The organism is Gelidibacter salicanalis, from assembly GCF_016469035.1.
GTDB classification, from domain to species: Bacteria; Bacteroidota; Bacteroidia; order Flavobacteriales; family Flavobacteriaceae; genus Gelidibacter; species Gelidibacter salicanalis_A.
The window spans coordinates 1-92,814 of the sequence record NZ_JAEHJZ010000019.1 but is presented as its reverse complement, the minus strand read 5'-3'; the positions used below and the strand labels follow the sequence as shown (position 1 = coordinate 92,814).

Sequence of the window (92,814 nt, the reverse complement as noted above, 5' to 3'; positions counted from 1 at the left end):
TAACCAGATTCGGCCACTGCTTTTAAAATAGGTTTGTTGAGCTGTAAGTCCTTAAATGACATTGTTAATAATTTTTTGCAAAGATAGCAGAAAATATAGTGGCAATTTGTAGATGGGTTTAGGTTTAAATTAGTGAAACTCAATTTTTAAAAGTTGCGAAGCAATGAATTAAAAATTGTTAGTTGAACTAATCCCGCTTTTTAGCGGGATCCTTGGGTTTTATTCCCCGACGCTCTGCGTCGAAATAAAAAAGGAACTTCTACTTGATGCCTCGTACCCTTGGGTCGAGGTTGTTCATTGCCCTAAATAAAGTTTCATAATCGATAATTGCGCGTCAAAAAATAGTGTAACTTTAACAAACGAGCCATCAATAAAATTTTGGCTGATGAGATCTTATGACAAAGCACTGTTAAATTGTAAATGAAAAAATCACCTTATGGCAACACGATTTCATTTAGCTTTACCATGTATTAGTATTCACAAAACCAGGATGTTTTATAAAGATAGTCTTGGTGCTGAAATTGGACGCTCTGACGTGAAATGGGCGGATATAAATTTATTTGACCATCAGATTACCTTTACGGAGTGCGGGCCGTTTAAATTTGACTGTAGTAGTTATAATTTTAATGGAGATATTTTACCGTCATTTCATTTTGGGGTGATTTTATTACAAAAAGAATGGCAAACGATGCTGGATCGTCTCAACTCTGAAAACATACCTATAACATCCAATTTGAAGTTTTTAGAAAGCAAAATAGGCGAGCATCAGTCTTTTTTTGTGAAAGATCCCAATGAGTATACGGTAGAATTTAAATGGTTTAATACACCTTCTGAAGTTTTTAAATCTTAAAGCGTACAAGTTTATAGTCAACAGTATTGTTTATAGTCCACGTGCATACTTCACACAGATTGGAGTTGCTAAAAGCCAACGGACTTGTTGTGGCCAACTTCCGAATCAAAATAAGCTTTTTTTAAAATTAAAACTTACTATGAAAACAAAATTTATAATGACACTTTCTGTGTACTGTCTTTTTTTAATGTCTGTAAAGCCACTACAGACTGATCGTGTCAATGCAAACCAGCAAGAGCTAAGTGTAATTGCTGTATATGATGGCAATGAAGGGTATGGGTACAATTTTGTAGCCCAACATAAAGAGGATGGATCTGAATACACCATGACGTTTCAAAAGGTTAGTGAAGCTGTTTCAAAAGAATTTGATTTGGATAGCGAAGTTTTCCTAAATCAAAAATTTGAAGTGACCTATACCGTGAAAAAAGTGGTTACCAAAGATGAAAATGGATTTGATGAAGAGGACGAAATCTTTACAATAGTGCGTTTAAAGGCGATATAACAACACTACCATTCAATTTAAAAGACTGCTATTTGGCAGTCTTTTTTTTTGAACAATTCCCAGAAAAACACCGTATAGACCACACTATATTCTAACCCAATAATCCATAGGTTTTCTGTGTTTTCTGAATTTGCATACGCTAAATAGCTCAACATAATTACAAACGACCAAACTAACGGAAATTTATAGTTGGTGAATACAGATAACATTAAAAGCGTTGCCAAATACCACGGATGAATAGTGGTAGACATAAAGAAATACATACTGGCCGCTAAAAGCATAGAGGTTATAAGGTGTTGTAGCGTATTGTTTTTTCTTAAGAAGGTAAAAAGCAATACCATTATTATAGTGAGAATGGGGATGAATTTTCCGATAATGGCTATTTGATTATAACCGGTTGCCAGATAGCCAATTTCTCTCGCTATATAATACAAACTCGCATTAAATTCGAAAGTACTAAACCATAAGCCCACGGTTTCTGCGTAATTATTGACAAATTCCGAAGAATAAAATGGTAAAAACAAGAGGAGGGTAGTGATACCCACAATACTGTAAAACCCTAAAAACTTCTGAAAGTTATATTTTGGAGTTTCCAAATCAGGAATAGTAGAATCTTGTGTAGAATCTAGTCCCTTGTTATTGACGAATAATTTAAAAAACAAGGGTAAAAATAAGAGAGGAAGTAGTTTGACCGACACAGAAAGAGCAAATACTATAGCTGCTGTTTTCCACCTGCCGATATGCAACAAATACAAACTCAACACCAAAAAGAAGATCATGATCCCTTCAAAATGGAGATTGCCGGTAAGTTCAATAATGATAAAAGGATTTAATATATACCAAAATATGTGGTGTACAGGCATTTGAAGACGCTTTAAGAGCTTGATTCCTATATAAAGGGTTCCAATGTCTGCAAGAATGATAAAGAGTCTTAAGACAAGGGCAGCGCCTAAGATGTCTTTGCCTGAAAATAGCCCGGCAATCATAAAAATGACTTGTTTGATAGGCGGATAGTTTGTAAAATGACTGGCATTGAGCATGCCCATACCCTTGTAAAGTTCTTGAGCCTGTGCAACTGGAAACTTGCCAACACTTATAAAAGATTCTGGTGTAAAAAGATAAGGATTGAAGCCTTCTAAAATCATGCGTCCATCCCATATAAATCGATAAAAATCTTGAGAAAGGTTTGGCGTAGCAAATAGAAACACTAATCTGAAAAGGATGGCGACACCCACTAAAAACTTAAAGTTAGCGTTGTTGCTTTGCACGAGTTTATAAAACAGAATAAACAAGCCCGTGTACAGTACAATAAGCTTAGTGTAATCAGTTCTCACCAAATCATAGGCAAATAGGGCATAAAGCACTATGCTTAAGAGTGCTAAAAGTAGTGGCAACTTATATAATTTTAAATGATTAGGATTTAGCATTCTATAAATTTCGTGCTTCTCAGAAGGTTTCTGGTTCAGATGAATTGCAAGATAAGTAGATTTATGCATCAAAAAATACCAGAATCCATCAATAGTTATAAATCAAAAAGACCTGAAAGATGCAAAGTTTAAGGTTCGAACATCTGTCAGGTCTGTAAGATTAATTTTGTACTGTTTATACTTTAGAAGTCAACGATTGAAAAAACACATATCCAAATCCAGCAAAAAGCATCAAGTGAAACGGAAACAATCCAAAATCGCCACCTTGATCGCCTACAACAAAAGCGCTGTATAAACCAAAGGCGAAATAGAGCATGAGTGCCCCTTCAAAGATCACATTCATCGATACCTTTTTGCGCAAGTACTTATTGCCTTTCCAGGTATCCTTTAGCGTGCTGATATTAAATTTAGGTGTTCTAATAAATTCACTGCGTTTCCCGATATGGCCTTCAATTACAGCAATAGAGTTGTGGAGCGAAAAACCCATGGCAATGGAGAAAAAGGTAAAAAACAGCGCAACATAACTAAAAAAGTTTTTAAATCCGCTGCCATAAATCTCTTTATACATGATCCAATAGCACACAAAAAAGATGATGGTGCTCAGTACGAAAAAGCTCATAAAGTAGAAGTAAAACCTCAAATGGGCATATTCGTTTTTAATATACAACATTGGGATGCTCAAAACTGCTACCAAAAACACATTTAAAAACATGGTGCTGTTCAAAAGGTGCAATAATCCGTGAATTTTCGTTTTCGGAGAAATGTTCTTCGATTTTAAAACGCGCCACATCATTTTTCTGAAATTTTCCGCACCACCTTTGTTCCAACGGAATTGTTGTGAACGGGCTGCACTAATTACTACAGGTAATTCTGCTGGCGTTTCAACATCTTCTAAATACTTAAACTTCCAGTTTTTAAGCTGAGCCCTATAGCTTAAATCTAAATCTTCAGTAAGCGTGTCACCTTCCCAGTTTCCGGCATCAAGAATACAGGATTTACGCCAAACTCCGGCGGTTCCGTTAAAATTGATAAAGTGTCCTTTACTGTTTCTGCCTACTTGTTCTAAGGTAAAATGCGCATCTAAAGCAAACGCTTGAATTTTTGTAAGCGTAGAATAATTTCTGTTGATATGACCCCAACGTGTTTGAACGACGCCAATTTGTTCGTCCTTAAAATAAGGGATGGTTTGTTTTAACCAGTTTGGTTTTGGTAAAAAATCAGCATCAAAAATGGCAATATATTCCCCTTTGGCAATCTTTAAACCTTCTTTTAGGGCACCCGCTTTAAAGCCACTACGGTCAGTTCTTCGGATATGTTGAATATCTAAACCGGTTGCTTTTAATTTTTCGACATGCTGAAAAGTAGTCTCTACGGTCTCGTCTGTAGAATCGTCAAGAACTTGAATTTCAAGTTTGTCTTTTGGATAATCCATCAAGGCGATGTTTTCCAAAAGGCGGTCCATGACATACATTTCATTGTAAACAGGAAGCTGAATGGTAACAAAGGGAACTTCCTCAGGCTTGGAAAAATCAAAAACTTCAGAGGTGTCTTGTTTCTTTTTGGCAGATAAATAATTAAATAATAGATTGAGTTGTGCTAGGGCATATAATAAGATAAGTAAAAGGGCAACAGTGTAAACAACTATTATTAAGGATTCTAAAATCATTTTTTAAAACTATATTTAAAAATCCAACCTAGGATTTTTACGCCCGCAAAGATAGAACCTTTTATGGTTCCTGATACTTTTGAGACGCCAATTCTTTTTTTATATTTTACAGGAACTTCAGTGTAGGATAATTTTTGTTTTAAAGCCTTTAATTGCATTTCAATGGTCCACCCATAAGTCTTATCCTCCATCTGCAAATCCAGGAGTTTCTGATATTTTATGGCTCTAAACGGACCAAGATCGGTGAAGTTTGCGCCAAACAGAGTGCGCATTAAAAACGTAGCCAACCAATTTCCGAAATGTTGTTGCGGGGTCATGGACCCTTTTTCTTGCAGTCGTCTGACCCTGGAACCAACGACAAAATCAATGTTTTCTTCTAAAATGGGTTGAATGATTTTAGTCAATTCCTCTGGGTAATCACTATAGTCACCATCCATAAAGACGATGATATCGGGTTTTTGAGATAGATTAGCAATATAGTCCATCCCTTTTAGGCAGGCGTAACCATAACCCATTTGAGATTCAGACAACACCGTAGCACCAGCATGTTGCGCCACTTCAGCAGTGTTATCGGTCGATAGGTTATTGACAACAATCACTTCATCAACAAGTTCTGGAATGTCTTTTATGACAAGCCCAATAGAATCAGCTTCGTTGTAAGCGGGAATGATAACTTTAATAATGGACATTAGATTTGTTAAGGTGGTGCAAAAGTAACATTTGTTTTCTGAAATAGATAATCCAGAGTGACGGTGCGTTTTTTCGATAACCTACAAGAAAGTAAGGGCTAGAAATGAACTAAAAACCGTGCCTTACATTGGAGGTTATTTCTGATTTACTAAATCCATTAAGTCTACATCGTTGCCTAATAATATATCGTTGCTATTGATACGTCCGTTCATGGAATCATTTTCCAGCTTCAATACCCCTCTTGGGCAAACCGCAGCACAAATACCACAACCTACACAGCTACTACGCACAATGTTTTCGCCTTTTTGGGCATAAGCACGCACGTCAATACCCATTTCGCAATAGGTGGAACAGTTACCACAAGAAATACACTGGCCACCGTTGGTGGTAATTCTGAATCTTGAAAATAAACGCTGCTGAAACCCTAGAACGGCGGCCATTGGGCAACCAAATCGGCACCACACACGGTTACCAAAAATTGGGTAAAAACCTACGCCAATCACCCCTGAAAATATCGCACCGATTAAAAATCCGTAAGATGATTTAAGGAAATAAGTATCTACCAAAAAGACATTTTTAGTACCACTAAAATAATGCATCCCGATGAGTACCATGATAATCACAAAATATCCAATGGCACCATATTGTGCGTCCTTTGCCAATTCTTTGCGTTTAAAAATCATGACCAAGGCGAAGACTACGGTGAGTAATCCGGCAACGCCAAGAAGAAACACATCTTTTGTCAACCAATACTTACTTGAATCATTACCTAAGTACGAATAAATAACTGCGGTAGTCATCAAGGTGACAAACACCACAACACTGTGCACCACCCAACGTTCAACTTTCCAGGCGAATTGTGTTTTGTCGCTCAGATGTCTGAAAGAATCACCCGCCGTTTCTGCAAGTCCGCCGCATCCACAAACCCATGAACAATACCAACGTTTGCCATATTTATAAGTCAATATTGGAGAAATGACAAAGATGGAAACGATTCCGAAAATTAAAAATGCCAAGCCGATATCTCCGGCTTCAATCATGGAGTCTACACGGTACTTGTCAAAATTGTAAAAGTTGAGTGGCCAGATGTTCTTTAAGTCATAATACGGAAGGCTAAAGGTTTCTGAGTTCAACCGCGCCATAAACTCCGGAATCAAAAATGCAAAGGCCAATTGAAAGAACATCACTGAAATGGTGCGTAACTGTTCGTAACGGTTATGACGGTATTTGAGCATAAATTTATAGCCAAACACTAAGATGGCCACAGTGTACAATGTCCCATATACAAACCATTGACTCGCTGGGCCGCCGTTCAGCAAACGACTTAAGGGATCAAATAAGGCAACCAATCCGCCGTTCGCTCCACCGTTAACGGCTAGCCCGAGCCATTCCGCTTTAAAATAGAGTACGATATAAAATAGGGTGAGTACAATTCCTAAGATCCAACCCCACAGTCCTCTTGCTGCAATCGACTTAAACCACACCCCATCATTTTTAATGCCTGCTTGTTTGTTTAGATAGGCGTTATTAGAAAATAGGATGGTACCAACGGTAATCATCCCCAAGGATAAGGATAGGAACAAAACTTTATTGGGAAAATCAACGTTAAACAATGCCAATACCAATATGAAAAGCCCGATAATTCCTATAGCAACTGCTATTTTTTGGGTTTTATTAAGTGCCTGCGCATCAGGTTTGGCAAGAGACATGCTCGGGTTTATTTTGTTACTCATAGTTCGGTTTTTTTTTAGACCTCACAGGTTTTTGAAACCTGTGAGGTCTTGTGTCGTTATTCTAAAAGAAATTTTTCTTTAATTCTTAGTCCTTTATCGTTGTGGATAAATTCAAAATTCTCTCTGTTTTCAAACAAATTAAGCACAAAATCTCTATTCAATAATGTCGGTTGCTTTGATAGAGTTGATTTATAAGAAGAATATTTATATCCTCTGAAATCATCAGTAAATTGGTGATGTGTTGGATTTGTGTGGCTATATACAATCAAAGATTTTAAATATGTTTCATCAGTTATTTTAATTCTTGAAAATCTGTCTTTAAATAAACTCCCAGTTCTATCATATGACTTGTTGATCGCTTTTGCATACGCGTTAAAGAAATTTGAGTAACATTGCGAGATTGTTTTTGCCTCAAAATTTTCCTTTAAATAAACCAGCAAATGAAAATGGTTTTTCAATAGACAGAAGGCCAAAACATCAGAACAAGGCAGAACGTGTTTTTTTAGTAATATCAAAAAATACTCATAATTCCTGTCCTCAATAAAAATATTCTCTTTATTGTTTCCACAATTATAAATATGATAGTAATTGCCTTCTATGAGTGGTTCGTAATTCATACGTATTTTTTAGATGTTGGAAGACCTCACAGGTTTTGAAAACCTGTGAGGTCTCTATCGTTACGCCATTTTAAATTGATTTTTATAAGCATTGATAATAGCATCTTCAAAAGTTTTATAGAATTCAGGCTCAAAATTGGCTTCTTTTAAATGTTCGATAACGTAGTCTGTCGTCCGTTTTTCAGTAAGCCATCTATCAAAAACCTCATGTCGCATTCGGATTCCAAAAGTATTAATGCCTAAAAAGATGTTGGATGCTTCGTGATATTCAATAGTGATGCATTTTTGGTCATCCTCATGTTTCCAATGAAAATGTGCATTTCCTTCTTGAGGTTGGGGAAAAACCCAACCATAAGTCTGGTATTCAATATTAAAAAACTTGGCGGAATTGAACCAATGACCAGGATTGTATTTTATACGATTCCCGCAAATGGTTTGCGCTACCGTTTCACCCATCATTCTGCCTGTATACCAAACTGCTTCTACAGGTTTACGATTGCCAATAGGTTCGTGTTGTTGCGCACAATCGCCAATGGCATAAACATCTTCAATATTGGTTTCTAAATACCGATTCACCAAAACCCCGCGGTCAGTTTCGATAGATGAGGATTTTACCATGTCAATATTAGGAGATACACCCGCGGTCAATCCTACCAAATTACAGGAAATGGTTTCGCCGGTTTCTGCAATTATGACGCCATTGGCATGTCCGTGTTCATCAGAAGTAATTTCGCCTAAATTTGATTTTAAGCGTAAATCAATCCCGTGGCTTTTAATATGTCGGTCAATCATTTGCGCTTCACCATTTGGTAAAACTACATCCCAGAAACTGTCTTCTCGCACTAAAAACGTTACTGGAATATTCCGGGTGTGCAACATCTCTGCCAATTCGATACCTATTAGTCCGCCGCCGACCACCACAGCGCGTTGGCAAACATCTTTATTGGGCGCAATAGCTTCTAACTGATCCAAATCTTGCTTGCTATACAAACCTAGGACGCCTTTTAAATCCTGACCTTTCCAACCAAATTTATTGGATGTGCTTCCCGTGGAAATAATTAATTTGTCGTATTGTAAAGCTTCATTGCTCTCCAAATGCAGTGTTTTGCTCGTGGTATCGATTGACCTCACAAATCCAAATTTCAAATCAATTCGGTTTTTTTGCCAAAATGAATCTTCATAAGGTTTTGTGTGTTCATACTTCATATGGCCCATATAAATGTACATGAGTGCCGTACGCGAAAAAAAATATTCGGTTTCGGCAGAAACTATGGTGATTTTTTTATCGGAAAGTTTTCGGATGTGACGGGCAGCTGTAACTCCTGAAATGCCATTACCAATAATAACGATATGTTCCATTTTATGACCTTTTGGATTGATTTGTCGTAGTTTTTTTTAAAACTTAATTTTTTAATTTCAGTTTGTTTAAATTTAGGGATAAATAATACGAATGAGATCAGTTTTACATTTTTTATACCTCATTACCCTATGTCTCCTCTCTTCCTGCAGCGCTACGGTGGAGAAACCTCAGAAAATTAATGGGGTTAGTTTTGTCGCGTCAAGATTGGCGGTAGATGATGAGCATGTTGCACCCCTAATTGAACTCAACGCCAATTATGCGGCGGTGATGCCATTTGGGTTTATTAGAGAGCTAGCACACCCCGAAATTAACTTTAATAGTGAGCGGCAATGGTTTGGTGAGACTGAAAAAGGGGTCAAACAATATATAGAAACCCTGCAAAAGAATCACATAAAAATAATGATGAAGCCCCAAATTTGGGTAAGAAAAGGCGAATTTACCGGATTTATCAAAATGGCGCATGAGGAGGATTGGAAACTTTTGGAAAATTCCTATACTGATTTTATTTTAACCTATGCACGAGTTGCCGAAGATACCCATGTCGACATTTTTTGCATCGGTACAGAACTGGAAAATTTTATTGACGCAAGGCCTGCCTATTGGGAAGAACTGATTGTGGATATTCGAAAGGTGTATAAGGGGAAACTAACCTATGCCGCCAATTGGGATGAATATGATAGAACCCCGTTTTGGGCAGATTTAGATTATATAGGCATCGATGCCTATTTTCCTTTAAGCGATAAGAAAACACCAACCTTAGCGGAGTGTAAAGCGGCGTGGGCACCTTACAAAAAGCAGTTGAAAGCCTTTTCTGAAGAATTTCACAAACCGATTTTGTTTACGGAATATGGTTACAGAAGTGTGGACTACACTGCAGAAGCACCTTGGAAATCTGATAGAGAGATGACCGCAGTTAATATGGAGGCACAATCTAACGCAATGCAATCCTTATTTGAAGAAAATTGGAGTGAAGACTGGTTTGCGGGAGGATTTGTCTGGAAATGGTTTCATGACCACAACAATGTAGGTGGCGACAAAGACACGCAATTTACACCGCAAAATAAACCTGTGGAAGCGATTATTAGTACAACCTATAAACAGTATCAAGAATGAGAACATTGGCAGTAGGAGATATTCACGGCGGACTAAAAGGGCTAGAGGAACTTTTAACCAGCGCTAAGATTAGTGCTGAAGACCGTTTGATTTTTATGGGCGATTATGTTGATGGGTGGAGTGAATCTGCACAAACCGTTCAATATTTGATTGAATTGTCAAAAACCAATGAGTGCATTTTTATAAAAGGGAATCACGATGCTTGGTGCGAAACCTGGCTGCGCAATAAGAAAGCCCAAAAGGTGTGGTTAGAGCACGGAGGAGAGGGAACTATTAAAAGTTATTCCAGTTTTTCAAAGGACGACAAGAGAAGACATCTCGAATTTTTTGAGCAAATGAAATATTTTCATTTGGACGGCCAGAACCGACTCTTTATTCATGCGGGGTTTACCTCGCTGCATGGTGTAACCGAAGAAAATTCAAAAAGTACGTTTTATTACGATCGAACGCTTTGGGAAATGGCCATCACCATGGATAAAAATATTGACGAAAATTCGCCATTCTATCCAAAGCGGCTTACCCATTACAATGAGATTTACATTGGGCATACGCCAACCCTTAATTTTAATTCAGATATGCCCATGAATGGCGTTAATGTATGGAATGTAGATACGGGTGCCGCATTTTACGGGAAATTGTCAGCTATGGACATTCATTCAAAAGAAGTTTTTCAAAGTAAAGTGTTAATGGAACTGTATCCTGATGAAACAGGAAGGAACCAACAATCCTTGAACGATATCTTAGGAAAATAGTCTTCTTAAGAAATGTTTATTTTATAATAAGCCAATAACTCATCGGCGTCAGCGCCCCACCATTTTTTGATATAAAGCATCCAGAAGTAGAACTGTAATTTTCCAACCCCATGTTTGCGGTAACGTCTTGCAGAGGTTTGGAGTTTTTTATTGATCACCACAAATTGGTTTCTTGCAAATAATTCATTAATTAGCATATTGTCTTCGTAGATGCTATAGCGCTCATCATAGCCACCAATGTCCTCAAAAAGTAATCGTGTGATAAATTGGCTTTGGTCTCCACCTCTACAAGCGCGCCATCTAAATTGGGTGAGCCAACTTGCCAACAACAACCACCAATGTTTGCTATCAAATTGCATCCTGAAACAACCTGCATGGTTTCCCCTTTTAACTTCATCAATAATGTAGCGGTCAAAGTGTTTTGGAAGAAAGGAATCGGCATGTAAAAAGTAAAGTACGTTTCCCGTCGCATGTTTTGCCCCAGTATTCATTTGTTTGGCGCGGCCTTTTTCTGAAGGGATCAAACGGATGTCAATAAATGAAGTTGCACTAGGAGTTGTGTTTTGAAGAGGATTGGTGTTACTTGGAGTGACATTTGAAATAAATCTCTGAATGATGTCTTGAGAACCATCGGTGCTTCCGCCATCTACTAGGATAATTTCAGAAACAGATGCTTCGGATGGATCATCTATTAAATGCTGAAGCAATTGCGCTATAGTTTCTGCTTCATTTAGAATAGGAATAATGATGGAAATCTTATAGTTCATAAGTTGAAAACCATCATTAAGTTATCATGATATATAACAATTCAAACAGGACTGCTATGAGGGTCGTTAATTGAAATTAGTGCTGTTCATTCAAGCTCCAATCATAATCTTTAAAGCTGTACTTGGCCTTCGGATTGATTTTAATGCTGCTGTATTGATTAATATAACCTGTCAAATCGGCTTTGCCATCAACCTTAAAATCGGAGGTATAAAAGTCAAATATCTTTGACAATTTAGGATTATTTTCTGAAATATCATTTTGATTGCCGTTGATAAATTCGACCGTTGCTTTGCCCAACTGCTCATTTATTTTGGCTGCTGTAAAAGCATCACGCATTAATTTAGGACACGAAAACGACGCGCAATTGATGGCGAAATGAATTCTCGGTTCGTTCATTTTTCGCAATATGCCATGTTCGATGGCGTTTAATGAAACAACCTTATCTCCAATGTTTACGAATCCTTTTGCCCACGGACGACTGATATCCTTGATGCTTTTAATAGGGTAATTATCCAAAATCAAATCAACCGTAGCCGCATTGTATAAATTAATGTAGTAGGCCAGTAATTCCTGAACGCTCCAATCTTTAATAGGTGGTGTTTTTGAAAGCTTTGTTAAATACGCTTTTAGTTTATCGTGATCCTTTAGGAATCCTTTATAATCTACAAAGCCTTCCTCGTTTACATATTTTTTTAACAGAGTATCCCATTCCGTATGATCTATATTTATCATGGAATTTGCGGTTGTAGAGATCAGCTTATCACCAACTTCTATAACTGGTTGCCCATGACTACCATTACCTAATGCTGCAGTTAAGTTACAACCGCTCATCTGTAAGGCCATAAGAGTCAGAAGGGTGAATTTGATATATGATTTCATGTTAATAATTTAGATGGTGTACAATCCTTACGCAAAAAATCACTTATCAGTTTTTATCGGATAGATGGTTTGTTTTAGAAACGTCTTAGGAAATTTGTCATCATCTTCAAAGCCAAGTTCTATGTCTCTTCCATCATGCGGAATGTAATCGGTCTTAAAAAGATAATCCCAAGTACTTAAGGTCAATCCGTAATTCATACCATATTTTAAATGATTAGGCAATTCTTTGGCATGGTGCCATATATGCATCTTCGGATTGTTCAAAATGTATTTTAAAGGGCCATAGTTCCACCCCACATTGGCATGATTTAAATGTCCGATAGTGATGGCGAAAAAGTAAACAATCGCCACATCTTGGACATTAAAACCGCCAATAATGGCAATAGGAATGTATTGTAAAGACTTGTAGAGAATAGGTTCCATCCAATGATAACGTAAATGACCCGCAAAACCCATTTCTTTAATAGAGTGGTGGACTTTGTGAAAATTCCAAAGGAACGGCACGCGATGGAGTAGGCGGTGGGTGTTCCATTGTACAAAATCAGTGAGTACAAAAAAGATGAGCAATCCTAACCACCGGGGTAATTCATCAACGTCAAAAACTTGTAAACTGTCTACATGCCACCCGAAAAACCCGAGGATATCATTAAAAAATTCAGCGGTTGTATTGGAAAGTGCAATCAGCACGATCAAATTCAATAGAAAGAAATTGAAAAACATATAAAACGTGTCCAACCAAAAATCTTTTCTAAAGATAGATTGATCTTTACGCCACGGGAAAACGATTTCTAAGCCCCAAACCAGTAATGAAATGATGATCAGTCCGTAAAAATAGTTATCCCAATGGTAAATATCAATGAGCTCGTATTTCAAATAATTCCAATATCCTGTGTAGGACTTTATGATGATGTCAAGATATTTTTCCATAGTAACACAACCTCACGATTTTCTTTTTCGGAGGTTTAAAAATTATAAGCTTTTAATCAATTCCTTAAACAGAATAATCATATTTGGTTCTGCTTGTTCCGCCATAGCGATAATCTCAGAGATATTTACAGGTTTCAGATTGCTTGGGTCGCATTCATCCGTCAAAACTGACACTGCGGCCACTTTTAATTTTAAATGATTGGCCACAATAATTTCTGGAACGGTACTCATACCTACCGCATCAGCACCGATTATTTTTAGCATGCGGTATTCTGCTCTAGTTTCCAATTGCGGGCCAACTACGGAAGCATACACACCCTTGCGTAGGGTGATGTTGTTGGCGGCCGCAATGGCCTCAAATTTAGAATTGATTTCACCATCATAAGGCGCGCTCATATCTGTAAAACGTTCACCCAACTGTCCAACGTCTTTAAATGCGAGTGGCGAGCTACCCTGAAGATTGATATGATCATCAATCAGCATTAACTCTCCTTTTTTATAATCGAGGTTGATGGCTCCGGATGCATTTGAAACCAATAGGGTGTGGATACCTAACTTTTCCATAATGCGAACAGGATAGGTCACATCTTGCAGCGAATAGCCTTCATAAATATGAAAACGCCCTTGCATGACAATCACTTTTTTGCCTTCCAACACACCGTAAATTAATTTTCCTTTATGGAATTCGACGGTGGCTGTAGGGAAATTGGGGATGTGATTGTAGCTGACTTCGTGGAGGATGTCCACTTCCTTGATCAATTGCCCTAATCCCGTGCCCAGGATGATGCCTATTTCTGGTTTGTCAAAGCCTTTGCTTTTTAAATAATCGGTGGTTTTTATTATATTTTTTATCATAATGTATTGTGAAATTTTTTGAGTTGTGGATACTGTTGCATGTCTTCAAAGGTATCGATATCATTTAATTCTTTCAAGAGATGAAATTTTGATGATTGTAGGTCCTGTAGGGTGTCTTTTAAAACGGTATCAGTGCCCCATGCTTTGTTTCTGAATACATTAGGATGTAGTGATTTCATTCCCAATAAGTAATAACCACCATCCAATGCTGGCCCAATAACCACGTCATGTCCATCAAGTTGGTCAAAGGCCTCATTGACATGGTCGGCATTTAAATCTAAAAGGTCGCTGCCAATGATGATCACTTTTTCATAGCCCATATTTAACAGCTCAGAAAACGCATTATGCATACGCGCTCCCAAATCATTTCCGTGTTGTAATTTTTTTCTGAATAGAGAAGCATTCCACAGATCCTCTTTTTGAATGTTTTCCGAATAAAATACATATCGATCTGCTTTAATCTCCTTAGAAATAGTAGCCGTATGATTCAGTAATAATTTATAGACTTCTAAGGCATTTGCATCCCCAATGGTGGCAGCCAATCGGGTTTTGCATTTGCCCAATTCAGGATTTCGGGTAAAAATAATGAGTGCTTGTTTGGAGCTTGGAAAATGAAAATCGGTTGCCATTTCATTAGCGTAAGCAGTGTCTTTTGAAGAAAGTATGCCCATACAGAACGTTTATAATTAACTATTTCTTTTAAAAATTCAAAGTTAGGCTTTAGGGCAGACTTGCGGATTTTTGCAAGGTTAAATTTTCTCTAAAATTGATCCGTATACTTTGGTGCCTTTTAGAAGCCATTTGCTCCAGGCTCTGGAATAGACATGCACATTGTCAGTGTGGTTACCGTCAGAATCGACTATAGGAAAATCGGCATTTTTCCATTCAAAAATACCGCCATAGAGGTTAAATACATTTGTATAGCCTACTTTTTGAAGCTGCTTGGCAATTTTTTCAGAGCGGATGCCCACAGAGCAATACACAACGATAAGTTGGTGTTTGTTTTTTAACTGTAGACTTGCTTTCTTAATATCAAAATTGTTATAACCCACTAAAATTGCATTTTTGATATGACTGATGTGGTATTCTTCAAATTCGCGCGCATCAAGGATAATGGCCTTTGTTTTGGGCATGGCCAATTCTTGTACAGAGATATAAGGCACATCTTGGCTATTATAATGTTTTAATAATTCACACAGATTGTTTTGAGCTTGAATCGTAAAACTGCTTAGAATGCTGATGAAGAGGGTTATAAAAATGCGCATCGCTAGTGGGTGTCTTTAGTAAAACTGGTTTGTAAAGTGCTTTCCGTTGCCGGTAAGATCTCCGTATTGTCCCAAAGTCCAGTAAGTAGTGTTTTAACGTATACTTCTGGTAAATTTGCTTCATACATCAATTTGCTTGCGCGTTCATGATCATATTCGAAAGTATGTTGTTCAAAATTGAGCGTGGTATTGGAATCGTCTAAAATAGCATACCAAACTTTAGGTATGCCATCATTTGCCGGCATGCCAATGACCCCAGGGTTTAACCAAAGCAAATTGTTGTTTTGGTCTGAAAACGGCAATCCACAGTGCCCCGCAATAATGACGTCGCAATTTGTCTCGACAAAGTTGGTCTGTTTGATGTTCCAAGGTGTCGATTTGAAAATGAATTCAGAAGTGTTAGAATAGGAGCCATGTACCACCGTCACTTGTTTATCGGCGTATTCAAATTGAAGATGATGCGGTAGCGTTGCCATAAAATCTAAAGCGTCTTTTGACAGTTGGTTTTGCGCATACGGATACCATAATTGTGAAAATCCGTCACAACGCGAGCCTTTTTTAAAATCGCAACCACAATCTGTAGCACCATCGCGCAACTGAAGTTCTACATTGCCGGCAATGCTTTGCGCACCCCAATTTTGAAATAGTTGTACGGTTTCTTCAGGCTGGGCACAATAGCCTACAATGTCGCCAGTGCAAATGCAATTTTCTGGTGGAATATTTTTAGATTCAGCAATGCTTTTTATTTTTTGAAGCGCCTGCAGATTGCTATACACACCACCGAAAAGCAGTACTTTTCCTGAAATTTTTCCGATATTTTTTATTTTTTTGTCCATGTGGGAATCAAATATAATAGAATACAACTTGCAATGCCAAAAACATTTACCCAAAGGAGGTCGGCATATTTTCCTTTTGTAAAGATGAGTGCTTTCGGAAAGTAATCAAACACTAAGATAAACCCGAATACCAACCCACAACTGACACTTAAATAAAAACTAAGTTTTGGAGCGTCCATTCTCCAAAAAAGAAATACTGGGGTCAGCCCGATAATCATGGTCCCTGAAATGGTGGTGGCCGACAAGATGTCGGCATTCAAAAACACAGGAAGTGTCCCTAATATAGCAATCACAGCCATAGATGCACGGCCGAAGGTGATGTTTTTTCCCATATTCAAATCGATGGCCAGTAATTTTGAAAAGGATGAAAAAGTCGAGTCAAGTGTTGAAGCAGCCGAGGTGATCATGATGAAATTGATGACCAATAAAATGACGATTCCAAAAGCCTTACCCACTTCTACCGCCGCTTGACCAACCATCCCTTGGGTTTGGGCGTATACGCCAATAACACTAAACAGGATGATGGAAAGGGCGCCCAATACACTTGCCCATAAAAAACTCTTCAGTGTTACTTTTGGAGAGCTGATAAAAGCTCTGTCCGTCAATACAGGATCATGAAACGGATAACTGAAGGATTGGATGATGGCGGCAAAAAAGAGATTCAATCCCAGTTCAAAACTCCATGTACCTGACATGGCAACTTCCTTGATGGTAAAATCATCTTTCGTAAAAATACTCCAAAGAATAATGCATAATAAAATGGAGAACAATCCCATCTGTATAATATCGGTGAAAATAGAACTGCTCAAACCGCCTTTAATGGCATAGGCTAGGGTTAAGGCCGTAAATACAATAATGGCCCAATAATACTGAGAACTTCCTTGTGCTCCAAAATAGGTGCCAATAACGGTGGTATTGCTCCATACTTCATTGAATAAGCGTATGGCAATGAGAACGGAGAACAGCCCCATGGCGCCTCGTCCAAACTTACTGGTCAGAAATTGATGGATACTTGTGATGCCTGCGTATTTGCGCATGTTGTAAATGAGAATTCCTGCTACCGCAAAAGATAGGTAATAACCCGCATAGGCCACGCCACCCACAATGCCAAAATCCAATCCCAGATTGGCTGCATTGGTAATGCTTTTGGCGAAAATCCATGAAATAATTAAACTTCCCGTGAGTATAAAAGTATTGGGGCGCTTGCTTTTTTTGGAGGCTTTAAAAAATTGATTGTTGGATTTTGCTAATGGGGATAAGAAAAACAAAAGCAAACTAGAGCCGATGATAAGTGCCCATTGTGCCCATTCCAAATTCATCATGAACAAGGAGGTGCCATTAAATAACCCTAAGATATGGGGACTCCCACTCATGGTTTGCTGTAATACCATTAAAATTATATATCAAAACTTTTAGTTGGACAATGGTGGTGGGGATGCATATTCAAAAAACAACCCTTAGGTTACGCTTCCTTGGCAACTGCTTCCTGCGCCTGCGGTACATCCATAGCAATGCTGAGAAATCATGATGGTCCGCCCGTCTAAAAGTTCTTCATTATAGTCAGAAATATGTTTTACTTTACTGTTTACGGGAAGATTCAACATCTGGTTAAAATCACAATCGTATAAATAGCCGTCCCAGGAAATGGATAGCGTATTGGTACACATCACATTTTTAACGGCATTAGGATTGTAGGCTTCTACTAAAGAATACATGTAGTCTTCATAGTTTTCAGAGGCAATCAAATAATCTAAAAAGCGCGCAATTGGTAAATTGGTGATGGCGAATAGGTTATGAAAATGAATGTCAAAATCTTGTTTTAGTGCCTTTTTGAAATCTTTCTCCATACTAGCTTGGTTGCCTGGTAAAAAGGCGCCTGACGGATTATAAACCAAATCCAATCGCAGATCACTATCTGGCATGCCATAGCCTAGTGCATTCAAGTCTTGCAAAGCCCGTATCGATTTGTCAAAAACACCATCGCCCCTTTGTTTGTCGGTTTTGCCTTTGGTCCAATGCGGCATCGAGGATATGACATGAACATTATGCGATTTGAAAAAATCAGGTAAATCGTAATATTTTTTGTTGGCCCTGATGATAGTCAGATTCGAACGAACGATAAAATCCTTAATTCCTACTTTTGATGCTTCATCAACAAACCATCTGAAATCAGGATTCATTTCAGGAGCACCTCCCGTTAAATCCAGTGTGTGTGCGCCAGTGTTTTTGATGACCTCTAAACATTGTAGCATCGTGGCTCTAGTCATGATTTCCTTTCGGTCTGGACCAGCGTCCACATGGCAATGTTCACACACTTGGTTACACATATAACCAAGATTGATTTGTAAAATTTCGAGTGTTTTAGATTTTAAAGGAAATTGGCCTGTTTCAGCAATCTTATTTTTAAAGGTGGGCAAGTCTCCGTTCTTGAAAATACCGTTAGATAAAATTTCGACCTGTCTGTTGCTGTCGGCTAATTCACTTTCGCGCTTATGTAAGGATTTGATCATGTATAGGTTTCAAATTTAAAGTTTAAGGTTCAAAGGTTTTTAGGCTATGAACTTTATGCTTCTTGCTTCTAATTTATTGCTGCTTGCTGTTAAATTGGAAGGATCCCGATGAAAAAAATCGGGAGTGGTTTCAAATTTAGAGTTTAAGGTTCGAAAGTTGTTATGCTTTTAAATTAATTCTTTTGTTTCTTGTTCATTTCTTTTGGATGGATCCCGATATGCATCGGGATGAGCGATTCACACACTCCCGATGAAAAAATCGGGAGTGGTTCTCTGCTCACATTTCTAATTTATTCACTTTATTCATCATTTGTACACCATGCACCAAGGTTGCGCCGCCTTTAATTGCCGCACCAACATGTAAAGCCTCCATCATTTCCTCTTTGGTGATGCCACGTTGTAAACCATCTTGGGTATAGGCATCAATACAGTATGGACATTGTTCAGTATGGGCTACAGCCAAAGCAATCAACGATTTTTCGCGAGCAGAAAGCTTGCCTTCTTCAAAAACCTTAGCATAATAATCAAAAAATTTGTTGCCAAGTTCTTCGTTCCATTCGGTTATTTTTCCAAATTTCTTAAGGTCTGCTGGGTCATAATAGGTTTTTTGCATGGCATATAGTGGTGTTGGTTATACGTACGATAAAAATAAAGTTTCAGTTTTAAGTCGCTATTCTTTTGTAAACTTAACAGAAATCCCAGAATAAATGAAATGGTGATGCGGTAGCATGTAGTAGGCGATTGATTATGAGAGGGCACTTGTATTTAAATAGAGGTTATTTTAGTTCCTTCAAAATAAAATTCGATTGTTCCTGAAACAAGCTTTATGACGAATCGGAATCATTTGTTTCTCGATACTATATTCATTTTCGGTTTCTTCAGATAGAAATCACTGGGTTCTCGATACTATTTTCATCTTCAGTGCCTTCAAATAGAAATCACTGGGTTCTCGATACTATTTTCATCTTCAGTGCCTTCAAATAGAAATCACTTGGTTCTAGATACAATTCCGATAAGAATCGGAATCACTCGGTTCTCGATATATTTTTAAGTCTGTCGCTATTGCGACAGACTTAAAAACACTCGAACTGACAGAGGAGGAGAGGTTGGAGTTAATAGACGGTCTTGTCCTCTTTTTCGTCCCATTTTTGAAAAGGTTCTAAAGCAATATTACGTGCTACTTGTTCAAATGGGATGCTTCGTTTGTCGTAAGGCAATACAATTTCTTTATAGATAAATTCGTCGTCAAAATCGATATCTGCCGCATCTTGTTGGCTACAGCCATAAAATACTTTGTCTGGTCTTGCCCAGTAAATGGCCCCAAAACACATGGGGCAAGGTTCACATGAGGTGTAAATGTCGCAACCTTCTAATTGAAAGGTGTTGAGATTTTGGCAGGCATCTCTTATGGCCATTATTTCCGCATGCGCGGTTGGATCGTTGTTGCAAGTGACTTTGTTATTGCCGCGCCCTACAATTTTTCCGTCCTTTACAATGACACAACCAAAAGGCCCTCCTTCGTTATTTTGCATGCCTTTTAATGCCGCGTTAACAGCTTCTAACATGAATTTATTTTTATGATCTGTATGCATTTATTTTTGATTTAATGATAAGTTGAGAACATAGTCAATTCTTAGAGAATGACAAACATGTAATAAGAAACATTATTGTCTGATAAAGAATAAAGATCCTGCCTCGCCGGCAGNNTCACTCTAAGTGAAATTGGTTTCAAAAACAAGGTGTCATTTTTAAGTTCTCGAACCAGATCATGCTTTAAGGGGGTTTGCAAACTTTTCACCTGTTTTACTGACACTGATGAATAAGAAATAGTAATGGAGATTAAAACGGATAGCCGATTGCGAAGTTTAAAATGGGCTTGCTCACATCAAAATTAAAACGTTGTCCCTTCGGAAGTGAGGGGTCGTGAAAAGGGGCTGCCAAATCAAACCGGATCACAAAACTTTGGATGTCCACACGAAGTCCAACGCCAGCTCCCATACCCAACTCGCTAATAAAATCACTAGAAAATTTATCTTTGCCATCAAAAACGGGATTTTCTTTGGAGTTCCAGATGTTTCCTGCATCAGCAAAAATAGCACCTTTCAAAAAGGAAACAATAGGGAATCTATATTCCAAGTTGGCTTCCAATCTGATGTTACCTGTTTTGTCGAAAAAACTATTGCTGGTATTATTGGTGTCTTCATCGGCGTTATAGGTGCCCGGGCCCAAAGAGCGAATTCTAAAAGCGCGAACGCTGTAAGGCCCGCCAGCATAATATTGTTTGACAAATGGAACCACATCAGAGTTTCCGTAGGCTAATCCATAACCAGCAAATACGCGGGCTGCAATAGTCTGTTCTTTGGCAAAGTTGAAATGGTAGCGCAAATCAACATCTGCCTTGGCATATTGCGCATATTCCAAGCCAAGGAATGTTTTTGGACCAGCAACTTCTTGCTCTTTCCCAAACAAACTAATAGAGTTACCTGCCACATCCAATGTAAAGTTGAGGTATTTTTGATGTGTTTTTTGGACATCAACAAGCTCATTATAGGTAAAAGAATAGGTGAGGCCTGAAATAAATTGTTGCTCAAAACTGCGTCGTAAAAACGGATTCACGGAAAGGATGTCTTCAAATTCTGGCGATGAATTCATAAGGTCCGTATAGCTGATGGAGATAGGGTTGATTTGATGGGTTACATACCTGTTGGCATCCCATACGTATCCAAATAACACGGTTCCAGAAAGTAAAGTGTATAATTTTTGTCGGTCCAAAAAGTCCACACTTACGGATGTTTTTGTTTTTGGGATGGAATATTTGAAAAAATCATCGTTTATTTTAATAGGAAAAATAACCCTCGGAAATATTAATTCGTTTTTTAGACCAAGTTCCAAGCTGCTGTCTCCTAGGTTCTTTCCGCCGCCCATTTGTGCTTCATAGCCAACTTTTACTGTAGTATTATAGGTTTCTCCACCACCAAAAACGTTTCGGTTGCTATAAGTCAATGCCAAGGCCGGCCCAGTAAAGCTATTGGACTTGGTTACGACCTGTAGTTCTGCCATAAATGCCCGTTTGTTTAAGGGCGATAAATAAATATTGGCTTCCAATAATCCTAAACTGTCTGTTGCTAACGTATCGATTTCCTTATATTGGATGTTGACATATTTGTAGGCACCAATGGTTGATAGTCGTCGGGCAGTATTACGTGAGGTCTCAGGGTTATAGAGTTCACTTTCTTTCAGAGTTACAAACGGATCTAAATATTTTGGTTTGAAAAAGACTTCTTTCTGAATGAAATTTTTATCATTGTAGCGAATGCTTGTCGTATATATGGAATCAGCTGTTTCGTAATTTGGATAAATATTGACATGTGCAATTCTATAAGGCACTGTAGCTTTTTTTGGTACTGCCTTCTTTAATTTCAGGAATAAATCAAAACTTTTATTATGATATCTATTGGTATCTGCCTCGAAGATTAAGAAACTATCGTCAAAATTATAATAGCCTTTTTTCTTAAGGTTATTATCAATACGTAGCCGCTCAAGTTTCATACTGCTTAAGTCAAATCGCATGCCTTTTGTAAATGGTGTAGTTTCTACCAATGTCTCAATCTCACCATAGATGGGAGCGGGTAAAGAGTCGAGTTGGTAAGTTTCCATACGGTAAGGCGTTGGTACATTTACAGTATAAGCTACCGCCGCTTTTTGTTCAGATTCTTCAAATTTGGAAGACGCTTTGCTGTAAAAAAAGCCTCTGTTCTCTAATCTGTTAAGTAATAGATCTTCAACATCAAAAGTTTCTACATCAGATTGATATACCGGTTTTTCTCCTAATTTTTTATACAACCAGCGGTTAATAAATCCTGGGTTTTCTTTCTGGTTTTTATAATAATAGTAGAGGCCAAGATACATGCCCAATAATTTTGAGTTAGGTTCGGGGCTAATCACGGTTTCTAATTCTGTTCTTAAACCGTCTTCGTTTTTTATAATGGAATCAGATGCAATGATCAAACTTGCCCCTGTATACAAACGCTCGTCTTCAGGAATGTATTTGGCAATACTGCAGGAGTAAAAGCTTCCAAAGATGAAAGCACTGAAGAGGATATATTTTAGATGTAATTTCAAATTTAATTGTATTTAAGTTGATTTACGGATCTCTTTAATTGTACTATGTTGTGGATCTACTTATGATGTCGAAGCAAATAGAAAACAGCCGATCATTGGTTATTGTTTTTTCTCTTCAATACTGTCATCAACGGCTTCTTCTTTGGCTTTTAAGGCGTCTTTAGCGGCCTTCTTTTCCTTCGCTGCTTCTTTTTCTTGTTTGGTTTTAGATTTCACCAGAGCATCCCAAAGTTCACTAAACTTATTAAATTCTTGAGTAAAGATCAAAGCAATACCGCTCACTATGATTTGTCCGTCAATGACGTTTTCAAATTCATTACGATGAAACCCTTTTAATCTATACCGGCCATTTTCCGTTAAGATATATTCAATACTTACATTTCCAATAATTGGTGTTTCTTCTCCTGTGGAACTGCTGCCCTGAACATCAACCTCGCTACCCACGCTCACAATTAAGCGGTCATTAAATAATTTCTTTTGAGCGGCAATATCCAGTTGCGTGCGATCTTGAGGTGTGCTACCTTGGTAATCTGTATAACTGTCCAATCCGAAATTAAGATCGAACCCGGAGTTGCTAAACAATTTATCCGAGAACATATTCAGTTGATCAGATACGGCGTCATTTAAATTATCTCTTGCAATGGAGGCCACTCCACCTGTACTACCATCACTGCCTGGATCTGGATAGAATCTGTTTAATACCAATAATGAAAATACTTGTCGGTTGAGCTCATCTTCCTGTTGATTAAGTTGTTGGACCCTGCCATAAACTTGTCCGCCAATAGCGCCCTGTTCATCTTGTGGCATGTCGAGATTGAAATTGATTTTAGGTTGCATCAATTGGCCGTCAATATTCAAATAGACATAAAAAGGCAGGACCTGACGGTATTTGCCTTTAGAGGACTCATCCAAATTAGAGGTTGTTGGCGCCATCAAAGATGATGCAGAGGTCTTTACTTCATACAAGGCCCTAACATCCAATTTGGCATCAAATGGATCGCCAGACCACGTGATGCGGCTGCCTGAAACAAGATTGAATTTACGATTCACGAGGCTGTAAAGATTCAGCTCATAATGTCCGCTCTGAACTTCATAAATGCCAGAAAGCGTCAGGTTTCCGTTGGGATTCATGGTAAAGTTTAAATCCCCTTTTCCAGATACCTTAAAATTATCGCCAGTCTCTTCGTCAATCACAATGGTGACTGCGGCATCCTTTCCAATTTTGAGCAATGCGGCAATGTCAAACCCGGTAATGGTAGCGGTCTTTTCTTCAGTTCGGGTTAGAATGGCATCGGGGTTTTCGCGATTAACAAAAACAACCACCCCATCGCGTTCTTCAACATTTACAGTGGCAGAAGGCATTACATAAGTGACATCTGTATCTGATCCAACGGTTGCATTCATGGTGATTTTCGGGATTTGTAAATCGCCAGTAATTTTTGCCTCAGCATCAAAGGTCACTTTACCGTAAAGGAAATCGTTGTCTTCTTTAGTGGCATTTAACACTTGAAAATTCTTCGCGGTCATCTGTAAATCGAAAGTGGGGTTGATAAACGATTCAGTTCCAATATTACCTGAAGCCACCAATGCGTTTTGATTTTCATCCAGAATCGTGAAACTATCCATAAATAATCCCGCATTGGTAATATTAAGGGATTCATTAGCCAGTGTGAAGGCTGAATTAAACCTCTTAATCTTAAAATGGGCATTGTTAAAATTTAAATTACCTTCATATTTAGGAGCACTTAAGTTGCCACTTAATTTAAAATTACCAGAGAAGCTACCGTCCGTCTCAATAAGCTCACCTTGAGAGAATCCTGTTAATGCGGCCATATTAAATTTGGTAATGTCTAAATTCATATCAAGTTGCGCATCTCCAGCAAGGGCAACATAATCGCCTTTCAAATTCATGTCAATCTCACCACCATCAATGTTTACGTTAAAGTCATAACTGTCTAGACCTAATGATTTGGCATCAAGACTTAGGGTACCCATATCCACTTGCATAAAACTTAACTCCTGAATGTTGAGATCTGCAACAATTCCGGTATTTGTAAAGGGGTCTTCCAGCACAAAGAAGCCATTAAGGTTACCGGTTGCCAGTTGCTCGTCAGGATTCAGGTAGTTTAGAAATTCACTCAACTTAAAATTTTTGAAATCGGCAGCAATATGTTCTTTGGTTATAGAGGCCAGTTTATCAGTAATTTCAAAAGACTGGTTATCTCTACTGAACAAGAAGTTATTAAACTCCATTTTCTTGTCGCTTATTAAAATTTCATTGGTTTCTGGTGTGTCCCATGGGCTTGTATTTAAGATCAAATCTTCAGGCACTACATGAAAACGCAATAGCTCTCTGCTGCCAGTAATTTTGCTGGTTATTTGCGTTAAGATCTCTTCATTGTGGTAGGCCTTGAATGCCAAAGAGAGTTCATTATTGGCTTGCTCACCTTCAAGTTTTGTTCTTTGAATGTTGAATGGTCCCGCTTTGATTTGATTGAAACCTAAGTCAAAAACAAATTTATCCTGATCCGTTTCCATTGAAAAGGCCAAACTGTCCAATTCATAGCCGCTATAATTAATGTGTGGTGCAGTAATATCAGCTTTGAATTGCCGTTCCTTTTCGTGGAAATCGACCGAAATTTTTACCGTGTCTAGATCTTTAACATTTACTAAAAAAACGTCATTCAAAATAGGTGCTTGAATGATCTTACCTCTCAATTTTAAATTGACAGGATTGGTTATGCTATCCGGAAGTTTTTCATCGCGATAGAAATAACTCAGCACATGACGTCTTATAGATTTGCTGAAGGTTTGCGGGTCTGTGTTAGATTGCAACAAAACATCTACCAGTTTGTTTTTGATGGAAACTGAAGTTGTGTCTTTACGTACATGGGCCAGAGCGTTTAAATCTCCAATCAGGTAAGTTTTATTATCATACACTACTACACCTTCATCAACAATGGCGGCCACGTCATAATTGGTGGCATCCCCTTTAAAATCAGCATAAATTTTCATGCCGGTTTTAACCTCTCTTTGCATGAGTCCCAATGCGCGTAGGTCAGCTCCCATAATGTTGAGCTCTACGTTAGCTTCAGGCGAAACAGAATCTAATACCACCGCGGCATACAAATCCATGTTAAGGTTACGATCTTTATATGTAGATGTTACTTTGCCACGACCTGCTTTAATATCCCCCACCAATTTTAAATCTTTGATGTCGTAATTGTTGTAGGTAAAACTTGATATAGTAGCTTCAATGTCCGCATCAAGATTATTAATAGTCTTGCCTTTACCGTTTGTTTTTACGGTGAGACTTAACGTGCCTAATTGTTCATTTTGGAGTAATTCGTTCAGTTTATAATTTTCTATGGACAAATCAGCATCAAATTCTATGGTTTTACCATTTTTAAGATTCCCTTCCACAGAAGCCACGCCTTGAGAAGTGGTCAATGTGGCATTGGTATAGAGATCATTAGGGTTCCCTTTTATAGTTCCAACTAACTTGACCTCATTAGGAAGACTGACACCCAACTCTTTTTCATCTATAAATTTAATGATGTCTGAACGGGTTGAAATTGCTGAAAAATTTGGAATGTCAAATTGAATCTGCTCAGGGTCTGTAGCGTTTTTAATTCTACCATTTGCTGAAATGTGTGTGTTTGCCCAATGAGCGGCCATACGCGCCACGTTAATATCAGAAAGGTAGCCGGTTGCTTTGGCGTTTCCACTAAGCAGATTTTGGCTGAGTGTGTTGAGGTATTGGTTCTTTTTCAGTTCAGGCTGAATCAAGAACACATCTTGTAATGAGACTTGAAAGTTGGGAATATTGACGTCTATTTTTGATTTTTCCGGAGTTTCAATTAGGGCAGATAGCTTTGGGTAATCCAATCGTAAGTCCGCTTGTAAAGTGTTATTGTTTAAAGCGGTTTTTAAATTGGAGACTTTTAACGTGGTGTCATCTGCATCAAATTGAAGTTGCAATTCTTTTAAGTCAAACCCTGAGATTTCTTTAAAGGTTGAGTTTTCAATGTGGAGGGTTGCTTTTTTATCCTTGAGATTAATGTTGTCTGCTTGTAGATTGAGATTATTCAATACAATGGCATTCGGGTTGAAACTGCCTTCTTTTGCTTCTGCAGCAGCAACAAAATAGCTGAAATTGTTGTCTTGAAAATCGATAGATCCTATAGCCAAACGGAGTTCAGGCCATTCAAAAGCTTGGATATCTTGTTTGATGTCCTGGGTAACTTCCACCACTTTTTGGGTCACTACGTTGGTTTCTGTTTGTGTGCGTAATATTACAGAAGAGTTTTTAAGGTTGAAGGAGCGCACCTCAAACCTATTGTTTGCCAAATCAGCCTGCTGAATTTCCGCGTATAAATTTTTGATGTCAGCTTCTGCCGCAATACGATCTCCGTAAGACTGATAGTCAGCATAAACGTTAGTAAGTGTTAACTTTTCAACCGTCAAGGAAGGGAGTGGCATCGCTTCAGCATTTGGATCAATTGGCACTGGTTTTTGGATGTACTTGATCTTCGCATCAGTCAAGGAAAGATTTGAAGCTTCAAAGATCATGCGCTCCAAATTGGTAGTCTTCATGTTGGCCTGCAGTTTCCCGATTTTAAAACGGCTCTCTATTCCAGCTACGGCATCATCAAAAACAATATCAAAATCCTTAAAATTTAATTTGCCTAAAACAATGCTCATTGGTGCGGCCGTAGTATCTGTTGCCACCGCAGTGGTATCTGTTACTGCAAAAGCATCAATTAAAAATTGAAAATTATAGCCTTCAATAGAATCCGTTCTTTTAATATTAGCCCGAACGCCTTCCCAATCAAGCGCGTCAACTCCAACACCTTCACCTCGAATCATGGCCCACAAAGGCACGTTGGCTTCCAATGATTTCGAGTAGACCAAGGTGTCACCTTGAGTGTCTTCTAAAAATAATCCATCCACTTGCAGGTTGCCATCAAAGGTCAGAAACAAGCGTTCTATTTCAACCTTGGTATTGGTTTTATTGGAAATATAAGATGTGGCTTTGTTAACAATGATACCTTGTCCCCACGGACTTCTGATAAAGAGGATTAGGAGCAAACCGAATATGACAATGCCCAGAATGATCCTTCCGATTATTCTGAATACTCTAAATTTTTTAGATTTAGCTGTTTTGCTATCCTTTTTCTGCTCTTCCAATTAGTAGTTATAAAGGTTACAAAGTTATCATTTTTAGGATACTTGATGTGTAGCTAAACACAATAATTACTGACTCTATTCTAATTTTCATTAAAAATTAACAAGATTAAATATTTTATTAAATTTTATGTTAAAGTTGTATTAATAATATTCCAATTACTGGTTTTCTACGTATATCTTTACATAAACCACTAAATAGTTGAATTATGATTTTTAAAAAAACGAGTATATTATTTGCTGCTGCACTGACAGCATTTGTTTTTGTATCATCTTGTGAAGATGGTAAAAAGAAAGAAGAGCAAATGAGAATGGAGACCGAACGTGTAGAAATGGAAGCTGCTGAAGAAGCTAGAATGGAGATGGAAGCTGAGGAAGCAAGAATGAAAGAAGAAGCAAGAGCTAACAGTATTGCGGGTCAGGCCATGAAAAATGAAGAGTTAACCACTTTAGTTAGTGCGTTACAATCAGCAGAATTGGCCACCATGTTATCTGAGCCAGGGGAATACACGGTTTTTGCGCCATCTAACCAAGCTTTTGAGAAGTTGACACAAAAAAAACGCGATGAATTGATGAAACCAGAAAACAAACAAATGTTAACAGATGTGTTGACTTACCATGTGGTTAAAGGAGCTATTACATCTGATAAATTTGCAGAAGCCATTAAAGGTGCAAATGGATCTTATAAATTTAAGACTGTCAAAGGAGATGAATTGACTGCAATGATGAATGGTGATCAGTTTGTAATCAAGGATGCTACTGGTAAAAAAGCGCAGGTTATTTTAGGTAATGTAGAAGCCTCTAATGGTAGAATTTATATTATTGACACGGTTTTAATGTCTAAAAAATAATACCTAATTAATTTAAAGAGTAAAGGACCTGACGTTATGTTGGGTCTTTTTTTATTCTGGATGCTCATCTAGGATGCGTTCTAGGATGCGTTCTCTGTAATTCACTACGTGTTTGGGCAAAACCGTTCTGTTTATTTAGATAAATATTTAGCCCCACATCCCATCTTTGCGCGACTTAAGAGGACTAAGGAGGTGTTTTTAAAATGAATCGGGATATTAACTTACAGTGGGTGACTTTCCATTGTCAGTTTAAAATAGTTTCATTCGTTTCAATCTGATCCCTTCCTTTTTTAGCGGCAATAACACTAATAATAAGAATCTGAAGCGCGTGATAAAACATCAGTGGTAACAACATAATCCCGACAATATTGGTCTGCCCGAATAGGGCTTCAGAAAATACAGTGCCATGGACCAATGATTTTTTAGTGCCGCAAAATTGATTTGTAATTTGGTCGGCATGATTGAATTTTAAAACTTTCCCAATCCGGCCCGTTAAAAAATAAACCAGTACAAATAAAATTACTACCAAGCCTGCCATTGCTAGCATTTCAAGAAAGCCAATACTGCTGAAAATCCTGTCTTCAAAAGACTGTACAAAACTTTTATAAATGATGAGTAAAATGATAGACTTGTCAAACTTGTTTAAGGTGCGTTTGTGTTTCAGTGCCCATTGTCCAAGGAACCTCCGTAATGCTGATCCCAAGGCCAACGGAATGACGATCTCTGTAATCAATTGGAAATAAATTGCAGAAAATTCGAAAGGGACATCAGTTTGTGTTATAAAAGGAAGCATCCAAAGTGGCGTCAATATAATGCCAATAATCCCTGAAATACTGGCGTTAAATATAGCTGCCGGTAAATTGCCTTTTGCCATAGACACCATCACTACTGATGAAGACACGGTTGAAGGTAGCGCTGCCATAAATAGGAAGGCCATCCAGAGTAATTCATAAGACGTATCTTTTACCAGTGGGAAAAACGGCAAAATAAGCAACGGAAACAACACAAATGTGGATGCCTGAACGGAGACATGTAATTTCCAGTTTTTTAGTCCGTTTCTAATGGTTTCTGAGCTTAGGCTTAAACCATAGAAAAAAAAGATAAACGAGATGCCTAGACTGCTGATTAAATCCAAGGGTACAGGACTGCCTGATGCGCCCAGTTGTGGGAAGAAATAAGCAATTAAAATGCTTATGCCAATAGCGATGACAAAGGTGTCGATTCGTAATTTTTTGAGCATCTGAAATCCTTGTTTTACTGCAAATATAATGAGTGAAAAGATCAACAAACTATTAAAAACCAAAAAACCCGAACATAAGTTCGGGTTTTTGATGGTGGTGCCTCCAGGAATCGAACCAGGGACACAAGGATTTTCAGTCCTTTGCTCTACCAACTGAGCTAAGGCACCAGTCGCTAATTTGCGAACTTGTTAAATAAAAACAATACATTTCAATCATCCAAGCGGGTGCAAATATAAAGGCATTTTTATTATTCGCAAAAATAAAAGATATAAAAATTGCTTTTGTAAATTTACAGCTTTAATTTTTGATATGAATTTAATTGTAGATGTGGGCAACACGCTTGTAAAATTTGCTGTTTTTCAGGAGGATAAGCTCTTAGAAAAACAGAGCGTAGAGATTTCTCAGTTTGAAGAACTACTGAAAAATATTTTTGATAATTACCCAAAAATCCGAAAATCGATCCTTTCTTCAGTGGGGAATCTGCCAAAAGAGGCTCTTCTCAACCTTGAAAAGCGCTGCGAAGTACTCGTTTTGAATGCCGATTTGAAATTTCCGTTTCAGAATTGCTACGCAACGCCTCATACATTAGGAGTAGATCGAATGGCTCTTGTAACCGCTTCAATAAAACATTATTCCCACCAGAACGTTCTTATTATTGATGCAGGAAGTTGTATTACCTATGATTTTGTAACAAAAGATAATGATTATTTGGGAGGCGCTATCTCTCCTGGTATACGTTTGCGGTATAAAAGTTTACATCAATTGACCGCAAATCTTCCGTTATTGGATACTGAGGTGCCAAAAACCATCGTTGGAGATACAACCGCAGGCGCAATTCACTCAGGAGTAGTGATTGGGATTATCAAAGAAATTGACGGGGTCATCGATGAATATCGAGAAAAATATCCAGATTTAACAGTTATTTTAACAGGTGGTGATAGCATTTTCTTGTCAAAGCAATTAAAAAATAGCATATTTGCCAACTCTAATTTTCTTTTAGAGGGATTGAACTTTATTTTAGAATATAACACACACTAATGATAAAAAAACTTGTAATAGTTTTCATCGCCGTTTTCGCCATTCAGGCGCAAGCTCAAACGGGAACAGCATCTCCTTATTCATTTTATGGCATTGGATCTTTAAAATTTAAAGGAACAGTAGAAAACAGGAGTATGGGTGGCTTGAGTATTTTTACGGACAGCATCCACGTTAACTTGCGTAATCCAGCAGGATTTGCTGGCAATAACCTTAAAGTATGGAATAATGAAAGTAGACCCATCAAGTTTACGGTGGGTGGAAGTTCTAGTAATTTAAATCTTAAAACCGAAAGCGAGAGCCAGAAGGTCAACGCTACAACCTTTGATTATTTAGCACTTGCTGTGCCCATGGGGAAATTCGGATTTGGTTTCGGTTTGTTGCCCTATAGCTCAGTAGGATATAAATTGGAGTCGTCAAACGATGAGGGCAATTTGGATAATCGCTATAAAGGTGAAGGCGGACTCAATAAAGCATTTGTAGGCTTAGGCTATCAAATTACGACTAGCTTAGCTGTAGGTATAGACGCGAGCTATAATTTTGGAAGCGTCCAAAATAGTGCTCTTCAGTTTACTTACCTTGATGGCGAACCACTGCAGTATTTATCCAAAGAAAATAATCGCTCTGATTTAAGTGGTATCAATCTTAACTTTGGTTTGACGTATAAAACTATGGTGACAGATAAATTGCAATTAAGTACAGGCCTAACATATATGCCAAAAAGCAAACTTAAATCTGAAAACCAGAGGGCATTCTCAACAGTGGTTGTGAATGTTACAACAGAGCAAGAAGGTGTTATCAATACGGTTGAAGCAGATTTGGAAAGTCAAAACCTGAAAAATACAGATTTGACCTTACCATCCAGATTCTCATTTGGAGCGGGTATTGGCCAGCCTCAAAAGTGGTTCGCAGGAGCAGAATATACATTTATAAATACCAGCGAATTTGGCAATCCAATCTTTACTATTAACAATAATGAATTTGTTAACGCGTCCACCATTGCTCTTGGCGGATTTTATATTCCTAACTATAATTCTTTTTCAAGTTACTGGGATAGAATCGTTTATAGAGCTGGTGTGCATTTTGAAAACACCGGTCTAGAAATAAATAATGAGACCATTAATGAGTTTGGCATATCTTTTGGAGTTGGGTTACCAGTTGGAAACGTGTTCTCAAATGCCAATATCGGATTCGAACTCGGTAAGAGAGGAACAACTAAAGCGAATTTGATTCAAGAAAATTTTATGAATTTGCAAATTAGTTTATCTTTAAATGATAGATGGTTCCAGAAACGAAAATATAATTAACTGAATAAATTTAAAACGATGAAAAAACAAGTTACTTTACTCCTACTTACGTTGTTTATGGGTTTCAATGTTGGTTTTGCACAACAGGATGAAGAATGTATGCTAAACTTAACAATGTTAAATGATTACGCTAAAAGTAAGAAGTTTAATGAAGCCTATGAACCATTTATGAAGCTTCGCAGCAAATGCCCAAAATTCAATTACGCTATTTATTACTATGGTGAAAGAGTTTTAAAAGATAAAATAGATAATACAACCGGAACAGAGCAACTCAATTATGTAAATGATTTGATGAAACTTTGGGATGAAGGTCTTGTTAACTTTCCAAACAAATATAAAGCAGGAGATATCCTTCAGGATAAAGCCATGTTGAAATATGACCATAGAGACGCTTTAGGCTTAAGCAACAAACAAGTATATGATGCTTTTGATGAAGTTTACAAAAAAGCGCCTGAAAGCTTTACCAATCCAAAAGGCCTATATGTGTATTTCTCAACAATTGTAGATATGCATGATGCCAAAGAGGTTGAGGTTTTAGATGTCTTTAATAAATATGACGATGTTAGTGATAAGATTGGACAAGAGATTGACAATTACACTCAAAAGCTAAACCCACTTGTTGAAAAGGAAGAAGCAGGAACAGAATTAGACAAAAAAGAAGCACAGTATAAAAAGCAATACGAAAGCTATTTGGATAACTATGAGAAGATCTCAGGTAGTATTGACAGCAAGCTTGGTAAATTGGCCAATTGTGAAGTATTGATTCCATTATACACAAGAGACTTTGACAAGTATAAAACTGACGCAGTCTGGTTGAAACGTGCTGTAAGTAGAATGTACAACAAAGAATGTACTGATGATCCTTTATATACTGATTTGGTAAAAGCTTATGACGCTTCATCACCATCTGCAGAGACAAAATTCTTTGTGTACAATTTGTTGATGAAACAAGGTAAGGAGAAAGAAGCAAAACCATATTTGGATCAATCGTATGATCTTGAAAAAGATCCATTGAAAAAATCAAGATTGGCAATGAATTTTGGTAAGAGTTTAAAATCTCAAGGCAACTACGGTGCTGCAAGAACTTACTTCCAAAAGTCATTGGCTTTAAACCCATCTAATGGTAGAGCCCATATTGAAATTGCTCAAATGTATGCGTCAAGTGCAAACAATTGTGGAGATACACAGTTTAACAAAAGAGCGGTATTCTGGTTAGCAGCTGCTGAAGCTAGAAAAGCGGGTAGAGTAGATGCTAATTTAAGGTCATATGCTGAGCAATTAGCTGCTAGCTATGACGGTACTGCACCTCAAAGAGCTGAAATATTTACAGCAGGAAACGGTGGACAAACAATTAGAATTGGATGCTGGATAGGTTTAAGTGTGACCGTTCCAAAAATATAAATGACACAAAAAACATCACATAATTTATTCAACATAGTCATAGCATTCGCTATGACTATGTTTTTTTCGTGTAAAAACAACTTTAAAGAGGTACAGCAAATTGGCGTTCTTCAAAATGAGCCTATAGGGATTGCTGAAAACATGAATTTAAAGTACACAGATTCTGGGCGCTTAAAAGCAAATCTGATCAGTTCTAAAATGTTGGATTTTTCTAATAGGGAATTTTCCTATAACGAATTTCCTGACGGCATTCTTCTCAATTTGTATGATGAACGCAATAAAAAAAGTGTCATTGTTGCTGATTATGCCATTGTGTATAATGATACAGATTTGATTGATTTAAGAGGCAACGTCCTTATTACTACAGAAACCAAAGACAGTATTTTTGCGCAACAGCTGTTTTATGATCAAAAGCGCGATTGGGTATTTTCTAACAAGCCCATAAAATATGTTTCGCCTACAAAAATAGTCACCGGAAATGCATTTGATTCCAGTCGCGATTTTACTAGCTTCGGGATCAGCGAGGTGACCAGTACAGTGTATTTAGATGAAGATACCTCTCAGTAGCTTCCTGCATTGATACCAACTTTTCATCCCACAACTCAAATCAGCAATTTTAAATTTAAGTTCAGATAAATAATTAGTTATCTTTGTAGCTAATTATAATGATTCATTAAAATGCTTCAAAAAATCATCCAGTACATTTATTTATTTATAGCTGTGTTCTTTATCTATGAGACGGTTAGAGTATGGAATGAAGATCGATCTAAGGCCTATATGCTTTTGTTTTTTTCGGTTTTGGCCGTTGGAATGTATTTCTTTAAAAAGCATTTCAGAAAAAAAATGAATAACAACCAATAATTTATGGACGGTAATGCCCTTATCATTATTTTGTCCCTCATCTTATCAGCTTTTTTTTCAGGCATGGAGATTGCCTATGTGTCCTCTAATAAGATTCACATAGAAATTGCGAAGAAACAAAATGATTTTCTAGCCAAAACCCTTACAAAACTAACCGCTAAGCCCTCTAAATTTATTGCAACCATGCTTATTGGTAACAATATTGCATTAGTGGTCTATGGCTTTTTGATGGGCGCTAAATTGGTCAATTGGTTCAAATCGCTTTTGCCTACAGATTATGGCTTCCTAAATTATATGTTGAATGATTTGAGTTTGTTGTCGCAAACCATCATTTCTACATTACTGATCTTAATTACGGCAGAGTTTCTTCCTAAAGTATTTTTTCAAATTTATGCCAATTCTCTTCTAAAAATATTAGCAGTTCCTGCCTACTTTTTTTATGGATTGTTCTCTTGGGTCTCCGATTTTATCATCTGGATCTCCAACATGATTTTAAAGCGCTTTTTTAAGACTGGCGGAGACGATGTGCAATTGGTGATGACTAAAGTAGAATTAGGCAATTATATTAGCGAACAAATGGAATCTGTTGAAGAACACGATGAAATTGATAGCGAAATACAAATCTTCCAAAATGCACTCGATTTTTCTGAGGTAAAAGCTAGGGAAGTCATGTTGCCGCGTACTGAAATTATTGCAGTAGACATTAACGATTCCATTAAAAACTTAAACGGATTGTTCACCTCTTCAGGGTTGTCCAAGATTTTGGTGTATAAAGATACTATTGATGATATTGTGGGCTATGTCCATTCTTTTGAATTGTTCAAAAAACCAAAGGACATCCAATCTGTAGTAATGGGCGTAGAGTTTGTGCCGGAGACCATGTTGGTTAAGGACGTACTAAATGTGCTTACCAAAAAACGAAAAAGTATTTCTGTGGTGATTGATGAATATGGTGGTACTTCTGGTATCATTACAGTAGAAGATATTATTGAAGAATTGTTTGGTGAGATTGAAGATGAGCATGATACCATTGAATTGATTGAAGAAAAGCTAGACGACTCTAATTATAAATTTTCGGCACGCTTGGAAGTAGACTACATCAACGAAGTTTACAAATTGAATCTGCCAGAAGGTGAAAATTACGAAACTTTGGGTGGGTTGATCGTTGATGAAACTGAAGAAATTCCGCATGTCAATGATCAAATTCAGATAGAGAATTATCTGTTTACAATCTTAGAAGTTTCTACTACAAAAATTGACTTGGTGTCTTTGAGGGTGCTTCATGAGGATTAGTTGGCACTTTTGAATGTTGAATTTTGAATGTTGAATGTTGAATGTTGAATTGTGAATAGTGCATCGTCAATCATCAATCATCAATCGTCAATCGTCAATCGTCAATCGTCAATCGTCATTCGTGATTATCCAAGGCATATGACAAACAATTCAATATTAAATTAATAAATAGAGTTCTACTTTTATTATTTGATAGAAATTGGTATTTTCGCGCACTATATTTTCTAACTTATACAATAAAATGGCAGTTTTAAATAAAATTAGACAACGCTCAATTTTCCTTATTGCAATTATCGCAATGGCCTTATTCGCTTTCGTGCTTTCTGACTTGTTCAGAAACAGTAGTGCTTTTGGTGATCAGGATACCATTGCTACAATTAATGGCACTGACATTAACCGTGATGAGTTTATGGGCAATGTTGAAAACATGCAACGTCAAATGGGGCCTAGTGCCACAACTACTCAAACAATGAATAGAGTTTGGGAGCAGGAAGTGAGACGTGCGGTTCTGGAAAATCAATTTGAAGGCTTAGGTCTTTCGGTAGAAAAAGATCAAATGCGCAATCTTTTGAGAAATAGTTTTTCAACCTATCCGGAATTCACTAATGAAGCTGGAATTTTTGATGAAAACAGATTGAATGAATTTATTGCCAATTTAAAAGCCATTTCTCCAGAGAGAGCGCCACTTGGAAACTTCCAAATCAATTATGCGGAATGGGTAAATAATGAAAATGCTATTGCTGTTGGTGCTAAAGAACAAGCGTATTTTAACATGATTAAAGCAGGCGTTGGTGCAACACTTGCTGAGGCTGAGGTTGAATACACCATGGAAAGTGCTAATGTTGATGTAAAATTTGTTCAAGTACCCTATACCTCAATTGACGATAGTGCCGTGAAGGTTTCTAAATCTGAAATTTCAGATTATATCAACAAACACAAAGCAAGATATGAAGTGGAGGCTTCAAGAGATATCAATTTTGTTCAATTTACAGAGTCTGCATCTTTAGAAGATGAAAATGCTGTTAAGGACAACGTGGTTGCTATGTTGGATACAAGAGTGGAGTATAACGAAGTATCTAAATTGAATGATACTGTTGTTGGTTTTAAAGCGACTAAAGATATTGAAGGATTTATCAACGCAAACTCTGATGTAAAGTATACGAATACATTTGTAACAAAATCAAGCTTGCCAGATGTAGCGCAGGATAGTATTTTCAATTTGAGTGTTGGGCAATATTACGGACCTTACAAAGACAATAATATGTACAAGATTACAAAGGTTGTTGAAGAAAGATTCATGCCGGACTCTGTAAAATCTCGACATTTGTTGATTCCTTTTGTAGGATCCCGTGCGGCAGGCCCAGAAACGGTTCAAACTGAAACTGAAGCAAAAGCAACTGCAGATAGTTTATTGAACATTATTAAAGGTAACCGTTCTAAATTTGCTGATTTACTTGATTTCTCTATTGACAAGGTCAGTAATGAAAAAGAAGGTGTATTAGACTGGTACGCTTATAATTCAATGGTGCCAGAATTTAGAGATTACACATTTGAAAACAATAAAGGAGATCTTGGTGTTGTGAAAACTGATTTTGGTTTCCACGTCATAGAAATCTTAGATCAGAAAGCTAAAACACGTATGGTTAAAGTGGCAACTCTTGCGCAAACCATCGAAGCTTCTGAAAATACAATTGATGATGTTTTCAACAGAACTTCAAAATTTGAAATAGCACTTCAGGATAAAGATTTCCAAGAGGTTGCAAAAGAAAATGATGTGATTGTTAGACCTGTAAACAATATTAAGGAATTGGACGAAAATATCCCAGGATTAGGTAGCCAAAGAGCAATTGTACGTTGGGCTTTTGAAAATGGGACTAAAGTAGGAGACTTCAAGCGTTTCTCTATACCAGGGGTGGGTTATGCTGTTGTTCAGGTATCTGCGGTCAATAAAAAAGGATTGATGACGCCAGAGGCTGCATCTGCCACTGTGATTCCTGAAATCAGAAAAGAAAAGAAAGCAAAATTGATCCGTGAGAAAATTTCAGGTTCAACATTAGAGGCCGTAGCACAAAGTCAAAATGTATCTGTATCTACTGCAACTGCTGTAAACATGAAAAACCCAACGCTTTCAGGAGCAGGTTTGGAACCAAAGGTTGTAGGTACTGCTTTTGGATTGAAAGAAGGTGAAACCTCTAAATTGATTGATGGTAATAGAGGTGTGTTTATGGTACAAGTGACTAAAAAGACTGCTGCACCTAAATTAGACAGTTACCAAGCCATTGCGAACAGATTAAATGGTTCACGATTAAATGCTGCGCAAATTAAAGCCTACGAAGCTTTAAAAGAAGCTGCTGAAATTGACGACAATAGAGCTACCTTCTACTAGTAGTTTTTAAATTCATTATACAAAAGAGAGGTCTTAAAATTTAAGACCTCTCTTTTTGTGTTTTTTAAACTGATGTTTGTATTGGAATTCTTTTGGATTCTAAGTAAGATGTTCTGTTTTATAGGATCATCTCTGCATACGGAATGACAGTGTCAAAACCTTTTTGGTTAAAATACGCCTTCGGATGGTGTTCTGAAGCCACTAAAACAAAATCACCTCCCCAAGCCCCCAAGCTTTTTATACTCCCTTTAAAATCCTTAAAAAGACGTTCCTTCACAGGGTGTTGTTTGATGATCTGAGAGATGATGCTTTCATGACTGTCCATTAAAAACTGAAACGTTTCTAAAGTAGTGCAGCTGAGCATATCATTGGTAATGGCGTTGATTTCAGAAAGCGCACTGGTAATATTGGTTTTGTTGTTTTGGTACGATGCAATGCCGTCTCTACTGTTCTGTTTTTTATTTAAATACACAAAATACAACTGATGTTTAAACTGCGGATTGAAATGCCGTTTTATAATAGTCCTCCGGTTGGCTTCCAATTGATAGGTGAGTGGTGCATTGTGCTGTGCACAAGCAATATCATAACCGCTCCCGCCAAACGTGTCTTCCAATAATCTATAGGCGTCAACGTTTGCCCATTGGGCCATATTGTTGATTAAAGTGGAAGAGGTCCCTAATCCCCAATTTTTGGGAAAATCCGCGTTACTGGAAACTTTTACACCCGAATCAGTACTTAAAAATGACGGATTGTGCTTTTTTATGGCCTTTAATATTTGGAGCAATCGTTCGCTAATTGGGGCGTCGTTGGTTTCTAAAGCTCCAAACCCATTGTTTAAAGACAGTGTTGCTTCAAACCATACATTTCCAAGATGATCAAAACTTTTCCATTGCAAAAGGTCGTCCTGACCCGGTTCAACAGTTAGAGACTGTCCGTATGTTGTAGGGATAGCCAAGGCCAATGCGCCATCTAAAATGAGGTATTCTCCTGTGATGAGTAATTTGCCGTTGCTATAAAACGTATTGCTTGTTGGGTTCAAAGGTTATGGTATTACAATTTAATGAATACTGTAAAGTCAGTGGTCAATTATTAATCATTACGCATCCTTCTGAGATTGCTTAGGGCAGTCTCCACCGCACTGTGAGTAACGGTGTTGTTTTTAAAATGGGCTATGATTATTTCTTTTTCGTTATTCGTAGCATGCTGCTGGTTGAGCATGTTCATTAAATGCATTTTCATATGCCCTTCTTGAATGCCCGTAGTGGTTAGGGAGCGTAAGGCGGCAAAATTTTGCGCTAAACCAGCTGCCGCAACAATTTGCATGAGCTCTTTGGCGGTTGGTTGATCTAACATTTCCAAAGCTACTTTAACCAAAGGGTGTAAATTGGTCAAACCACCAACCGTCCCCAATGCTAATGGAATTTCCATCCAAAAGGTGAACACCTCGTCTACAATTTCAGCATGGGAAAGACTGCTGTAAGATCCGTTGCGGGAGGCGTAGGCGTGAACACCAGCTTCAACCGCTCTAAAATCGTTGCCTGTGGCCAATACCACGGCATCAATACCGTTCATGATCCCCTTGTTATGTGTAACAGCTCTGTAAGGTTCTATTTCTGCAATCTTCACGGCTTGAACAAATTTATGTGCAAATTCTTTTGCAGTTATGGATTGGTCTTCGCTTAAATCTTCAACAGGACAAGACACTTCAACGCGTACCAAACAATCAGGCACATAGTTGGAGAGAATGCTCATGACTATCTGAATGCGACTTTCAGCTTCTGAAAAATCGTCAAAATGGAGCGCTTCAGTTTTAAAGGTTTTCGCGAATTGCTCCAAACAGGAGTTGATAAAATTGGCGCCCATGGCATCCAACGTTTCAAAAGTGGCGTGTAGCTGGTAGTAATCCTTTAAGTGTTCGGATTTATCTATTAATTTAATATCTAATATGCCGCCGCCACGCTTTTTCATACTCTTGGTGATGTGCTGGGAATCTTCAATAAGCTTAGGTTTTACCGCTTTAAAAAACTGTTGCAGCTTGTCAAAATCGCCCTGATACATAAAATGGACCTGACCATTTTTGGTGGTAGAAATTACTGTGCTCTTAAATCCGCCACGGTTCAACCAAAATTTGGCAGCCTTACTGGCGGCAGCCACTACCGAGCTTTCTTCAATAGCCATAGGTATGGTGTACAATTTTCCGTTGATCAGAAAATTGGGTGCTACACCAAAAGGCAGGTAGTAATTGGTAATGGTGTTTTCTATAAATTCATCATGAAGCTGTTGCAGCTTTTGGTCAGTATTCCAATATTGTGTAATGGCGTGTTTTGCGGCATCTGCATCTGTGAAATAAGTGGCAGCAATCCATTCAATTTTATCTAATTTTGACAGTTTGGAAAAGCCTTTAATTGGTTTACGCATAAGGGAAGTTTATAAATGCAAAGATAGTATTCTTGTTAGGAATATAAAGACGCAAAGTCTAGCTTTACGTTTTTAACTATTAAAGGTTAGTGTTTTTGCATAATTTTTAGTAAACTTGACAGCATTTTATCAGAAATAAAGCCCTTCATGAAGTATTTAAAAAGTTCCTTGTTTATCTGTTTTTTGGTAACTGTTTTAGCCTCAGCCCAAAACAAGGAAATTACCCTCGATGCCATCTGGAATGGTACGTTTAGAACCCAAGGAATGCAATCTTTACATTCCATGAATAACGGCAAACAGTACTCCGTTCTCAACAATGAAAAAGGTTCAACCGCAATAGATGTTTATGATTACAAAACATTGTCTAAAGTTGAAACCTTGGTCAATTCTTCCAATTTGGAAGCCATTTCTACTTTTTCAAACTATACCTTTAGTAAGGATGAACGCAAAATCATCTTGGCTACTGAGGTAGAATCCATTTTTCGCCATTCTACGTTAGGAGTTTTTTATGTGTATGACACGCAAACGAAAACCTTGGTTAAAATTGCCGATGAAAAGATTCAAGAACCTACCTTTTCTCCTGACGGCACTATAGTAGCCTATGGTTTGAACAACAATTTGTACATCAAAAATCTTGAAAACAATCAAACCACCCAACTCACCACAGATGGTGAGAAGAATAAAATCATTAACGGCATAACGGATTGGGTCTATGAAGAAGAGTTCGCCTTTGTACGTGCTTTTGAATGGAATGCCGACGGAACCTATTTGGCGTTCATCCGTTTTGATGAAACAGATGTTCCGGAATTTTCTATGGACATCTACGGTAAGGAGCTCTATCCTGATCAATTAGTGTTTAAATATCCTAAGGCAGGAGAAGCGAATGCGCTTGTATCATTACATATTTATGACTTAAAATCAAAAAAGATCAATGACGTTAAGGTGGATAAACCGTATTCAGATTTCTATATTCCACGGATTAAATGGACTACTGATGCCAATGTGTTAAGTGCACAGTATACCAATAGACATCAAAATGCACTCGATTTATGGGTGATTAACGCCACTGATATGTCTTCTAAACTGGTTTTAGAAGAAAAGGATGATGCCTATGTTGATGTTACGGATAATCTCACCTTCTTAAAGGACAACAGTTTTATCTGGACTTCAGAAAAGGATGGTTACAATCATATCTATCTGTATTCAAAAGAGGGTAAGTTGATCAATCAGATTACAAAGGGCCCATGGGAAGTGACCGCTTATTACGGTTTTGATGAACAGAACAACACCATTTTTTATCAGTCGGTAGAAAACGGTTCTATCAATAGAGATGTTTATTCCATAAAAACGAATGGGAAGAACAAGAAGCGTCTTTCACAACAAGACGGCACCAATTCCGCCGATTTCAGTGCTGATTTTACGTATTTCATCAATACCTATTCTAGCGCTACCACAGCTCCAACCTATACCTTGCATACCGCAAAAGATGGGAAGTTGGTTAAAGTGATCAAAGATAATAACGCTTTGGAAAAGAATTTGGAAGCTTATAACCTTCCAGCCAAAGAATTTAGCACCATAGCCGTTAATGGCAACGATTTGAATATGTGGATGATTAAGCCGACCGATTTTGATGCCTCTAAAACCTATCCATTATTTATGTTTCAATATTCAGGTCCGGGTTCTCAGTCTGTGAAAAATAGCTGGAACAGCGCCAATGATTATTGGTATTATTTCTTAGCGCAACAAGGCTATATTGTGGCTTGTGTAGACGGTAGAGGAACAGGATTTAAGGGTGCTGATTTTAAAAAGGTAACTCAAAATGAATTGGGTAAATATGAAGTTGAAGATCAAATTGATGCCGCTAAATTGTTAGGCTCAAGATCTTATATTGATAAAGCCCGCATGGGCATTTGGGGTTGGAGTTACGGCGGATTTATGAGTAGTAATGCCTTATTTAAAGGCAATGATGTGTTTAAAATGGCCATTGCAGTTGCCCCAGTAACAAGTTGGCGTTTTTACGATTCTATTTATACGGAACGCTACATGACTACTCCACAGGAAAATGCTTCGGGTTATGACGAGAATTCTCCAATACATCACGTGGATAAATTGAAAGGAAATTTCTTATTGATACACGGTTCAGGTGATGATAATGTACATGTGCAAAATACTATGCAAATGGTGGAAGCACTCATACAGGCCAACAAACAGTTTGAATGGATGATCTACCCTGACAATGACCACGGTATTTATGGTGGCAACACAAGGTTGCATCTGTATACCAAAATGACGAATTTTATTAATGAAAACCTTTAAACTAAATTTTTTATATGAGTCAAGATAGAGATCCCGGACTGATTGTTCACCTACAGAAGCAGGGTATTGATGATCAAATGGTAATGGGACATCCTGCTGGATTGTTTGTATTGTTTTTTACAGAAATGTGGGAGCGTTTCAGTTATTACGGGATGCGGGCATTATTAACTATTTTCTTAGTCAGCGAGCTCCTTAGCGGAGGTTGGGGCTGGACTAATGAAGAAGCCCTAAAACTCTATGGTTTATATACAGGCTTGGTATATTTGACCCCTTTATTGGGAGGATTTATTGCCGATAGGTTTACCGGCTATAGAAAAGCGATTCTTATTGGTGCAGCAATCATGACCTTAGGGCATGCCTCTATGGCCTTGGAAGGCTTTACGCCTTACTTCTTCTATTTGGGGTTGGCGCTTATGATCATGGGTAACGGTATGTTTAAACCTAACATTTCTTCAATGGTTGGACAGTTATATCCAGATACGAGTACTAAAAAAGATGCAGGCTATACTATTTTCTACATGGGTATTAATGCAGGTGCCTTTTTAGGAATGTTATTGTGTGGCTATATCGGAGAAAAAATTGGATGGCATTACGGGTTTGGTTTAGCCGGTGTATTTATGTTCTTCGGAATGCTGCAATTCTATTTTGGACAAAAAATATTTGGAAGCGTAGGAACGCACGCTACTAAAGCAGAGAAGTTGGCAACGGCTGAAAGAGAGAAGGATGATGAAGTGTTAGCGCCACATATCGTAAAAGACCGTTTAATTGTGGTTTCAGTGTTAATGATTGCCAGTATATTTTTCTTTTTTGCTTTTGAACAAGCTGGGGGGTCAATGACATTGTTTGCCAAAGATTATACGCAAAGAGCCTTGACCGGCAGTTCTGGAATTATATTTAAGTGGGTAGATGCCTTGCTGACTATTTTTCCAATGGCGGTAGTAACCTATGTCTTGGTTGGTTTAGGAAAGAAAATTTACATTAAGTATCCAATGACCATCATATTTACCACCATTTCATTTGCAATTATTTGGGTGTTGGGCATATGGAAAGTCTACCGTGAGTTTTCTTTAGAAGCAACTGAGGTAACCGTATCATGGTTTCAAATATTAAACTCATTCTTTATTATTACGCTAGCATCATCTTTCAGTAAACTATGGGAAAAAATATGGGATCCATCCGGACCTGTGAAGTTTGCTTTAGGACTTATACTAGTTGCCGTTGGTTTCTTTGCGCTTTCTTATGGAAGTATGAGTATTCCACAAGGAGCAAAAACAGCTTCGGTAAGTATGATTTGGTTAATTTTAGCCTACTTCTTCCATACAATGGGAGAATTATGCTTGTCTCCAGTTGGACTATCCTATGTCAGTAAACTATCCCCTAAAAAATTCGTCGGAATGTTATTCGGTCTCTGGTTTACTGCTTCAGCAATTGCCAATTTTATTGCGGGTTGGACGGGTGCTTATATTGACAAAATATCTGAAACATACTCTTTATCCACCTTCTTTATAATCATTGCCGCTATTCCGCTATTTGCTGCAGTAATGCTCTTGCTATTTAATAGGAAGTTGAAGAAAATGATGCATGGAATAAATTAAGAACACCTTCACAATTAGAATTGAAGGTCAGAATAGGTAAGGTGTGGAGTGCTGAAAAAATTGTCTAAAATTTCTAACAGACTCTTTCTTCAGCACTATTAGAACCCAACTATTAAATGGTTGAGTGTAGTAAGGATGTTTCAATTGGATGTTTTCCGAAATACAAATTGATTTTGACACTCTTCTAGGAATTTATAAATACTAACTAATCTATAATCTTATGTCAAGTACAGCAACAATTCAACCTAGTCAAAGAGAACTTTGGGGGCATCCCGTCGGACTTTATATCTTGTTTTTTACAGAGATGTGGGAACGTTTCTCGTACTATGGCATGAGAGCCTTATTAACGCTTTATTTAGTTCAAAAAACAACAGCAGATAATCCAGGTCTGGGGTGGCTGGATTCTCAGTCTATTATGCTATACGGTTGGTATACCATGTTAGTGTACGTGATGTCCATTCCGGGTGGCATGCTCGCTGATAAAGTTTTCGGTCAGAAAAAAGCGGTGCTTTATGGTGCCTTAATACTGGTGGCTGGTCATGGCATTCTGGCTTTTGACCAAATGTGGGCATTTTACACAGGTCTAGCCTTGATTATTTTAGGTGTGGGCTTGCTAAAGCCTAATATTTCAACAATGGTTGGTGGTCTTTATAAAGAGGGCGATATCAGACGTGATAAAGGATTTAGCATCTTTTACATTGGAATCAACTTAGGATCTTTGCTCGCAACTTTTATTGTAGGCTATGTAGGTGAAACAATAGGATGGCATTATGGATTCGGTCTTGCAGGTATTGCGATGTTATTCGGCTTAGGAGTGTATTTATACGGACAAAAGTATTTGGTACATGTAGGTAACAAACCAACCGAACAGGAAAAGAAAGAGGATGTGTCTTTAGGGAAACTCTTCTCCAACTTATCGCAATCACCTCTTCAATTAGGCGTGGTGCTGTTAATTTGCGCCTATGCCGTATATGCTGGTTTTACCTATGACGGTGTTGATAATTGGGCGTACACCGCACTGTATATTTTTATCGCGCTGGTTGCAGGAGTAATGATGATGATTTATAAAAATCTTAACACCCAAATTCTGAAAGATAGATTTTTGGTGCTCTTGCTATCATTCCTTATTGTTATTGTATTCTGGGGAGCCTTTGAGCAAGCTGGGGGGTTGATGAGTATTTACACCAAACAAAATACCGATAGGATGTTATGGGGTTGGGAAATTCCGGCCACTTGGTTCCAAGGATTAAACGCTGGATTTATTATAATTTTTGCAACACTTGTTGCTGGGTATTGGGCAAAACGGAAGCTAAAAGGTAAAGAGGCATCGTCTTTGTTTAAGATGGCCATTGGTACCATGATAATGGGACTTGGTTTTGTTTTTATGATATTTGCCGCTAGAGAATACAATGCAAACGGTAGTTCTGCAATGTATTGGTTAGTTTTTGCGTATTTATTCCACACCATTGGAGAGTTGTGTTCTTCTCCGGTGGCCTTATCATTTATCACCAAATTGGCTCCAATAAAATATGCATCCTTAATGATGGGTGTGTATTTTGCAGCCACAGGATTGGGTAATAAAGTGGCTGGTATTCTGGGAGAAAATGCATCTGAATATGGTGAATACGCCGTGTTTTCTGGAATCACCATTTTTACTGTACTCTTTGGAATCTTAGTTCTTGCACTGTTAAAACCTTTAAAACGTTTAACCCACGGTGCTGAGGATAATGAAAGAGAAATCAGAGAACAGGAAAAATTTGATTTAGCCCAAAAAGAAAACATAAACTAGGAGTACATTATGAATCCCGATATTGAAAATCTTTTTAAGGACAGGGTTTTAGGCCATCCTACAGGATTGTTTATTCTTCTCTTTACAGAGATGTAGGAAAGTAGTTTTTCTTTTTATCGAATTGTATATCCTTCTGAACTTAATTTTAGTGTTACAGCAATCGTTAAATAAACGTGAAAAGGGCCATCTTTGGAGCGTTTTTTGCTTTAACTTTCTAAATTTGTAAAAAATTAGTCATATGAAGAAGATTGGATTGTTAGTGATATTAGCTATGTTAATGTCATTCAACAGTATCGCACAACAGATCAATTGGGTTACTTTTGAAGAAGCGCTCGCTCTTCAAAAAAAGAAACCCAAAAAAATCATGATGGACGTTTATACCAATTGGTGCGGGCCATGCAAAATGTTGGATAAAAATACCTTTCAAAATCCTGATGTCGCTAAATATGTGAATCAGCATTACTATGCTGTAAAGTTTAATGGCGAAGGGAATGAAGTGGTTAAGTATAAAAATAACAGTTATTTCAATAAAAGTTATAAGCCTGAAAAGGCCAATGGAAGGAACAGTGTACATGATTTAACCCGTGCGCTACAAGTAAATGCTTACCCAACAGTGGTGTTTTTTGATGAAAATGGCGATTTAATCTTTCCGGTAAGAGGTTATCAAAAACCACAGCAATTAGAATTATACCTTAAGATGTTTTTGAAAGACACACATAAGGAAATGAAAACCCAGGACGATTTTAATGCTTATTACACAGCTTTTAAACCTGAATTCAAGGGATGATACCAAACAAATCCCAATAAAAGAATCATTTTTTTTGTTAGGATTATCGCTCTAAAATAAATGCTCCCTTTTCACTGGTTAAGTGAAAAGGGATTTTTTGCGTTGTACAACTCGTCTCCCATCGTTGTACATAAGATTTATAATTACTTCCATCTGCAATGACCAGTTTAGGTTTTATGGCATCGAGCAACCGGTCCAGATTAATTTTAGGCGAATTTCTTAAAACCACATAATCCGGAAGAAACTGCGGGATGTTATAAATTCCTGAACTGTCAATAACTAAAATTTTTTGGGTATTGAAGATGTAAATGTTTTCTAAAGTGTCGTGGCTGATCGATATTATGGAGTTTCCAACTTTGTAATTTCTTATACTGTTTTCTGAGTTAGCGACAGTGCTATCCAAATTGTGAAATATCTCAAGTGTGGCATTTGATTTGAAACCAATCAGACTATGCCTACTTTTATGAAAGACTATAAACGCATCGATTCGGTTTTTTTTCTTATCAAAAATTAAAGTCGATTGAAAGATTAGTACACTAACCATAACTACCGTCAAGCGTTTGAAATTTTGCTTCTGCAGTAACAACAAAATGGCGAGTATTAAAGAGTAAGCCGTGAAAACCTGTGGCAATTCAAAGGAAATGTCTTTAAATACAAAACGCTCCTGTAGTGACACCCATCGCACAAAATGAGTCATCCAACTAATGATGCTACCATATAGGTCGGCAATCCAGAAGGGGAGTATGTTCATGAGCGCTAAAAGAATGACCACGATACCAAGGCCTAAAATAACCCCCAAAAAAGGAATAATAACTAGGTTAGACAAGAAGAACAAGCCCGGGAATTGATGAAAATAAAATAAACTTATGGGGATGACACCAATTTGCGCCGCCAAAGTAACGGTAAATATTTGCCATAACTTTTTGATAGGAGTAGAGTTTGGCTGCCATAATTTATTTAGTAACGGCTGAATGCTGACTATGGCAATGACCGCCAAATAACTCATTTGAAACCCCACATCAAAAAGAAATAAAGGTTTGAAGAGTAACAAGAAAAACATAGAAATGACTAAGGTGTTATAAATGTTTGCAGGTCGCTTTAAATTCATTCCAATGGCCACCACACTGAACATCATAACCGCTCTGGTGACTGATGCTGACAATCCGGCAATGATGGCAAAACTCCATAAGACACCCACAATGATGAGCGTTTTGATAAGCTTACCGTGCCGAAGATATTCCAAAGGCTTAAAAAGTGAATTTAGCAAGATTAAAATTCCGACGTGCAATCCTGAGACTGCCAAAATATGTATGGCGCCAGCCTTGGAATAGCTGTCATAAATTTCCGGGCTGATATCCTGACGTTGTCCTAGTAATAGGGCATTAATAAGTGCCAACTCATCTGGATTGAAGTTTTTGGACTTTAATTTTGAATTGATGCTACCTCTCAAGATGGCGGCGTGTCCAAAGAGGGTCTGTGTACTTGACGGAAGTTTTAAAAGATGGTCACGACTTGAGAAAATTTGATGGTAGATGTATTGTTTTTGGAGGTACGCTTTATAATCGAACTGATTCGGATTTAAAGGCGAATTCATATCTGTTAGAGCAGATCTAGAAAGGTACACATCATCTACCTTAAATGGTTTACAGAGACTGTCCTTTTGAACGTTCAGAAGTGTTTTTCCGCCTAACGATTGCTTGTTGATTTGTAGAATATCCACAATATATTTGTCGTAATACGCGCCGGGTTTAAGGACCTCCCTAACACGAAACGTAATGGACGCTATAGAGTCTCGGGTGGGTTCAATGTGTTGGGTATAATGGGTTTTAAACGTTTTCTGGTCATGGAGTTGGAAGGTTAAGACCCCGATAACAAAGAAAGTTATTAGTGTTAGTATCCCAAAAATCGCGGATTTAACCAAACGTCCTTTTTCAATAATTAGCACTGCCGAGAGACTTATAAGAAGGACAACAGCCGTAGCAACAGTATTCCTTAGAGGAATATCAACATAAAACGCAAAGAGAATGCCCAGTATAAGGCTTAATGTAATCTTGATGAGCGCGAAATTAATTAACTTCATGCGCTCTAAATTACTAAAAATTAGTATTATAGCACACGTCTTGCCTGTACAAAGGCAAAGTACCAGTATTTTTCGGCTAAGTTGGACACCATCACACCATTACTGGTACTGGCATGGATAAATTCAACATTGCCCTCTCTTGCTTCTGTAACAATCCCTACATGACTAACCGTTCTACTGTTTTTTTGGGTGGCAAAAAATAAGAGATCTCCTTTTTCTACCTTTTTTAAATCAATCCAATCTCCGGTTACTGCCAAGTCTCCGGTAGTTCTTGGTAAGGAAATGTTTTCACTGTTAAAGGAGGTTACAATAAGACCCGAACAATCCATACCTTTTTTTGTAGTACCACCGTATTTGTACTTAACGCCTTCAAACTTCATGGCATAATCAAGAACATTTTCGGCTACTGGATTTACCGATGCTGAAGAAGTTGATCTGGAATCAATTTTTGAAGCCTTGGATTTTGTGGTAACGATGCGCTTAGGGCTTTTACAACTACTAAATGCAACCAATAGAAGAAGGATTAGGGCAATCTTTTTCATTTGTAAGGTAATTTTTGATAAAAATATCAATTTATTATAACAAGTAGCCAAGCGCTTATTGTTTTGTGTCGATTAACTTATCAGAAATGGTTGTAAAAATTCTTTTTTGGAAATTAATATTTGAATGGTCTATGTCATTATGGAAAGGATAACTATGCATAATGAGTAGATTATTGTCTGGCACTTAGAAGTTAATTGAGAGAATTACTATATCACACGTCTAGCCTCAATAAATGCGAAGTACCAATATTTTTCTGCCATATTAGAAACAATGACCCCGTTGCTAGTACTGGCATGTATAAATTCCACAAAACCATCCCTAGCTGTAGTCACAATACCTACATGGCTGATGGTTCTACTATTTCTACGCGTGGCAAAAAAGAGTAAATCGCCTTTACCCACTTCTTTGATATCCACTTTATCACCAGTACGTGCAATGTCTCTGGAGACTCTGGGTAATGAAATATTTTCGCGGTCAAAAGTAGTCACTACCAGTCCTGAGCAATCCATCCCTTCTTTTGTGGTGCCACCTCGTTTATATCGTACGCCGTCAAAGGCAAAGGCATAATCAATAATTCTATCGGCTCTAGAGTATATAGTTGAGGAGATGTCTTCTAATGGAAATAAATCGATGGTTTTGGGTGCGATGGGAATGGTGAAATTTGTACTTAATGTTACTGGTTTTAAATCAATTTTAAGGGATTCAGGTTTGAAAGTTGCAATGTTCTGTGAAGATTTGCAACTGCTTAGCGTCATCGCTACAAGCAGGAAGAGGATAATCGTTTTCATCTGACTAGAACTGAAATTTTTTAAAAGTATTGTTGAATTTTACAAGATTACCAAAAATAACCAATTTTAGTTAAGGTTCATCTTTTTTTTTCATTGCCATAAACCATGTTCTGAAAATCCTTAAAGCTTAAACAAATGTGCTTAAGAAATATTTTGTAAGTCTGTATAAATCAATCTTGCTGTTTTTTCACTCGCTCCTTTGCCGCCTAATTTCTTCTCCAATTCAAAATATTCCATAAAAAGCGCTTCGCGTTTATCGGTTTCTAAAATGGCATGGAGTTCTTTCTTTAAGCGTTTGGTGTTAAAATCGGCTTGGATCAATTCCGTTACAACGGGTTTATCCATAATTAAATTAACCAAGGAGATATAATCGAGATTAATAATGCGTTTTGCAATTTGATAGGAGATCCAACTGCCCTTGTAACAAACAACTTCCGGGACTTTAAACAATGCCGTTTCTAAGGTTGCAGTGCCTGACGTAACTAAAGCAGCAGTCGATAAACTTAATAAGTCATAGGTTTGGTTAGCAACAAAAGACACGTTTTCTTTTTTGATAAAGTTGCTGTAAAATTCGTAATCCTGACTTGGCGCACCCGCAATGACAAACTGGTATGCTTCAAAATCCTTAACCACACTCAACATAACGGTGAGCATCTTTCGAATTTCCTGTTTTCGACTTCCTGGTAATAAGGCAATAATAGGCTTGTCTGAAAGCTTGTGTTTGGTTCTAAAATCAATTTCCGTAACCTGTGTTCGGTCTGCAATGGCATCTATTAATGGATGGCCAACAAATTCGACCGGATAGTGATGCTTGTCCTCGTAAAACGACTTTTCAAAAGGCAAAATGACGTACATTTTGTCAACGTCCCGTTTGATATCATGGATCCTGTTTTCTTTCCAAGCCCAGATTTGCGGAGAAATATAATAATGGGTTCTAAACCCTTTTTGCTTGGCCCATTTGGCAATTCGTAAATTAAAACCCGGATAATCAATAAAAATCAGCACATCTGGATGGTAGCTTTCAATATCTTTTTTGCAAAGTGCAAGGTTTTGAGTAATGGTTTTTAAATTCATCACCACCTCTAAAAATCCCATAAAAGCCAAGTCGCGATAATGTTTTACCAAGGTTGGACTAACAGCCTGCATCAAGTCGCCACCCCAAAATCGAAATTCGGCCTCGGTATCCTGTTTCAGCAATGCTTTCATAAGGTTGGCGCCGTGTAAATCTCCTGAGGCTTCACCAGCAATTATATAATATTTCATCTTTTGAGAATACCAGTTATAGTGCGAAAGATAAATAAAAATCTATCTGTTTTTTATTTGTAATTAATTATAAAAGTAATGATTGTTACCACTATGGTGGCAAAAATCACCCCACGAGCACGGTAATCACGTTTCACTTTTAAAAAAAGAAAAAAGGCAACAAGATTTAGTATGGCTCCCATACTGACCAGCTTGCTAAAAAAACCTTGAGCTAAGGATTGTCTAAAGGCAGTCGTAATATCTTCACCATTTCCAAAAATAAGAATGGCGATAATAAACCCTATGGTATTGGCGATTAGTCCTACCACAAACCCGATAAATAGTTCCTTTTTAATCATTTAAATTCCAAGAGTTTAAGTTTTGAATGCAATGGTGTGCGGTAAGATCAAATTGGACAGGCACCACAGATACATAGCCGTTGTCTAGTGCCCATTCGTCGGTGTCCTCGCCCTGATCTAGATTGACAAATTTACCCGTAAGCCAATAGTAGTCGCGGCCTTGCGGATTTTTACGTTTGTCAAATTCTTCTTCCCAATTGGCTTTGGCCTGACGGCTTACTCTCATGCCCTTAATGTCTTCTTTGGGTAAATTTGGGATGTTGACATTGAGGACTACACCATTAGGCAAACTGTGTTCCAGTACATTTTCTACAATGGTTTTTACATAGGTTTTACAAGCCTCAAAATCAGCATTCCAATTGTAATCACAAAGTGAAAAACCAACTGCAGGAATGCCTTCAATCCCTGCTTCTAACGCAGCACTCATAGTGCCTGAATAAATAACGTTAATGGAGGAGTTGGAACCGTGATTTATACCAGAAACGCATATGTCAGGGCGTCTGCCCAAAATTTGTTTTACGGCTAGCTTTACACAATCGGCAGGAGTGCCGGAGCAACTGTATTCTTTAAGGTCGTCAGTGCCAATTTGGACTTGTTCAACATATAGGGTAGAATTAATCGTTATGGCATGACCCATCGCGCTTTGTGGGCTGTCAGGAGCCACCACTACCACCTCGCCAATGGTTTTCATAACTTCAATTAGGGTGCGGAGCCCCGGCGCTGTAATTCCGTCATCATTAGTTACTAAAATCAAAGGTTTTTTCTTCATTCTGCAATCCTATTAAGTCTGCTAAAATACATAAAATAGACCGTATTACTCTATTCTAGGAGGTTTAACAAAAAATTAGTAGGCATTGGTTTTATTGGCATGGTTTTTTCTTTTACTTTAGTGAAAAATATTAAAGCGTCTAATGCGTTTAGACTTAATAATGCCACTATAACATATGAAAGATATTATGAAAAGGAATTATAAGATTTTATTGTTGGCGCTTATGTTGGCATTTGCGTCTTGCAGTTTTACCACGAAAACTTTTGACGATCCAGATAAAGATAAGTTGTTGATGCAGTTGATAACTTATGTGCTTGGTGAAGGGCATTTTAGTCCTAAGGAGATAAATGATGAATTTTCAGAGCAGGTTTTTAAAAGTTATTTAGATCAATTGGATCCTTTTAAAAGATACTTCTACGCGTCAGACATCAAAGAATTTGAAGCTTATAAAGATCAGATCGATGACCAGTTAAAAAACTATGATTTGGCATTCTTTAATTTGACCCACCAACGTTTGCTAAAACGTTTGGAAGAATCAAAAGCAATGTACAAGGATGTTTTGGAGAACTCTTTTGACTATAGCATCCAAGAAGAGATCAATACGGAATACAAGAATCTAGAGTTTGTAAAATCAAAAAAAGACATGAGAGAGCGTTGGAGAACGCAACTTAAGTTTTCTACCATTGCCAACTATGATGATTTGATTTCGCAACAGGAAAATACATTTTCTAATAAGAAAAAAGTTCAGAACATGACGGCTGTTGAAGGCGAAGATGTTATAGCTAATGCCGATGGACTTTTTGAAACTAAGGAGAAAAAATCGCTGTCTGAATTGGAGCAAGAAGCACGTCAAACCACTTTAAACTCCTTGAATGAGCTTTATGATTATATTGAAGAGCGCCAACGTGAAGATTGGTTTGCGGTATATTTAAATGCTATTGTTGCTGAGTTTGATCCACATACATTCTACTATGCCCCAGAAGAAAAGGAACGTTTTGACGTTGCCATGTCCGGTAAGTTTGAAGGTATTGGTGCCCGACTTCAAAAGAAAATGGATGTGATTACCATTACTGAGATTATCAGTGGAGGGCCAGCATGGAAGCAAAACAAAATGGAAGTAGGCGATCAAATTCTCAAAGTCAAACAAGATGATGATGAGCCTTCAGTAAATGTCGTTGGCATGCGTCTTGAAGATGCCGTAAAATTAATTAAAGGCCCTAAAGGGACGGACGTCATTTTAACCATGAAAAAGGTGGATGGCACAATTGAAGATTTGACCGTTACGAGAGATGTAGTGGAGTTGGAAGAGGTTTATGCCAAATCATCAACAGTGACTAAAGACGATAAAAAGTTTGGAGTGATAAATCTCCCCGGTTTTTATGTAAATATGGATGATTACAATAAAAGAAATGCGGCCACTGATGTTAAACTTGAGATTGAACGTTTGAAGAAGGAAAACATTGAAGGATTGGTTTTAGACCTAAGAAACAATGGTGGAGGGTCTTTGCAAACGGTCATTGATATGGCCGGATTGTTTATTAAAGAAGGTCCAATTGTTCAGGTTAAAACTACCGGAGGTCAAAAGGAAGTATTAAAAGATAAAGATCAATCTATAGCTTGGGATGGTCCTTTGGTGATTTTGGTAAACGAAAATTCGGCTTCAGCCTCTGAGATTTTAGCGGCTGCAATGCAAGATTACAAACGTGCCTTGGTTATTGGAAGCAAACAAACTTTTGGAAAAGGTACCGTTCAGACCGTGTTGGATTTAAACCGTATGGTAAAAAACAATACCGGTGGCGATATGGGGGCGCTTAAATATACCATCCAAAAATATTACAGAATCAACGGTGGGTCTACACAGTTAGAAGGTGTTAAGAGTGATGTTGTGGTGCCAGATCGTTATAGTTATATCGCTTTAGGCGAGAAAAATCAAGACAACCCTTTAGCATATGATAAAATAGACGCTACTGATTATAATGTGTGGGAGAGTTATGTGGATTATAAAAAAGCAATCGACAATAGTAACGAAAGAATTACCCACAATGAACAGTTGAAACTTATTGATGAAAACGCCAAATGGATAAAGAGAATTAGAGACAAAGATCAGTATTCACTCAACTATGACAGTTATAAAGCGGCTCTAAAACTCAATGAAGATGAAGCTAAGCAGTTTGAGAGACTAACAGATTACAAAACGAATTTAACGTTTAGCTCTTTGCCTTATGAAAATAAGTTAATGTCCGCAGATAGCGTGTTAAGAGAAAAGCGTGAACGTTGGCACGAGGCGCTAAGTCATGATGTTTATGTGGAAGAAGCGCTTAACGTGTTGAATGATCTCAGAATGACATATTCGGTTAAGAAAGTAGCAAATAATGTAAAGGAATAATCTGGCTATAAATAAAAAAAAATGCTCCAAGGTTGTAAAAACCTTGGAGCATTTTTTTTATGCTGTTAAATTAGTGAAACTCAATTTTTAAAAGTTGCGAAGCAATGAATTAAAAATTGTTAGTTGAACTAATCCCGCTTTTTAGCGGGATCCTTGGGTTTTATTCCCCGACGCTCTGCGTCGAAATAAAAAAGNNATACCTCGTACCCTTGGGTGGAGGTTGTTCATTTAGAGATTAAAATTTATTCCTGTCTCAAAGCATTGATTTCTTGATTTGTTTCATCAATAAATTGCAGTACTTCATCTCTACCTACGGCAGACGTAGAAGAGGTGATAAAGTAATTGGGTGTTTCTTCCCATGTTTTAAGCAGTTCTTGCATATACGCTACAGCATTACGCTCTATAGCTTTCGGCTTTAGTTTGTCAGCTTTTGTAAATACGATAGAAAACGGAATACCGCTCTCGCCCATATATTCCATAAACTCCAAATCGATTTTTTGAGGCTCATGGCGTAAGTCAATCAGTACAAAGGCCGCTACTAGTTGTTGTCTCTTTTCAAAAAAGTCTGTTATAAATTGTTGGAATTTCTTTTTAGAAGATTTTGAAACACGGGCGTAGCCATAGCCAGGCAAATCAACAAGAAACCAATTTTTATTGATTAAAAAATGGTTTATAAGTTGTGTTTTTCCAGGTCTTCCTGAGGTTTTTGCCAAGTTTTTATGGTTGGTCAGCATATTGATCAATGAAGACTTGCCAACATTACTACGGCCAATAAAAGCATATTCTGGTAATGTATCCTTAGGGCACTTGTTCACTTCGGAATTGCTCATTATAAATTCGGCAGTTTTAATGATCATTTTATTTTGATTTTAAACGCAAAGGTCGCGAAGATTGGCCTATTGAGCATTACATTAGTTAAGTTTGTCATCCATCATCTGTCATCTGTCATCTGTCCTCTGTCATCCGTCATCTGTCAGAAACTCCCTACTTTACATTCAGTTGATGTTACAGATCCCGTTTCTCAAACCATTCAGCAAGTATGCTATTAAACTTGTCTGGATGCTCCATCATGGCAGCATGTCCACATTTATCAATCCAATACAAATCAGAATCTGGTAAAAGTTGATGAAATTCATCAGCAACCTCCGGAGGTGTTACAATATCATTTTTACCCCAAATAATGCACACGGGCAAATCCATATTAGGGAGGTCTTTGGCCATGTTGTGTCTAATGGCGCTTTTAGCAATGGCTAATGTCTTAATTAGTTTATTTCTATCATTGACCGTGTCGTAAACTTCATCTACAATGGCTTTGGTGGCCACTTTTGGGTCATAAAAAACATCCTGGGCCTTTTTTTTAATAACTTCATAATCACGACGTTTAGTGTAGCCGCTGCCCATGGCGCTTTCATACAGACCAGAGCTTCCAGTAATAACAAGTGCTTTTATTTTATCTGGATATAGTTTTGTGTGATACAGTCCTATATGACCGCCAAGAGAATTTCCTAGCAATATAACATCATCGAGCTCTTTGTAAGTTATGAATTCATGGAGATACTTTGCAAAACTTCTGACATTGGTTTTTAACAATGACATTGAATATATTGGTAATTCTGGAATGATAACTTTATAGCCTTTGTTCCCAAAATGATGCAACACAGCGTCAAAATTACTCAATCCTCCCAATAATCCATGAAGAACAATAATCGGTTTGCCTTCGCCTACTTCAATATAACTGTAATTTTTTTCTTTTTTTAGGAGGTGTCTCATTAATGGTTAGTGGTTAATCATAAAAAACAAATATAGTTATTTCATTCAAATTTTATTTCTTTTTGAGCAGTTTCCCCGCATTACTTGTACAATAGTTGTCTACAGGGCAAAAACCCAATTTCTGCCACTTTTTAACTCCCTGAAAAAGACCTATTTATTTATTTCTAAAGCGTGCATTTTATCGAAAATAGTGTTCTAAGTTCTAAACTTATCAACAAAAGTGGTAAATTGTGGTAAAAGGTGGTAATATTTTCAATATATTTGAATCTTAGTCGTTAGTAAAACAAACAAAAGCTTTTGAACTCATTAATAGGGACATACGAATGTAAAGTTGATGCCAAAGGGAGGCTTATGCTACCTGCTGCGATCAAAAAACAGCTGTTGCCTGCGCTTCAGAACGGTTTTGTTTTAAAAAGAGCGGTTTTTCAACCGTGTTTAGAATTGTATCCAATGGTCGAATGGGAATTATTGATGCAAAAAATGAACACGCTTAACCGCTTCAAAAAGAAAAATAACGATTTTATTAGACGGTTCACGGCAGGTGTGAAAATGGTAGAGGTAGATAGTACGGGCCGCTTGCTCATTCCGAAGGATTTGATGAGTTTTTCTGGTATTTCTAAGGAGATCGTAGTGTCTTCAGCAATTAATATTGTGGAAATCTGGGATAAAGATAAATATGAACAAGCTATAGACGATGCGGCTGATGATTTTGCAGATTTGGCCGAGGAAGTTATGGGACAAGATGATGACACAGATGGAATATCATAATCCGGTTTTGCTTACTGAAACAGTGGATGGTTTAAATATCAGGCCTGATGGTGTTTATGTAGATGTCACTTTTGGTGGTGGAGGTCATAGTAAAGAGATCCTAAAACGCCTCGGACCAAACGGAAAGTTATTCGCCTTTGATCAGGATAAAGATGCGCTTTTAAATACTATTGATGATGCGCGCTTTACGTTAATCAATGAGAATTTTAAATTTTTAAAGCGTTTTCTTCGGTTTTATGGAGCCAAACAAGTGGATGGTATTTTGGCTGATTTTGGTGTGTCGTCCCATCAGTTTGATGTAGCTGAACGCGGATTTTCAACACGTTTTGAAGCTGATTTGGATATGCGGATGAATCAAGACAGTAAATTGTCAGCATTTCATGTGATCAATTCATATAAAGAAGAACAAATCGCCGATGTGTTATTGCAGTATGGCGAGTTGCGTCAAGCACCAGCAATGGCGAAAGTAATTATTGAAGAGCGTGCAAACGAAGCTATAAAGTCTAGCGAGCAACTCAAGGAAGTCTTGAAAAAGTTCGTGAAGCATAAAAATGAGAATAAAGTGTTGGCGCAAATTTATCAGGCCATTCGCATAGAAGTGAATCAAGAAATAGAGGTCTTAAAAGAGTTTTTACAACAAACGCCCGAGGTGTTAAAACCCGAAGGTCGTTTGTGTTGCATTTCGTACCATTCTTTAGAAGATAGGCTGGTAAAGCGGTTTATCAGAAATGGATTGTTTGAAGGCGAGCCAGAACGTGATGTTTATGGGAACTTTGAGGTGCCGTTAAAAAAAGTAGGCGGATTAATAGTGCCATCAAAAGCGGAAATAAAAGAAAATAGTAGGGCGCGAAGTGCAAAACTGCGTATTGCCAAAAAAGTATAAAATTTAATTAAAAAGAGACTCTTGCCTTTGCAGGAACTGCGATGAAAAATAATATTTATCACATATTAAGAGGTAAGTTTTTGGTCAGCGATGATTCTTTCAAGAACTGGAGGATCATCATTTTCATTTCCTTATTGGCTATTGTGATGATTGCGAGTTCACACAGTGCAGACCAAAAAGTACATGACATTGCACGGTTGAACAATGAAGTGAAAGAATGGCGTTCAGCCTTTGTAGACGGAAGATCAAAATTGATGCGCCTTAAAATGGAATCCGGAATTGTTAAAAAAATGGCAGAAAAGGAAATTGCACCGTCTTCTATTCCGCCTAAAAAAATAAAAGTTAAATCAGAAGATAACTAGTGGCAGACACTGAAAAAAACATATTGAACAGATTGTACTTTGTGGCAGGCATCATGTTTGTAATCGCATTGGCTGTGGTGTTCAAATTGTTCACCATCCAAATGGTGCAGGGTGACAAGTATCGCGATTTAGCTGAAAAGCGAACCGTCAAAAATGTGACTATTCCAGCTAACCGTGGTAATGTATACGCCTCTGACGGCAGCTTGTTGGCCACTTCAATTCCGAAATATGACATCCGTGTGGACGCGTTGACGGCCACAAATAAAACATTCGAAAAATATTTAAAACCCCTGAGTGATTCCTTGTCTAAATACACCGGCAAATCTTCCGGATACTATCAAAAGGAGCTGCGAAAGGCAAGAGTCAATAAAAACAGATATTTTCTGCTGGCAAGAAATATCAATTATACAGATTATGCACGATTGCGAAATTTTCCATTATTAAACCTTGGCGCATATAGAGGCGGACTTATTGTAGAGCAAACGACAAAGCGTGAGCATCCGATGGGTGGTATTGCGCAACGTTCTATTGGCTACGAGCGTATAGATGAGGATGGTTATGTTACCAGAGCCGGTATTGATGGCGCCTTTGGAGAAAAGTATTTGAGAGGTACGGATGGGCATCGCATGAAGCAAAAAATTGGCAAAGGCCAATGGAAGCCTATTACAGATTATAATGAAATTGAGCCGCAAGACGGCTATGACGTTTATACCACCATTGATGTTAATATTCAGGACATTGCCCATCATGCATTGTTGGAACAATTGGAAAAATATAAGGCAGATCACGGTAGCGTGATTGTCATGGAGACTAAAACGGGTGAGATCAAAGCCATTTCTAATTTGGGCAGAAATGAGAATGGGAACTACTATGAGCGCTTAAATTATGCCGTTGGCGAAAGTAATGAGCCTGGTTCTACTTTTAAGATCATGGCCATAACCGCAGCTTTAGAAGATAAAGTCATTGACACCAGTGATATTGTGGATACCCAAAAAGGTGTATTGAGTTATTACGGCAAAAAAGTTAGGGATTCAAAACACGGTGGCTATGGTAAGATTTCCATTGCCAAAGGGATCGAAGTCTCTTCCAATACAGCTATTGTAGCCGCTATAGATAAAGCGTATAAGGATAACCCGAGCAAATTTATTGATCGGTTGTATGCCATGAATTTAAACAACAGTTTGGATTTGGCAATCGTTGGTGAGCCGGAACCTATTATCCCCGATCCAAGAATTAAAAACGGACGTTGGAGTGGTATTGCCCTGCAGTGGATGGCATACGGTTATGGTGTGTCATTTACACCCTTGCAGACCTTGACCTTTTACAATGCGATTGCCAATAATGGCGAAATGGTAAAACCTCAGTTTCTGCGCGAAGTGCGCGAATTTGATAAAACCATTGTGCCCTTTAAAAAGGAAGTGATCAATCCTAGAATCTGTTCTCAAGAGACGGTAGATAAGGTCAAAAAGTTATTGGAAAACGTCGTGGAGCGCGGCACGGGTAGTAAGCTGTATTCACCTAACTTCTCAATGGCGGGTAAAACGGGGACCTGTCAGAAGGATTATGCCACTAAAGATAAATTGAGTTACATCTCCTCATTTGCAGGGTTTTTTCCAGCTGATAATCCGAAGTATTCCTGTATCGTTGTTATCCATGAGCCAGATAAAAGTGTGGGCTATTATGGGGCAGATGTTTCGGGTCCTGTATTTAAGAAAATTGCCCAAAAGATATTTACGGATACGCCAATTACAGACGAGGTTGAAACCTTAAACTTTCAAAACACGATAGTCAATAAAGATTTTGAATCCTATTATGATGTGGCACAAACCCATAAAACCATTATGCCAGATGTTACAGGCATGCCAGCAATGGACGCTGTAGCACTGTTGGAAAACATGGGGCTAACGGTAAAGCTCCAAGGTGTTGGAGTAGTTAAAAAACAATCCATAGAAAAAGGACATAAAGTAAAACGCAATCAAGAAGTCTATCTCAATATATAAAATGGCACAATTAAAAGACATATTATATAAGGTTACCATCAACGCCGTTGTTGGAAGTACGGCTGTAGACGTTAATGCCATACATTTCGACTCTAGGAACATAGCGCAAGGGGATGTTTTTGTAGCTATAAAGGGAAGCATTACGGATGGACACCACTATATTGATTTAGCTATCCAAAAAGGTGCTGTTGCTGTGGTTTGCGAAACTTTGCCAGAAACTTTGCAAAGTAGCGTTACCTATATTTCTGTGGAGAGTGCGAGCAGGGCTTTAGCATTTATGGCGGCCAATTTTTACCACAATCCCTCAGAGAATTTAAAATTAGTAGGTGTAACAGGTACCAATGGTAAAACTACGGTGGCTACGTTGTTGTATCACTTGTTTAAGAAAGCAGGTTTTAAAGTGGGTTTATTGTCTACCGTCAAGGTTATGGTAGATGCTATAGAGCATAAAGCGACGCATACAACTCCAGATTCTTTGACCATCAATAGATATTTGAGTTTGATGAGTGCAGAGGGTGTAGAGTTTTGTTTTATGGAAGTGAGTTCTCATGGTATTCATCAAAATAGAACCGAAGGTTTGCATTTTGAAGGTGGAATTTTTACCAATCTGTCGCACGATCATTTAGATTACCATGCCACGTTTGCGGAATATAGAGATGTTAAAAAATCGTTTTTTGACAACTTGCCAAAGACTGCCTTTGCATTGGTCAATACCGATGATAAAAATGGTTTGGTCATGTTTCAAAACACGAAAGCAAAGACCTATACCTACGCCTTAAAGACATACGCCGATTATCAAGCGCAGATTTTAGAAAATCAGTTTACTGGACTTTTGTTGAAAATAAATGATCAAGAGGTTTGGACGCGATTGATAGGCAATTTCAACGCTTATAACATTTTGGCTATTTACGCTGCTGCAGAATTGTTAGGCCTCGAAAAAACAGAAAATTTGCGATTGATAAGTGAGTTGGAAAGTGTTTCAGGGCGTTTCCAATACCTGATTTCTGAAGATAAGATTACCGCTATAGTGGATTATGCACATACGCCAGATGCGCTTAAAAATGTATTGGAAACTATTAACAGCATTCGTACAAAAAATGAAGAACTGATTACGGTGGTAGGCTGCGGTGGTGATAGAGATAAAACCAAGCGTCCTAAAATGGGACATATTGCTTCAGCCTTGAGTACAAAGGTCATATTTACGAGTGATAATCCAAGAAGTGAAGTTCCAGAAACCATTATAGAGGACATTGAAAAAGGTGTCGAACCTCAAAATTTCAAAAAAACAGTGTCCATTTCCGATAGAAAGCAAGCTATTAAAACGGCATGTCAAATGGCGCAACCCAACGATATAATCCTGATTGCCGGAAAAGGCCATGAAACCTATCAAGAAGTAAAAGGTGTCCGTAAGGATTTTGACGATTATAAAATCGTTCAGGAATTTTTGCAACAACTCGGAAAATAGAGAAAGAATAAAGAATAAAGAATAAAGAATAAAGAATAAAGAATAAAGAATAAAGAATAAAGAATAAAGAATAAAGAATAAGCTGAGCTTAATCAACAACCTGCCCGTACTGAAAGGAACGTTCAGGCGGGTCAACCATTAAAACTAAAAAATGCTTTTTTACCTATTTGAATTTTTAAAACAACACTTTGATTTTCCAGGATCATCCCTGCTCGGGTATATCTCCTTTAGAGCAGCTATGACAATCATTTTGTCGTTACTAATTTCAACAATCTACGGGAAGCGCATTATTAGATTTTTGCAAAAGCAACAGGTTGGCGAAACTATTAGGGATTTAGGATTGGAAGGTCAAGTTGAAAAGGCGGGAACGCCAACAATGGGAGGGATCATCATCATCATTGCCACCTTAATTCCTGTGCTGTTGTTTGCCAAGATTGACAACATCTATATCATCCTGTTAGTGGTGACCACGCTTTGGATGGGAACTATCGGTTTTATTGATGATTATATCAAAAAATTCAAAAGAGACAAAGGAGGTCTTAAAGGAAAATTTAAAGTTCTAGGGCAGGTCGGATTAGGAATCATTGTAGGTGCAACCTTGTATTTCAATGAAAATGTAACGATCAAAGAGAAATTGCCAATTGCCCAGCAAAAAGAAATCTTAGCAGAGAACCCTAATGTGGAAGCATCGAAGTTGTTCAAGGCGGAAGAAAAATCGACAAAAACCACCATTCCTTTTGTAAAGGAAAATGAATTTGATTATGCGCATTTAGTTACTTGGATCAGTCCGAGTCTTGAAAAATATGCCTGGATCATCTTCATTCTGGTCACTATCGTTATTATCACTGCGGTATCAAACGGTGCTAATTTAACCGATGGGATTGACGGATTGGCGGCAGGAACATCGGCCATAATTGTGCTCACGCTGGGCATATTTGCATGGCTTTCAGGAAATATCATCTTTTCTGAATACCTGAATATTATGTTTATCCCGAGGGTGGAAGAAATCACCATTTATATCGCGGCTTTTGTTGGTGCATTGATCGGGTTTTTATGGTACAATACCTATCCGGCGCAAGTATTTATGGGTGATACAGGGAGTTTGACTATTGGTGGTATCATCGCGGTTATTGCCATTGCAGTACGTAAAGAATGGCTGATTCCGGTATTGTGTGGGATTTTCGTAGCGGAAAATTTATCAGTGGTTATGCAGGTCGGTTGGTTTAAATATACCAAACAGAAATATGGAGAAGGACGGCGGATTTTTAAAATGGCGCCATTGCACCACCACTATCAGAAATCAGGGTATCACGAAAGTAAAATTGCAACCCGATTTTGGATTATTGGAATTTTGCTAGCGATTGTGTCCATTGTGACCTTGAAAATTAGATAATGTTGAATTACGACGTACGAATTAAGATTTGGGATTGGCATGAAGGAAATACTAAAAAATAGAACTAAAAAATTTGGCTCTGATTGTTGGCATTTATGTTCAAAATTCCCTGTGTCGAGAGAATATAACGCCTATTGCAATCAATTGATCAGGTGTTCTAGTTCCGTAGGTGCGAATTATAGGGCTGCATGTAGAGCAAAATCTGACGCTGACTTTTTAAACAAGCTAAAAATTGTAGAGGAGGAGGCTGATGAGAGTATGTTTTTTTTAGAATTGCTTTTAGAGGTTTCTAATAAAGAAGAAATAGAGTTAAGACGATTGCATGCAGAGGCAAATGAGATTTTGTCAATAATAGTTGCCTCTATCAAAACAATCCGAAATCGTAAATCGTAAATCTAAAATCGTAAATGAAAAGACTGGTAATTCTAGGAGGTGGAGAAAGCGGTGTAGGAACTGCGCTTTTAGGAAAAGCAAAGGGTTACGAAGTGTTCCTTTCAGATAAAGGAAAAATTAAAGAAAAGTACAAAGACGTTCTTAAACATAATGAAATTGAATTTGAAGATGGGCAGCACACGGAATCAAAAATCCTGAATGCTGACATCGTGATGAAAAGTCCGGGGATTCCTGACAAAGCGCCTATGGTTAAGCAAATCAGGGACAACGGAATTTTAGTTGTTTCAGAGATTGAATTTGCGGCCAAATATACCAGCGCTACCATTATTGGAGTAACGGGTAGCAATGGAAAAACGACTACAGCAACCCTGATTCACCATATTTTAAAAAAGGATTTGGAGGTTGGTTTGTCTGGTAACATTGGTAAAAGTTTTGCGCAACAGGTGTTGGAACAGGATTATCCAAATTATGTTTTGGAGATCAGTAGTTTTCAATTGGATGATATTGTTGATTTTAAACCGCATATCGCCATTTTGCTAAACATCACACCAGACCATTTGGACCGGTATGATTATAAGTTTGAGAACTATATCAATTCAAAATTTAGAATTGCCTTAAACCAAACTAAAGACGATTACCTGATTTATGATGCGGATGATGAGGTGATTACAGAATGGCTCAAATCACATAAAGTTCAATCCACATTACTGCCGTTTTCATTGGTAAAAACCATAGAGAACGGTGCATATTTAGATAAAGAAGAGATAAAAATAACGATAGATAATAACCAAATAATTATGCCAACAAATAATTTAACCTTAGAGGGTAAGCACAATATTAAAAACCAAATGGCAGCATCAACCGTTGCGCATCTATTGAAAATTAGAAAGCAGACCATTCGTGAGAGCTTAGAGAATTTTCAAGGTGTCGAGCACCGTTTGGAACACGTTTTAAAAATTAATAAAGTACAATACATCAATGATTCAAAGGCAACCAACGTTAACGCTACGTACTATGCATTAGAAAGCATGGATGCGCCTACAGTTTGGATTGTAGGAGGTGTTGATAAAGGAAATGATTATAAAGAATTATTTCAGTTTGTCAATGAAAAAGTAAAGGCAATTATCTGCCTTGGTGCAGACAATGAAAAATTGATGGAGACCTTCGGTAAAATGGTCGATACTATTGTAGAGACGCAATACATGAGTGAAGCTGTGAAAATCGCCTATAAAATCGCTGAAACAGGAGATACAGTGTTGTTGTCTCCAGCATGTGCAAGTTTTGATTTGTTCGAAAGTTACGAAGATAGAGGCCGTCAATTTAAAGACGCGGTTAGAAATTTATAATCACACCTGAACCTGCCCCTTGGGCAGAAGTATTTTTTATGAATAATTTGTTATCACATATAAAAGGAGATCGATTGATTTGGGCAATTGTCGCATTATTGGCAATTTTTTCATTCCTTCCGGTGTACAGTGCTTCCAGTAATTTGGCATATACTGGTAGTTCTGGCAGTACCTTTTCCTTTTTTGTAAAACACTTTATGCATTTATTTTTAGGCTTTGCCATTATGTATGGTATACATCGGGTGCCGTACCGTTATTTTAAGGGCTTATCTATAGTCATGTTGCCCATTGTGCTTATATTATTGGTGTTGACGATGTTTCAGGGCACAACCATAGATGGGGCAAACGCGAGCAGGTGGATTCAAATCCCGATTGTTGGGATGTCCTTTCAGACCTCTACGCTAGCCGCTGTGGTGCTCATGGTGTATGTGGCGCGTTACCTTTCAAAAATTCAAGATAGAAACATCACCTTTAAAGAGTCTATTTTGCCTTTATGGCTGCCGGTTTTTTTTGTGCTTATACTCATTCTTCCCGCTAACTTTTCAACAGCGGCCATTATGTTTGCTATGGTTATGGTGTTGACATTTATTGGTGGGTATCCTATTAAGTATTTGGCGGTGATTATAGGAACCGGAATGGTTGTCTTGGCATTGTTTGTGTTGACTGCTAAAGCGTTTCCTGAGGTGATGCCCAATCGTATCGATACCTGGATGAGCCGAATCGAAAACTTTTCGAATGGAGAAGATACAGAGGCCGATTATCAAATTGAAAAAGCAAAAATTGCAATAGCAACTGGCGAAATCACAGGGTTGGGACCAGGAAAGAGTGTTCAAAAAAACTTTTTGCCACAGTCGTCCTCCGATTTTATTTTCGCGATTATTGTTGAAGAATACGGTTTGATTGGTGGTCTGGTCATTTTGACGGTATACTGTTGGATGTTGTTCAGAATAGTCATCATCGCCCAAAAATCAGAAACCGTTTTTGGAAAATTAGTGGTGTTAGGCGTAGGGTTGCCTATCGTCTTTCAGGCCTTTATAAATATGGCGGTTGCGGTTGAGTTGTTTCCGGTAACGGGACAAACCTTACCGTTAATTAGTAGCGGTGGAACCTCAATCTGGATGACCTGTTTGGCTATCGGCATTGTTTTAAGTGTCAGTGCAAAAAGAGAAGAACTAAAAGAACAAGAAGAAGGATTGGACAATCCGTTGGAAATATTGAGTGAAGCAATTTAGTTGGAAGAATAGAGAATAGAGAATAGAGAATAGAGAATAGAGAATAGAGAATAGAGAGAAGAGAGAAGAGAATAGAGAAAAGGGATTATTTATAAAAGATAAAAAAAGTAGTGGCAGAAAAGAAACCATATCACATCATTCTCTCAGGAGGCGGCACAGGCGGACATATTTATCCTGCCATTGCTATTGCCAATGAGTTGAAGTCGCGTTTTCCAGATGCAAAGTTTCTTTTTGTGGGTGCTTTAGACCGGATGGAAATGGAAAAAGTACCTCAAGCGGGTTATGAAATTGAAGGGCTTTGGATTTCGGGAATTCAGCGCAAACTCACCTTTAAAAATTTAGCTTTCCCCGCCAAATTGGTGGTGAGCTTAATGCGTGCACGACAAATTATAAAAACCTTTAAACCTGATGTGGCTATTGGTACGGGTGGTTTCGCTAGCGGGCCTTTATTGCACGTTGCGGCATCTAAAGGTATTCCGAGTTTAATACAGGAGCAGAATTCATTCCCGGGGATCACCAATAAATTATTGGGGAAGAAAGTGAATAAAATTTGTGTGGCTTATGATGGCCTTGAACGCTTTTTTCCAAAAGATAAACTGATTAAAACGGGTAACCCAATTCGTCAAGATTTATTGCAGATTGATACAAAGTTGATAGAAGGAAAAGAGGCATTCAAACAAAATCACGGGAAATATACTTTATTGGTTTTGGGTGGAAGTTTGGGGGCAAAACGGATCAACGAATTAATTGAAAAAGAATTGGAATTTTTTCAAACCCAAAACGTTCAGGTTATTTGGCAGTGTGGCAAATTATACCATGATACCTATAAAAAATATAATAGAAATGAAAATGTACAGGTCCATGCATTTTTAAATAACATGGATCTTGCTTATGCTGCTGCAGATTTTATAATCTCTAGGGCAGGAGCAAGTTCAGTTTCAGAATTATGTGTGGTTGGGAAACCAGTTATTTTTATTCCGTCGCCAAATGTGGCGGAAGACCATCAAACTAAAAACGCGATGGCTGTGGTTGATAAAGATGCGGCGCTTTTGATTAAGGAATCTGACTTAGAGGTCGATTTTGAAAATAAATTTTCTCAATTGGTGTCATCTGCTGAAAAACAACGGCAATTGAGTACCAACATCAAAAAATTGGCCTTGGTAAATGCTACAAAGGATATTGTTGATGAGGTGGAGAAATTACTCAGAATAGAGAATAGAGAATAGAGAATAGAGAATAGAGAATAGAGAATAGAGAATAAAGAATAAAGAATAAAGAATAAAGAATAAGTTAACCTTAGACAACAGACAACAGACAACAGACTTTGAATTTACAAACACTACATAACGTTTATTTTATCGGAATCGGAGGCATCGGAATGAGTGCGCTTGCGCGCTATTTTGTTGCTGAAGGAAAGTTGGTAGCGGGTTATGATAGAACCGAAACCGAAATCACTGAGGCTCTAAAGGCAATTGGTGTAGACGTGCATTTTGAGGATGCTGTGAGCAGTATCCCTGTTGCGTTTTTAGATAAAGCGCATACGTTGGTGGTGTATACCCCTGCAATTCCTAAAGAACATGTGGAGTTCAACTTTTTTAAGGATCAAAATTTTGAAGTTCTAAAACGTTCTACTGTTCTCGGAGAAATTACAAAAAATACATTTTGCTTTGCGGTTGCGGGTACGCACGGTAAAACAACCACAACGTGTATCTTGGGGCATTTGCTTAATGAATGTGATGTTCCGGTAACAGCTTTTTTAGGAGGTGTGAGCGAAAATTACAATTCCAACTTTATCCTAAATGGTACTGAAGTGACAGTTGTTGAAGCAGATGAGTTTGACCGTTCGTTTTTAACGCTATCACCTGACATGGCTGGCATTACCTCAATGGATGCTGACCATCTTGATATTTACGGCGAAGCAGAAGAACTGACAAAATCATTCATAGATTTTACAAAAAGATTGAAGCCTCACGGAAAGCTCTTCGTTAAAAATGGGCTGCCGTTAGAAGGTATTACCTATGGCGTAGAAGATGATGCGGACTATTCCGCCCAAAATATAAAAATCAGTAATGGCAGTTATGAGTTTGACGTAAACACGCCAGCTGGTATACTGCATAATTTTAGATTTAACCTACCTGGTAGACATAATTTGTCGAATGCTATATTGGCTTTGGCGATGACTGTAGAATATGGTCTCCCTCACCAACAGCTCGCCAAAGCTTTAGCATCCTTTAAAGGGGTTAAAAGACGCTTTACGTATCAAATCAAAACCGATGCGTTGGTGTTTATAGATGATTATGCACATCACCCTGAAGAAATTAATGCCGTGCATCACGCGGTTAGAGAAATGTACCCCGATAAAAAAGTATTGGCCATATTTCAGCCACATTTGTTTAGTAGAACGCGTGATTTCGCCGACGATTTTGGAGAAAGTCTTTCCCAATTTGATCAGATTCTTTTGCTCGATATTTATCCTGCAAGAGAATTACCTATGGAAGGAATCACCTCAGAATGGTTGTTGACCAAAATTAAAAATAGTAGCAAAAAATTGGTTCAGAAATCAGCGTTGATTTCTGAAATATTAGCTTCAGATGCGTTCGTAATTTTGACCATTGGAGCAGGAGATATTGGAGCTCAAGTAAAACATATAAAACAAGCCTTAGAACTTGAAAATTAATTACAACCATATAAAAGTCATTGGATTGCTAGTTTTGGTAGCATTTCTTTTCGCGTTTTCCTCCATCAGGAATTCAGCACGGAAAGTGAGTGAACCAAATATTAAATTTTTGGGAGATGAGAATTTATTTGTCACGCATGAAACTGTTAGTAAGTTGTTAATACAAAATCATGAGAGTGTTTCAAATAAGCCCAAAGAAATTATAGATTTGAACGACTTGGAATCTGCCCTGAACGCCAACGTCATGATCAAGCGGGCGCAAGTGTACATCAACGTTGACGGTAGTTTGACGGCTGAAATAGAACAAAAGAAACCAATTGCAAGGGTAAGTACTAATGCGTCCTATTACATTGATGATGAAGGTTCTTACATGCCGTTATCAACAAATTACACCTCAAGAGTGCCTTTGGTTACGGGTTATGTAACCAAAAATGAGTTGTATAATGTGTTTCAAGTTGCTAAAAAAGTGCAAAGTGACGACTTTTTAAAAAAACACGTCACAGAGATTCATCAGAATGAAAACAAAAGCATTGATCTAAAATTTAGATTGAATGATTTTAAAGTGCAGTTAGGGTCATTGGACCAATTAGACAAAAAGATAAATAACCTGAAGGCTTTTTATCAAAAAGCGATGAAGGATGGTTCTCTGGATAGTTACAGTGCTGTCAATTTAAGATTTGATAAACAGGTCATATGTACCAAAAAGTAAAGGATGGAAAATAATAAAATTTCAGTAGGACTCGATGTAGGCACGACCAAAATTGTAGCTATGATCGGTCGTAAAAATGACTATGGCAAGGCCGAAATTTTAGGAATTGGTAGAGCTAAAAGTTTAGGTGTACATAGAGGCGTGGTCAATAATATCACCCAAACCATTCAGTCCATTCAGCAGGCTATTCAAGAGGCTGAAGCTGAAAGTGGACAGAAAATTGAAGAAGTGACCGTGGGTATTGCGGGTCAGCATATTAGAAGTCTGCAACATAGTGATTATATCACCCGTGCCAATTCTGAACTGGTGATTGATGAAGAGGATATTGACCGTTTAATAAATCAAGTGCATAAATTGGTGATGCTTCCTGGTGAAGAAATTATCCATGTGTTGCCTCAAGAATATAAAATAGACGGACAGGCAGAAATCAAAGAACCAATTGGAATGTACGGCGGACGTTTGGAAGCTAATTTCCATGTGGTTGTTGGGCAGGTATCATCCATCAGAAATATTGGGCGTTGTGTAAAAAGTTCAGGTTTAGAGTTGGAGGGCATTACGTTAGAGCCTTTAGCTTCAGCAAACGCGGTGTTAAGCCAAGAAGAAAAAGAAGCTGGTGTTGCCTTGATTGACATAGGAGGTGGTACTACTGATTTAGCGGTGTTTAAGGACGGCATCATCCGTCATACGGCCGTGATTCCATTTGGCGGTAATGTGATTACTGAAGACATCAAAGAAGGCTGCTCCATTATTGAAAAGCAAGCAGAATTATTAAAAATAAAATTTGGTTCAGCGTGGCCAGGAGAAAATAAGGATAATGAAATTGTTTCCATTCCAGGATTAAGAGGAAGAGAACCAAAGGAAATTACACTTAAAAATCTGTCAAAAATCATTCATGCGCGAGTAGTGGAGATTGTTGAACAGGTGTATGTTGAAATAAAAAATTACGGACACGAAGAGCAAAAGAAAAAATTGATTGCAGGAATTGTACTCACCGGTGGTGGTGCTCAGCTTAAGCATTTAAAGCAATTGGTAGAGTACATTACTGGTATGGACACCAGAATAGGGTTTCCTAATGAGCATCTTGCAGGAGATAGTGATGAAGAAATTGCCAGTCCATTATATGCCACAGCGGTTGGTTTGGTTATGGATGGTTTAAAACGTCAGGAGCGTAAACGTATTGAAAAAGCCGCTGCAGAAGTAGAGGAAGAAGCTGCACAAAATGTGGATGCGCCTTCTGCAACAATTGAAGAAGAACCGGAATTGATACCGCCGCCAAAAAAGGAGCGTCGTACATTTTTAGACAAATTAACAGAGCGTGTCAAAGATTTTTTAGATAACGCCGAATAGAGACAGATGATTATCTGTCTAATAAAAGAATTAGAGACAGATCACCATCTGTCTAATAAAAGAATTAGAGACAGATAATAATTTGTCTCAACAAAATATTAAATAAGAATCCAGTAAAACCCAAAACATTATGAGCAATAAAAATGAATTTGGAAATATCGCATTCGATTTGCCAAAAAACCAATCTAACGTCATTAAAGTGATAGGCGTTGGTGGAGGCGGAAGCAATGCTATAAACCATATGTTTCAACAAGGAATCAAAGGTGTTGATTTCGTCATCTGTAACACAGATTCCCAAGCCCTGCATAACAGTGGTGTCCCTAACAAAATTCAGTTAGGCGTTAATTTAACTGAAGGACTAGGTGCGGGTGCTAACCCTGAAGTAGGAGAGCAAGCTGCGCTTGAGAGTTTAGAAGATATTCGCCGCATGTTGGATACCAATACCAAAATGGTGTTCATTACAGCTGGTATGGGTGGAGGTACAGGTACTGGAGCCGCTCCAGTTATTGCTAAAATGGCCAAAGAATTGGAAATTCTAACGGTTGGTATTGTAACAATGCCTTTCCTATTTGAGGGTAAGACTAGAAATGAGCAAGCTCAAAAAGGAATCGAAACTTTAAGAAGTCATTGTGATTCTTTAGTAGTGATTAACAATAACAAATTGCGTGAAGTTTATGGTAATCTAGGCTTTAAAGCAGGATTCTCTAAAGCTGATGAGGTACTTTCAACCGCGTCTAGAGGCATTGCGGAAGTGATTACCCATCACTACACACAAAACATTGATTTACGCGATGCTAAGACGGTGTTGAGTAATAGCGGAACTGCTATTATGGGTTCAGCCACATCATCTGGTAAAACACGTGCTCAAGAAGCTATTATGAAAGCTTTAGATTCTCCGTTATTAAATGATAATAAAATTACTGGAGCCAAAAACGTATTATTGCTCATCGTTTCAGGTGTTCAGGAAATTACTATTGACGAAATTGGAGAAATAAACGACCATATTCAAAACGAAGCCGGACATGGTGCAAATATCATCATGGGTGTTGGTGAAGATGAATCGTTGCAGGAGTCAATTTCTGTAACCATTATTGCTACGGGTTTCGACATTGAACAACAAAATGAGATTTCTAATACAGAAACCAAAAAAGTTGTTCATGCCTTAGAAGACGATAGTAATGACGTTAAAGTAAAAGAACGCGAGCCAGCAATCATCAAACCGGAAATCGTCCTCGAAAAGGAAGTAGAGAAGGTTGTGGTCCATAAGTTAGTAGAAGAGGAGAAGAAACAAGATTTAAACATGAATCTGATCCCAACTACGGAGTTCATCAAAAAACTGAATGTGGTTTATGATGAGGTATTGGATAGCGCAGCGGAAGCAGAGGAAGAAGATTTTATCATTACGCCTATTGAACCATTTAAGGCAGAAACTCCAAAAGATATTTTTGAGGAAGAACAGCAAATCACTTTAACTTTTGACTTACCATTGTTCAATCAAAATGTTGAAGAAACGCGTAAAGAAGAAAAAAAAGTGCTTTTTGATTTAGACGATACTACAAAAGACATTAAAGTTAATGATCATGTAGAAATCATTTCGGTAATTAAATCTGACGAAAACGGAGAAAAACGTTACGCTCTTGATGATTTTACAACGTATGAATCTTCACTAAATAAAACAAAAACGAAGCAAAAGTCAGAAATCGCTGAAGATATCGTTTTTGAAAAGAAAGTCATTTCAACACCAGAAGAAACTTCTGCTCCGGAGGAAATTGATCCTATGAACAGCCCAATTTCTGATATGTTAAAAGAGCGTGCTGACGAAAGAAGGCGTAAAATGAAAGATTTCAATTATAAATTCAATTCGGCAAAAGTTGATGAAATTGAAAAGGAGCCTGCCTATAAAAGACAAGGAGTCAGTTTGGATGACAGAAGGCACTCTTCTGAATTTAATGCCTCTAGAATGTCTGTTGGCACTGATGATAACGATGATATACAGTTGAGAAGTAATAACTCTTTTTTGCATGATAACGTGGATTAATAGCAACCGTTATTTTCAATTAAAAACCCGAAGAGTCATTGGACTTTTCGGGTTTTTGCATGTCTTAATTAGGATAAGTAACGTCATATAGGTTTGAAGATAATCTGTGGAGTGACCGTATATAATTTAGAATTATCTTGTCGTGTGTTTACCTTACACTCCTTACTTTTTATTATCTTCGCAGCAGCAAAAAAAGAACTATGAGTTTACAAGATGATTTGATGACTGCAATGAAAGCAGCTATGAAGAATAAAGACCAGATGGCATTGGGCGCTTTAAGAGCTATTAAATCTGAAATTTTGTTAGCACAGACGGAAACGGGATCTAAAGAAGAAATTTCTGAAGAACAAGAAATTAAAATCCTGTCGAAGTTGGTAAAGCAACGTAAAGATAGTGCTACTATATATACGGAGCAGAACCGATCTGATTTGGCTGAACCAGAATTGGCACAAGCGGAAGTTATTAGTCAATTTTTACCAGCACAATTAAGTGAGGCAGAAATTGAACGCGTAGTAATAGAAACCATTGCTAGTACTGGAGCAGAAGGAATGAAAGACATGGGTAAAGTAATGGGAATTGTCAACCAAAAATTAGCAGGTCAAGCTGATGGCAAAACGATTTCGACAATAGTAAGGGCGAAATTGGCTTAGATAGAGAGGCTATTAAGCATGCTATTAATATAGAAAATCGTCTGCAGACATATAGTTCGGGACAGACAGAAATACAATTATAAAGTATAAGCGTAATTAGCTTAAAAGAGATCTCCGCTTTCGCGGGGATGAAATGGCCACGTAGCTCAGCTGAATAGAGCACTGGATTTCGGCTCCAGCGGTCGTGGGTTTGAATCCCTCCGTGGTCACTTTTACCATCTACAAATGGTATCAAAACCAAGCAATCCTTAGGATTCGCTTGGTTTTTAGGTTTTTATGGGTACCCTTAATTTGATATGATTTGATTTAAAATGGTAGCTAAAAAGAGACCTTTTATTTAAAAGAGACCTGAGGTCTCTTTTAAATAAAATTCCCTAAATTGTATTGATGTAGTTGATTTGACTTTCGTCTTAAAATATTGTTTCATTAAAAGACGACAACTATGCGTACTTCAAAAACATTTTCCATCCGCTTTTGGGTAAATCCCAAGAAAGCACAAAACAACAGTGCCTTACTTTATGCCAGGGTAACTGTCAATCAGCAAAGAATTGAAATCAGCTTGAAAAGAAAGGTATCCCTCGATTTATGGGATGGTAAGAACAAAAAGGTTTTAGGTAATTCTTCCGAAGCAAAACAGATCAATCAATATTTGGAAGAATCACGAGTATTACTCTTTCAAATATTTCAGGATTTAAAATTTCAGGGGGAACTTATTACAGCTAAAAGAATCAAGACTATTTTTCTTGGCGAGGATGAAAGTTCCAAAACGTTATTGGAGCTTATTGATTATCATTCAAATAAAATAGAGAACACACATGCTGCTGGTTCGATTAGAAATTATGGGGTCACTGAAGACTACATTAAGAAGTTTCTTTTAAAGGATAGAAAAATTAAGGATATTGTATTAAAACAATTGGATTATAAATTTATTTGTGATTTTGAGCGATTTCTTAACGCATACTATCCAAAGGGTCACGATAGGGAGATGGGACATAATACCGTCATGAAACACATTCAGAGGCTTCGTAAAATGGTTACGCTTTCCTATCATTTGGAATGGTTGGACAAAGATCCATTCATGCGTTGGAAAATGAGCTATGAAAAGAAGGAACGTGATTTTTTGACTGCTAATGAACTTTCTAATCTCGAAACCTATGACTTTCCAATTGGGCGACTTGAAAGGGTGCGTGATATTTTTCTTTTCAGTTGCTATACCGGTATCAGTTATGCTGATATTAAAATCCTTAAACCAAAACATGTTTTAGAAGGTATGGATGGTAATAATTGGATTGTTACGCATCGCCAAAAAACTAAAACAAAAGTAAAAGTTCCTTTACTTGATAAGGCGAAACTTCTCATAGAAAAATATGACAATCATCCTATGGCTGTCATCTCAGAAACCTTATTTCCCGTGGTTAGCAATGTGAAAATCAATCTGTATCTCAAAGAAATTGCTTCTGTGGTTGGAATTAGAAAGAGCCTCACCTTTCACATGACTCGCCACACCTTTGTCACAACTGTTACATTAAACAATGGCGTGCCTATAGAGACGGTTTCTAAATTATTGGGTCACAAAAAAATATCAACAACTCAGATTTATGCACGTGTATTAGAGGATAAATTAAGTAAGGATATGATTGATTTACAGAAGATATTGAATGGTAAGGATGAACTGAAGTTAATCAATAAATAGGTGGTCTGAGAGGTGGTCAGATTAGCAAGAATCTAGAAGATTTATCGGATTCAACGCTAAGACAGAAAGACATTTTGAAAATTATTATTGATAACAATAGGGAAACACGGGATGCTATTTCCGAAAAAATACATACTGATTCTTCTGCAATACAAAAGCATTGAGTGCTATGATTTGAAAATAGAAATTTGTAACTACAAAATCTTGTTTAGATTTCTATCATCCAAGACGTAAGAAAAATTCAAAAGTTAGTCTAATAATCGGTATCATCAATTATGTGAAGTCTTAAACATCGATTGATTAAGAGAAGCGTATTGTCCTGCAATATTTATTGGAAATCAAATAAGGTCAGTAATTGATAATTGATAACTATCAATTATCAATTACTAATAAAATCAGTCCTAATTAAGTATGAAAAACAGAATTATTTTATTTAAGTTTATTTAAGTTTAAGAAAATCGGTTAGCGGGTTCTGTGATTTTTCTTTAATTAAAGGTCAAAAATGAAAATTTAGAACCACCTTAATTTAAAAAATAAAGATCTTATTATTATGAAAAAAAACTTATTTATTATTCCATTTTTATTTCTTTCATTATTAATTGTCAATGCTCAAGAAATGACAAATGAAGAAACTCAACCCGTCAAATGGAGTCTTGTTGATTCAATAAACTTGGAGGAGATCAACAGCGATCTAAAGCCTGGATTGCTGACTATGGATATGGGAGTATATTTTCCTTCCAATTTTGATCCTGCATTTAAAAAAGTTACCATACAGCAAATAATAAACAGCATTAAGGCCGCAAAAGAAATTTATGCGTCAACTAATGTTCAGATCAATTTACTCTGGATCAAAACAGGAAAACTTGATCCTAAATACTTTTCCATACAGGCAAACAAAATACCTGAAGTGCCGGAAACAGAATATGTAAATATGTATCAGAACATGTACCGGCATCCAGCTGTTTTAGGTGAAGCAGCAAAAACAGCATTTAAATCGATAGTAGAACCCCACCCGGACAATAACAGAACGCTTTATCTCGTCGTCTTACAAGATGTTTTTATGCCTTTTCTTACTGTGTCAGAAGGCAGGAACTGGACAAGTAAATCTGTACGTACAGGAGGGCTATCCTTTCCCTCTTATTCTTATGTGGCAGAAATGCCTTACACATTGCGGGGAGTCATTACTATCTCTAACCTCTCCAAGTCCGAGCGTGCGAGGAGAACAGTTGCCCATGAGATCGGACATAAAGTGATCAATGTAAGTCATGAATACCGGGATATAAATCCGGAAAATGAAGTTTTTGCAGAAGGTGGTTTAATGGTGTATGGGAATGGTGAGGAAATACCTTCGGGAGTTTCGGGCAGATGGCATTTGGAACGACTTCTCCTTTCTCCTTTCCTTTATCGGGTAAATAAAGAAGGTGAAAAAGAATGGAATCCGGATTATATTGAAGGGGGGCATTATTATGACCCGCTATACGAGGATAAAGTAATTTATTTCGAAGGTAAATCAAAGATATCAAAAGATTGGTAATGAGCGATAATTTAAGGGGTGTTCTATAATTTAAATTCTCATAATTTCTTGTGTAAAACCCTTAAGGTTATCGGTACTGGAGAACAGGGTATCTTCCAGACCACGTGGGTTAAGATCGGTCAGTAACTGTAACCAAAATTGGTGCCCTAGCTCTCGGAGATGTACATTCCCAGAACTTCTTTACAACCTTCCTTGTCGATCCCTAAAATATTATAAAGGACCTTGTGCGTTATCTTACCATTGACCTTTACATTTTATTGTATCGCGTCAAGCCATACAATGCAATAGACAACTTCCAGAAGTCGGTTCTGCCATGCCTTTCACGTCAGGGATGATCCTATCGGTAAACTGGCTCGAAACCGTACGGGAGTTGTCGATATCGTACATTTCCTTGGTATGGGCATGCCCCCTGTAACTCATCCCGAACCCATAGTGCCTGATTATTTTGTCCAAGAGGTTATCGGCTAAATGGGGTCTGGCGTTTCTTTACCAGTTTCGGCTCAAAATTGCATTGGCGCTCCTGACGGGAATCGATCTCAAAAGTGCGAAGACCACTCTTGACTCTTTTTTTGCCCCTGCCGTTGCGCTTGTTACCGTTGGATCGTTGGGATTCATCTAAATGACCCTCCATCTCGGCCTCCAAGACATTCTCGACGAAATTCTTCAGCATAGGTGCAAAGGCACGTGATCCTTGCTAACTATATCCTTAAAAGTATTCACGACTTCAACGTCAGATACTTGGATCAAGAGTGACCGACACTTTTTTGAACATCACCTGCCAAAACAGGATAACGATATTTTGCACTCCAAAATATATGGACAGGCATACTCGAAACTGTGTGACCATTTACCCTTTGTTCAGCCGTTATGCGAAGGTAGGGTTTTTAGAAGCTAAAGTGAGATGCACTAAAGGGGATACTTTTAACTGTTTTTCAGACCAATAAAAATCTATAACTAGAAAATCTTATTTAGCCTTCCATCATCCAAGATGTAAAAAAATCAAATGTCAGTCTAATAATCGGTATCATCCTTCAAAGGAAGTTTAAGGTCAATTGATAAAAGAAGCGTATTTATACAGCAATATTCATTGGGAAAATTAAAAAATATAACCAGATGAATTTTTTATATTGATAATCTGTAGTTATCAATTATCAATAGAATTGGTCATATATAGTATGTAAAAATATAGTTACTTTGCTATAAATCAAATTTTGATACGATATGTTTAAATATGGAGTCGAGCAGCTAACTATAAAAAAAGTAAAGGACATAGCCAATGGCACTTTGAAAGGGAGTTTAACAAATACTGCAATAGATAGAGTAAATTCATGCAGAAAAAAAGTAGAAGTAATGGCCAAGGGCAATAAAGCAGTATACGGTATTAATACTGGATTTGGTCCGTTGTGTGATAAACAAATAGCCCCAGAAAAAACTCAAAAGTTACAAGAAAATTTATTGATTAGTCATGCAGTTGGAGTAGGAAAGCCAATTGATAAAGAATTATCAAAAATCATGATGATTTGTAAAGTACATGCTTTATGTCAGGGGTACTCTGGAGTACGACTTAGCTTGATTGAGCGAATTATATATTTTATAGAAAATGATTTACTACCAGTGGTACCAGAACAAGGATCCGTAGGTGCTTCAGGAGATTTGGCTCCACTATCCCACTTATTTTTGCCTTTAATAGGAGAAGGTGATTTTTGGATTGAGGATGCTATTTGTTCAGCCAAAGAAGTATTATCGTCCCACGGATTGATACCATTACAATTAGAAGCTAAAGAAGGTCTAGGGCTAATAAACGGAACACAATTTATTTTGGCGCATGCTATCAAGGGGCTTGATAAAATGGAATACTTATTAGATTTAGCAGATGTTTCAGGGACTATGAGTTTAGAAGGGTTTCAGGGAAGCTCTGCTCCGTTTAAAAAAGCTTTACATGAAATACGCCCTTTTTCAGGGAATTTAAAAGTAGCCAAGAGAATTCGAAAATTGCTAAAAGATTCCCAGAATATAGAAAGCCATTTGGAGTGCAACCGGGTACAAGATCCTTATTCAATTCGTTGTATGCCCCAAGTACATGGCGCCTCTAGAAATGCTTATTATCACTTAAAAGAATTGACAGGAATAGAAATGAATTCTGTTACAGATAATCCGATTGTGTTGAGTGAAACCGAAGCTATCTCTGGTGGTAATTTTCATGGACAACCTTTGGCAATGGCTATTGATTATGTCGCCTTAGCTGCTTCAGAATTAGGAAATATTTCTGATAGACGATGTTATTTATTATTAGAAGGAAAGTATGGTTTGCCAAGATTGCTTACCGAAAATGAAGGCTTAAATTCGGGTTATATGATTCCGCAATATACTACAGCTGCATTGGCATCAGAAAATAAATCATTGTGCTTTCCGTCTTCTGCCGATAGTATTCCAACATCTTTGGGACAAGAAGATCATGTATCTATGGGAAGTATTTCAGGACGTAAACTAAATCAGATTTTAGAAAATATAGAGAAGATATTAGCAATAGAATTGATGTTTGCGGTACAGGCTATGGAATTTAGAAGACCCAATACATTTTCAAAAATTATCGAGGAAAATTTTGCAATTGTACGAAGTAGAGTAAATAAGTTAGAGGATGATAGAATATTAAAATATGACATAGACAATATGATTGATTTGGTTAAAAATCGATCTTTTATTGTAAGATAAATTACTTAAAATATGACATTTCAAGAAAAAATTCTGCAAGGAATACCAAATAGTCTGCCTGCAAAAAAGGCATACACTAAGAATATAAATAGAGCACCTAGGCGAAAAGATATTTTATCAACTAATGAAAAACAATTAGGAATTAGGAATGCTTTGAGATACTTTCCAAAAGATTGGCATCAAGAATTAGCAGATGAATTTGCTCAAGAATTGATCAATTTTGGTCGTATTTATATGTATCGATTTAAACCGGATTATAAAATTTATGCAAGGAATATTGCTGAATATCCAGGGAAATCTTTACAAGCCAGAGCAATTATATTAATGATTCATAACAATCTTGATCCAGAAGTAGCACAGCACCCTGAAGAATTGATTACTTACGGAGGTAATGGTTCGGTCTTTCAAAATTGGGCACAATATCTTTTGACCGTTCAGTATTTAGCTACTATGACAGACGAACAGACATTGCACTTATATTCTGGACATCCAATGGGATTATTTCCCTCATCGAAGAGTGCTCCTAAAGTTATTGTTACTAATGGTATGGTAATACCCAATCATTCGCAACCAGATGACTGGGAAAAATTTAATGCGCTAGGCGTTTCTCAATACGGACAAATGACTGCAGGCTCATTTATGTATATTGGGCCACAAGGAATTGTTCATGGAACCACAATTACTGTAATGAATGCATTTCGGCAAATCTTGCCAAAAGGTGAAAACCCAAATGGAAAAATCTTCTTAACCTCCGGATTAGGTGGAATGAGCGGTGCACAACCAAAAGCTGGAAACATTGCCAATTGTATTACCATTTGTGCAGAAGTTAATCCGAATGCAGCAATCAAAAGACATAAACAAGGTTGGGTAGATATCCTAATTGATGATATGGATAAACTAGTTGATAAAGCAAAACAAGCGCAAACGGAAAATCAAGTTGTTTCCATTGCCTATATAGGTAATGTAGTTGAGATCTGGGAACGTTTTTATGAAGAAAACATTTATATTCATATTGGTTCAGATCAAACCTCGTTGCATATTCCATGGACAGGAGGGTATTATCCTGTAGATATTTCCTATGAAGAATCTAATCGACTGATTCGTGAAGAACCAGTTTTATTTAAAGATAAAGTGCAGGCATCTTTAAGAAGACATGCAACCGCTATAGATAAACATACTGCAAAAGGCACTTATTTCTTCGATTACGGAAATGCGTTTCTTTTGGAAGCTTCCAGAGCAGGTGCAGATGTAATGGCAGAGAATAATATCGATTTTAAATACCCGTCCTATGTACAAGACATCTTAGGGCCAATGTTTTTTGACTATGGTTTTGGACCATTCCGTTGGGTTTGCACTTCAGGAAAACCGGAAGATTTAGAGACTACAGATAAAATAGCAGCAAGAGTACTGCAAGACATTATGGAAAATTCTCCGGAAGAGATCCAATTACAAATGCAAGACAACATTATATGGATCAAAAATGCCAAAACAAACAAAATGGTGGTTGGTTCACAAGCGCGTATATTATATGCAGACGCAGAAGGTCGATTAAAAATTGCAGAAGCATTTAATAATGCCATAGCAGCTGGAAAAATAGGGCCTGTAGTTATAGGAAGGGATCATCATGATGTAAGTGGAACGGATTCACCCTATCGTGAAACTTCTAATATCTATGACGGAAGTAAATTTACTGCAGATATGGCCATTCATAATGTGATTGGCGATAGCTTTAGAGGTGCAACTTGGGTTTCTATTCACAACGGCGGAGGAGTAGGCTGGGGAGAAGTGATAAATGGGGGATTCGGTTTGGTATTAGACGGAACAAAAGAAGCGGAAGAAAATTTAAAAAATATGTTATTTTATGATGTAAACAATGGAATTGCACGAAGAAGTTGGGCCAGAAATAAGGAAGCTACCTTTGCTATTGAGAGGGAAATGAAGCGAACGCCAAATCTTAAAGTGACACTTCCAAATCTAGTTGAAGATACCATTCTTGATAATTTATTTTAAAATCTATCTTAGAAACCACTAATTTCTACATGTTGAATGATATTTAACTGGTAATCCATCTTCATTTTTAATAATTCTAACTAGATTAAATATAATTACAATAAAAAAATTCAAGATATTAAATATTTTGAAGTGGAACATTATTTTAATTATTAAGCAATTCTAGAAAATCACCTAAAATAGGGTTTGTGTTTTTTTTATCCCATACCACAGATAGTGTTGTACGCTGTGGAGTATCTACTAATTCAATAAATTTGACATTTTCATAATATGGCAATTGTAAGGATTTTGGCACGATAGAGAGGCCAAAATTATTTTCAATTAGCTTGAAAATAGAATTAGCATGTATAGTACTATGAGATACTTTTGGAGTAAAACCATTATCATCAAAAATTCGCATTACTTTTTCATAATATGATGGACTAAATTTAGGGTCAAATAATATGAAAAATTCATCCTTAAATTGAGATAAGCTTTTGAAATTAGAGCTATCGATTGGATGATCATGAGGTAGAACTAAACAAAAAGTTTCAATTAAAACAGATCGAATACTCAAACCTATCGGTACTCTTTCTAATCTAATGAACCCTAAATCAATATTTTGTAAAAGTAAATTTTCTACTTGTTTCTGGTTATCCATTTCTTTCAGAACAAAATTAATATTAGGGGATCTCTCTTTAAATTTCAACAATAATTCTGGAATGACTCTTTGTATTGCAGACCCCACATAGCCTATAGTCAAACTTCCTTCTTTACCATTTTGTAATAATTTGGCATGGTTGATTATTTGATTTAAATTTTTTAAATTTTTTGTTATTTCAAATTTCAGATATTCTCCTACATGTGTCAATCTGACTTTTCTATTATGTCGTTGAAATAATTGGATTCCGAGATCATCTTCCATTTGTTTTATCTGTCTACTCAGCCCTGGCTGAGAAATGTGTAATCGCTCTGCAGCTTTTCTAAAATGTAAATCTTCAGCCACCGCTAAAAAATATCTAAGATGTCTAAATTCTATTTGATTACTCATAAGTATCAATAATTAACTGAATTAGTCTTATTTGTTATCAAAAATAATACTAAGTTTGAGTTGTACAAAGTTTAAAGTGTGATTATTATGAGTTTCGAGTTCAATTCATTGGACAAGTCAGAACATACTTCCCTCAGAAACAATATTATTTAAAATCGAATATTTATGAAAAATAAATTACAAACAATTTTGACACTATTCTTAGTATTATTAGTGCAAATGGTCATTGCACAGGAAAAAACGATTTCTGGTACTGTTATGGATCAGAACGGAATCCCGATGATAGGTGTGAACGTAATCATCAAAGATGCCCAAAAGGGAACCCAAACCGATTTTGACGGAATATATTCTATAAAAGCTAATGTAGGCGATGTGCTTAATTTTAGTTACATAGGTAAAAATGATGTAAGTCGGACAATTGGCACTGATGATGTTATTGATGTGAAAATGGAGGAGAGCGCAGAATCTCTTGATGAAGTGATGATTGTTGCATATGGATCTTCTAATAAAAGAAGTTTTACAGGTGCCGCAGAGACTGTAAAATCCGAAGCACTTACACGTGGAGCAACAGCTAGTTTTGAAACTGCACTTCAGGGAAAGGTTTCCGGGATTAATATTTCTACTTCAGGACAGCCTGGAGGAAAATCTAACGTTCAGATAAGGGGTATTGGTTCTATTAGCGGTAATACTCAGCCCTTGTATGTTTTGGATGGAGTTGTAATTAATTCCAATTCAAATTTGAGAGCTGGGGATGATATGGTAGGTACTACCGGATATAACCCATTATCGACAATTAATTCAGAAGATATAAAAAGCATAACTGTTTTAAAAGATGCAGCGGCTTCATCTCTTTATGGATCCAGAGCTGCAAATGGAGTTATTATTATAACTACCAAAGATGGGAAAAAAGGAGAAACAGAAATTACATTAGGCGTCGAAACTGGGTGGAGTCAGAACCTTACTGAAGAAAAGCTAATCAACAATGAACAGTTCAAAGACCTTTGGATTGAAGGACAAGTAAACCAATATATCCAAAATACTGAAAATGCTGAATTCACGAGAGTGTATGGAGATAATGGTCTTTATAGTAATTATGAGAATCAGGCCAAAAGTGATTATGAAGGAATATATGGAACTACAAATGCCAATTCAAATTGGCTTGATGCAATTTATCAAAACGGTTTAATTAGAAAATATAATTTATCAGCAAGAGGAGGGAGTGAAAAGACGTCATTCTTTATTTCAGGAAATTACCTTGATCAAACAGGAACGATTATAGAAACTGGGCTGAAACGCTACTCAGGCAGAGTAAATCTTGAAAACCAGGCTAAGAACTGGCTTAAATTGGGAGTAAATCTTTCTGTAGCTAAGTCTGAAAGAGATGCCGCAAACTTCGATGGCTCCTATGCAGGCGGATTAAACCCATTATATATGGCTCGTGTACTACCGCCAGCCGCTCCAATTTATAATCCAGAGGGTTTTGGAGGTTTTGCAAATCTGCCGAATGAAATTGAGAAAAATGCTAACCCAATTGGGGTATTGAAAGTGGGAGAATATAAAAATACTGAATTTAGGGTAAGAGGAGATGCCTATGCGGAAATTCAAATTGTAGACCCGCTAAGCTTCAAAACTACATTTGGTATAGATCAACAGACAATAGATGAAACCTTATATGACAATAAAGAATTTGGTGCAGGTGGAGGAATTTGGAATGGTGTTCTTAATCGGGTGAAGAGTGAAGTATTTCAATATACCGTTACAAATCTTTTAAACTACAATAACGACTTCGGAAAACATGGGTTTGATATTTTGTTAGGACAGGAATCTCAGGTTTCAAAAATGAATTCTATTAATGTCTATGGTTATGATGTTTTAGATAGTGAATTACTATCTGCCAGCAGTATTGGTAGCCTATGGTCGCATTCGGGATATGCAGAAAATTATTCATTGCTTTCTTATTTTTCTCAGGTAGCCTATAATTTTGATCAGAAATATTATTTATCTACAAGCTTTAGAAGGGATGGTTCTTCAAGATTTGGAAAAGATTCCCGCTGGGGAACATTTTGGTCACTATCTGGAGCATGGGTAGCCACTGAAGAAGATTTCCTAAATATAGATGGCTTGGATTATCTGAAATTTAGGGGGAGTTACGGAACAAATGGGAATTTACCTCCTCAATATTATGCAGCTCTGGCATTTTTTGAAACCGATGGAAAAGGCTATGGTGGAGAATCTGGCCTGTCTTATGGACAACTTCAAAATCCTGACCTCTCCTGGGAATTAAGTAAAAATTTCAATATAGGAATGGACGTTAATTTATTTAGCGAACTTGATCTGACAATTAATTACTTCCATAAGAAAACTGAAGATTTATTACTAAACGTCCCTGTTTCTTCTACTACAGGATTTATGACCCAATTGCAGAACTTCGGTGAAATGATCAATAAAGGATGGGAGTTTGAAATTGGATATAAACCTGTATCGACAGAAGACTTCTCTTGGAGAACCAGTGCTAATCTAACCATTCTTGACAACAAGATTACCAAGTTAAAGAATGATATTGTTCCTACATATAGTTCAAGATATGGTCAGAATCCTTTAATTATTAAGCAAGGTGAGAGTATTTATTCCTTTTATTTAAGGGATTATGCCGGTGTGGATCCTTCAAATGGATATGCGCAATATCATATTTTAGAGAATGGAGAAAGGACAGGAGAACTAACAACAGATGCCCAGAAAGCCGGATTCGGAATTTTTGGAGATGCGTTGCAGGATTTTCAGGGAGGCTTCTTTAACCAGTTGCTCTATAAAGACTTCACACTTGATTTCCTATTTACTTTTGGAGGAGGTGGAAAGGTATATGATCGAACCGCATTTAAGCGGGATGATGATGGATTTGCTCCACAGTTTACCAATACAGTTGCTCAACTGAATCCTTGGAATCCTAATAATATTGATGCTACTGTACCAATTAGGATAAATGGTAACCCAACATTCTCAAATGATGTTTCCACAAGAAATTTATATAATTCAGATTATCTGAAGTTGAAAAATATCAAATTGAGCTATAATCTTCCGCCCTTATGGAATACTATTAAAGGAGGGAATATATATGTACAGGGAGACAACTTGTTTCTGCTGACAGAGCTGGACGGATATGATCCCGAAGCTGTGGTTGATGGAGTGAATTTCTTTCAGGTACCAACAGCCAAGACTGTTCTGTTAGGACTTCAATTACAATTTTAAAACTCATTTAGAACTTAAAAAGCATTAAAATGAAAATATTTAAAAATAGCATTCTAATCTTAGGATTAGTATTTCTTCAAGGTTGCAGCGAGGATTTGCTGGACCAAACACCAGATCATGTAATCTCAGAGAAACTGGTGCTTAATTCCGTAGAAAAACTTGACAAGTTGTTAACAGGGACTTACAATGAGGTATCCCGGAATACTTATCTGGGTAGGGTTTTATACAAAAGGGCGGCCGTGAAAGGTAACGACTTTAGATTTGTTGAGACTACCTATAATCCTAGGGATTATGAGCTCATATTCTATAAGTATGAGGAAAACAGTAATAGTAGTGGAAGCGGTGAAGACCTTTGGATTCAGTCTTTTAAGGCGATAAATAACTTGAATCTCATAATTAACAATCTAGAAAACGCTGAAGGTAATGCTACACAAAAGCAAGAGATACTGGGAGAAGCTTTAGGTCTCAGAGGTATGGTCTATTTTGACCTGGCCAGGACATATGCTTATCCATGGATAAAAGCAGGAGCCTCTTCACAGGGATTACCTTTAAAGCTCTCTTCTGACGAGATTGTGACAGAGAGAAGTAGTCTTGGAGCAACATATGATCAAATTATACTTGATATGCAAAGCTCTCTTGATTTGTTAGAGGAAAACAGTTGGGATCAAGGTAGCACCAAGTATCTGACTAAAACCGGAGTTAAGGCTTTGCTAGCCCGTGTTTACCTATATAAACAAGATTGGGAAAACGCTCTTAAGTATGCAAAAGAGGTGATCGCCACCAGAGGTGTGGATAAACTTATGGGGGTTAATTCTTACGTTTTTGAAGATTATAATTCTGAATCTCTTTTTGAATTGAGTATCACAAGTGAGAACTCTCTTGGCAGTAACGGGCTGGGGGCTCAATTTGATTTTAAAAATGGAGGTCAGGGAGATATAATAGCTACCCAAACTTTTGTGGACTTATTGAGTGCATATGAAGGAGACCCAAGAGCTGCCTTACTTGAAGAAGATAAGGAAGGTACTCAGCATGCTTTCGTTAAATACATAAACCGTAGTGATGGAGGTGGATTAAGTGCTCATAACATTCCCATAGTACGACTTTCCGAAATGTATTTAATAGTTGCAGAAGCTGCTGCCAATGGTGCTGGTGGCGGAGAATCAGAATCATTAAGTTACCTGAATACTCTTATTGAAAAAAGAACTACGAACTTTTCTGCTAATCAGGTTATAGAAACCGGAGAAGCACTACAAGAAAGAATAGCAGAAGAGAGAAGAAGGGAGCTTGCTTTGGAAGGCCATGGCGTTTATGACTATATCCGAAGAGGTAAAGATATTATTCGGCCTGTTGCTGAACACGTAAACACTGGGGTCAATGTATCCAATTTGAATATTGTGGCCACAGATAACAGAACAATTTGTCCAATTCCGGCCAGTGAGGTTGAGGCATCTGGAATGGAACAAACTGAAGGGTATTAAAAAGATTAATAGAAAAACGGATAAGGGGATTAGGTTGTTGACTATTTCGACCATCCCTTTCTTATTTAAAAATTATGGTAAAAAGAAAAACAGCCTTGAAAATAAGGCAAGCACATAGATATCTGGGCCTATTTTTGGGACTACAATTTATAATGTGGACTGTAAGTGGTTTGTATTTTAGCTGGACAGATATAGATGAAATTCACGGCGACCAATTTCTTAATGAAGCGATGGTAAAAAAATCATTCAGTAATTTGATTAGCCCTGCCGAATTGCAATCAAACGAAGATATTACTTCATTAGAATTGTTAAATGTTGCGGACAAGCCCTATTACTGGCTTAATGGAAGCAAACTCTTTGATGCTCAAACAGGTGATTCAAAAAATGGAATCACCCAAGATGAGGCACTTTATATTGCGAAAAAAAATATAAGGGATGATTTAAAAGTAGCATCAATTGACATATTAACAGAGACTGGAGGACAACATGAATTTCGCCAAAGAAAGGATGTAGGAAAATTGCCAGCCTATGTAGTTTCTTATTCAAATGATGAAGCATTAAAAGCATATATATCTGTTAATAATGGCATGTTTCAAACTGTAAGACATCGCGACTGGCGTATTTTTGATTTTTTATGGATGACACATACGATGGATTATCAAGGCAGAGATGATTTTAACAATATCGTGCTAAGAATATTTTCTATTTTAGGTTTGATCACTGTTTTTAGTGGGTTCCTGTTGTGGTATACCTCTTCGCCAACAGTTAGAAAATTTACAAAAAAGAAGGTAAAAAAATAGATGAAAAAATAAATAACTACTTCTAAATCAGTTTGCTAATTTCCATCAGAACCTTTTAGAAGATAGTATATGACAAATTCTTTTTTTATTTAGAAGAATTGGCCGAAAAAAGGTTGCCCGAGTTTTGGCAGCCCTTTTTACTTTTTGAAAAACTACTTAGGTATTAGTGCTCTTAGAATAGGGTATAAAAAAATGTAAAAGTTAGAACATGAATACATTTCATCCGTTTAAAATAAAGGAGATTATCCGTGAAACCTCAAAGGCAGTAAGTTTATCTTTTGAAATCCCCGAAAACCTACAAAACGAATTCCAGTTTTATGCAGGCCAGTACGTTACCATAAAAACCATAATCAACGGTGCTGAGATACGCCGGGCATATTCTTTATGCTCCGCTCCTAATTCAGGTGAATTTAAAGTGACCGTAAAAGAAGTGGAAGCTGGTAGCTTTTCAGTGATAGCCAATAATAGGTTGGTAACTGGAGATACGCTTGAGGTACATCCACCACAAGGTAGGTTTATTCTAAAACCCAACGAGCAATCAAAAAATTATGTCGCATTTGTGGCGGGTAGTGGGATCACTCCGGTTTTATCAATAATAAAAACCATGTTACGTGACGAACCCAAAAGCAAATTTGTACTTATTTACGGGAATAAGTCTTCAGATGACACTATTTTCTTTAAAGAATTGCTGGAACTTCAGTTTAAACATCCTAATAGACTTTTTATTGAATTTATATACAGTAGAATACGAGAGAAAAATGCTCATTTCGGACGGATTGAGTCTAGTACAGTAGAGTATATAATTAAAAATAAATTCAAAGACCACCCTTTCGATGAGTTTTATTTGTGTGGCCCTGAAAATATGATAAATGATGTTACCAAGGTTTTAAAGAAAAACGGTGTACAAGAAAGGCAAATTCACTTTGAACTTTTTATGACGACTACAAAGGAAAAAGAAATAAAATCTGAATTAGACGGTAAAACACGGGTGAGTATACGTTTAAATAAAGAAGATTTTGAGTTTAACATGGATATGAAAGAAATGGTATTGGATATGGCATTGGAAGAGGATATTGATGTACCTTATTCGTGCCAGGGCGGTAATTGTAGCAGCTGTATGGCTAGAATAACAGAGGGTAGGGCAATAATGAGAAAAAATCAAATTCTTACCGATGAAGAAATTGAAGAAGGCTTTATTTTAACCTGCCAGGCCTATCCTACTTCTCACACTCTAAAATTAGATTTTGACGATCTTTAGATCATTACCAATATTTTAACAAATACCTGCTTGGTGGAAATGCTTTACCTAATACCTTCATTTTCGTTTCGAACTTTTATTAGTCTCAAATAGGAATCTAGGAATCTAGGAATCTAAAATGCTGTAATTTTATTCTAGTACTTTAGTTAAGGAAGAAATCTAAATACAAGTGATTAATTATTCTTCCTATGTGAGATTAATTTAGCAAAGCTTTGAGTTCTTTTTATAATACTTCCGCACTTTCAGTTTAGACTGATTTAGTTATAGACTAAAAACCTGAGTTCGGTATCGGTATTTAATAAAATAGGCCTAATTGTTTTCTGTTTTAAACTTAACTCTAGGTTTCTTTTCTTATAAAGAATAGGCAATAACACTAGCCCCAGATAGATGATAAGCATCTCAAGAGAGGGCAAACGCATTAAAAAAAGTTTAAGTTAATTGGGTAAAAAAAGAATGTTAATCACTTAAAAATCAGCAGATTTCTTGTTGTTTTTAGTTTAAAATATTGTATTGATAATCAATACTTTATACATTTTGAAAACTACCCAGAAACTAAAGACCATATTTGGTCAAATACCCGACTTTAGACGTTCTCACAAGCAACTTTATGATTTAGAAAGCATCCTTCTCATTGGGATTATTTCAGTGATTTGTGGAGCAGATTCATACAATGAAATGGAAAACTACGCCAACTCAAAAGAAGAATTTCTTCGCAGCTTCCTTGATTTGCCCAATGGTATCCCCTCGCACGACACGTTTAACCGCGTTTTTTCTAATTGACAGTGATCAATTTGAAAAATACTTTATACAATGGGTTAGCGATCTTGCACAACTCCAACCCAGAGAAATCATTGCCATAGATGGTAAAACAATTAGAGGCGCTAAAGCTGGCGGTAAAAAATCCCCAGTACACGTGGTCAGTGCTTGGGCAAATGACAATAATTTGGTTTTGGGACAAGTGAAAGTTTCTGAGAAGTCAAATGAGATTACTGCCATTCCAGAATTGTTAAAAGTCCTATCCATAGAGAACACTATTGTAACCATTGATGCTATCGGGTGTCAGACAGAAATAGCAGAGACCATCGTTAAAAAAAACGCAGACTATATCTTGGCCGTAAAAGACAATCAACCTCAGTTGCTGGAGCATATTAAAGATGAATTTAGATTTGGAAAAACCACGGAATCAAATCTTGGCCAAGAACTGGATCATGGCAGAATGGAAACTAGGACATGCAGTGTAATTGACAACTTTAAGTTTATTGAAAAAACCAATAACTGGAAAAACCTAACAAGTGTTATAAAAATAGAAAGCAAACGCGAGTTTAAAAACTCAGAAAAGCCTGCACAACACGCAACGCGATATTATATTTCAAGTATAAAGGCCAACTCCCAAGATTTTCAAAAGGCCATTCGTTCTCATTGGGCCATAGAAAACAAACTACACTGGACTTTAGATGTTGCCTTTTCAGAAGATGCTTCTAGAAAGAGAACAGGTAACTCCACCCAAAACTTCTCGATACTCAACAAAATCGCATTAAATTTATTGAAAAATGAAAACTCCTTAAAATCAGGCGTTAAGAGCAGAAGACTTCAAGCGGGATGGGATAATCACTATCTGATAAAAGTGTTAAATCTAATGAAAAGTTTAATGCGTTTGCCCTGATGTAAAAGCAATAATACAAGAAATAGAATTAAATGGTATGACGGTTGTAGAACTCTTTAAAAAAAAATATAAACAACCTGAAAAACCTCCTCAATTACATGCTATCGTTATTACCAAAAAAATAAATGTTTGTCCGTTAAGACACCTATAATTCTTTCCACCTATGTCTCGCCTAGCTATCAGTAGTCTTTCCATTGTCTGGCCTACAAAATACCTTTTGTTGAACTTATAACGGAACTCGTTGAGGTAACTCTAAAGAAAATCGTCATTGATCCTATGGTGGACAGCCAATAACAATCGCGTTCAATGCGTAGGCTTCTCCAATTGCTGACTTTAAAGCCTTTTCTCCAAATTTACTTGAATGTTTTTTCTTTCATTACAGTTTCAAAGCGGTTGTGGAAACGCATAGTATTCCTAATGTCTATCCAAAATTAATGTCCATAATTTGAATAGCTAGGCTGGAGCATACTGAACATCGAATTCAACATCGAGTCTAAAGTTCTATTTGAATTGACACTTTGACTGGGTCTTTTACTGTATGTTTTTTTTTAAGAACCTCAGAAGAAGGATCCTTTAAGATAGCTTCAAACTTTTCCATATCGGTAACTTCGAAAACCAATACCACAGTATTTGGATCATCGGCGTCTCGAAATGTTTTAAAACTCGAAACCGCCGGAGAAAATGCTCTCTCCCTGTCTTGATGGCCCTTTAGCCAAGTGTCAAAATCTCCTACTTTGTGTCTGCCAACAACTGTTTTTGTCATGATTTCTATTTTTTAAATGCTTTTGCCTACTCTCATCGGTTTTTGGCTTGTCCGTAATGATTAATTATTTTAATTCACTTTAAAAATC

76 protein-coding genes and 2 tRNA genes are annotated in these 92,814 nt (G+C 37.3%); 42 read left to right on the top strand and 36 right to left on the bottom strand.

Going from position 1 to position 92,814, the window contains the following annotated elements; all coding sequences use genetic code 11:
• Nucleotides 1-436: 436 nt before the first annotated feature.
• On the top strand, nucleotides 437-850 hold the full coding sequence (locus tag JEM65_RS09185) for a VOC family protein (RefSeq protein ID WP_199598757.1): 414 nt from the start codon (nucleotides 437-439) through the stop codon (nucleotides 848-850).
• A 139-nt stretch (nucleotides 851-989) separates the two neighbouring features.
• Nucleotides 990-1,352, top strand: a complete 363-nt coding sequence (locus tag JEM65_RS09180; protein ID WP_199598754.1) for a hypothetical protein — start codon at nucleotides 990-992, stop codon at nucleotides 1,350-1,352.
• Between the two features lie 17 nt (nucleotides 1,353-1,369).
• On the opposite strand, the gene JEM65_RS09175 is transcribed toward JEM65_RS09180, so the two are convergent.
• The 6 genes from JEM65_RS09175 to JEM65_RS09150 all read right to left on the bottom strand — a co-directional run bounded on the left by JEM65_RS09175 (nucleotide 1,370) and on the right by JEM65_RS09150 (nucleotide 8,844).
• The gene (locus tag JEM65_RS09175) at nucleotides 1,370-2,779 is read right to left on the bottom strand and encodes a mannosyltransferase (protein WP_199598751.1); all 1,410 of its coding nucleotides are present in this window, start codon (nucleotides 2,777-2,779) and stop codon (nucleotides 1,370-1,372) included.
• Nucleotides 2,780-2,954: 175 nt separating this feature from the next.
• Nucleotides 2,955-4,445, bottom strand: a complete 1,491-nt coding sequence (locus tag JEM65_RS09170) for a cellulose synthase family protein (RefSeq protein ID WP_199598748.1) — start codon at nucleotides 4,443-4,445, stop codon at nucleotides 2,955-2,957.
• Complete coding sequence (locus tag JEM65_RS09165; protein ID WP_199598745.1) at nucleotides 4,442-5,134, bottom strand: glycosyltransferase family 2 protein; 693 nt, start codon at nucleotides 5,132-5,134, stop codon at nucleotides 4,442-4,444. Before JEM65_RS09165 ends, JEM65_RS09170 begins: the two co-directional genes overlap by 4 nt.
• Nucleotides 5,135-5,269: 135 nt before the next feature.
• Nucleotides 5,270-6,868, bottom strand: coding sequence for a 4Fe-4S binding protein (locus JEM65_RS09160; RefSeq protein WP_199598743.1), 1,599 nt, complete (start codon nucleotides 6,866-6,868; stop codon nucleotides 5,270-5,272).
• A gap of 56 nt (nucleotides 6,869-6,924) precedes the next feature.
• Nucleotides 6,925-7,485 carry a transposase gene (locus JEM65_RS09155; protein ID WP_199598741.1) on the bottom strand — a complete coding sequence of 187 codons (561 nt, stop codon included), beginning with the start codon at nucleotides 7,483-7,485 and terminating at the stop codon, nucleotides 6,925-6,927.
• Nucleotides 7,486-7,545: 60 nt separating this feature from the next.
• Nucleotides 7,546-8,844 carry an NAD(P)/FAD-dependent oxidoreductase gene (locus JEM65_RS09150; RefSeq protein WP_199598739.1) on the bottom strand — a complete coding sequence of 433 codons (1,299 nt, stop codon included), beginning with the start codon at nucleotides 8,842-8,844 and terminating at the stop codon, nucleotides 7,546-7,548.
• A 91-nt stretch (nucleotides 8,845-8,935) separates the two neighbouring features.
• Here JEM65_RS09150 and JEM65_RS09145 point away from each other — a divergent pair, with 91 nt between their 5' ends.
• Together JEM65_RS09145 and JEM65_RS09140 are read left to right on the top strand one after the other, a co-directional pair.
• Nucleotides 8,936-9,958 carry a glycoside hydrolase family 113 gene (locus tag JEM65_RS09145; protein ID WP_199598737.1) on the top strand — a complete coding sequence of 341 codons (1,023 nt, stop codon included), beginning with the start codon at nucleotides 8,936-8,938 and terminating at the stop codon, nucleotides 9,956-9,958.
• Complete coding sequence (locus JEM65_RS09140) at nucleotides 9,955-10,710, top strand: metallophosphoesterase (protein ID WP_199598735.1); 756 nt, start codon at nucleotides 9,955-9,957, stop codon at nucleotides 10,708-10,710. The genes JEM65_RS09145 and JEM65_RS09140 overlap by 4 nt, the downstream gene beginning before the upstream one ends.
• A gap of 5 nt (nucleotides 10,711-10,715) precedes the next feature.
• On the opposite strand, the gene JEM65_RS09135 is transcribed toward JEM65_RS09140, so the two are convergent.
• The 13 genes from JEM65_RS09135 to JEM65_RS09075 all read right to left on the bottom strand — a co-directional run bounded on the left by JEM65_RS09135 (nucleotide 10,716) and on the right by JEM65_RS09075 (nucleotide 28,062).
• Complete coding sequence (locus JEM65_RS09135) at nucleotides 10,716-11,477, bottom strand: TIGR04283 family arsenosugar biosynthesis glycosyltransferase (RefSeq protein WP_199598734.1); 762 nt, start codon at nucleotides 11,475-11,477, stop codon at nucleotides 10,716-10,718.
• Between the two features lie 76 nt (nucleotides 11,478-11,553).
• A complete protein-coding gene (locus JEM65_RS09130; protein WP_199598732.1) occupies nucleotides 11,554-12,357 on the bottom strand; it encodes a DUF547 domain-containing protein in 804 nt (267 codons plus the stop codon).
• A gap of 39 nt (nucleotides 12,358-12,396) precedes the next feature.
• Nucleotides 12,397-13,284 carry a sterol desaturase family protein gene (locus JEM65_RS09125; RefSeq protein WP_199598729.1) on the bottom strand — a complete coding sequence of 296 codons (888 nt, stop codon included), beginning with the start codon at nucleotides 13,282-13,284 and terminating at the stop codon, nucleotides 12,397-12,399.
• 42 nt (nucleotides 13,285-13,326) lie between these two features.
• Nucleotides 13,327-14,139 (bottom strand): purine-nucleoside phosphorylase, encoded by an 813-nt coding sequence (locus JEM65_RS09120; protein ID WP_199598726.1) that lies wholly within the window; start codon nucleotides 14,137-14,139, stop codon nucleotides 13,327-13,329.
• Nucleotides 14,136-14,810, bottom strand: coding sequence for a TIGR04282 family arsenosugar biosynthesis glycosyltransferase (locus tag JEM65_RS09115; protein ID WP_199598724.1), 675 nt, complete (start codon nucleotides 14,808-14,810; stop codon nucleotides 14,136-14,138). Before JEM65_RS09115 ends, JEM65_RS09120 begins: the two co-directional genes overlap by 4 nt.
• Before the next feature lie 78 nt (nucleotides 14,811-14,888).
• A complete protein-coding gene (locus JEM65_RS09110; protein ID WP_199598721.1) occupies nucleotides 14,889-15,404 on the bottom strand; it encodes a rhodanese-like domain-containing protein in 516 nt (171 codons plus the stop codon).
• A 2-nt stretch (nucleotides 15,405-15,406) separates the two neighbouring features.
• Nucleotides 15,407-16,240, bottom strand: coding sequence for a metallophosphoesterase family protein (locus tag JEM65_RS09105; protein ID WP_199598717.1), 834 nt, complete (start codon nucleotides 16,238-16,240; stop codon nucleotides 15,407-15,409).
• On the bottom strand, nucleotides 16,225-17,559 hold the full coding sequence (locus tag JEM65_RS09100; protein ID WP_199598766.1) for a sodium:solute symporter: 1,335 nt from the start codon (nucleotides 17,557-17,559) through the stop codon (nucleotides 16,225-16,227). Before JEM65_RS09100 ends, JEM65_RS09105 begins: the two co-directional genes overlap by 16 nt.
• 138 nt (nucleotides 17,560-17,697) lie before the next feature.
• A complete protein-coding gene (gene arsS / locus JEM65_RS09095; protein WP_199598714.1) occupies nucleotides 17,698-18,750 on the bottom strand; it encodes an arsenosugar biosynthesis radical SAM (seleno)protein ArsS in 1,053 nt (350 codons plus the stop codon).
• A gap of 277 nt (nucleotides 18,751-19,027) precedes the next feature.
• On the bottom strand, nucleotides 19,028-19,363 hold the full coding sequence (locus JEM65_RS09090) for an arsenosugar biosynthesis-associated peroxidase-like protein (protein WP_199598711.1): 336 nt from the start codon (nucleotides 19,361-19,363) through the stop codon (nucleotides 19,028-19,030).
• 499 nt (nucleotides 19,364-19,862) lie between these two features.
• Nucleotides 19,863-20,342 (bottom strand): nucleoside deaminase, encoded by a 480-nt coding sequence (locus JEM65_RS09085; protein ID WP_199598710.1) that lies wholly within the window; start codon nucleotides 20,340-20,342, stop codon nucleotides 19,863-19,865.
• 247 nt (nucleotides 20,343-20,589) lie between these two features.
• Entirely contained in the window at nucleotides 20,590-22,872 is a 2,283-nt protein-coding gene (gene tamL, locus JEM65_RS09080) for a translocation and assembly module lipoprotein TamL (protein WP_199598708.1), read from the bottom strand.
• 99 nt (nucleotides 22,873-22,971) lie between these two features.
• Nucleotides 22,972-28,062 (bottom strand): translocation/assembly module TamB domain-containing protein, encoded by a 5,091-nt coding sequence (locus tag JEM65_RS09075; RefSeq protein WP_199598707.1) that lies wholly within the window; start codon nucleotides 28,060-28,062, stop codon nucleotides 22,972-22,974.
• 206 nt (nucleotides 28,063-28,268) lie between these two features.
• Here JEM65_RS09075 and JEM65_RS09070 point away from each other — a divergent pair, with 206 nt between their 5' ends.
• The gene (locus JEM65_RS09070) at nucleotides 28,269-28,910 is read left to right on the top strand and encodes a fasciclin domain-containing protein (protein WP_199598701.1); all 642 of its coding nucleotides are present in this window, start codon (nucleotides 28,269-28,271) and stop codon (nucleotides 28,908-28,910) included.
• 244 nt (nucleotides 28,911-29,154) lie between these two features.
• On the opposite strand, the gene JEM65_RS09065 is transcribed toward JEM65_RS09070, so the two are convergent.
• Together JEM65_RS09065 and JEM65_RS09060 are read right to left on the bottom strand one after the other, a co-directional pair.
• Entirely contained in the window at nucleotides 29,155-30,150 is a 996-nt protein-coding gene (locus JEM65_RS09065) for a bile acid:sodium symporter family protein (RefSeq protein ID WP_199598699.1), read from the bottom strand.
• Nucleotides 30,151-30,242: 92 nt separating this feature from the next.
• Nucleotides 30,243-30,318: transfer RNA gene (locus JEM65_RS09060), tRNA-Phe, on the bottom strand.
• A gap of 142 nt (nucleotides 30,319-30,460) precedes the next feature.
• On the opposite strand from JEM65_RS09060, the gene JEM65_RS09055 reads away from it, so the two are divergent.
• The 6 genes from JEM65_RS09055 to JEM65_RS09030 all read left to right on the top strand — a co-directional run bounded on the left by JEM65_RS09055 (nucleotide 30,461) and on the right by JEM65_RS09030 (nucleotide 38,434).
• Nucleotides 30,461-31,189: a type III pantothenate kinase gene (locus JEM65_RS09055; RefSeq protein WP_199598697.1), complete on the top strand. Its 729-nt coding sequence runs from the start codon at nucleotides 30,461-30,463 to the stop codon at nucleotides 31,187-31,189.
• A complete protein-coding gene (locus JEM65_RS09050) occupies nucleotides 31,189-32,493 on the top strand; it encodes a hypothetical protein (RefSeq protein WP_199598695.1) in 1,305 nt (434 codons plus the stop codon). The genes JEM65_RS09055 and JEM65_RS09050 overlap by 1 nt, the downstream gene beginning before the upstream one ends.
• 18 nt (nucleotides 32,494-32,511) lie before the next feature.
• Nucleotides 32,512-33,894 (top strand): hypothetical protein, encoded by a 1,383-nt coding sequence (locus JEM65_RS09045; RefSeq protein ID WP_199598693.1) that lies wholly within the window; start codon nucleotides 32,512-32,514, stop codon nucleotides 33,892-33,894.
• A complete protein-coding gene (gene lptC / locus JEM65_RS09040; protein WP_199598691.1) occupies nucleotides 33,895-34,461 on the top strand; it encodes an LPS export ABC transporter periplasmic protein LptC in 567 nt (188 codons plus the stop codon). It begins immediately after the preceding gene.
• Nucleotides 34,462-34,758: 297 nt separating this feature from the next.
• Complete coding sequence (locus JEM65_RS09035) at nucleotides 34,759-36,048, top strand: hemolysin family protein (RefSeq protein ID WP_199598689.1); 1,290 nt, start codon at nucleotides 34,759-34,761, stop codon at nucleotides 36,046-36,048.
• A 241-nt stretch (nucleotides 36,049-36,289) separates the two neighbouring features.
• Nucleotides 36,290-38,434, top strand: coding sequence for a peptidylprolyl isomerase (locus tag JEM65_RS09030; protein WP_199598687.1), 2,145 nt, complete (start codon nucleotides 36,290-36,292; stop codon nucleotides 38,432-38,434).
• A 118-nt stretch (nucleotides 38,435-38,552) separates the two neighbouring features.
• Here the strand turns inward: JEM65_RS09030 and JEM65_RS09025 are convergent, their stop codons facing one another.
• Entirely contained in the window at nucleotides 38,553-39,473 is a 921-nt protein-coding gene (locus JEM65_RS09025; protein ID WP_199598685.1) for a GYDIA family GHMP kinase, read from the bottom strand.
• A gap of 50 nt (nucleotides 39,474-39,523) precedes the next feature.
• A complete protein-coding gene (locus tag JEM65_RS09020; RefSeq protein WP_199598683.1) occupies nucleotides 39,524-40,852 on the bottom strand; it encodes a hydroxymethylglutaryl-CoA reductase, degradative in 1,329 nt (442 codons plus the stop codon).
• A gap of 147 nt (nucleotides 40,853-40,999) precedes the next feature.
• Between JEM65_RS09020 and JEM65_RS09015 the strand changes: the two genes are divergently transcribed.
• From JEM65_RS09015 to JEM65_RS09000, 4 genes are all read left to right on the top strand, one after another.
• On the top strand, nucleotides 41,000-43,168 hold the full coding sequence (locus JEM65_RS09015; RefSeq protein WP_199598681.1) for a S9 family peptidase: 2,169 nt from the start codon (nucleotides 41,000-41,002) through the stop codon (nucleotides 43,166-43,168).
• 14 nt (nucleotides 43,169-43,182) lie between these two features.
• The gene (locus JEM65_RS09010) at nucleotides 43,183-44,763 is read left to right on the top strand and encodes a peptide MFS transporter (RefSeq protein WP_199598679.1); all 1,581 of its coding nucleotides are present in this window, start codon (nucleotides 43,183-43,185) and stop codon (nucleotides 44,761-44,763) included.
• 220 nt (nucleotides 44,764-44,983) lie between these two features.
• Entirely contained in the window at nucleotides 44,984-46,552 is a 1,569-nt protein-coding gene (locus JEM65_RS09005) for a peptide MFS transporter (protein WP_199598677.1), read from the top strand.
• 238 nt (nucleotides 46,553-46,790) lie between these two features.
• On the top strand, nucleotides 46,791-47,339 hold the full coding sequence (locus tag JEM65_RS09000) for a thioredoxin family protein (protein WP_199598675.1): 549 nt from the start codon (nucleotides 46,791-46,793) through the stop codon (nucleotides 47,337-47,339).
• Nucleotides 47,340-47,382: 43 nt separating this feature from the next.
• Here the strand turns inward: JEM65_RS09000 and JEM65_RS08995 are convergent, their stop codons facing one another.
• From JEM65_RS08995 to surE, 6 genes are all read right to left on the bottom strand, one after another.
• Nucleotides 47,383-49,419 (bottom strand): ComEC/Rec2 family competence protein, encoded by a 2,037-nt coding sequence (locus JEM65_RS08995; protein WP_199598673.1) that lies wholly within the window; start codon nucleotides 49,417-49,419, stop codon nucleotides 47,383-47,385.
• Nucleotides 49,420-49,445: 26 nt separating this feature from the next.
• Complete coding sequence (locus tag JEM65_RS08990) at nucleotides 49,446-49,961, bottom strand: C40 family peptidase (protein ID WP_199598671.1); 516 nt, start codon at nucleotides 49,959-49,961, stop codon at nucleotides 49,446-49,448.
• A gap of 207 nt (nucleotides 49,962-50,168) precedes the next feature.
• On the bottom strand, nucleotides 50,169-50,750 hold the full coding sequence (locus JEM65_RS08985) for a C40 family peptidase (protein ID WP_233530592.1): 582 nt from the start codon (nucleotides 50,748-50,750) through the stop codon (nucleotides 50,169-50,171).
• A gap of 141 nt (nucleotides 50,751-50,891) precedes the next feature.
• Complete coding sequence (gene lpxB, locus JEM65_RS08980; protein ID WP_199598669.1) at nucleotides 50,892-52,013, bottom strand: lipid-A-disaccharide synthase; 1,122 nt, start codon at nucleotides 52,011-52,013, stop codon at nucleotides 50,892-50,894.
• Between the two features lie 53 nt (nucleotides 52,014-52,066).
• Nucleotides 52,067-52,351: a hypothetical protein gene (locus JEM65_RS08975; protein WP_199598667.1), complete on the bottom strand. Its 285-nt coding sequence runs from the start codon at nucleotides 52,349-52,351 to the stop codon at nucleotides 52,067-52,069.
• Nucleotides 52,344-53,120 carry a 5'/3'-nucleotidase SurE gene (surE, locus tag JEM65_RS08970; RefSeq protein ID WP_199598665.1) on the bottom strand — a complete coding sequence of 259 codons (777 nt, stop codon included), beginning with the start codon at nucleotides 53,118-53,120 and terminating at the stop codon, nucleotides 52,344-52,346. The genes JEM65_RS08975 and surE overlap by 8 nt, the downstream gene beginning before the upstream one ends.
• Nucleotides 53,121-53,307: 187 nt before the next feature.
• On the opposite strand from surE, the gene JEM65_RS08965 reads away from it, so the two are divergent.
• Nucleotides 53,308-55,506 carry a carboxy terminal-processing peptidase gene (locus JEM65_RS08965; RefSeq protein WP_199598762.1) on the top strand — a complete coding sequence of 733 codons (2,199 nt, stop codon included), beginning with the start codon at nucleotides 53,308-53,310 and terminating at the stop codon, nucleotides 55,504-55,506.
• Between the two features lie 242 nt (nucleotides 55,507-55,748).
• On the opposite strand, the gene yihA is transcribed toward JEM65_RS08965, so the two are convergent.
• Entirely contained in the window at nucleotides 55,749-56,360 is a 612-nt protein-coding gene (gene yihA, locus JEM65_RS08960; RefSeq protein ID WP_199598761.1) for a ribosome biogenesis GTP-binding protein YihA/YsxC, read from the bottom strand.
• A 151-nt stretch (nucleotides 56,361-56,511) separates the two neighbouring features.
• Nucleotides 56,512-57,276 (bottom strand): alpha/beta fold hydrolase, encoded by a 765-nt coding sequence (locus tag JEM65_RS08955; protein WP_199598664.1) that lies wholly within the window; start codon nucleotides 57,274-57,276, stop codon nucleotides 56,512-56,514.
• Between the two features lie 297 nt (nucleotides 57,277-57,573).
• On the opposite strand from JEM65_RS08955, the gene mraZ reads away from it, so the two are divergent.
• The 18 genes from mraZ (at nucleotide 57,574) to JEM65_RS08865 (ending at nucleotide 77,766) form a co-directional block, all read left to right on the top strand.
• Nucleotides 57,574-58,044, top strand: a complete 471-nt coding sequence (gene mraZ / locus JEM65_RS08950; RefSeq protein WP_199598663.1) for a division/cell wall cluster transcriptional repressor MraZ — start codon at nucleotides 57,574-57,576, stop codon at nucleotides 58,042-58,044.
• Nucleotides 58,031-58,927, top strand: coding sequence for a 16S rRNA (cytosine(1402)-N(4))-methyltransferase RsmH (gene rsmH / locus JEM65_RS08945; protein ID WP_199598661.1), 897 nt, complete (start codon nucleotides 58,031-58,033; stop codon nucleotides 58,925-58,927). Before mraZ ends, rsmH begins: the two co-directional genes overlap by 14 nt.
• Nucleotides 58,928-58,968: 41 nt before the next feature.
• Complete coding sequence (locus JEM65_RS08940) at nucleotides 58,969-59,289, top strand: FtsL-like putative cell division protein (protein ID WP_199598659.1); 321 nt, start codon at nucleotides 58,969-58,971, stop codon at nucleotides 59,287-59,289.
• A gap of 53 nt (nucleotides 59,290-59,342) precedes the next feature.
• Nucleotides 59,343-61,289 (top strand): penicillin-binding protein, encoded by a 1,947-nt coding sequence (locus JEM65_RS08935; protein WP_199598759.1) that lies wholly within the window; start codon nucleotides 59,343-59,345, stop codon nucleotides 61,287-61,289.
• Between the two features lies 1 nt (nucleotide 61,290).
• Nucleotides 61,291-62,754 carry a UDP-N-acetylmuramoyl-L-alanyl-D-glutamate--2,6-diaminopimelate ligase gene (locus JEM65_RS08930; protein ID WP_199598657.1) on the top strand — a complete coding sequence of 488 codons (1,464 nt, stop codon included), beginning with the start codon at nucleotides 61,291-61,293 and terminating at the stop codon, nucleotides 62,752-62,754.
• A gap of 151 nt (nucleotides 62,755-62,905) precedes the next feature.
• Nucleotides 62,906-64,147: a phospho-N-acetylmuramoyl-pentapeptide-transferase gene (mraY, locus tag JEM65_RS08925; RefSeq protein ID WP_199598656.1), complete on the top strand. Its 1,242-nt coding sequence runs from the start codon at nucleotides 62,906-62,908 to the stop codon at nucleotides 64,145-64,147.
• A gap of 39 nt (nucleotides 64,148-64,186) precedes the next feature.
• On the top strand, nucleotides 64,187-64,540 hold the full coding sequence (locus JEM65_RS08920) for a four helix bundle protein (RefSeq protein WP_199598655.1): 354 nt from the start codon (nucleotides 64,187-64,189) through the stop codon (nucleotides 64,538-64,540).
• A gap of 14 nt (nucleotides 64,541-64,554) precedes the next feature.
• Nucleotides 64,555-65,886: a UDP-N-acetylmuramoyl-L-alanine--D-glutamate ligase gene (murD, locus tag JEM65_RS08915; protein ID WP_199598654.1), complete on the top strand. Its 1,332-nt coding sequence runs from the start codon at nucleotides 64,555-64,557 to the stop codon at nucleotides 65,884-65,886.
• 38 nt (nucleotides 65,887-65,924) lie between these two features.
• On the top strand, nucleotides 65,925-67,118 hold the full coding sequence (locus JEM65_RS08910; protein WP_199598653.1) for an FtsW/RodA/SpoVE family cell cycle protein: 1,194 nt from the start codon (nucleotides 65,925-65,927) through the stop codon (nucleotides 67,116-67,118).
• 110 nt (nucleotides 67,119-67,228) lie between these two features.
• Entirely contained in the window at nucleotides 67,229-68,344 is a 1,116-nt protein-coding gene (gene murG, locus JEM65_RS08905; RefSeq protein ID WP_199598651.1) for an undecaprenyldiphospho-muramoylpentapeptide beta-N-acetylglucosaminyltransferase, read from the top strand.
• Between the two features lie 98 nt (nucleotides 68,345-68,442).
• A complete protein-coding gene (gene murC / locus JEM65_RS08900; RefSeq protein WP_199598649.1) occupies nucleotides 68,443-69,795 on the top strand; it encodes a UDP-N-acetylmuramate--L-alanine ligase in 1,353 nt (450 codons plus the stop codon).
• Entirely contained in the window at nucleotides 69,785-70,504 is a 720-nt protein-coding gene (locus JEM65_RS08895) for a cell division protein FtsQ/DivIB (protein WP_199598647.1), read from the top strand. The genes murC and JEM65_RS08895 overlap by 11 nt, the downstream gene beginning before the upstream one ends.
• Nucleotides 70,505-70,507: 3 nt before the next feature.
• Complete coding sequence (gene ftsA, locus JEM65_RS08890; RefSeq protein WP_199598645.1) at nucleotides 70,508-71,851, top strand: cell division protein FtsA; 1,344 nt, start codon at nucleotides 70,508-70,510, stop codon at nucleotides 71,849-71,851.
• A 130-nt stretch (nucleotides 71,852-71,981) separates the two neighbouring features.
• Nucleotides 71,982-73,889, top strand: a complete 1,908-nt coding sequence (ftsZ, locus tag JEM65_RS08885) for a cell division protein FtsZ (RefSeq protein ID WP_199598644.1) — start codon at nucleotides 71,982-71,984, stop codon at nucleotides 73,887-73,889.
• 200 nt (nucleotides 73,890-74,089) lie between these two features.
• Complete coding sequence (locus tag JEM65_RS08880; protein ID WP_199598643.1) at nucleotides 74,090-74,539, top strand: GatB/YqeY domain-containing protein; 450 nt, start codon at nucleotides 74,090-74,092, stop codon at nucleotides 74,537-74,539.
• Nucleotides 74,540-74,674: 135 nt separating this feature from the next.
• Nucleotides 74,675-74,748: transfer RNA gene (locus JEM65_RS08875), tRNA-Arg, on the top strand.
• A 233-nt stretch (nucleotides 74,749-74,981) separates the two neighbouring features.
• Nucleotides 74,982-76,232 (top strand): site-specific integrase, encoded by a 1,251-nt coding sequence (locus JEM65_RS08870; RefSeq protein ID WP_199598642.1) that lies wholly within the window; start codon nucleotides 74,982-74,984, stop codon nucleotides 76,230-76,232.
• 550 nt (nucleotides 76,233-76,782) lie between these two features.
• Entirely contained in the window at nucleotides 76,783-77,766 is a 984-nt protein-coding gene (locus JEM65_RS08865; RefSeq protein ID WP_199598640.1) for a hypothetical protein, read from the top strand.
• 30 nt (nucleotides 77,767-77,796) lie between these two features.
• Here JEM65_RS08865 and JEM65_RS23085 read toward each other — a convergent pair whose 3' ends face one another.
• The 3 genes from JEM65_RS23085 to JEM65_RS23080 all read right to left on the bottom strand — a co-directional run bounded on the left by JEM65_RS23085 (nucleotide 77,797) and on the right by JEM65_RS23080 (nucleotide 78,397).
• A complete protein-coding gene (locus JEM65_RS23085) occupies nucleotides 77,797-77,865 on the bottom strand; it encodes a hypothetical protein (RefSeq protein WP_439953506.1) in 69 nt (22 codons plus the stop codon).
• Between the two features lie 168 nt (nucleotides 77,866-78,033).
• Nucleotides 78,034-78,219, bottom strand: a complete 186-nt coding sequence (locus JEM65_RS08855; protein ID WP_199598638.1) for a hypothetical protein — start codon at nucleotides 78,217-78,219, stop codon at nucleotides 78,034-78,036.
• Nucleotides 78,220-78,223: 4 nt separating this feature from the next.
• Nucleotides 78,224-78,397 carry a transposase gene (locus tag JEM65_RS23080; RefSeq protein WP_439953505.1) on the bottom strand — a complete coding sequence of 58 codons (174 nt, stop codon included), beginning with the start codon at nucleotides 78,395-78,397 and terminating at the stop codon, nucleotides 78,224-78,226.
• Between the two features lie 590 nt (nucleotides 78,398-78,987).
• On the opposite strand from JEM65_RS23080, the gene hutH reads away from it, so the two are divergent.
• Both hutH and JEM65_RS08840 read left to right on the top strand, forming a co-directional pair.
• On the top strand, nucleotides 78,988-80,478 hold the full coding sequence (hutH, locus tag JEM65_RS08845; RefSeq protein ID WP_199598635.1) for a histidine ammonia-lyase: 1,491 nt from the start codon (nucleotides 78,988-78,990) through the stop codon (nucleotides 80,476-80,478).
• Nucleotides 80,479-80,490: 12 nt separating this feature from the next.
• Nucleotides 80,491-82,488, top strand: a complete 1,998-nt coding sequence (locus tag JEM65_RS08840) for a urocanate hydratase (RefSeq protein ID WP_199598634.1) — start codon at nucleotides 80,491-80,493, stop codon at nucleotides 82,486-82,488.
• Nucleotides 82,489-82,633: 145 nt separating this feature from the next.
• Here the strand turns inward: JEM65_RS08840 and JEM65_RS08835 are convergent, their stop codons facing one another.
• The gene (locus tag JEM65_RS08835; RefSeq protein ID WP_199598633.1) at nucleotides 82,634-83,518 is read right to left on the bottom strand and encodes a LysR family transcriptional regulator; all 885 of its coding nucleotides are present in this window, start codon (nucleotides 83,516-83,518) and stop codon (nucleotides 82,634-82,636) included.
• Between the two features lie 165 nt (nucleotides 83,519-83,683).
• Between JEM65_RS08835 and JEM65_RS08830 the strand changes: the two genes are divergently transcribed.
• The 6 genes from JEM65_RS08830 to JEM65_RS08810 all read left to right on the top strand — a co-directional run bounded on the left by JEM65_RS08830 (nucleotide 83,684) and on the right by JEM65_RS08810 (nucleotide 91,963).
• On the top strand, nucleotides 83,684-86,764 hold the full coding sequence (locus JEM65_RS08830; RefSeq protein WP_199598632.1) for a SusC/RagA family TonB-linked outer membrane protein: 3,081 nt from the start codon (nucleotides 83,684-83,686) through the stop codon (nucleotides 86,762-86,764).
• Nucleotides 86,765-86,793: 29 nt separating this feature from the next.
• A complete protein-coding gene (locus JEM65_RS08825) occupies nucleotides 86,794-88,242 on the top strand; it encodes a RagB/SusD family nutrient uptake outer membrane protein (protein ID WP_199598631.1) in 1,449 nt (482 codons plus the stop codon).
• 74 nt (nucleotides 88,243-88,316) lie between these two features.
• A complete protein-coding gene (locus tag JEM65_RS08820) occupies nucleotides 88,317-89,042 on the top strand; it encodes a PepSY domain-containing protein (RefSeq protein WP_199598630.1) in 726 nt (241 codons plus the stop codon).
• 208 nt (nucleotides 89,043-89,250) lie between these two features.
• A complete protein-coding gene (locus JEM65_RS08815; protein WP_199598629.1) occupies nucleotides 89,251-90,300 on the top strand; it encodes a ferredoxin--NADP reductase in 1,050 nt (349 codons plus the stop codon).
• 510 nt (nucleotides 90,301-90,810) lie between these two features.
• The gene (locus JEM65_RS22380) at nucleotides 90,811-91,080 is read left to right on the top strand and encodes a transposase family protein (protein ID WP_306465085.1); all 270 of its coding nucleotides are present in this window, start codon (nucleotides 90,811-90,813) and stop codon (nucleotides 91,078-91,080) included.
• A complete protein-coding gene (locus JEM65_RS08810) occupies nucleotides 90,971-91,963 on the top strand; it encodes an ISAs1 family transposase (RefSeq protein WP_233530589.1) in 993 nt (330 codons plus the stop codon). Before JEM65_RS22380 ends, JEM65_RS08810 begins: the two co-directional genes overlap by 110 nt.
• Before the next feature lie 493 nt (nucleotides 91,964-92,456).
• On the opposite strand, the gene JEM65_RS08805 is transcribed toward JEM65_RS08810, so the two are convergent.
• Entirely contained in the window at nucleotides 92,457-92,726 is a 270-nt protein-coding gene (locus tag JEM65_RS08805) for a hypothetical protein (RefSeq protein WP_199598628.1), read from the bottom strand.
• Nucleotides 92,727-92,814: the final 88 nt, after the last annotated feature.

What these genes read in the sequence shown, in the direction of transcription:
- JEM65_RS08805 (WP_199598628.1), bottom strand. Translation starts at nt 92,726, where the DNA reads ATGACAAAAACAGTTGTTGGCAGACACAAAGTAGGAGATTTTGACACT.
- JEM65_RS08975 (WP_199598667.1), bottom strand. Translation starts at nt 52,351, where the DNA reads ATGATTAAAAAGGAACTATTTATCGGGTTTGTGGTAGGACTAATCGCC.
- JEM65_RS08920 (WP_199598655.1), top strand. Translation starts at nt 64,187, where the DNA reads ATGAAGGAAATACTAAAAAATAGAACTAAAAAATTTGGCTCTGATTGT.
- JEM65_RS09105 (WP_199598717.1), bottom strand. Translation starts at nt 16,240, where the DNA reads ATGGACAAAAAAATAAAAAATATCGGAAAAATTTCAGGAAAAGTACTG.
- JEM65_RS08990 (WP_199598671.1), bottom strand. Translation starts at nt 49,961, where the DNA reads ATGAAAAAGATTGCCCTAATCCTTCTTCTATTGGTTGCATTTAGTAGT.
- JEM65_RS09140 (WP_199598735.1), top strand. Translation starts at nt 9,955, where the DNA reads ATGAGAACATTGGCAGTAGGAGATATTCACGGCGGACTAAAAGGGCTA.
- JEM65_RS09180 (WP_199598754.1), top strand. Translation starts at nt 990, where the DNA reads ATGAAAACAAAATTTATAATGACACTTTCTGTGTACTGTCTTTTTTTA.
- JEM65_RS08840 (WP_199598634.1), top strand. Translation starts at nt 80,491, where the DNA reads ATGACATTTCAAGAAAAAATTCTGCAAGGAATACCAAATAGTCTGCCT.
- JEM65_RS09125 (WP_199598729.1), bottom strand. Translation starts at nt 13,284, where the DNA reads ATGGAAAAATATCTTGACATCATCATAAAGTCCTACACAGGATATTGG.
- JEM65_RS09035 (WP_199598689.1), top strand. Translation starts at nt 34,759, where the DNA reads ATGGACGGTAATGCCCTTATCATTATTTTGTCCCTCATCTTATCAGCT.
- JEM65_RS09165 (WP_199598745.1), bottom strand. Translation starts at nt 5,134, where the DNA reads ATGTCCATTATTAAAGTTATCATTCCCGCTTACAACGAAGCTGATTCT.
- JEM65_RS09100 (WP_199598766.1), bottom strand. Translation starts at nt 17,559, where the DNA reads ATGAATTTGGAATGGGCACAATGGGCACTTATCATCGGCTCTAGTTTG.
- JEM65_RS09175 (WP_199598751.1), bottom strand. Translation starts at nt 2,779, where the DNA reads ATGCTAAATCCTAATCATTTAAAATTATATAAGTTGCCACTACTTTTA.
- hutH (WP_199598635.1), top strand. Translation starts at nt 78,988, where the DNA reads ATGTTTAAATATGGAGTCGAGCAGCTAACTATAAAAAAAGTAAAGGAC.
- JEM65_RS08965 (WP_199598762.1), top strand. Translation starts at nt 53,308, where the DNA reads ATGAAAAGGAATTATAAGATTTTATTGTTGGCGCTTATGTTGGCATTT.
- JEM65_RS09065 (WP_199598699.1), bottom strand. Translation starts at nt 30,150, where the DNA reads ATGCTCAAAAAATTACGAATCGACACCTTTGTCATCGCTATTGGCATA.
- JEM65_RS09085 (WP_199598710.1), bottom strand. Translation starts at nt 20,342, where the DNA reads ATGCATACAGATCATAAAAATAAATTCATGTTAGAAGCTGTTAACGCG.
- JEM65_RS08955 (WP_199598664.1), bottom strand. Translation starts at nt 57,276, where the DNA reads ATGAGACACCTCCTAAAAAAAGAAAAAAATTACAGTTATATTGAAGTA.
- JEM65_RS08940 (WP_199598659.1), top strand. Translation starts at nt 58,969, where the DNA reads ATGAAAAATAATATTTATCACATATTAAGAGGTAAGTTTTTGGTCAGC.
- murD (WP_199598654.1), top strand. Translation starts at nt 64,555, where the DNA reads ATGAAAAGACTGGTAATTCTAGGAGGTGGAGAAAGCGGTGTAGGAACT.
- JEM65_RS08820 (WP_199598630.1), top strand. Translation starts at nt 88,317, where the DNA reads ATGGTAAAAAGAAAAACAGCCTTGAAAATAAGGCAAGCACATAGATAT.
- JEM65_RS09150 (WP_199598739.1), bottom strand. Translation starts at nt 8,844, where the DNA reads ATGGAACATATCGTTATTATTGGTAATGGCATTTCAGGAGTTACAGCT.
- rsmH (WP_199598661.1), top strand. Translation starts at nt 58,031, where the DNA reads ATGGAATATCATAATCCGGTTTTGCTTACTGAAACAGTGGATGGTTTA.
- JEM65_RS09055 (WP_199598697.1), top strand. Translation starts at nt 30,461, where the DNA reads ATGAATTTAATTGTAGATGTGGGCAACACGCTTGTAAAATTTGCTGTT.
- JEM65_RS08930 (WP_199598657.1), top strand. Translation starts at nt 61,291, where the DNA reads ATGGCACAATTAAAAGACATATTATATAAGGTTACCATCAACGCCGTT.
- JEM65_RS09160 (WP_199598743.1), bottom strand. Translation starts at nt 6,868, where the DNA reads ATGAGTAACAAAATAAACCCGAGCATGTCTCTTGCCAAACCTGATGCG.
- JEM65_RS09030 (WP_199598687.1), top strand. Translation starts at nt 36,290, where the DNA reads ATGGCAGTTTTAAATAAAATTAGACAACGCTCAATTTTCCTTATTGCA.
- JEM65_RS09015 (WP_199598681.1), top strand. Translation starts at nt 41,000, where the DNA reads ATGAAGTATTTAAAAAGTTCCTTGTTTATCTGTTTTTTGGTAACTGTT.
- JEM65_RS08815 (WP_199598629.1), top strand. Translation starts at nt 89,251, where the DNA reads ATGAATACATTTCATCCGTTTAAAATAAAGGAGATTATCCGTGAAACC.
- JEM65_RS08870 (WP_199598642.1), top strand. Translation starts at nt 74,982, where the DNA reads ATGCGTACTTCAAAAACATTTTCCATCCGCTTTTGGGTAAATCCCAAG.
- JEM65_RS08995 (WP_199598673.1), bottom strand. Translation starts at nt 49,419, where the DNA reads ATGAAGTTAATTAATTTCGCGCTCATCAAGATTACATTAAGCCTTATA.
- JEM65_RS09130 (WP_199598732.1), bottom strand. Translation starts at nt 12,357, where the DNA reads ATGAAATCATATATCAAATTCACCCTTCTGACTCTTATGGCCTTACAG.
- ftsA (WP_199598645.1), top strand. Translation starts at nt 70,508, where the DNA reads ATGGAAAATAATAAAATTTCAGTAGGACTCGATGTAGGCACGACCAAA.
- JEM65_RS09135 (WP_199598734.1), bottom strand. Translation starts at nt 11,477, where the DNA reads ATGAACTATAAGATTTCCATCATTATTCCTATTCTAAATGAAGCAGAA.
- JEM65_RS09155 (WP_199598741.1), bottom strand. Translation starts at nt 7,485, where the DNA reads ATGAATTACGAACCACTCATAGAAGGCAATTACTATCATATTTATAAT.
- JEM65_RS08985 (WP_233530592.1), bottom strand. Translation starts at nt 50,750, where the DNA reads ATGAAAACGATTATCCTCTTCCTGCTTGTAGCGATGACGCTAAGCAGT.
- arsS (WP_199598714.1), bottom strand. Translation starts at nt 18,750, where the DNA reads ATGATCAAATCCTTACATAAGCGCGAAAGTGAATTAGCCGACAGCAAC.
- JEM65_RS08910 (WP_199598653.1), top strand. Translation starts at nt 65,925, where the DNA reads ATGAATAATTTGTTATCACATATAAAAGGAGATCGATTGATTTGGGCA.
- JEM65_RS08835 (WP_199598633.1), bottom strand. Translation starts at nt 83,518, where the DNA reads ATGAGTAATCAAATAGAATTTAGACATCTTAGATATTTTTTAGCGGTG.
- lpxB (WP_199598669.1), bottom strand. Translation starts at nt 52,013, where the DNA reads ATGAAATATTATATAATTGCTGGTGAAGCCTCAGGAGATTTACACGGC.
- ftsZ (WP_199598644.1), top strand. Translation starts at nt 71,982, where the DNA reads ATGAGCAATAAAAATGAATTTGGAAATATCGCATTCGATTTGCCAAAA.
- JEM65_RS09170 (WP_199598748.1), bottom strand. Translation starts at nt 4,445, where the DNA reads ATGATTTTAGAATCCTTAATAATAGTTGTTTACACTGTTGCCCTTTTA.
- JEM65_RS09020 (WP_199598683.1), bottom strand. Translation starts at nt 40,852, where the DNA reads ATGCGTAAACCAATTAAAGGCTTTTCCAAACTGTCAAAATTAGATAAA.
- JEM65_RS08825 (WP_199598631.1), top strand. Translation starts at nt 86,794, where the DNA reads ATGAAAATATTTAAAAATAGCATTCTAATCTTAGGATTAGTATTTCTT.
- JEM65_RS09145 (WP_199598737.1), top strand. Translation starts at nt 8,936, where the DNA reads ATGAGATCAGTTTTACATTTTTTATACCTCATTACCCTATGTCTCCTC.
- JEM65_RS09050 (WP_199598695.1), top strand. Translation starts at nt 31,189, where the DNA reads ATGATAAAAAAACTTGTAATAGTTTTCATCGCCGTTTTCGCCATTCAG.
- mraY (WP_199598656.1), top strand. Translation starts at nt 62,906, where the DNA reads ATGCTTTTTTACCTATTTGAATTTTTAAAACAACACTTTGATTTTCCA.
- surE (WP_199598665.1), bottom strand. Translation starts at nt 53,120, where the DNA reads ATGAAGAAAAAACCTTTGATTTTAGTAACTAATGATGACGGAATTACA.
- JEM65_RS09115 (WP_199598724.1), bottom strand. Translation starts at nt 14,810, where the DNA reads ATGGGCATACTTTCTTCAAAAGACACTGCTTACGCTAATGAAATGGCA.
- JEM65_RS08830 (WP_199598632.1), top strand. Translation starts at nt 83,684, where the DNA reads ATGAAAAATAAATTACAAACAATTTTGACACTATTCTTAGTATTATTA.
- JEM65_RS08865 (WP_199598640.1), top strand. Translation starts at nt 76,783, where the DNA reads ATGAAAAAAAACTTATTTATTATTCCATTTTTATTTCTTTCATTATTA.
- JEM65_RS08935 (WP_199598759.1), top strand. Translation starts at nt 59,343, where the DNA reads ATGTTTGTAATCGCATTGGCTGTGGTGTTCAAATTGTTCACCATCCAA.
- JEM65_RS23080 (WP_439953505.1), bottom strand. Translation starts at nt 78,397, where the DNA reads ATGGAGGGTCATTTAGATGAATCCCAACGATCCAACGGTAACAAGCGC.
- JEM65_RS09045 (WP_199598693.1), top strand. Translation starts at nt 32,512, where the DNA reads ATGAAAAAACAAGTTACTTTACTCCTACTTACGTTGTTTATGGGTTTC.
- JEM65_RS09000 (WP_199598675.1), top strand. Translation starts at nt 46,791, where the DNA reads ATGAAGAAGATTGGATTGTTAGTGATATTAGCTATGTTAATGTCATTC.
- JEM65_RS09090 (WP_199598711.1), bottom strand. Translation starts at nt 19,363, where the DNA reads ATGCAAAAAACCTATTATGACCCAGCAGACCTTAAGAAATTTGGAAAA.
- JEM65_RS09010 (WP_199598679.1), top strand. Translation starts at nt 43,183, where the DNA reads ATGAGTCAAGATAGAGATCCCGGACTGATTGTTCACCTACAGAAGCAG.
- JEM65_RS09070 (WP_199598701.1), top strand. Translation starts at nt 28,269, where the DNA reads ATGATTTTTAAAAAAACGAGTATATTATTTGCTGCTGCACTGACAGCA.
- JEM65_RS09185 (WP_199598757.1), top strand. Translation starts at nt 437, where the DNA reads ATGGCAACACGATTTCATTTAGCTTTACCATGTATTAGTATTCACAAA.
- JEM65_RS09005 (WP_199598677.1), top strand. Translation starts at nt 44,984, where the DNA reads ATGTCAAGTACAGCAACAATTCAACCTAGTCAAAGAGAACTTTGGGGG.
- JEM65_RS09120 (WP_199598726.1), bottom strand. Translation starts at nt 14,139, where the DNA reads ATGATAAAAAATATAATAAAAACCACCGATTATTTAAAAAGCAAAGGC.
- lptC (WP_199598691.1), top strand. Translation starts at nt 33,895, where the DNA reads ATGACACAAAAAACATCACATAATTTATTCAACATAGTCATAGCATTC.
- JEM65_RS08880 (WP_199598643.1), top strand. Translation starts at nt 74,090, where the DNA reads ATGAGTTTACAAGATGATTTGATGACTGCAATGAAAGCAGCTATGAAG.
- JEM65_RS08810 (WP_233530589.1), top strand. Translation starts at nt 90,971, where the DNA reads ATGAAATGGAAAACTACGCCAACTCAAAAGAAGAATTTCTTCGCAGCT.
- JEM65_RS09110 (WP_199598721.1), bottom strand. Translation starts at nt 15,404, where the DNA reads ATGCGCATTTTTATAACCCTCTTCATCAGCATTCTAAGCAGTTTTACG.